The organism is Flavobacterium sp. Leaf359 (assembly GCF_001423985.1).
GTDB lineage: Bacteria > Bacteroidota > Bacteroidia > Flavobacteriales > Flavobacteriaceae > Flavobacterium > Flavobacterium lindanitolerans.
Map to the genome: position 1 here is coordinate 69,099 of NZ_LMPW01000015.1, position 96,982 is coordinate 166,080.

The following is a 96,982-nucleotide window of genomic DNA, read 5'->3' on the forward strand; positions in this document are numbered from 1 at the left end:
GAGGTACTAAGATGCTAAGGTTCAAAGGTGCTAAGTTTATGTGTTTGTGTACAAGAGGAAGTTGTTTTAAAAGAAATCTGTATAATCATTCCAATCTGTAGTTAAAAAAGGTGCTAAGTGACTAAGCTACTGAGTTACTAAGTTTGTTTTATATGTAAAAGAGAATTTATTTAAGTCAGTAGGGCAAATCAATTTACCATAAAACTTGTGCATGGTCATTTAAAACAGCAGAAAGACGTTAATTTTGTTGTAAAAGAATTGTCCCAAATCCAATGATGAAAGAAAAAGCTTATTTTTGAAAGGCTTATATAATTTTAAACCGTTACTGAATTGATGAAAATTACTTCTCTTATTGCTCTATTCTTATTTGCAGTTCAGCTTGCTTTCAGCCAGTCTGAAAACCCAGTGCATGGAAAGGTAACCACCGAGGGTTTTCCAACTGCCGGAATTGAAGTTATCAATCAAACAAGCGGTTCAGTGGTTGTGACAGATGCTTCGGGAAAATTTTCTATCAAGGCAAAAGTTGGCGATGTTCTGATTTTTGCAGGAAAAAATTATACATCCAGAAGGGTTACTCTTAATCAGAAAGATTTTGGAAAAACGGGTGTTGAAACAAACATGAACCAGGAAGCGATACAGTTGGTAGAAGTAGAGATTAAAAAAGAAGTAGATGATGTGAAACCAGAACCTCCGGCTGTAGCTCCACTGCGTTCGGTAGATAATATACTGAATTCTCCAACGAATATGATGGTCTACAACGGTGCCATAATTCACGGTCTTGATTTTGTAGCCATAGGTAAAATGGTTGGAAATCTTTTCAAGGGTAAGAAAAAAGACAAGGTAATATCCAACATAGAAATGAAGGAATATATTTCTGATAATTTCAATAAAGACTTTTTTCTCAATACTTTACAATTAAAAGAAGATGAAATAGAAATTTTCCTTGAATTCTGTTATGCCGATGCTAAGACGTCAACTCTTATCAATAATAATAACGTATTGGAAATAACCGATTTTTTGATTTCAAAAAAAGAAGAATTCAGAAAACTAAAAAACTAAGGCAACCCAATAAGTAAAAATCCAGTTCTTTTTTAAGTCTTGCCCACACCTAATAATATCTTTGCGGCTCTGCGCCTTTGCGAGATATTTTCACGCAAAGGCGCAGAGCCGCAACTATAAATTAAATTTAAAATGAGAATACTATCCGTAAGGCAAGAGCCTGAATATAAAGACATAGCCATAAAATACCTTCAGCAAAGCTGGCCTGAAGTTTCACCTATCATGTATGAAGACTGTATTTCAAACTGCATTGGTGCCGAACAATTTCTGCCACAATGGTATCTGTTGGAAAAAGACAATGAAATAATAGGCTGCGCAGGATTGATAACCAACGATTTTATCAGTCGCGGAGATTTGTATCCCTGGATTTGCGCCTTATACATTGATGAAGAACATAGAGGAAACAATTATGCAGCCCTGCTTTTAGAAAAGGCAAAACAGGATACGAAAACTGGCGGATTCAAATACCTGAATCTGTGTACCGACCATGTTGGTCATTACGAAAAATATGGTTTCCGATACATTGGACAAGGTTACCATCCCTGGGAAGAAGAATCGAGAATCTATCAGATAGAAGTATAAAGGAGGGCAATATTTTACCCTGATAATTTCTGTTGAGGTGTTTTTTGCTTTCTTTCTATTTCCGACTATCTTTGTAGCTTGTGAACACGAATTAACGTATAAAATAAATAAAACTCATGTCAGACGATAAGAAGGTAATTTTTTCGATGCAGAAAGTAAGCAAGACTTACCAAAGCAGCGACAAACAGGTATTAAAAAATATATATCTTAGTTTCTTTTACGGAGCTAAAATCGGTATTCTCGGACTTAACGGTTCGGGAAAATCTTCCTTATTAAGAATCATCGCCGGAGTAGATAAAAACTATCAGGGTGATGTGGTTTTTGCACCGGGTTATACCGTTGGTTATTTAGAGCAGGAGCCGCAACTGGATGAAAACAAAACCGTAATTGAAATTGTAAGAGAAGGTGTGGCTGAAACCATGGCTGTTTTAGACGAGTTCAACAAAATCAACGACCAGTTCGGATTACCGGAAGTTTATGAAGATGCAGACAAAATGCAGAAACTGATGGACCGTCAGGCTGAACTTCAGGACAAGATTGACGCTTTGGGTGCCTGGGAAATCGATACCAAGCTGGAAATAGCTATGGACGCATTACGTACTCCGGAACCGGATACACCAATTAAAGTGCTTTCAGGAGGAGAAAGAAGACGTGTGGCATTATGCCGACTTTTATTGCAACAACCGGACGTACTTTTGCTGGATGAGCCTACCAACCACTTAGATGCTGAATCCGTATTGTGGTTAGAGCAGCACCTTGCACAATATTCCGGAACCGTAATTGCCGTAACCCACGACCGTTATTTCTTAGATAATGTTGCCGGTTGGATTTTGGAATTGGATAGAGGTGAAGGTATTCCGTGGAAAGGGAACTATTCTTCATGGCTTGACCAGAAATCAAACAGAATGGCACAGGAAGAGAAAGTGGCTTCCAAAAGAAGAAAAACATTGGAGCGAGAGTTGGAATGGGTACGTCAGGGAGCCAAAGGCCGCCAGACCAAACAAAAAGCGCGTTTGCAAAACTACGACAAGCTTTTAAACGAAGACCAAAAACAACTGGATGAAAATCTGGAAATCTATATCCCGAACGGACCTCGTTTGGGAACAAACGTAATTGAGGCTAAAGGCGTAGCAAAAGGCTATGGCGACAAGCTTTTATACGAAGATTTGAATTTTACTTTGCCACAAGCCGGAATTGTGGGTATTATTGGGCCAAACGGTGCCGGTAAGACCACTATTTTCAGAATGATTATGGGCGAGGAAACTCCGGATAAAGGAGAGTTTACTATTGGAGAAACGGTTAAGATTGCTTACGTAGACCAAAGCCACTCTAATATTGACCCTAATAAATCTATCTGGGAAAACTTCTGCGATGGACAGGAATTAATCATGATGGGAGGAAAGCAGGTAAACTCAAGAGCCTACCTGAGCCGATTTAACTTTGGAGGAAGCGACCAGAATAAAAAAGTAAGTACGCTTTCCGGTGGAGAAAGAAACAGATTGCATCTGGCAATGACCCTAAAAGAAGAAGGAAACGTATTGCTTCTGGATGAGCCTACCAACGATTTGGATATTAATACGCTTCGTGCTTTGGAAGAAGGTCTTGAGAATTTTGCAGGCTGTGCAGTGGTTATTTCCCACGACCGTTGGTTCCTGGACAGAATCTGTACACACATTCTTGCTTTCGAAGGAAATTCTGAAGTTTATTTCTTTGAAGGAAGCTTCTCTGATTATGAAGAAAATAAGAAAAAACGCCTGGGTGGCGACCTGACACCAAAACGTATCAAGTACAAAAAATTAATACGAAATTAAAAAGTAACAAAATCTCGGTTCATACCGGGATTTTTTCATTATATAAGTATATTTGGATAAAAATTATCTATGCCCCGAAGTAGAATAATTTCATATGTTCTTATCTCATTATTTTTTTACAATCAGTCCTTTTCACAGGAGAAAGACTCATTAAACAAAGTAAGGGTTAAGATTTATGATCTCATATGCAAAGCAGATGGCCTACTCATAGACCTGAAATATATGGAATCGCTGCAGGTTTCAAAACAGGCTCTCAATCTGGCTTACAAAAACAAGCAATATGACTATGTTGCGATGTCCTACAATACTATTGCCGGTTGCCATGAAGAGCTTTTGAATACGAAAATGGCTCTTGCTTATTATAATAAGGCACTCCAATATTCACTGAAGACCAAAAATGACACCATAAAAGATTGGATTCATAACAATATTGGCAACATCTACAATTTTGTAATTAAAGATTACGATAAAGGAATCTACAATTATAAAAAATCATTACAATACGCCAATAAAGGAAAAGATACCACAGAGATTATCTTTACTGAAATGAACCTGGCCTGGGCTTATTTCAATAAAAAAGATTTTGAACAGGGTTATCCCTATGTTAAAGATGTTGAAAAGCATCTGGATAAATATGGCGATATAGAATCGAGAGTGATTGTAAACAATCTCTTAGGAATGTATTACAGCAATAAGGGAGATGCCAGGCGGGCCGGTTTTTATTTCAGGACAGCAATTGATTACGGAATCAGATACAAACAACAAAATGCTCTGGCAGATGCTTATGCCGAATATTCAAAACACCTGTATGAAATAAAAGATTATAAAAATGCGTATCTGAATAAAGTCAACTATGAAAAGCTGAAAGATGATTTGCACAATCATGAAAAAATGAAAAGTGCCCAGATAGCAGGTGTTCAGATTGAATTGGATGAATCAAGAAGAAAAATTGATAAAATTGAACTCGAAAAATATGCGCAGCAGGAAAATCTGAAAAATTCCAAAATCATCGTTATACTATTCCTGGCTATCCTTATCATTTTACTTCTGTTGCTTTATACTTTCTATAAAAACAGTATCTACAGAAAAAAAGTCAACCAGCAGCTTTTGGAAAGTAATGCCGAATTAAAAATTGCAAAAGACAAGGCCGAAGAATCTTCCAAATTAAAAAGCCAGTTTATTTCTACGGTAACCCACGAATTGAGGACTCCTTTGTATGGCGTCATAGGAGTTACCAATTTAATTCTGGACGAACATAAAGAATTGGAAAATAGCCCGCATATCAACTCTTTAAAGTTTTCGGCGCGTTATCTTCTTTCGCTTGTCAATGACCTGCTTCAGATTCATAAAATAGAAGATAAGAAAATTGTTTTGGAGGAATTACCGCTCAATATTATGGATGAAATTGAAAAGGTCAAGGAAGCCTTACAGTTCATTGCCATCAAAAACAAAAATAAAGTACTCATTGATGTAGGTATAGAAATACCGGAATATCTGATAGGCGATAAGCTGCGTTTGTCACAGATTTTGGTAAATCTTACCAGCAATGCCTTAAAATTTACACAAAACGGAACTATACGATTAACCGCAGCATTGGTGAAAAAGGTAGGCAATATACATCACATCAAATTTGAGATTGTGGATAATGGCTGTGGGATTGCGATAGAAAACCAGAACAAAATTTTTGAAAAATTTGTACAGATAGACCGGAAGGAAGGAGATTATCAGGGAACAGGGCTTGGCTTGTCTATCGTAAAACGTCTTTTGGAGCTTTTAGGAAGTACGATTCAACTGCAAAGTAAGGAAGGTGAGGGCACAACAGTAACATTTATTATTCCTTTTGAATATGATGCCAATGCCACAAAATCTTATATTGAAAACATAGATGTTGATACGACCAATAGTTCTTCCTATAAAATTCTGGTGGTAGAAGACAACAAAATCAACCAGATGGTGACCAAAAAAATCATTGAGAAAAACAATTACAAATGCGTTGTTGTTGATGACGGTTATGCCGCTCTTGAAATTCTTGACAAGGAAAATTTTGATGCTATCCTGATGGATATTAATATGCCGGTCATTAACGGATTTGAAACTACACGAATGATTCGCGACAAAGGTATTGACATTCCTGTAATTGCGCTTACTGCATTTGATAAGGATGAAATTACAGACGAAGCCAAATTGTCCGGAATGGACGACATCCTCATAAAACCATTTGAACCTCTGCGTTTATTTCAGATTATTAACAGCCAGATTGCTAAACATGTACATTAGCTTATCTGAAATTGATTTCGGCATAAATCGGAAGGTGGTCAGATGGATAACGGCAATCTTTTGAATCGCTCAATGTGGCAAATTTGACAACTTCCATCGTATTCCTGTTGATAAAAATATAGTCAATTCTTGTAGTCACCGGCTTATTAAATTCAAAAGCATTAAAAGTACCTTCGGGACCAAATACAATGCCTCTGCATACTTTTTGGGCATCGTCCATTTGTTCCTTAATCAATTGCAATGGTTGCGTATCAGCTTCAAGGTTGAAATCGCCGGTAAGGACAACAGGAAGATTGTCTCTGTTAATTTTTCTGATTTTTTCTAAAATAAGTTTAGAACTTTCGGCTCTGGCAATATCACCAACATGGTCAAAATGCGTATTGAATACCCATACTTTCTTTTTGTTTTTCTTGTTTTGGAACAAACCGTAAGTGCATACTCTGTTGTAGGCCGCATCCCAACCTTTTGATGGTTTTTCAGGAGTTTCAGACAGCCAGAAAGTGTTTTCTTCCAAAAGTTTGAACTTATCAGAGTTATAGAAAATAGCACTATGTTCCCCTTTTGATTTTCCATCGTCTCTGCCTTTCCCAATAAAACCATAACCGGTTAGCGTACTGTCAATATAGCTCATCTGTTGCGGTAATGCTTCCTGTACACCCATAAAATCCGGCATATAGAATTTCACCTGGTCTGTCAGGAATTCTTTTCGTTTTGACCATTGGTTATCGCCATCACTTTGGGTATCGAGACGGATGTTGTAGCTCATGATTTTAAGGTCTTGAGAAAATGTTACCTGACTTGCAAGCAGAAGAAAAAGAAAAACAGATTTCATGGTATGAGGAGATTATATCAGAAATACAAATTTAAGACAAAAAACGCTGGTTAATACCAGCGTTTCTTATTCTTTTTTGAGGCATCCGATTTTCTCGAATTATTTCCTTTAGATTTATTTTTATGACGGAAATCAGGTTTTGCATCCGGATTAGGTTCTTCTTCGTCTTTCCACGGATAGGGATGGTCGCCAATTGTTTTGACATTGACTTTGATGAGTCGCTGAATATCTTTCCAGTAGACTTCTTCGTCTTTGGAACAGAATGATATGGCAATACCACCATTTCCGGCACGTCCGGTTCTTCCAATTCTATGCACGTAGGTTTCCGGAACGTTAGGAAGATCAAAATTGATGATGTAAGGCAGCTTGTCAATATCGATTCCTCTTGCCGCAATATCGGTAGCAACAAGCACACCAACTTCCTTACTCTTAAAACTGTCCAATACGCGCTGTCTGGCATTTTGTGATTTATCACCATGAATGGCTTCAGCAGCTACGCCCTGTTTTCTTAGCGCTTTGACAACGTTGTCAGCACCGTGTTTGGTTCTGGCAAAAACAAGTACATCAGAAATTTTTTCATTTCGGATTAAATGGTATAATAATTTTCGCTTGTCAGTTTTATGAACAAAATAAATACGCTGTTCTACAGTTTCAGCTGTTGTTGACGGAGGAGAAACGGAAACATATTCCGGTTGGTTCAGAAAAGTTTCAGCCAATTCGCGGATAGCCATTGGCATAGTAGCCGAAAATAAAAGCGTCTGCCTGTTTTTTGGAGTAAGCTTTACTATCTTTTTCACATCATGGATAAACCCCATGTCAAGCATCTGGTCGGCTTCGTCCAGAACCAGGGTATGAAGGTGGTCAAGATTGATAAAACCTTGTTTGTGAAGGTCGAGCAATCTTCCCGGTGTAACGATTAGGATGTCAACGCCTTTTTTTAGGAGTTCTACTTGTGGCACTTGCGAAACACCACCAAAAATGGTTAGCTGTACCAGATTGGTATATTTTGCATAGGCGTCAAAACTTTGTCCTATTTGTACGGCCAATTCGCGGGTAGGCGTAACAACGAGCGCCCTGATTTGTTTTGTTTTCTTAGCGGAACCTACAATACGGTGCAAATGATGGACAATAGGAATAGCAAAAGCACCGGTTTTTCCGGTACCGGTTTGTGCACAGCCTACCAAATCATTTCCGGCCAGTATAATCGGGATGGATTTTTCCTGGATAGGAGTGGCTTCAATGTAGCCAAGTTCGTGAACGGCTGTTTGTATACTTTTAGAAAGAGATAAATCTTCAAATAACATAAAATCAAATTTAATAGTTGCATTAATTGCAAATATGCGGCAAAGATAGTCTTTAATTATTAAACGGATTCCTTTTGTTTTTTACCTCCCAAAAAGAACAAAGCCCCAATAATTGGAGCTTTGAACCCTATTAACCAAAAATAAAACAAACCAACATGCAACTACTCATGTTTTTTTCTATAGGCGATATAAAATACCTGCGGCAGGACAGTCAATGAAAAAATCATACAGAAAAGCAGGCCGCCTACAATCATAATGGCTAAAGGTTTTTGGATTTCGGAACCCATCCCTGATGAAAGCGCCGCAGGTAATAGACCCATGGAACCCATCAGCGCAATCATCACAATGGGACGAATTCTGCTGTAAACACCTTCGGAAATGGCTTGCTTTAAAGGCATTTTAGCCCGAAGATTATCTTTCATGACGGCAATCAAAATGATTCCGTTAATAGTGTTAACTCCAAAAAGGATAATAAAACCAATACCTGCGGAAATCCCGAAGATGGTTCCTGTCATCCATAACGAAAGGAAACCTCCCGCAAAGGCATACGGAATCGTACTGGTTGCAATCAATGTGTCTTTCATGTTTCCAAAATTGAAATACAGCAGGAACAGTATAAATAATAATACCACCGGAACAATAATTGCTAATTGTTTGGAAGCACGTTCCTTACTTTCGAATTCACCGGCCCATTTCATGGTGTTTTCTTTCGGAAGCTTGACTTCGGCAGCTACTTTTTTCTGGGCTTCTGCGATAGTACTGCCCAAATCACGTCCTTCAATACTGAAACCAATGGCAATGTAACGGCTGTTACCTTCTCTGTAAATAAAGGTTGGCCCGGTTTGATAGCTGACCGTTGCAATTTCACGCAGCGGCACTTTTTTACCGTCCATCGCAGGAATCAGGATATTTTCTATTTTTTCTTTAGAGTCTCTGTATTCTTTTTCAAAACGGATTCTAACATCAAACATACGTTCGTTTTCATAGAATGTAGTTGCCGCCTGACCGCCAATTGTCATCGCAATTACTGCCTGAGCATCAGAAGTTTTTACGCCATAGCGCGCCATTTTTGAATCATGCAACTGGATTCGCAATTCCGGCAGCCCAATATTTTTATACACATTCACATCTTCAATACCTTTTACAGGAGCAATTGATTTGGCTACCTTATTGGCATATTCTTCCAGTTTGAACAAATCATCACCAAATATTTTGATAACCAACGGACTTTTTACTCCGGCTACATATTCTTCAACATTATCCTGAATTGGCTGACTGAACCCGAAATTGATACCCGGATATTCTTCAAGCTTTTCTTTGATTTCAGCAATCAGGTCTTCTTTTGAAATTTTCCTTTTCCATTCGTTCTGGTGGTTCAGTTCCATGTGAAATTCAATGTTGAAAAAGCCGGTTGGATCGGTTCCGTCATTTGGCCTTCCGGTTTGGGAAAGGATGAATTTTACCTCGTCAAATTTCTGGAGCTTCGTTTTCATTTCTTTGGTGAGACGTACGGATTCATCAAGATTGATGCTGTTTGGTAACGTAGCGCGAATATAGATGGCTCCTTCATTCAGTTTAGGAATAAACTCTGAACCATAGAACATAAATCGTCCAAAGCAAATGGCAAGCAGGATTGCAAAACCATATACGGTAGCCCTGCGATGCTTTTCGCTCCACTGGAACATTTTATAAAGATTCTCTCTAAAGAATCGGGAAATCCTGTTTTCCTTTTCAACAATGTTTTTGGTTAGCAGCACCTTGCACATCGCTGGAACATAAGTAAGGCTCAATATCAATGAACCTACTAAAGCATAGCCCAAAGTAAATGCCAACGGCGAGAACATTTTTCCTTCTACTTTCTGGAAAGAGAAAATAGGCAACAAGGCAACGATTAATATGATTAGGGCAAAGAAAATATAGGTTGCCACGCTTCCCACACTTTTTTTGATAAGTCCCATTTTTGACATATTGTTGAAACGCTGCATTCCCACCTTATGCGCTTTCTTTTCGAGCGAGACAAAAACCTGTTCCACAATGACGAGCGTTCCTTCCAGCAGCAATCCAAAATCAAGCGCACCCATAGAAATCAGGTTGGCCGGAAGTCCCTGTATGCGCAACATGATGATGGCAAACAAAAACGAAAGCGGAATTACAGAGGCAACAATAACGGTCGTACGCCAGTTGTACATGAAGATGAAAACAATTAGCGAAACGAGCAATACACCTTCAATCAGGTTTTTTGTAACCGTATGGACGGTGGTGTTGACCAATTCGGTTCTGTCTATAAAAGATTCAATGGTTACACCTTTTGGTAAGATTCTTTCATTCAGTTCGTCGATTCGGGTTCTTAGGTTGGCAATGACTTCACTAGGATTTTCTCCGCGAAGCATGACAACGATTCCCTCTACCAAATCGTCATTATTGTCTAATCCTACTTGTCCTAATCGGGGTTTAGAACCAATTTTTACTTCTGCGACGTGTTTTACCAGAATAGGAGTAGAACCTTTTACTTCAATCAGTATGTTTCCGATATCGTCAATATTGTCCAGTAAGCCTACACCACGCACTACATAAGCCTGGTCACCACGCTGTATGACATCACCACCCACATTGATATTGCTTTTGGAAACCGCTTCATAAACGTCAAGAGGCGAGAGGTCATAGTTGACAAGTTCTGTCGGATTGATTTTTATTTCGTAGATTTTTTCTTCTCCACCAAAACTTACTACGTTAGCAACACCCGGAACCGAAACCAATTCCCGTTCAATTACCCAGTCCTGTATGGCAGTAAGTTCTTTTATAGGCAGGTCGCCCTTTACAACATAACGGAAAATTTCGCCGGTGGCACCATAAGGCGGGTCAATCTCAGCATCGGCTCCTTCGGGAAGGCTAACACTTGCCATTCTGTTGGAGGCATATTGTTGGGCATAAAAATCGTCTACGTCCTCATTAAAAAGAACCGTAACAACAGACAATCCGAAAAGCGAAATGGAACGAACCTCCGCTTTTTTCGGGATGGTATTCATCTGCTTTGAAATGGGCAGGGTGATGAATTTTTCTACTTCTTCGGCACTTCGTCCCGGCCATTGCGTGATGATTCGCGCTCTTGTGTTGGTGACATCCGGAAATGCCTCAATAGGAGTGTGCATATAACTTATGATTCCTCCGGCAAACAACAACACGGTTGCAAAGAATACGATAAGCGAATTTTTGAGCGAGAACGCTACTATACTTTGTACTAGCTTTTGCATTGTAATGTTATTTTAGGCTTTCATAAATCAGTAGCTGATTTTTAGAAATAATTTTTTCATTTTCCTGGATTCCCTTGTCGAAATAAACGACCTCCCTGTTTTTAGTTACAGGGTCTACCTGTCTGATTTCAAGATTGCAATCGTCTTTGTAGACAACCAGAAAATTTTGATTGTCGTCAAAAATCACAGCTTTTACCGGTACCGCAAGTAAGGATTCAGCAGAAGCGTTGGATTTGTTCAGGATAATATCAGCAGACATGCCCGGTTTTAGCTTCAAGTCGGTATTTTTCATCACGATTCGTGCTTTTAAGACATGTTCTTCAGCATCGAATACTTGTGATAAAGCCGAAATTTTTCCGCTAAAGACTTCATCCGGATAAGCCAATGTTTTGATTTTTACCTCCATATTTTCTTTGATATTCTGCATGTCCGTTGCATAAATATTAACCATAACCCAAACCTCATTCAGGTCGGATATGGTAAACAGGGGTTCGCTGCCTGAAGAAATCTGCATTCCTGAGCTCATGTTTTTGGCAACTATAAAACCATTGGACGGAGCCTTGATTTGGAACACAGATTTTTCAGGACTAGCACTATACAATGCCAGGTTACTTTTTATGTTTTCAAGTGAAGCTTTCAGCACTTTGACTTCGCTTTCTGCCTGAATAAGGTCTTTTTGGGATGCAATCCCGTCTTCAAACATTGATTTCACGGAGGCAAGCTGTCGCTGTGCTACAGCCAATTGTGATTCAACCGATTTATTTTCAGATTGTAATCCGTTAAGTTCCGTACTTTTAATTTCGGCCAATACCTGTCCTTTTTTGACATAATCGCCCAAAGAGAAATAAGTGTTGGTTACCACGCCATTAATGAGGCTTGTAAACTGTATCACATTATCAGAATTGTAAGTAACATTTCCGGTCAGCGTAAAAGTTTCTGAAACGGGTTCTCTTTTTATTTCTTCAATGGTGACTTTCTTTTTAAGGTCGTCGTTGAGACAGAATTTTTCGTTTTTTTCAGTAACAGTTTCTTTTTCGTTACAACTGAAAAGCAACGCTAATGGCATTAAATAGATATATTTCATGATATGTGTTTTCTGAATTAGAGAAGATTAAAGCTCTTTGCCTATTACAAACTGCAGTTCCTCAAAATGTTCATTCAGTTCTTTTTTAGAATCCAGAATGATGGTTTTGTTTTCGAGATAAGCATTGACAAAGTCCAGATATTCCAGCATGCTGGTGTTTCTCAAGGTGAAGTTTTTCTGATGGCTTTCCAAAAGCAGGTCTAAGTCTTTTTCATAAGAGGCCTCGATATTTTCGTATAATCTTTTGGATACGACCAAATCTTCATAAGCCTGAATGACTTCATTCTGTGCCTGATTGTTTTTTTCTTCTTTCATATACTGGCTTTTTTGGATTTCTATTTTGGCAGATTTGATGTTTCCCTGGTTTCTGCTGAAAAAGGGAAGGTCTATGGCAAATCCCACACCCACAAAGTCATTCATGATGTTTCCACCTCTGTCATAACTGGCTAATAAAGTGACATCAGGTGTGCGTTGTGACAATTCATATTTATATTTCCGGTTATTGTATTTCTCTTCAAGAACCGATGCCTTTACATCCGGACGGCTTTCCAAAGCAGCAGATGCCAGTTCAGCAAGATTGATATTGGCTACTTTATCCAAATCCGGTACGAATTTGTCTATGCTTATTTTAAGATAGCTTTGCGGAGGAAGGTTCATCAGCGTTTTGAGTTCTTTTTGGAGCTGGTTGTTTTCTTTTTGCAAATCGCTTAATTGTTTTACAAATTCGAGTTCGGAGGCTTTCAGACGGATGAATTCGCTTTTGCTGATATTCCCTTGTTTCGCCTGATTGGAATAGGCAGTAAGAAGTTTTTGGATAGAAGTCAGTTGCTTTTTATACAGGTTCTGTTTTTCCTGAGTATACTGTAACTGCGTCAGGTTGTTTCGGAATTCGACTTTTAGAATACGCAGGAAGTCCTGAAAATATTCCTGTGCAATTTCTACGCCTACTTTTTCCATTTCAATCTGCTTCTTTCTTTTTCGTGCGGTATAGATGAGTTGTTCCAAACCAACAGTTACTTCAGAAGTTTTTCCCCAATTTCCAAAAATGGGAGGAAGCTGTTCTGATTTTGCATTTGACCATAAGTTGATTTCACCCACTTCCAAACGCGGATTCGGCCACAATCTGGCCTGGATTACCTGAGCTTCTGCCTGGTCGATATTCAGCTTTTCAGACAGCAGTCTCAGGTTGTTTTTTAGAAAAATAGTTTCGGCTTCAGCTCTGGAAACCGATATGGTATCTCTTGCTGTAGTATTCTGTGCTTTGCCGGATAGGCAAAAGCTTGTAAAAATGGCGGTAAAAAAAATGCGTTTCAATTTGAGTCTATTTTATGACTGCAAATCTATATCGCAAAGATTATAGCCCTATTTGAGCCGCATTAGAAGTAGATTAATCCAACATTAGAAAACGATTAGAGTTTTGGGAACAGTAGTGTAATACGGGTTCCGGAGTTTTCTTCTGAATGAATTGCAAACTGTATGTTGTTTTGTTTAAAAATAATAGTTGCCAGTGAAAGTCCAATACCGCTTCCTTTGATATTGCCTACATTTTTGCCACGATAAAAGGTCTGCTGTATGTAGTTCAGGTCTTCTTTTAGAATACCTTTCCCATAATCCTCTATTATAATTTGAAGTTGATTGTTCACCTCTGAAAGTGAAATTTTTATAGGATTTCCTTCTGAATATTTTACGGCATTTTCTATCAGATTGTACAATGCCAGCCTGATTTGTACTTCATTACCTTTAACAGATAGCAATTCCTCATTTTTTACGTCTAAATCAATACCGATTTCCTGCTTTTCGTGTGTTTCAAAAATCTGGTCGTTGATGTCCCAAACGGTTTCATCAATACGGAAAGTTTCATTTTCCTGATGGATAGTTTTCAGTCCGGAAAGCATCATGAGATTGTTTAGTATTTCTTCGATATGGTAGACATTTTCCAATGCCTCCGAAGTTACTTTTTGGTATTCTTCCGGCGTTCTGTCCTTTTGGGCAAAAACTTCCAGATTTCCGGAAATTGAAGCTAAAGGCGTTTTAAACTCGTGTGAAACGTAGTTGATAAAATTCTTTTGTATGGCAAAAGTATCCGAAAGACGGCTCAAAAGATTGTTGAATGTGGCTATCAGTTCCTGTACTTCGTCATTTGTATTAGAAGATAAAATAGGGTCATCTAAGGAGCTTAATTCCATCGAATTAACCTGGTTGATAACATTTGTAATTGGGCGATACGCAATATTGGAAAGTAACCGGCTTAGGAGGAAAATCAAAAATAGTCCACCAAATAAAACGACAATCATAATAACCAGCAATCGGTTGGTTTGCGACTTGAATACTTCGCTTTTTGTTTTTACAAATACCACAAAATCTCCCTGGTTGTCATTATAAAAGATTCCGTAATAAAAGTGGTTGTTGGACTTAAAGCTAAGTTTTTTGTTTTTGCGGATAAAGTTAAGATTCGTAGGATTTATGTTCCTGTCGGCTTCCTTTTCACCATAAACAATAACATTATTGAGGTCGTAAACCCGAACGATATCATTTTGGATATTCTCCTCAAATTGTTCTTTAATAGCGGAGTGTTCGTAGTGCGGGAGTTCATCTTTTTCAAGATAATAGATGGCAGAGAGCAGGCAGGTTTTCTGCAATTCTTTAAAGACAACCTTTTCAGAACTGTTGTAGAATGCAAAATAAATCAAAACCGACGCGATAATGAAAACAAATCCAAAAGTAAGGGATGAGATTAACGTTAAGCGGTTTCGGATTTTCATAAACTATTCTTTGAGCATGTAGCCGGTTCCTTTGATGGTATGGATGAATTTATGCTGGTTTTCGTCAATTTTGTTTCTAAGATAAGAAATATATACGTCTACCACATTCGTATTATTGTCATAATGGATGCCCCAAACGGCATTTAGGATTTGTGTTCTGGAAACGACCTTGTTCTTGTTCTCCAATAAAAACAAAAGCAGTTTGTATTCTCTTGGCGACAAATCAATAGGCTGGTCATTTTGAAAAACGGAATGCTCGTCAAGATTGACCGTCAGGTTATGGCAAAAATAAACCTGTTCTTTTTCTTTATAATTGAATTTGGTTCTTCTTGTCAACGCATTTATCCTCGAAATCAATTCTTTGAAATGAAAAGGCTTAACCAGATAATCATCAGCCCCGCTATCTAAGGCAGCTACTTTATTGTCTGCATCATCCAGCGCACTCAATACCAGAATAGGGGTATGGTTTTTTTTGAATCGGATGAGTTTCGTAAGCTGTATTCCATCTATGCCGGGCAGCATAATATCCATCAGGATGATATCCCATTCGTTTTCCGACACCATTTCGCGTGCAATTTCTCCGGTAACGGCAAGGGTAACGGAAAAACCGTTTTCTTCCAGTCCCTTGATTACAAAATCGCTGATTCGTTTGTCGTCTTCAATGAGAAGTATATTCATCTATTTTTCTATTTCGCTCTTGGCTTTCATAAAATCGGTTACAAGATAACCTATTAATTTTCCAACCAGATGGCTATTTTTGGAATCTCCCAAATCAGGAGCTCCTTCGCAAATATGGAGATAGCACGCATTTGGGTCCTGGCTGAAAAAATGGATAAACTGACGTACTTCTTCTACAGAAAAGCCGCTCAATGTCATCGCGCTGCTTGGTATTCCGGGAATGGAATCCAAATCAATTTCGATACCGTAAAAGTCATTTCGGATAAACGAATACGCTCTTTCCATTTCCAATCTGAAATCTTTTTCTTTGCGGATGTTGATTTCGTCATAGGTATTGATTCGAACCCTGTCTTCCAGTTTTTTTATTTCATGCAGCACACTTTTGGAGGTATAGCTTTCGTGTAGCCCAAAAACAAAATATTTTTTCAGAAAGCCTTCTTCATACGCATACGAAAAACCGTTGCCGCTGTGTCTTCCTTCCAATATTCTGAAATCGGAATGGGCGTCAAAATTAACTGCATTGATGGCTTTTCCTTTGGCAAGAGCAGTTCCTTTGATATTTCCATAGGCATTGTTATGTCCGCCACCTATAATAATCGGAATTTTTCCGGCTTTAACGATATTGAAAATAATATGCGAAACTTCCTTGTCAATCTTTTCTACTACTTTGGAAAGCTGTTTGCGTTCTTCAATAATATTAAAATCCAGATTTTCTACTTCTTTCATTTCTTCGGCCACATCCAAATGGCCCAGGACTAAAATCTGGTTGCCTTTGCTAAAGCGGTTGTGCTGGATATTGGCAATGCTTTTTATAGTACTTTCCCAGGCAGAAGCAGCTCCCGGTCGTCCGTAATTGGCCCGTACGCCAATGTCTTCCGGAATTCCGAACAACACAAATTTCGCATCGGAATTTTTTAGGTATTCTGAAGCATCCGCCCCTTTTGGGATGGTCTGCATTTTTTCGCCAAATTTGACCTCACCGCTTCGAAAATTAGTTACTCTTGCTAAATCGTGCACAGTGAAGGGAATAAGCTTTTCCATAAAAAATATTTAGGTTCAAAAATAATATAATTATATAAACTTACGTTAAGTGTCTTATAAATCCCCCAAAAAATTATTTAATTTGTTTAAACCATTACCACTACTATTATGGAAAATCAAAAAAGCAATTCGAGCTTAAAAGCGATTATCGTCGTTTTGGCAATTCTGCTCGCGGGGAGTTTAGTCTACATGTACAAAATGAGCAGCGATGCAAAATCTACAGAAACTCTTTTAGTCAAGGACAAAGAGACTGCAATGAATGACCTCGCCGCTCTGAAAACCAAATTAGATGCTGCTATCGCAGAAAACACATCCATATCGGATGAGCTGATTGCAGAAAGAGAAAAAGTTGTCAAACTGATGGCTGACCTCGAAAAATCAAAAGGAGACGTGGCTTCTCTGAAAAAATACCAAAGCCAATACAATGCTCTTAACGCCAAATTTAATGCATTAGCGAAAGAAAACGGATTACTGAAAAATCAGAATTCGCTTTTAGCTTCCAAAAATGACAGTATTTCTATGGCCTTAGGAGAAGCTAAGAGATTTAACGACACATTGGTCATTCAAAATGAAAATCTGGCCAAAACCGTTGAAAAAGCTTCGAAGCTAACAGTAATGAATTTAAGAACTGAAGCCATCAAAGAAAGAAGTTCAGGAAAACAGGTTGTAACCGAAAGAGCAAGAAGAGCGGATAAGCTTAAAGTTTGTTTTGCTATTGCGCAAAATGAGGTTGCCAAATCAGGAAACAAGCTGTACTACGTTCAAATCATCGACAGCAAAAACAACGTGTTAGGTGAGAAAAAGACAGAAGCTTTTGGTGATATGTCATTGACTTACAGCTTCACAACTACAGTGGCCTATGAAAATAAAGCAGTAGATGTCTGCGAATTTTTGGATGGCAATGGCGTAGATTTTGAAAAAGGCACCTACTTTGTAAATATTTTTGACAAAGGAACGTTGGTTTCAAAAACAAGCTTTACGCTGAAATAAGACAAACAAAGCACCAAAACTTAAACTGCATAGAAAAGGAGCCAATTGGCTCCTTTTTTTAATCATGGTTTCCGTTCTATTCTGCTAATAGCTAAAATTTTATTGAGTTTTGAATAACTTAATGGTATAATCAAGTAATTCATGGTTTCCATATTTTCCGTGTCCCGGAACGATAATTTTTACATCAGGATATTCCTTTTTGATTTTTTCAACCGTCTTTGACCAGGCGGAAATATTGGCGTCTCCTAAATATCCCTTACTTGCCTTTAGTTCTTTTAATAAACATCCTCCAAATAATATATTCTCACTTGGGAAATAACCAACAACATTGTCTTTTGTATGGCCTTCTCCGAAAAATTTTGTAATGGTTTCTTTATCTCCCACTTTTAATATTACGGAATCATTAAAGCTATTTTTAGGAATAGTAAAATTATTTTCTTTGGCTAATTCAACGGTTTTAATATAGGCATAAGAAGGAATATTGTGATTATGAAATGCTTCTAATCCTCCAAGACAGTCGTCATGAAAGTGAGTTGGAATAATGGCATTAATTTTTGAATGAAGAATGTCATTTATCCATTTTATTAATTCTTCCGAAATAGTGTTATTGACTGGCGTATCAAAAACAATAGTTTCATTATTGTCTCTTACTATGAGTCCATTACAGGGAACATTGCCAAAATCATTGGTTTGTTTAAATGAAGTATGGATAAAAGAATTTTTTGATATTTGAGTAATGGTCAGATTATCAGATTTATAAATTTCTTTTGCTTTAAAATTGTCTTTTTTCTGGGAATTACAACTTATGGCAATAAAATAGAATAAAATAGCAGTAAAGATATTTTTAATCATTGTTTATAGTTATTAAAATGTTTTACTTCAAACCAATTTTCCATCAAAATTTATCTTGTATTTTGTTTTTGAAAAGTCAATAAGTGAAATACCATCATTTTCAATTGTAAACACTTCTTCATTATCTAATGAAACAAAAATATCTGCACCGCCAAATTCCCATTTTATATTTCCGCCTTTATCAAGTTTTGAAATTTGAGTTTCTCCATGTACAATGTAGTCATTGTCCTGTTTGAAGATTCTAAAACATGTTGCCCAATCAGCTTTTGTTTTCCATTTTAAATCCAGAGTTGGAAGCGCTATGCAAAATACGGTATCACAACAGCAAATGAGTAATTCATTATCGTCAATTAAAGATGAATTTTGATACACTCCTGTTGCTCCACCTGAACCAATTAGCAGAGAACCGGTGATGACCTGATTATCTCTGTAAATTTTAATTCCATGTTTAGACGTAGGATAATATTCTTGTCCGTCATCGCTGAAAAAAATCTTTTCATAGTTGAAATCCTTATTCGTTGACCCCAATTCGTATGTAGGTTCGTTCAGTACTTCAACTATGAAGTTTTTGTACAGATAATGATTCATTTATCAAACCAATTTACCTTCAATAATCACCTGCTCAATCAAATTGGTACCAAAAGCATACGGCAATTGATAAAAAGAAGTGATTGGTTTGGTAATAATCAGGTTGGCACGTTTTCCTTTGGTAATAGAACCGTGGGTTTCTGAAAGTCCCATGGCATAGGCTCCGTTAATAGTAGCGGCATTAATCGCTTCTTCCGGTGTCATTTTCATTTTAATACAGGCTGTTGCCACTACAAAGTTCATATTGCCGGACGGTGTGGTTCCGGGATTAAAATCAGTTGCCAAAGCTAATGGCAGTCCGGCTTCCATCATTTTTCGGGCTGGCGTATATGGAATACTGATAAAATAGGAGCAGGAAGGCAATGCAACCGGCATCGTATCGGAATTTTTCAGTATTTCAATATCTTCATCGGTTACGATTTCCAAATGGTCAACAGAAAGGGCATTGTGTTTTACACAGGCTTCAATCCCGTTGATGGCTGTAAATTGGTTGACATGGATTTTGGCAGGCAAACCATACTTCTTTCCGGCTTCCATGATTCTTTCTGTTTCTTCAACAGAAAAATAACCCGTTTCAAGAAAAGCATCGATATAATCGGCCAGATTTTCTGCGGCTATTTTTGGAAGCATTTCATTCACGATAACATCAATATAGCCGGAATGATTTTCTTTAAATTCTTTAGGAAAGGCATGGGCACCCAAAAAAGTAGCTTTTATGGCTACCGGATAATTTTCTTTTAATTTTTTGATAACGCGGAGCATTTTCAGTTCGCCCTCGACTGTTAGTCCGTAGCCTGATTTTATCTCTACAGCTCCGGAACCCTGTTTCATGACTTCTTCCAGGCGTTCTTTGGATTGTTCGTAGATTTCTTCTTCTGAAGTTTCATTTAATTTTTTTGCCGAATTTAAAATACCACCACCGCGATTGGCAATTTCTTCATACGACAAACCGTTGATGCGGTCAACAAATTCCTGTACGCGATTTCCGGCATATACAATATGTGTATGGCTGTCGCACCAGGCTGGAAGTACTGTTTTTCCGGTTGCATCAATAATTTGAGCTTCAGGAATCTTAGGAAGGTCTTCCATTTTTCCAAAATCGCTAATCAGATTGTTTTCAATAAGAAGAAAGGCATTTTGGATGGCAGGTAGCGTTGCCATATCCGTTCCGGAAACCTTGTCAATAGGAGTAGGCCTTACCTGAAGTAATTCTTTTATGTTAATCAGAAGTGTTTTCATCTTTTGTAATGTTTGCAAATTGACCCGATAGAGTAGGGTTTGGCAGCTTTTCAGGCTCCCCGATATCAGGCGGAAATATTTTTGTAAATGTAAAATGGAATTTTAAAAACTCCTATCTTTATAACAAATTAAAATGTCTTGAGAAGAATACGTTATAAGGAAGTCCGAAAAGTACAGCCCAATTATTTTGAATATACAGGCATCCATAATACAGATACGGTTGAAATGCAGCTGTTTGTATATGATGATTTGGGATATGAAGAATATAAAAAAGTTTCACTTGACCGCGTACGCAAAGAAATTGAAGACCCGTTGCAGGCCGAGGATGTCAAATGGCTTAATGTGCATGGTCTTCATGATGTAAAACTAATCCAGGACATAGGCGAACTTTTAAATATCCAGAATTTTATCATTGGCGATATACTGAATGTTTCGAGAAGGACAAAAATGGACGAGCTTGACGACGTTCTTTTTTTCAGTATCAAATCTATTTTGCAGGAAGAAGAATCGGCCGTTGTTAGGGTTGAACAGATTAGTTTTTTGCTGAAGGACAACCTGCTGGTTTCTTTTCAGGAAAAAAAGAGCGACTTTTTTACGCACATTCGCGAACGAATCAAGACGCATAGCGGTATTGTCCGTAAGAAGAAAAGTGATTATCTGCTGTATCTTTTGCTGGATGCTGTCATGGAAAACTTTTTTATAACGATAGAAAGTTATGAAAACGGCATTGAAGCGTTGCTTGTGGAAGCCAAAAACAGTTATAAGTCTGTTTTTTTAGAAAACATAGAAAAGGAGCGTGAGAATCTGAATTTCCTGAAACGTTCTATCATCCCGTTGCGTGATGCCCTTTTTAATTTGAAAACCCACCAAAATGATGATGGTTTCGGAAGCATTGAAAAATCCAATTATGCTTTTTTTGAACGCCTTTATCAAAAAAGCCTTGAACTTTTGGAACAGATTGATTATGATTTGAAATCACTGGATAGTGCATCCAACGTATTCTTTTCCTCTCAAAGCCAGCGCATGAACCAGATCATGAAAACACTCACCATATTTTCTGTAATCTTTATGCCACTTACATTTATTGTGGGTGTTTATGGAATGAATTTCGAAAACATGCCGGAACTCAAAATGGAGAATGGCTATTTCGTAGTCCTTGGCGTAATGTTCTTGACAGTACTTGGTATGGTCTATTATTTCAGAAAAAAACACTGGTTCTAACCATCAACTCTCAATCTCATGAAAAAATTTAAAAGCGATATTTCAGGCAAAGAGTTTCCGGAAACTGAAAAAGTTACAGCCAATCTGGTTCGAAAATCAATATTGGATTTTATCAAACTGGACTATCCCGATTTTGAAGATGACAAATGTATGTCAATCGGAGAACTCCATTCTTTTCGCGAGAGATATATTGCCGAAATGCTCCTGAAAGAAACAGGTGAGCTTTCTGAAATGGAGCAGACGGTATTAAAGGCGCTTAATGACAATACGATTTTGTCTGATAAGCTGGATGATGAAATTCAGGAGTTTACGTTAGGTCAAAAAATCGCTGACAAAGTGGCCTCTTTTGGCGGAAGCTGGACGTTCATCCTTTCGTTTATGGCTTTTCTTTTTCTGTGGATTGCTGGCAATGTGTTTGTATTATTAAACAAAGGTTTTGACCCGTATCCGTTTATACTTTTGAATTTGATTCTGTCGTGTATTGCAGCATTGCAGGCACCTATCATTATGATGAGCCAGAATCGACAGGAGGAAAAAGACCGTGAAAGAGCCAAAAAAGATTATATGATCAATCTAAAATCAGAACTGGAAATCAGAATGCTTCATGAAAAAATTGACCATCTTTTATTGCACCAGGAACAATCATTGGTTGAAATCCAAAAAATCCAGATGGATATGATGGAGGATATTTTGAAAAAGATAGAAAGCAAAAAAAAAGAGTAGATCGAGCGTAGAATATCTGTAGATAGTTGTCAACCACGATTAAAAATTAGAGGATTAGTAATACCGCAGAAAAAGAAAAAAATGCAGGCAAAAGATTTCGACTTGTTTAAACAAAAATATAAAGAAAACTGCAAGACGGAAACTTCTAATCCTGCCATTCTCGAGTTGTATGCTTATATATTAAAAAATGAGATTGTAGACAGTGATGTATGGCAAGATGGCGGCGGAAATGACACAGTAGTCAGAATATTAGAACACTATTTTTCAGATGAAGACTGGAAAGAATTGGAAATTGAATTAGAAAACTGGACTACGAATCAACTCGAAATATTTACAGAATGCATTGTAGAAGGAAGTACAGAAAGCGACAATGATGATTTTAACTCCACCATAATGAACAGGTTTCATCTCTTAAAGAAACTATTAATTATCGGAGAACAAAGAGACAGGCTTAGAAACGATATTCTCTTAAAATTAATTGACAATATTGAATTTCTAAACAAGTGTAAATCAATAACATTTGAAGAAGCTACTGAGATTGCAAAATATTTCAACTATTCTGAAAGATTAAAAGACGAAAAATACAAAGATGATATAACAACAATTACATTAAAAGCAATGATAGAAAAATCAGGCAATTAATGTAATTGTTATTGTAAACAGTTCCTTATCGGTTATTCGGGTATTCCTGTATCCAATGGAAGCCGGTATTGACCAAACGGTAATCATCTAATGACTTTTTATTGAATTCTGCCTGGATGTTCTGTTTTCCGAATTTTCCTTTTAAAAGAAATGTTTTTGGTGCTTTTTCTTCATAATGCAATACGGAGATGTCTGTCGTATCGCGATAGGATTTAAATTCTATTGTATTTTTAAGCGTATCAATTTTTATAGCATAATAATTTGTACTGTCGGATTCTGTACGGATACTGCCATAGTTTCCGGAAATATGCAGCCTGTTCCACAGTGTTTTTTTGTCTTCTGTCTTTTTTAGCGAATCGTTTTCAGAGATGTAGAAAGCAGTTGTATGATAGCTGCCTTTTAGAGGAGCTTCCGGTGCCCATGAGCCATTAGTATACATATTTTGAACACCCGTAAAAATAATGTAGGCGCTGAAACCGAGAATCAATAATGCTTTTCCAAGACCTCTAGCCCTTGCTTTCCATTTGTTTTCGAAAACCAGTTTGCAGTGGTCTAATGTTTCGGTCTTATTGAGTATAAAGAAGTTATAAAGTTTTTTCAGATTAGGCATTAAGATAATGATGGAGATGAGTAGCAGGTGGCTTGAAAATAACTTTACAGGAACGTCAAAACAGAAATTCATCAATACTACATTGCTCATTACGGCCACGCTAAGCAAAGCGCCTAATGTTTTGGTATTATGAAAAAGTAATAAAAAACCGGCTCCGGCTTCAATAATACCTGTAAATCCTCCATATATTTTGGAATGTCCCATAAATGTCCAGAGTAATCCCATTGGAGTAGCATCACCAAAATTTTCTTCAAGGCGTCCAAAATCATGAAAAACAAACTGTCCTTCAAGAAGTTTAAATAAGCCATAGACAATAAGGTATAATCCCAGATAATAACGGGCATATACTATAATCCAATAATATTGTCTGTCGTAATTGATTCTTTTTCTGGTAGTAAAAAAGACAATAGTTGAAGCAAGAAAAGCAAGCAACATGTAAGTAAAAAGACTTACATAATCAAAGGTGGTATCGCCACTGCCAGTATTAAGTATCTGTTGCAGGTTTTTGATTTGTAATATGTTTTTCCCTACCCAAAGGATTACGGCATCAATACCATCCGCATACCAACCAGTCAGAATATCGACTCCATAAATCTGGTTGAAGGGAAAAGGAAACATGTAAAAAAACAGATAGAAAATAAGAAGCAGGGTGAAAAATTTTCGGATATCCGACCATTTTTTCTCGGTTAGGGGGTGAGTCTTAGTCATTTGTATTTGTTTGATGATTACGAATATAAATAATTCCGAAATAGAAAAAACCTACAAAAAGTTTTTTTGCATGTTAAATAAAACGTAAAAAAATAATTATAGTATGTGGATGGGTTTGAAAAGAATCTGATAAAATAAAAAAGCCTGAAGTTTACTTCAGGCTTTTTACTAGTTCTATTTTTCAACTTTCAACCCTGGCAGGGTTCAAAACCCTGCCAGGGTTAGAATTATTTCAAACTTCCCACCATGTCTTCCGGTTTAACCCAGGCATCAAAATCCTCAGGCGAAACATAACCAAGACGAACGGCTTCTTCTTTTAGTGTAGTACCGTTTTTGTGTGCTGTTTGTGCAATTTCTGCTGCTTTATAATAACCAATCTTAGTATTTAATGCTGTTACAAGCATTAACGAATTGTCAACCAATTCCTTGATTCGCGTATAGTTTGGCTCAATGCCCTGTGCACAGTGTTCATCAAAAGAAACGCAGGCATCTCCTAGCAAACGTGCCGATTGCAGGAAGTTAGAAGCCATCAAAGGTTTGAATACGTTTAATTCATAGTGTCCTTGTGTACCGCCAATTGTAATAGCAACGTCATTACCCATAACCTGAGCGCAAACCATCGTTAATGCTTCACATTGCGTAGGGTTTACTTTTCCTGGCATGATTGAAGAACCCGGTTCATTTTCCGGAATAAGAATTTCTCCAATTCCTGAACGTGGACCGGAAGCCAACATTCTTACGTCGTTTGCAATTTTGTTTAATGATACAGCCAATTGTTTTAAGGCACCGTGTGTTTCTACAATGGCATCATGAGAGGCCAAAGCTTCAAATTTATTAGGAGCCGTTACAAAAGGATGTCCTGTGAATTTTGCGATATATTCAGCAACTTTTACATCATAACCTTCAGGAGTATTTAATCCCGTTCCTACGGCTGTTCCGCCCAAAGCTACTTCAGACAAGTGTGCCAATGTATTTTTAACTGCTTTTAAGCCGTAGTTTAATTGAGCTACATAGCCTGAAATTTCCTGACCTAAAGTCAATGGTGTAGCATCCATTAAGTGAGTACGGCCAATTTTTACTACATTTTTGTAGGCTTCAGCTTTGGCTTGAAGTGTATCTCTTAATTTTTCAACACCAGGAATTGTTACTTCTACCACCGCTTTGTAGGCAGCGATGTGCATTCCTGTAGGGTAGGTATCGTTAGAAGATTGTGACTTGTTTACATCATCGTTTGCTTTTACAAACTGTTCACCTTCACCAATTTTACCACCAGCCAAAACCTGAGCTCTGTTTGCAATTACTTCATTAACATTCATGTTACTTTGCGTACCCGAACCTGTTTGCCAGATTACCAAAGGAAATTCTCCGTCAAGTTTGCCAGCCAGAATTTCGTCGCAAACCTGAGCGATAGCATCTCTCTTTTCAACAGGCAAAACACCAAGGTCATGATTGGCATATGCAGCAGCCTTTTTCAAATAGGCAAAACCTTCAATGATTTCTTTTGGCATAGAAGCCGACGGTCCAATTTTAAAGTTGTTTCTGGAACGCTCCGTTTGAGCTCCCCAATATTTATCTGCAGGAACCTGCACTTCACCCATCGTGTCTTTTTCAATTCTGTATTCCATTGTATTGTAATTTGTTTGTTGTTATATAGTATTCATTCTGTTGTACTCGGTTAGTTTTTCGACTAAAATCTTTTTGAGATTTTTATGTGTCGTTTGAAGGCTGTTAGCCGATATGCTTACGGCACCACCAAAAGATTTGTGGTTTGCTGTCATTGCCTTGCGCTTAAAACTGCTTTTTTGGGCAGCGATAAATTCTTCAGGATTTTTAATAACGATAATGACAGAAGCCTGACCTGCATATGAAGTTTCAGTAATAGCCGTAATTTCTGTCCATGGAATAAATCCGGCACTAATAGCGCTTGAATTATCCGTGATTCCTTCAGATGAAATGATTAATCCATCTGTTTGCGAGGATAATTTTTTTATGATTAAAATGGCAAGAAAACCAAAGAAAAGAATGGATAGGATACCGGCGATTAATACGGCAAGAGGAAATTTTAAAAAAATGGAGTTTATTTCCTTATGGTCTATTACCATCCAGATTCCCAGAATAACGAATAGGAAAGAACCCAACAATGCGAGTATCATTTTTTTCCGACTCAGTTTTATGATTATCGTTTCAGAAGAAGTATCCATCTTGATATAATTAGTTGGCTGACAGAAATTCACATTACTTATTGTACAGGCCGTAAAAAATGCTTTTTGAGAGAATTTTTTATTAGCTTACTGAAAGCCAGCCCAAAAATAAGGATTATAAGTAGGTTTAAAAAATGATTTAAAAATTATTTTTACTGTTTTTATTGGTCAAAATGAATATTACACCTATCTTTGACAGGTATTCAAAAAATTCCGGAAAACATGTTTGAATTTCAACAGTATTTAGGTTTCTTACTTTTCTTGACTATCTTAACCATCGGCTTCTGGTTGATGATTTTTTTAGTTAGCTTCCTTCCTTATTGGATTGGTGGTGCTTTATTCGAAAGATATAAAGAAAGAAGAGCCAAAAAGAAACAAGAGTCACTTAGTTAATTTGTACTCAAAATAAAAGGGAACCAATTTGGTTCCCTTTTTTTGTGTAAAGCCTCCGGAGTGGAGGCTTTTATATTATCCGCCCATGTAGTCTTCACCACCATTATCGCTATCCATTCTTTTAGGCTGTTTCTCTCTCTCGTTTTTCTTTTTGTTGAAACGGTAAGTAAAAGAAAGAGTGATTTGTCTTTCTCTCCATTGCATTTCAGAATAGGCATTTTGGGTTGCCAGATTCGTTTCTGTAATTCTTTTTCTGGAGTTGAAAAGGTCGTTTACGTTTAAGGCAATGGTTCCTTTATCTTTCAATACATCCTTACTAAACGCCAGGTTGGCACTAATAATTCCTTTCGACCTTCCCTGAGCATTAGTCTGTGGTGCGTTATACGTCGTATTAGCCTGCCAGTCGATTCCTAATGGAAGGTTGATTTTTGAGTTGATTCGCGCAAACCATGAATAAGCTGTGTTGCTGAAATCAATTGTCTGTGAATTATTGGATAAGTCGGTATAAGTATAATTTCCTTTAGTCTGGTTTCGGAACAGGTTGAAGTTACTGTTCAGTCTCCACCATCTGTATGGGTTGTAGGATAATGTAAACTCAAATCCAAAACGGTCTTCAGAACCAACGTTTACCGGAGAAGTTACCAAAGTGGCAGTTCCGTTGATGATTTCCGTATTTCTTACATATTGTACCGCATCCTTTGTTCTGTTAAAATACATAGACGTATTGAAAGTCAGCTTGCCAAATTTGTTCAGGTAGCCAAAATCAAAAGCATCGGTCATTGACGGGTCAAGGTCCGGATTACCTCTAAACAGGTTGATGTTACTCGACAAACTCGAAAACGGGTTGATGGAGCGGGAGCGAGGTCTTGAAATCCTGCGGCTGTAGCTTAACGAAGCACTGCTATTTTCATTGAATTCATACGTTAAGAATGCGCTTGGAAAGAAATTGTTGTATTTTTTGTTTTTATAGATATTCTGAGTCAATTGGTTGATATCAATATTGGAATCTTCCCAACGCAAACCTACCAAATAAGACATTCTGTTGATTTTCGTCCCAAACTGGCTGTAAAATGCATTTACTTTTTCTTTATACTCCAATGTGTTTGTGAACTGTGGATCGTTTTCCCAACCACCTGTACCATAATTGAAATTTTCTACAGAATAGTCGGTTAAAAGGTCATTGAAATTTCCACGATATCCGGCTTCAAACTGGCTGTTTTCTCCTATCGGCAAAACATAATCTGTCTGAAGCAATGAACGGTTTTGTTTTTGGATATTACCGGTTCTCTGCTCGCTTATTGGCGTGCCGTCCAACACATTTCTACTTGGAATATCAGCATCTTCATCATCATCACTTTGTGAGAAGGAAAGGTCAACTGTTAACTGGTGTCCGTCTTTTTTAAATTTTTTGATGAAATTCGAAGAGAAATCAACGTTTTCGTCTTTATCAGATTCCAAGCTGAATCGGTTGGTGATGCTTTGCAGGTTCATCGCCGGGTCATATCGGTACTGGAAAACGTTATCCGGGTTTTCACCAGAACTTCTTCTATATGACAACGTATTTGTCCACGTAATCGATTTGTCCAGGTACCATTCCAAACCTAAAACTCCATTGTAGCTTTTGTTTAATCTTTCGTTGTTTCTTCTTTCCTTTAAATAACCCGTAACATCTCCGTTTTCATCCAGATATTCCGTATCTGTCATAGAGTTTCCAGGTCCTTTTCTGTAGCTATAGCCTTGAGTAGTGAAAAGGTTGAATTGTTCGGTTTTGTAATTAACTGTTCCTGTAAATCCATGATTGGCCGGATTACCGGTTGTAGCGGTAACGGTACCATTAATACCTTGATTTTTTCCTTTTTTCAGAATAATATTAAGAATTCCTGCACCACCTTCGGCATCATATCTGGCAGAAGGATTCGTAATTACTTCTACTTTGTCTACCGCATCAGCCGGAAGCATTTTTAAAGCATCTGCAATATTAATACCTGCTAAACCGGACGGTTTTCCGTCAATAAGGATTCTTACGTTTTCATTACCACGAAGACTTACATTACCATCTACGTCAACAGAAACAGAAGGAACGTTGTCCAAAACATCACTTATGGTTCCGCCCTTGACAATCATGTCCTGACCAACGTTATATACTTTTTTATCCAGCTTGATTTCTACAGTCGAACGTTCGGCACGGATTTCAACGGCATCAAGCATTTCGGCTTCGGCTTCTAAAGCAACGGTTCCAAAATTTTTATCTTCTTCTATAGCCAGCTGTTTCATTTCGATTGGCTTAAAAGATATAAATTCAAATTTTACATCATAAGTACCTGCATTTGCCTCTATTGTGAACACACCATTTTCATCAGTCATTCCACCGGTTATAACATCAGGACGCTTGGAGTTTTGTAGCGTTACTGTAGCATATCCTAAAGGTTGGGAAGTTGATTTTTCGGTAATTTTACCTGTGATTTTTACTTTTTTAGCCTGCGGCCTTTCCTGCGCATAGCTGAGAAGTGAAACGGATAGCAATAGGAGGGATATTGCAAATTTTAGATTTTTCATTAACTAGAATGTTGATTATTTAGCTTAAGACAGCAAAAGTAGGCTTTGGTTTAAGCCTGATTTCATAAAGGTTTGTTAAATAAAGCTATTTAATGTTATTAGAGGATTTCCAGTATTTTTTCTGGTGGTCGTCCAATAGTGGCTGTTTTGCCATTCACAACAATCGGCCTTTCAATAAGAATCGGGTTTTCGGCCATAATTTTGATGATTTCTTCATCGGTTAAAGTCTTGCCCTTAAAGTTCTGTGTCCAGATTTCTTCCTTTTGGCGTACCAGTTCAATAGGCGGTATTCCCAAAAGTTTTATGATGGATTTGAGTTCCTCTGCCGTTGGAACTTCTTTCAGGTATTGTATTACTTCAAACTCTTTTCCTGACTTTTCAAGCAGGCTAAGTCCTTCTCTCGATTTCCCGCATCGCGGGTTGTGGTATATTTTAATCATAGCGCTCCAAATTAAATAAACCGCAAAGAAAAGAAATGCAATTTAAAAATAGGTGATTATTTCGCAACAATTGAATAAATTAGGGGACTAATAATTTTCTAAACTAAAATTTAAGATATGTTTATAGCTCAAGGTTTTAAGAGTAAAGGAAACGCATTTTGGAAATATATTGTGGGTTCGGTTATTGTAATTGCTGCGTCTACGATAGGCCAGTTTCCATTGATGATTGCTATTGCGGTAAAATCTATTGAAGAAAATAAGGACTTTCCAACAGACCAGGCAGCTATGTTAACGTTTCTCGATTCAAATCTGACACTCTTCCTGATGCTGATTTCGTTTGCTTTTGCTTTGCTGGCTTTGTTTTTTGTTGTGAAATTTTTGCATCGTCAGAAATTTATTGAAGTGACTACTTCACGGCCAAAAATGGACTGGAAGCGTTTTTTCTTTGCGTTTGGACTTTGGACAGCGATTACCGTTATTATAACTGTTGCAGCTTATTTTGTTTCGCCCCAGGATTATGAAATTAATTTTCAGCCGGTTCCATTTGCTATTTTAGCGATTATAGGAATAGCTTTGATACCAATTCAGACCAGTACCGAAGAATATGTTTTCAGGGGTTATCTTATGCAGGGTTTTGCGCTTTTGTCAAAAAATAAATGGTTTCCGTTGTTAATGACTTCTGTAATTTTTGGACTGCTTCATATCTTCAATCCTGAAGTTGAAAAAATGGGCTATATTATTATGATATATTATATAGGTACGGGATTATTTCTAGGTGTTTTGGCCTTGATGGATGAAGGTATTGAATTGTCGCTTGGATTCCATGCCGCAAATAATTTGATTGGGGCTTTGCTGGTAACGTCTGACTGGACGGTTTTCCAGACTCATTCCATATTAAAAGACTATTCTGAGCCTGCAGCAGGATTTGATGTTTTACTTCCGGTTTTTATAATTTTTCCAATTCTTTTATTTATCTTTAGTAAGAAGTACCAATGGAAAAATTGGAAAGAGAAATTGACCGGAACCATTCCGGATAACCTAACAACTGATGACACTTACCACAGCAATCAATTTGATAAAAACGATGGAGAAGCCCACATATTATGATGTACACAACCGCTTTAAACTAAATGGATTTCATTTGAATAAAGACGATTTATGCCGTGTTGCCTATAGTTTTATAAAAGAAGGAGAGGCTTATGAAAGGCCGGTCGGAATTTTTATATTGGACTGGTTTGATGAAAAGGACTATATCGAAATGACAACTTCCGGAACTACCGGTGCTCCAAAAAAGATACAAATCAGCAAACAGGCTATGGTAAATTCAGCTTTAGCTACCGGAGATTTTTTTGAACTGGTTCCGGGCGATAAAGTACTGCACTGTCTTCCTGCCAAATATGTTGCCGGAAAGATGATGTTTGTCAGAGCGTTTATCTTAGGCCTGGATATGGATTTTGTAGAACCTACTTCCACGCCTTTGGAAAGAAATGAAGAAACCTATGATTTTGCGGCAATGGTTCCAATTCAGGCACAGCATTCTTTAGAAAAGCTTTCACAGGTAAAAAAGCTTATTATAGGTGGTGCTAAAGTTAATTCTGCTTTGGCTGAGGAGCTGAAAAAAATTCCCTCCTCAATTTATGAGACTTACGGAATGACAGAAACCATTACGCATATAGCCGCAAAGCGGGTGGGAGAAGAAGCATTTGATGTTTTACCGGGAATAACCGTTGCGGAAGATGAAAGACACTGTCTTGTTGTTAATGCGCCGGCAATTTCAGAAGAAGTCGTCGTGACGAATGATGTTGTAAAAGTATTGAATGACCACCAATTTATTTGGCTCGGACGTATAGACAATGTTATCAATAGCGGAGGGATAAAGCTATTTCCCGAGCAGATAGAAGAAAAATTATCGCATAAAATCGACCGTCGGTTTTTTATAGCCTCCCAGGAAAATGAGGAATTAGGTGAAAAACTGGTTTTGGCAGTAGAAGGCGACCCTTATGTTATTGACGATGCTGCATTTGGTGAGCTTGGAAAATATGAAAAACCAAAAGTGGTATTGTTTATTCCTAAATTTTTAGAAACCCCAACCGGAAAAGTGTTGCGGAAAGAAAGTTTAGCCAGTATATAAAAAAGAGCGCCATTGGCGCTCTTTTTAATTGTATGTTATTTTTATAAGGAATCGGTAATCATCAAATTTTACGGGGTCGTTATTTTTAATAGAATGTGATTTCCATTTATTGGTCGCTTCAAGTCTTGTTTCTTTACTGCCTTGTTTTATGATAATTGGCATTTTGAAATCGGGGACATCTGTAATCCATCTGAATTTTACTTCTTTGTTCTTGACAGCTACTTCCAGTTCGGGAATATTTTTATACCTGAGGTATTGCTCAAAAACAGGAGTCAGTTCCCGACCGGTTTCAGTATTAAAAAAGGTAATTACGGTTTGGGTGTCTATAATCTTATGACGGTAGGTTTCGGAATATTTCAGAAGCAATTTCCACCATTTCTGGTCGTCATTAACAATATGCCGAAGCGTGTTCAATAGCAATGCTCCTTTGTAATACATGTCAGTTGAGCCTTTATCGTTAACTCCATAGTACCCAATAATAGGGCTTCTGTTGGAAACGCGTTTTTTTTGCCCGTTTATGTATTCCATCGCTTTTTCATAACCATAAAGGCATTCTACAAATACGGATTCTGAATAGGTCGTAAATCCTTCGTGAATCCACAAGTCTGCTATATCTTTTGAAGTAATGCTATTGCCAAACCATTCGTGGCCACTTTCATGAATGGTAATATAGTCGAAAAGCAAGCCAATACCCGTGCCGGAAATGTCACTTCCCTGATAACCCTTTCTGTATTTATTTCCGTAAGCAACAGCGCTTTGGTGTTCCATACCTAAATAAGAAGTTTCAACAAGTTTGTAACCATCTTCAGCAAATGGATATTTGCCAAATTTAGCTTCGAAACAATCCAGCATCGGTTTTACTTCTTCAAAATGCTTTTTTGCTTTTTCTTCATTTTCAGGCAGCACATAATAATCAAGGTCCAGTCCGTTGTGGTTATCATGGATATGAACATAGTCTGCAATATTGACCGTGATATCATAAGTGTTAATAGGGCTTTTTACTTCCCAATCCCAACGGGTGTAACCGTTTTTCAGATTTTCACTGCCCTTAAATTTTCCATTGGAAACATTCATCAATCCGTCAGGTACGGCAACCTTTATGGTAGCGCCAAAATCAGGTTCGTCACTTTGGGAATCTTTTACAGGATACCATAAGCTGGCTCCCGTTCCTTGTACGGCAACACCAATCCAGGGCTTTCCTTTGCTATCGGGTTTGAATACAAAGCCTCCATCCCAGGGAGGGTATTTTGCAATTTGAGGGTTGCCGGAGTAATAACAACGTATTGTTTTGTCTGTTCCATCAACAGCCAATGGTTTTGGAAAAGTAATAAAAACAGCATCAAATTCTCTTTTATATTCGAGAGACCTGCCATCAAAAATGATACTGTCGATTTTCATATTTTCGAATAAATCGACCTGAATTTTTTGAGTGTTTTTTACTGTTTTAAACGTAATATCGTTATAACCCCTAATCGATTTTTCTTCCGGATTGATAGTAATGTTCAGGTCATAGCGCTGTACATCATAACAAATTCTTTCAAAAGAAAAACCGCCACGCAAAGAATCTTTCCTGGTGAATTCCTGGGCAAGGCTGTTCTGAAGCCCACACAAAAGAATAAAGAAAGGGAAGAATCGTTTCATTAGTGGACTTTATAAGGTTGTGGTTAAGGTTTTTGAGCCTTGATAATCGTAAAAGTACGGATTTTTATTTCGCCCGTATTGCTCAAAACTTCTTCTGTTTCAGATAAGATTTTTTCAATACGGAATCCGGCGTTTTCAAGCAATGATTTTGCCTTTTCAGTATCATAAAGTTCGAATCCGTATTTTGAAAAAGGAATTTTTTCCATTACTTCTTTCGGAATAAAAGCCAGAATAAAGGAGCCTCCCGACTGTAACACTCTAAAAATTTCATTTATATATTCTGCGGGATTTTTCCAGAAATAAATAGTATTGGCAGTGAAAGCACTATTGAAAAAAGAATCGGGATACGATATTTTTTCACCGTCAGTTAGTTCAAAAACGGCTCTTTCGGTAGCAGTAAATTCAGAATTGAGCCTTAAGGCTTCCTCAATCATGAGTTCTGATACGTCTATCCCATAATAATTCAGATTGGCTTCCTTCTCAAATAAATATTTTATATGGATTCCGTTTCCGGGACCAATTTCTAAAATCTTTGAATGAGGCATGATTTCAATTTGCTCTATTGTGTGACGAATCATGTTGTCATTCGCAACATTCATACTGTAAGCTGTCTGTATGCCACTTTCTCCGTTAGGATGGCTCAATTGTCCTGCAAGTTCCTGAAGTTCTTTTTCTGAAAGATTTCCCATAGTGGTTAAACTTGAATTACACCAAGGTTAAATTGCTTTTCGATAGGAGCGTGGTTGGCTGCTTCAATTCCCATGGAAATCCAGGTTCTGGTTTCTAATGGGTCAATGACGGCATCCGTCCATAGGCGTGAAGCGGCATAATAAGGAGACACCTGGGCATCATACTTGGCTTTTATCTTGTCAAAAAGCTCCTGTTCTTTTGCTTCGTCAACGACTTCGCCCTTTGCTTTAAGTGATGAAGCCTCAATCTGCATTAATACTTTGGCAGCCTGGGTTCCGCCCATTACTGCCAGTTCTGCGCTTGGCCATGCAAAAATCAATCTTGGGTCATAGGCCTTTCCACACATCGCATAATTTCCTGCGCCGTAAGAGTTTCCAACCACCACCGTAAATTTAGGTACAACAGAGTTTGAAACCGCGTTTACCATTTTTGCTCCGTCTTTGATAATACCGCCATGTTCCGATTTGCTTCCAACCATAAATCCGGTTACGTCCTGCAAGAAAACCAAAGGTATTTTCTTTTGGTTGCAATTGGCAATAAAACGCGTTGCCTTATCCGCAGAATCCGAATAAATAACGCCTCCAAACTGCATTTCACCTTTTTTGGATTTTACAACTTTTCGTTGGTTGGCAACGATTCCTACTGCCCAACCGTCAATTCTGGCATATCCTGTAATGATAGTCTGGCCATAGCCTTCTTTATACGCTTCAAATTCGGAATTATCGACCAAACGTTTGATGATATCCATCATGTCGTATTGTTCCGTTCTTAATTTAGGCAGTATACCGTAGATTTCTTTTTCACTCAAGGCTGGTTTTTCGGGTTGTATTCTGTTAAATCCGGCTTTTTCGTAATCCCCGATTTTGTCTACGATATTTTTTATTTTGTCTAAAGCGTCCTTATCGTCTTTCGCTTTGTAATCAGTTACTCCTGAAATTTCACAATGAGTGGTTGCACCGCCCAATGTTTCGTTATCAATGCTTTCGCCTATGGCAGCTTTTACAAGATAGCTTCCGGCCAGGAAGATACTTCCGGTTTTGTCAACAATTAGCGCCTCATCACTCATAATAGGAAGGTAGGCTCCACCGGCAACACAGCTTCCCATAACGGCAGCAATTTGTGTAATGCCCATGCTGCTCATAATGGCATTGTTTCTGAAAATTCTTCCGAAATGTTCTTTATCCGGGAAAATTTCATCCTGCATTGGCAGGTATACTCCGGCACTGTCTACCAAATAAATAATAGGCAGTCTGTTTTCCATGGCAATTTCCTGGGCACGAAGGTTCTTTTTTCCTGTAATCGGAAACCAGGCTCCGGCCTTTACTGTAGCATCATTGGCTACTACGACACATTGTTTTCCTTTGATGTAGCCTATTTTGACTACAACGCCTCCGGATGGACAACCGCCATGTTCAGCATACATGCCGTCGCCTACAAATGCGCCTATTTCGATACTTTCTTTTTTAGGGTCGAGAAGGTAATCAATTCTTTCCCTGGCGGTCATTTTACCTTCTGCGTGTAATTTTTCTATTCTTTTTTCGCCTCCGCCCAGTCTTACTTTAGCGAAGCGTTGCTTTAAATCAGATAATAAAAGTTTGTTGTGGTCTTCGTTTTTATTGAAGTTGATATCCATAATGTATAGAGTGTATTTTGCTTATTTTTTTGAGATTGCTAAAATACGAAAACGTTTGCAATAAAAAAGGAATCGGCTTTCAGGAAGTGCTTTCCAATATTACCAAATCGTAAATTTTAATAACTGCTTATTTATGATTTATTAATATTGTCTTAACATTAAAGAGATACATTTGCACCATTAAATAACAAACCTATGTCTTTAAACAGTATTTTCCAGTTTTTAGTTCCTAAAGATAAAAAGTTCTTCCCTCTTTTCGAACAGGCTTCACAAAATTTAATCTTATTGGCTGAAACTTTGCACGAGGCAGTAAATGCGCCAAAGCTAGAAAGAGAGAACTATTTCAGAAAAATCGAAGAGCTAGAGGCTATTATTGAGGAAATTACACACAAAACGCACCTGGAGCTAAGCAGAAACTTTATTACTCCATTTGACCGTGAGGATATTTTCGCCCTTGTAAAATCAATGGATGATGTGGCAGATTATATGCATGGTGCTGCCAGTAGAATGCGTTTGTATCAGGTAGAAAAAATCACGAAATCAATTCGTAAATTGACTGAAATCAACCTGGAAGCCTGCCAGCATATTGGTATTGCGATAAAAGAGTTGAAAGATTTGAAAAATCTTAAAGCGATTGCAGATGCCTGCAAAAAAATCAATAAGTTGGAAAGTAAGGCAGATAACGTTTTTGACAAAGCGGTTGCCGATATTTTTGAAAATGAGACTGATGCTAAAAATATCATCAAGTATAAAGAAGTTTTGTCTGCACTTGAATCTGCATCAGACAAATGTAAGAGCGTAGCAAACGTTTTGGAATCTGTGGTAGTTAAGCACTCCTAAATCATTTTTGACTCAACAATCTTATGGATTTTACAATATTAATTGTCATAATCGTTCTTGCATTAATCTTTGATTATATCAACGGTTTCCACGATGCAGCGAACGCGATTGCAACTATTGTTGCGACAAAGGTGCTTACTCCGTTTCAGGCTGTTGTCTGGGCTGCGTTCTTTAACTTTCTGGCCTATTGGGTTTTTGGATTTGGTGTTGCCGATACGGTGGCCAAAACAGCCAATACGATGGAGATTAACCTGACGGTTATTTTAGCGGGAATCATAGCCGCAATTTGTTGGAATTTATTGACCTGGTGGCTGGGAATTCCTTCCAGTTCTTCACATACTCTGATTGGTGGTTTTGCCGGTGCGGCAATTGCCCATGCCGGTTTTGACGTGGTTACATGGTACAAGGCGGCAAGTGGTGGTGGAATGCCTTCAGGGGTTATAATTATTATTGCCTTTATTGTCCTTGCACCGTTGCTCGGGGCATTGGCTTCCTATCTCATTTCGATTTGGCTTCTTAATTCATCTAAAAAAAGCATTTATCCCAAACTGTTTACAGGAGCTTTGATGATTGCCACGGTTGTATTTGTTGCCTATCAGATGATACCTTATGACAAGATTAAAAAACCTCGTTTTGATTCTCATTTTTGGAGTGTTGTTTTTGAAGCACATAATATCAAATGGTTTTTGGTGGCGTTTATCATACTGTCTGTAAGTACATTTTGTTTGTTCTTTAGCAGAATGAGCCATAGTAAATCAGAATCCTGGCTTAAAAAGATGCAGCTTCTTTCGTCTGCGGCTTTCAGTTTAGGACATGGTGGAAACGATTCTCAAAAAGTAATGGGTATTATTGCGGCGGCTGTAGCTGTTTATATCCACACAAATGGCTTGCCACAGGAAAGTATGCCGGAATGGCTGAATGTGGTACTTCCTGATGAAACAGGAGATTTCCATATGCCATCCTGGATTCCCCTTGCGTGTTATTCTGCTATTGCAGCCGGAACATTGAGTGGTGGTTGGAAGATTGTAAAGACCATGGGATCTAAAATTACAAAAGTGACCTCGTTTGAAGGAGTTGCCGCAGAAACAGCAGGAGCTTTGACTTTGTATTTTACAGAACACTTAAAAATCCCGGTAAGTACAACCCACACAATTACAGGTTCGATTATTGGAGTAGGTCTGACTAAGCGTATTTCTGCCGTTCGTTGGGGAGTTACCGTTAGCCTGATATGGGCCTGGGTACTAACTATTCCGATTTCAGCTATTTTAGCAGCATTGTTTTACTATGTTCTGAATATGTTCCTATAACGAAACAATATACACTAAACCACTGCTTTTGCGGTGGTTTTTTGCTTTTAGTAGATTCTTAACCTGATGTTGGAAACGAAATTATTATTTTTAAAAAATATCTTAAAATGGAGGGAGAAAAAGATTTAAACAAATTATTAAAGTCTATGAAACCTATTCTAAACGAAGGAGAATATGTTTTCTGTACTATAAAAGAGATTGGCAAAATTGATTTAGATAGCATTCTTTTGTTATTTAAAGAAGAAGAGGGTCTTACGGTTATTTTAGAAAAGAACGTTGCTGACAGTCTATCTTTAGATTATAGTTTTATAGCTTCCTGGATTACCTTAACAGTTCATTCGTCGTTAGAAGCAGTTGGGCTTACTGCAGCATTTTCAAAAGCACTAAGTGATGAAAAAATAAGTTGTAATGTGGTTGCGGCCTTTTATCACGATCATATTTTTGTTAATAAAGATGATTCGTCAAGAGCAATGACTATATTAGAAAAATTTTCAAATTAACAATCTTAATCAATATAAATACCTGTACTGATTTTAATAGCATTAAATACTGTTAAAGATTTTTGTCCATATATTCTTCGAGAGATAATTTAAGCTGATCTAAAAGTGCTGTTCAGGAATATACTGTCGTTTTCATCCGATGGTGATGAATATCATTTAAAGAAGCTCTGAATAATACTTGAAAAATATTTATAATAAAGACACTGATATTGTTTGTCATTTTGAAAAAAGTATTGGGTAAATCGTAATGAATGGCACATTAGTAAATAATAACTAAAGCCAACAGTAGTTATCCAAAATATAGGTTTTTGTGGTAAATTCATGTTTTGGTTTCGCAAAAAAAACACTATCTTTAAAATAAAATATTCGATTACGAAGTTCGCAACTTCGGGTAGCATTTTAAACCCAAAACCTATCAGACACCGACTTCGAACTTTATAAAACGTTGTGTAGTAAAACGTTTTTTACGAATCTTTTTAATAAAAACAAAAAAAATGAAAACCAGAAACTTTATTATTCTTTCAATATTGGTAACAAATGTAGCTATGGCCCAGCTTAAAAAAGTTGATTATAAAGACAACGGGCAAATTTTAAGTGGTTTTTCTGCAGTTCCTAAAAAAGCACTAGCAAATAAACCTGGTGTGCTTATTCTTCCGGCATGGAAAGGAGTTGATGAACATTCCAAAGAGATTGCAACCAAGCTGGCAGATATGGGATATTATGCTTTTGTGGCCGATATTTATGGAGCAGATAAAAGACCCAAAGACACAAAAGAGGCAGGCGAAAAATCCGGATATTATAAAACAAACATAAAAGAATACCAGAACAGGATTTCGCTCGCTTTGGTGGAATTGGTAAAACAGGGTGCTAATGCTGACAATGTGGTCGTGATAGGCTATTGTTTTGGAGGTACAGGTGCATTGGAAGCGGCAAGAGTTAATATGAAAGTAAGGGGAGTAGTATCATTCCACGGAGGTTTGGGTAAAGATGCTTCCCGTGAAATAAGTGCCATACAGCCAAAAGTGTTGGTTCTTCACGGAGCAGATGACCCGTATATTTCAGAAAAAGAAATCAAGGATTTCCAAAATGAAATGAGAACGGCCAAAGCCGACTGGCAAATGAATTATTATGCTGATGCAGTTCATGCATTTACTGAAAAAAGTGCCGGAAACGATAATTCGAAAGGAGCAGCTTATAATGAACTGGCAGATAAACGTTCCTGGGAAGCAATGAAGTTATTCTTCAACGAAGTGTTGAAATAAGAATTACAAAACTTTGCGGCTCTACGTCTTTGCGAGCAATAATTTCACGTAAAGGCGCAGAGCCGCAAGGTTTAAAATGTATAAGTTTTTTAATGGTGTGAGATTTCAGTTTCTTCCTGCTTATAGATAATAGGCAGTGAGATAAAAAATGAAGTACCTAATTCCTTTCCGGGACTTTTGGCAAAAATTTGCCCTTTATGCAATTCCACAAACGACTTGCAAATGGATAATCCTAATCCGTTAGAACTTTCTTTTCCGGTTGGTTTGGAACTTAATTTGGCGAATTTTTTGAAAAGTTTATCGGCGTCTTCATCATTCAGTCCTTGTCCCTGGTCCTGGAACTCAATTTCTACAAAATCATCAATTTTTTTAGCAATAATTTTGATTGTGGTATTGCTGTAAGAATACTTGATGGCGTTGCTCAAAAGATTATGGAGCACATCAGAAATTTTGGTTTTGTCGATATTGATTTTTGGGAGCGTATCTTCAATTGTCAATTCAATTATCTGGTTCTTTTTGTTAGCCAGTAATTCAAAATTGTTTACCAAACGGTCCAGCATTTCTTTCAGGTCGGCTTCTTCAATAGAAAGTCTTTGTTCTTTCTCGCCGTCTTCAGAGAGCTTAAGCAGGTCGGTTAGCTTATTTTGTATGGTAGCGACACAATATTTAATCATATCGGTCATCTTTTGCGTTTTTGATGAGTCAAGCCTTAAAATGTCGTTAGCAAGGCTTATGGATGCCAGCGGATTTTTAATTTCATGCAGGGCAATACCCATAAGTTCGTTTTGTGACTTGATAATGGTGTTGTAGCGCAGCCTGCTTTCGAGTTTGTTGATTACAATATCAGCAAGTGTTCGTAGCATATCCATTTGATGTTCTGTGACTTCTTTGGGCGCACTGTCAATAACACAAACGGTTCCTACAGAATATCCTTCAGGAGTTTTTAAAGGAGCGCCGGCATAAAACCGTATTCCATTTTGAGAATTGACAAAACGATTTTCAGATAAATCAGAAATAGCCCGGGTATCACTAAAGACCGTAATTTTTTCATCCAGAATTGCCAGCGAACATAAGCTGTCTTCTCTTCGAACTTCTGTTGCCTGAAAATCGCCTATGTTAGCCTTAAAGTAAACACGGTGTTCGTCAACAAAAGTTACGAAAGCATTTTTGGTATTGAATATTTGCGACGCCAATAGGGCAATTTTGTCAAAGGTGTCTTCCGAATGCGTATCAAGAACCTGATAGTCATAAAGTTTCTGAAGCCGTAAAGCTTCGTTATTCGGAATAAATGAAATGGACTTTTTGTAAATCATGGCATTCTCCAGATTAAGACCTTAAATCGGTTTTAATTTAAGAATCTCAGATAAAGATAGGACTTCTGTTTGGAGAAATTGTTACACTTAAACCATAATTTCTTAAAAAAATATTAAAATAATGAAAAATAAAAAAGCGAATCATATCTCATTACCAGTAAATTAGGGGTCTGAGCTATAATTCGCGATTTTATGTTTGTATGATTATTCCTCTTCTTTTTGTCCCATCATCATTAAAAATGCTTTGAGGAACTCATCAATTTCACCATTCATAACAGATTCCACGTCACTGGTTTCCTGTTCTGTTCTTACATCTTTTACCAATTTATACGGATGCATCACATAATTTCGTATCTGTGAACCCCATTCGATTTTCATCTTTTTGGCTTCAATTTCGTCCCGCAGCGCCTGCTTCTTTTTTAATTCGATTTCATATAATTGCGATTTCAGCAATTGCATGGCTTTGGTCTTGTTATCTAATTGAGAACGGGTTTCAGAGTTTTCGATAATGATTCCAGTCGGGTGGTGGCGGAGTCGTACGGCTGTTTCAACCTTGTTGACATTCTGTCCGCCCGCACCACTTGAACGCATGGTTTCCCATGAAATATCAGCAGGATTAATCTCGATTTCAATAGTGTCATCCGCCAATGGATATACATACACCGAAGCAAAAGAGGTATGGCGTTTTCCATTGCTGTCAAAAGGTGAAATTCGTACGAGGCGGTGAACGCCATTTTCGCCTTTTAAATAGCCAAAAGAATAATCGCCTTCAAATTCAAGTGTTACTGTTTTTATTCCGGCAACCTCGCCGGCCTGAAAGTTCAGTTCTTTGATTTTGTAGCCATTCTTTTCACCCCACATCATATACATTCGCATCAGCATTTGGGCCCAGTCACAGCTTTCTGTACCACCGGCTCCTGCTGTAATCTGCAATACTGCGCTTAAACTGTCGCCTTCATCAGACAGCATGTTTTTGAACTCAATATTTTCGATATGCGTATTGGCCAGATTGTATTGTTCGTCCAATTCTTCGGCGGTCATTTCGCCTTCTCTGTAAAACTCATAAGCCAATTGCAGTTCTTCGGCCAGAGAAACAGCTTTGTCGTAATCTTCAACCCACTTTTTCTTGGAACGCAGCATTTTAACATGTGCTTCGGCTTCTTTGGGGTTGTTCCAAAAATCAGGAGCTAGTGTTTTTTCTTCTTCGTTAGCAATTTCGATTAGTTTCTTATCGACGTCAAAGATACCTCCTCAACGCACCAAGGCGTTCTACAATACCTTTAATTTGTTCGGTAGTTGTCATAAATTTTATACTTTTATACCCACAAAAATAAGGTATACTTTTGATATTATGGAAATAAATTTAGTAAGCGATACGGTAACAAAACCGACAAATGAAATGCTACAGCAGATGTTTAGTTCAAAAGTAGGCGATGATGTATACAAGCAAGACCCGACCGTCAATGAATTAGAAGAGATGGTCGCCAGTATATTTGGGATGGAAGCAGCGCTTTTTTTTCCCTCCGGAACGATGGCTAACCAAACGGCAATTAAATTGCATACCAATCCAGGCGAGCAGATAATCTGTGATAAATGGTCGCATATTTTTCATTACGAAGGTGGTGGAGCATCATTTAACAGTGGCGTTTCCTGTTGTTTGGTTGATGGAAAACGAGGAATGATTACGGCAGAACAAGTCAGAGAATCGATTAATCCTCCGGAATTTTACCACAGTCCTTTAACCAGTCTGGTAAGTATAGAAAATACGACAAACAAAGGTGGGGGAGCTTGCTATGAAATAGAAGAGCTTGCTAAGATTAAAGAAGTCTGCAAAGAAAATAACTTAAAATACCATTTAGACGGTGCCCGTTTGTGGAACGCCTTAGTGGCAAAAAGACAAAATCCGAAGCACTTCGGAGAATTATTCGATACGATTTCCGTCTGCCTCTCAAAAGGATTAGGCGCGCCTGTAGGTTCTGTATTGTTAGGAAGTAAAGAAACAATGGACCGTGCCTTAAGAATCAGAAAGATGTTGGGTGGCGGAATGCGTCAGGCGGGCTATTTGGCAGGTGCCGGAATTTATGCCTTAAAGCATAATGTGAGCCGTTTGCAGGAAGACCATAACAAGGCAAAAGAACTGGCTTATATACTTAAACAATTGCCTTGGGTAGAAAGCGTTGAACCTTTGGAAACCAATATCTTGATATTTGCCGTAAAACCGCAATATAATGAAGATGTTGTGATTGAAAAATTAAAGCAGAAAAATATTTTTATCAGTTCATTAGGCAAAGGTAAACTCCGAATTGTCACCCATCTGGACTATAGAGATGTTATGCATACCTATGTCATAGAAACGTTGCAAAAACTAACTTTTTAGCTGTACGCTCTAGGCTTTAAGCTGTACGCCAATCGCTTACTAATTAAAGCCTAAAGCATATTGCTTACAGCCTACAGCTTATCGCTTACAGCTATTTAAACATATCCATACCCGGAATATTAGGCATGCCGTCTTTTGCTACTGCGCCTAATTCTGCTTCGTTTACAGCCGTTGCTTTTTGGATGGCTTTGTTCATAACTAATACCAGATAGTCTTCAAGTTGTTCTTTGTCTTCCAGTAAACTGTCGTCTATTTCTATTGATTTTACTGTACGGTTAGCCGTAAGCGTAACTTTCAAAAGCCCGTCGTTGCTTTGCTCGTCAATCAAAACAGAATCAAGCCTTTTTTTAGTTTCTTCTATTTTTTGTTGGGTTTCTTTTAGTTTGCCCATCATGCCCATTAAGTCTCCAAACATTGTTGATAATTTTTATGATTTATAATTGCGAAATTATTAAATTGCATAGTCATATTCAAGGGAGAATTAGATGAAAAATAAATTAATTTTATGTTGCCTTTGTATTATTTTTGCAACTTCATATTCGCAAAATACATTCCGTAAAATGTCAATAACAATACCCCCGCCAACAGCAAAAAAAATACCTAAAACGCTGGAAAAGCACGGCGATAAAAGAGTAGACGATTATTTTTGGTTAAATGATAGACAAGACAAAGAAGTTATTGACTATCTGAATAGCGAAAATCAGTACTATGAGGAGATGACTGCTCATACCAAAGGATTGAAAAATTTGCTGTTTGAGGAAATGAAAGGCAGGATTAAAGAAGACGATTCTTCCGTGCCTTATTTTTTTAATGGCTATTGGTATATAACACGTTTTGAAACCGGTAAAGATTATCCTATTTATGCCAGAAAAAAAGGCAGCCTTACGGCAAAAGAAGAAATTCTTTTTGACTGCAATGAGATGGCAAAAGGGCATTCCTATTTTCAGTTAGGAGGAGTGAGCATTAGTCCGGATAATAAATACGCTTCTTTTGGAGTGGATATTATAGGAAGAAGAATTTATACTATCCAGGTAAAAAATCTCCAAACCGGAAAGCTGTTTGAAGATAAAATTGAAAATACAACAGGTAGCTCAACATGGGCTAATGATAATAAAACCTTGTTTTATACACAGCAGGATAAACAGACCTTGCGTTCGGATAAGGTTTTCAAACACAAACTTGGAGGCAGGCAAGAACAGGACGTTTTGGTTTATGATGAAGTAGACGATACGTTTAATGTTTCTGTAAGCAAGGAAAAATCAAAAAAATATATCGTAATCAGTTCTTCAAGTACTTTAACGACAGAATTCAGGACGTTATTAGCAGATGACCCGGATGGTGAATTTAAAGTTTTCCAGCCCAGAGTCAGAGGAATGGAATACAGTATAGCTCATTATGGCGATAGCTTTTACATATTGACCAATAAAGATGATGCAACCAATTTTAAATTGATGAAAACGCCTGAAAAAGCGACTTCTATGGAAAATTGGAAAGATTTGATTCCGCATCGTGAAGACGTGCTGCTGGAAGACATTGAAATTTTTAAAGATTATTTGGTTCTTGGTGAACGTTCTAACGGATTAAACAAGATAAGGATTATGCCCTGGAATGGAAAAGGGGAGTATTATCTGCCGTTTGACAGCGAAACCTATACCGCTAATATTTCTACAAATCCGGACTTTGATACGCAAATTCTGCGTTACAGCTATCAGTCACTTGGAACCCCATCTTCCGTAATCGATTTCAATATGAAAACGAAAGAAAAGGAAATCAAGAAGGAGCAGCAGGTTTTGGGCGGAAAGTTTGACAAGAAAAATTATGTAGAAGAAAGAGTTTGGGCTACTGCTGAAGACGGTACTAAAATTCCTATTTCCATGATTTACAGAAAAGGAATGAAAAAAGATGGTAAAAATCCATTGCTGTTATATGCCTATGGTTCTTATGGCGCTACTATGGATCCTTATTTTTCATCTACCAGACTATCGCTTTTAGACAGAGGATTTATTTATGCCATTGCCCATATTCGCGGAGGTGAAGATATGGGAAGATTATGGTATGAGAATGGTAAATTACTCCATAAAAAAAATACTTTTACTGATTTTATAGATTGTTCCAAATTTGTAATTAAGGAAAAATATACCAGCGCTGAACATCTTTATGCCGAAGGTGGTTCTGCCGGTGGTTTATTGATGGGAGCGGTTGTAAACATGGCACCTGAACTGTATCATGGTGTTATTGCACAGGTTCCTTTTGTAGATGTTGTAACGACTATGCTTGATGATACAATTCCGCTTACTACAGGGGAATATGATGAATGGGGAAATCCAAACGAAAAAGAATATTATGATTATATGAAATCCTATTCGCCCTATGATAATGTCAAAGCACAGAATTATCCAAATATGTATGTGTCAACAGGACTTCATGATTCGCAGGTTCAATATTGGGAACCGGCGAAATGGGTCGCCAAATTAAGAACCTTGAAAACGGATACTAATTTGTTATTCCTTGATACTAACATGGATGCGGGGCATGGAGGTGCTTCAGGAAGGTTTGAAGCATTGAAGGAATTAGCTAAGGAATTCAGTTTTTTGTTAGATTTAGAAGGAATTGAAAACTAATTAGATTTTTTTTGTTAAATTTGCAAGGATTTGAGGTCAATAAAAATTCAATGAGTTGCCTTGATTAACTATTTTTTTATGAAAGAAGAAATAAAAGCTTATAATAACGTATTGGAATTAATAGGTAATACCCCACTTATTAAGCTCAATAAAGTCACTGAAAATATAGAAGGTAATTTCTACGCAAAAGTAGAAGCTTTTAATCCGGGACACTCCACTAAAGATAGAATTGCATTATATATTATTGAGGAAGCCGAAAGACAAGGGATTTTGTCACCAGGCGATACAATAATTGAAACGACATCAGGAAATACGGGATTCAGTATTGCAATGGTGAGCATTATAAAAGGCTACAATTGTATTTTGGCAGTAAGTTCAAAATCATCAAAAGATAAAATAGATATGCTGAGAAGTATGGGAGCCAAGGTGTATGTTTGCCCTGCCCATGTTTCAGCAGACGATGAAAGGTCCTACTATAATGTTGCAAAAAGACTTCATGAAGAAACAAAAGGTTCTGTTTACATCAACCAGTATTTCAATCAACTGAATATTGATGCACACTACCAAACAACCGGACCGGAAATCTGGGAGCAAACCAACGGAAAAATTACACACTTGGTTGCCTGCAGCGGAACAGGAGGAACTATTTCCGGAGCCGCAAAATTCCTTAAAGAAAAAAATCCAAACATTAGAATATTAGGTGTTGATGCTTTTGGTTCTGTATTGAAAAAATACCACGAAACAAAAGAGTTTGATTCTAATGAAATCTACCCATACAGAATCGAAGGTTTAGGGAAAAACTTGATTCCAACAGCAACCGATTTTGATTCTATCGACAAATTCATAAAAGTAACCGACGAAGAAAGCGCACACGCTACAAGAGAAATAGCCAAAAAAGAAGGTTTATTTGTAGGGTATACTTCCGGAGCCGTTCTTCAGGCTATCAAACAATATGCTGAAGAAGGTGAATTTAATAAAGACAGTAACGTAATTGCTATTTTCCCTGATCATGGTTCAAGATATATGAGCAAAGTATTTAGTGATGACTGGATGAACGAACAAGGATTCTTCGATAGCGTAAATGCTGAAGAAGCTCAGAAAATAGAATTCATAAAATAACCGATTTTATAAAGCATAAAAAACTCCGGAATTTCCGGAGTTTTTTTATTTTAATCCGTTGAGAACAGTTTCGGTTAGCCTTTTGTTACCTGTCCTGAACCGCTGATGTTTTTCTTTATACTAGGATTGCCTGTATATTTTACAACCCCTGAACCTTGAATATCGGCAGTAAGGTCTTTTTCGGTTTTTGTTTTGACATATCCGGAACCATGAATAGCCGCTTTAGTGGTTGATGAAGTAAAATCAGAAGCATCTACACTGCCTGACCCGCTAATTTCTGCAGAAAAAACATTGGCTCTTCCGTCTAATTCTATTTTGCCGGAGCCATTAATTTTGGCGTCTGCAGTATTGGCATTAAGGTTCATTTCAACTTTTCCGGAACCGTCTATTTTTATAGAAGCAGCATCAGCGTTTACATTATCCAAATCTATTTTTCCAGAACCGCTTACTGAAGCAACAAACTTATTAGACTTTATAGAAATTTCTGATTTGATACTTCCAGAACCTGAAAGGCTTACTTCGTCTAATTGTTTAATCGGGACCTTTACAACTACTTCGCCTTTAAGGTTTAGTTTTTTGGTACTCTTGATATAAATCTTAAGCGTATTTCCTTCTACTTCGGTAATCAGGTTTTGTAGTGTTTTTTCATCTCCTTCGGCAGTTAGAGTATTTGAATTGCCCGCTACCAGAACTACTTTTGCTGAACCTCTCGATTCTACTTTTGAAAAATTACCAACAGTTCTGCTTTCTGTCTTGGTTTGTGAATTTGCCACGGCAATAAAGAATAAGCCGAATAGCAATAAGAATTGTGTTTTTTTCATGATGATTTAATTAAATGATTGAATCGTAAATTTATGCAATTCCTACAAATAAAAAAACTCCTGAGTATTCAGGAGTTTTGTATTAAAGATAATTCTGTGTTTATTCTTCCATGGTATGGTAAACGTTTTGAACGTCGTCATCTTCTTCAATTTTTTCCAAAAGCTTCTCTACGTCTGCTATCTGGTCTTCCGTAAGTTTTTTGGTTACCTGTGGAATTCTCTCAAATCCGGAAGAAAGGATTTCAATGCCTCTGTTTTCCAATTCTTTCTGGATGGCGCCAAAACTTTCGAATGGAGCATAAATCAGGATGCCGTCTTCATCAGCAAAAATTTCTTCGGCACCAAAATCAATGAATTCCAATTCCATTTCTTCAATGTCGATTCCTTCTGCAGGAATTCTGAAGTTGCAGGTATGGTCAAACATAAACTCTACAGACCCCTGTGTTCCTAAAGTTCCGTTGCATTTGTTGAAATAGCTTCTGATGTTGGCTACAGTTCTGTTATTATTGTCTGTAGCAGTTTCAATCAGGATTGCAATTCCGTGTGGTGCATATCCTTCAAATAAAACTTCTTTATAGTTTGCCGTGTCTTTGTCCGTTGCCTTTTTGATAGCTCTTTCAACATTATCCTTAGGCATGTTCACAGCTTTGGCATTTTGGATAACTGCCCTTAATCTGGAGTTGGACTCCGGATTTGGACCGCCTTCCTTAACCGCCATTACAATATCTTTTCCAATTCTTGTAAATGCTTTAGCCATTGCTGACCAGCGCTTCATTTTTCTATTTTTTCTGAACTCAAACGCTCTTCCCATTTCTAAAATTTTTTTAACGTTGCAAAAATAAGTTTTATCCTTTTTTATTTCAAATCTATTTTAATCTTTCGGAACATGTTTTGAAATAAATTGTTCACCGGCCAGTTCCCATTCCGTATTAACGGCTATTTTGTTCTGGTAAAACTTAGAATTCAGCTTATTGTATTCGCTGATTTCGTTGTTTACGGATTTTACCAGATTGTTGAAATTGTCAATTTCCTGTTTTGTCCTGTTTTTTTCAGGTTTTTTATCCAAAGATTCTTTAGTGTCCTCTACCTGTTGGTTCAGCATCAGGAATGAAACTACTTTAGGCGTAAGCTCAATCGCCTCTTTTTTATAAAATTCAAGTGCTTTTTTTGTCGCTGCAATCAGACTGGCATCCTTATTAAAAGGAACTGTTGTTTTTAGCTTTTCCAAACCTTCATTGGCATAAAGTTCCAATGAAGAAGCGTGTTGTTGTATGGCATTCAGGTCTTTTTGTTCAATTGATTTCATCAGATTTATATCGGTTACATTCACTTTGAAAAAGATAAGGAACATTTCCGTATGGTATTTGAAGACGGCATTTGAAGCCTTCATTTTTTTGCTTAAATCGGAATTATCATCCGTAATCTGAATATTGTATTTATTCCCAAAAAGTTTCTGGTTGGCGTTGAGCTTTTCAACTTCATCATTGATTTTTTCATTTACCAGGTCACGTGCCATAATATAGGCTTCCATAAAATCATATGATTGTTCTGCAACTTCCTGCATGTCGATGATTTTTTCATATTCGTCATTGATGTATTTTTCCGAAATCGACAGATAGGACAGGAGCTGGTCTCGATATTCAGTGTCTCCTTTGTAGCCGTTTTTCAGCCCGGCTATTTTCTTTGAAGCATTTTGTATCGATTTGAGCAAGGCTTTTCGGGAAGCATCAATTCTTCTGGCACTTTTGCTGTGTGCAACAGCTTTAGTGTAATTCCACGTATTTCTGGAAATAGCAGCAGATTCTTTCCCGATAAAGTTCAGATAATCAACAGGAGTTCGGAAATCCTGGGCTTTGGCTAGCGTTATGGCAAATAAGGCAAAAATGGCAAGTACGGTTTTTTTCATGGATTGTCTAGTTTTTTTTAGTGGCGTAATAATCGGAAATAATGTTGATGCCTTCCAAAACATAAGCATTAGTCTTTAAGTCCTTAATACGATATTCGCTAATGCTTTTCTGGAACTCATCAAATTTCAATATTTCTTTTTCGTAGGAAGTATTCGCAATTTCAAAATCAATTGGTGTTTCCACTATCTTTTTTACGGAATCAAAAAACGCATCAATACTGTGTACATCTTTGAATACGCTTTCAAAATTTAACAGGATTGGATCTTTTGGAGAATTGTATATGGAATTGATTTTTGTATTGATAGCGTTTATTTCATTGAAATAGGCATTGTTGCTGACTCTTTTTTTGCTTTGTGTAATCAGATTTTCAAAATCACTTCTTGAATAAGGAACAAACTTAGCCTTTGTAGTAATGACATCATTTTTTAATGCCGTTTTACTGCTTTTTTCCCTTGAAATAATACCGTCATATAGGGTTGGAATCGCTACATCAGGAACAACTCCGGTTAGCTGATGGCTTTTTCCCGTAATTCGGTAGAATTTTTCAATGGTCAGTTTAACAAAATCCTGTTCGTTTCCGTTTTCTATTGGAAGTATTTGCTGCATGGAAGCTTTACCTAATGTTGTTGCTCCTATAATAATAGCTCTGTTATAGTCCTGCATCACAGAAGCAAAAAATTCACTGGCCGAAGCAGAATTTCCATTTACCAATACGACTATTGGGCCATTATATACAACACCCCGATTGAAATCCTTAATGATTTTTTGTTCTTTCTTATTGTTGACCAAAACGGAAATAGGGCCAGCGTCAATAAACATTCCGGACAGTTTTATGGCTTCTTCCATAGAACCGCCCCCATCATCCTGAAGGTCAAGTATCAGTCCTTCAATATTATCTTTTTTTAACTTTAGAATTTCCTTTGCAACGTCATCCGAAATACCCTGAACCGTGTTCCTGTCAAAATCAGTATAAAAACTCGGAATATTGATATATCCAATGCGGGTGTTGTTTTTTGACACTATATAGCTGTAGGCCGCATGGTCGTCTGCCTTCATTATTTTTTTCTGAAGCGTGACATCGTATAATGTTCCGTTTTTCTTTCGCATTGAAAGTGTAATTTCTTTGTGAGTATCTGAAAAAATAATACTCCCAATGGTTTCCAGAGAACTGCAGGAAACGAGAAAATCTTCTCCTTTTTTGGGAGATACTTTAATTACCTGGTCTCCTTTTTCTATGATTTCTGTTCTTGCGGCAGGGCCTCCCGGGACAATTTCCTGAACAATCAGCTCCTCATTTTCATTCAGGGAGACATACATTCCCAGAGAAAAATTATCAGTGGAAAGTTCAGATAGGAAAGAGGATTTGGTGTCGTATGAAAAGTAGGAGGTATGCGGGTCAAAGTAGGAACAGAAAATAGAGTAAAAACTGTTTCGGATGTTCTTTTCGATACCTTCTTTGGAGTCCACCCTGTTGGTGATTTTACAAAGGGCTGTCTCGAATATTTTTTCCCTTGATTTTTTTTCAAGACTTGCAAAGTTCTGTTTTAGGGAATCATAATTTTTACTGGTCTTGGCAATATCTTCCAAAATATCAAAACGCAGCCTTTTTGCAAAAACTTTGCTCACGTCTTCTGCTTTTACATAAAACGGAAAATTCTTTTTGGTAAAACGGACTGTATCGTTTGTATTGTAATCCAGTTTTTCTTTCTGTAATTTTTCAATGGCAGTCTTGCTTCTTTCCAGAGCTTTCTTATAGGTTTTGGAAAAATCTTCGAAAAAAGAACAGTCGTTACCGGCAATATAATCATCAAATTTGAATTTGTACTTTGACAGATAATCATATTCCGTTTTCAGGAAAATATTTTTGTCCGTATCCAATTCATTCATTAATGTTTCAAAAACATAAACCGATAGGCTGTCGTCTACCGGTTTAGGATTGAAATGCTCATGTTGGATGAGCTTGTTTATTTTTATAAGAACATCGCAGGATTTACCGCTATCTTGTGAATGTGATACAAAAGGGATAAACAGTAAAAACAGCATGATTCTATTCATATATTTTATTTTTTATAAAAGGGCAATTTAACGACTTTGGCCGGGATGTCATTTTTTCGGATACGGATAAAAATCTCACTATCTACTCCGGAGAATTCTGTGGTAACGTAGCCCAGACCAATACCTTTATTCAAAGATGGTGCCATAGTCCCGGAAGTTACTACCCCGATGATGTTTCCATCTTTGTCAACGATTTCATAGTCATGGCGTGGAATTCCTCTTTCTGTCAATTCAAAACCAACAAGCTTTCTTAAAACTCCGGCTTCTTTCTGTTTTAGAAGGTTTTCAGAATTGGTAAATTCTTTGTTGAATTTAGTAATCCAACCCAAACCGGCTTCGATAGGTGAAGTTGTGTCATTAATGTCATTCCCGTAAAGGCAGAAGCCCATTTCAAGACGAAGCGTATCTCTTGCCGCTAATCCGATAGGTTTGATACCATATGATTTTCCGGCTTCAAATACCTTATTCCAGATTTGTTCGATGTTTTCGTTTTTTGCGTAGATTTCAAAACCGCCCGAACCGGTGTAGCCAGTTGCAGAAATGATTACATCCGGTACTCCGGCAAAATCTCCCACTTCAAAGTGGTAGTATTTGATTGCAGCAAGGTCAACAGACGTCAGCGACTGCATTGCCTCAACGGCTTTTGGTCCTTGTATGGCTAATAATGAATAGTTGTCAGAGATATTTCTCATTTCAGCACCAACGTCATTTTTTGTAGAAATCCAATTCCAGTCTTTCTCAATGTTAGAGGCATTCACAACCAGCAAATATTGGTCTTCTTTCATTTTATAAACAATCAAATCGTCTACAATACCGCCATTTTCGTTTGGAAGACAAGAATATTGTGCTTTGCCTACGGTTAATGTAGAAGCATCATTTGTGGTTACTTTTTGGATTAAAGCCAAGGCATTTGGACCTGAAATAAGGAATTCTCCCATGTGTGAAACATCAAAAACTCCAACTCCATTACGAACAGTTTCGTGTTCAATATTTACTCCTTCATATTGTACTGGCATATTATATCCTGCAAAAGGAACCATTTTAGCTCCAAGACTTTCGTGAACGTGCGTAAGCGCGGTATTTTTCATTTGTGCTGTGTATAAAAATTAAAGTTGCTAATTTATTGTTTTTTTTGCAGTTTCAAAGGCGAAATCCGTGGATTTTTTAGGAATATTATACCTTGACGAGATAAATAATTATCAAGGTTTTTTATATTTGAAAACAAACAAAAAATATGAAATTCAATATCAGGACAACAGTACTATTTTTTTCTGTATTTTTTTCTGTGCAGTTGTATGCGCAGAAGCAGGTTGCTATTACGATAGATGATATTCCCAATACAAAAAGATTCCAAAAGGATGGATTTCAGTCTTTATTATTGAAAAAACTGGATTCGTTACGATTACCGATTGCTATTTTTATCAATGAAGGAAAAATTTATGAAACAGATTCTGTGTCAATCAATTTCCGCTTGTTGGAGAATTGGGTTAAGCGAAGCTACATTACGCTGGGCAACCATAGTTTTAGCCATTTACGCTATTCTGATGCAGGACTAACGGTTTTTGCCAATGATATTGATAAAGGAGAAGCTATTACTAAAGAACTGGCAAAAAAATATAGTAAGCCACTAAAACATTTCAGATTTCCGTTTAATGATTTGGGAAAAGACACATTGCAGCATAAAGAAATTGAAAATTACCTGACACAAAAAGGATATCGCATTACGCCTTATACGGTTGAGAGTGAAGATTGGGCCTATAGTACGGTTTATGAATATTACCTCGCCAAAAATGATATTGCGAATGCCAAAAGTACAGGGGAGAAGTATGTCAGGAAAACTATTGAATTTTTCGAGTTTTTTGAAGAACAGGCAACACAGCAATACAAGAGACCTATCCGACAGATTTATCTATGCCATGATAATGCACTGAATGCAGAGTATTTACCTAAAATTGTAAAACTGCTAAAAGCAAAAGGCTATACTTTTGTGAGTCTTGACGAAGCCTTACAGGACAGTGTTTACCAACAACAGGATAATTATTATAAAAAATGGGGAGTTTCCTGGCTTTACAGATGGATGAAATCTCAAAAGGAAGCTACAGCTATTATGCGAAAAGAACCAAACAATAATGAAATAGAAAGGCTGTATAAGGAAATCACAAAAGAATAAGTACAATTAAAAATCCCGATTGTAAACTAATCGGGATTTTTTGTGAGGGCTGACCAAAATTATTTTTGGTCGATATATGTTTTATTTCCGTTTTTGTTGATGTAGTATTTACCGCCTTTAGGTCCTGTGTAAACCTTCTTGCCGTTGTAATATTCGCCAGATGCCTTATCCGCGACTTTTGCTTTAGCAGTTTCTACTTTTGCATCTGCTTTTACCTTTGCAACATCCGCTTTTGCTTCCGTTTTTGTTACCGCAGCTTTTTCTTTGGCTTTTGCAGTTTCTACTTTTGCATTGGCTTTAGTTTTAGCAACATCAGCTTTTGCTTCTGTTTTCGATTCTACTGCCTTTTCTTTGGCCTTAGCTACATCTTTCTTGGCAGATTCTTCTGCTTTTTTTGCTTTTGCATCCGCTTTTTCAACAGCTTTCTTACTGTCTGCTTTTGCCTGGGCTACTTCTGCTTTTGCTTTCTTCTTCGCCGTTGTTTCCTGGGCGCTCATGTAGCCTGAAAATAACAAAGCAATACCTAAAACAATTAATTTTTTCATACTTTGTGTTTTTTAATTTGAATTAAAATTAGTAAATTAATTAATACAAATGAATAGATTTGTAGTACAAATTAAACATTTCAAATCATTATGAGATTTCTACAGCTAATAGTGTGCCTAATTGTTCTTTCGTCTTGCAAAAATCCACAAGAGGTGATTTATAGCGATGCTCTTTTGTCAAGCAATCGTGAATATATTGACGAAAATGCTGCGATTCTGGAAGCGGCCAAAGCTAACATCAGCGATACTGCTTTTGTGAATTTAAGGGATTATGGTAAAGATTTCTTTTATGATATGAAATATGCAACAGAAGACAATTTCCTGAAAACAAAAGTATACGATTGCGCGGAATGCTATCTCCGGTTTAAAACCGTTAAAGCTTTAATCAAAGCGAATCAGGCGTTTTTAAAACTTGGATATAAGATTAAAGTATATGATTGCTACAGACCTCTGGATGTACAAAAGAAGATGTGGGCAATAACGCCAAATCCGACTTATGTGGCCGACCCGGCTAAAGGTTCCATTCATAATAGAGGAGGGGCTGTAGACATAACGCTAACAGATTATAGTGGTAATGAATTGGATATGGGAACAGGATTTGACCATTTCGGACCGGAAGCGGCACATGACTATAAAAACATTTCGGCAGAAGCTGCAACCAATCGAAAGATTTTAAAAGAAATAATGCTGAAAAACGGATTCCGTTCTTTTGCTTCGGAATGGTGGCATTACAACCTGATGAGCGCTTCGACTTTACCTGTATCTAATTTTACATGGGACTGCAAGAACTAATCTAGTTCAGGCATTTAAGATGGTCGATAAAGAAATTTTCAGGATAGGATTTCTCTCCGTTTAATTCGGAAGTAAGTTCCTTTTTCATAATATAGTCAACCGTTTCTGAAGCGTATTTTATACGGATTAACGTAATTGGGGATTTTTCCAACTCTTCCATCGTATTTTTCATAAATAAAAAGGCACCCGTAGAAATTCTAATATTGGAACTTTGAGCTTCATCGCGAATCATTGATCCGCAGCTTCCCTCATCAGAAATCAGCATGGTAATTATTTTGCCATTTGCCAATTGCAGGTAAACCCGTGAATTTTTATCGAAACAAAATGCCTTGATGAAATCTTTACTTTTTTGAATATTTTGGAAATTCAACAGTGGAGTACCATTGGCATTAATCAATGAGAAAAAGATATAACTCGAAGTTCCGGCAAAGTTTTTTTCATATACGATTTTTTGTACCGTTTCTTTATAGCTGCCTATGGAATCTGTAAAATTGGAACTGTATTCACATGATTTCTGGGCATAAACGCCCATTTGAAGCATTAAAAAAGTAAGTATAAGCAATCGTTTCATTCTTCTGTTTTTATTTTGGTGCAAAGTAATACTATTTTGTCATTATTCATATTGGTCGTAAAAAAACAATACAGGTTTCCTCCGTCACTTATTTTCCACTTTTTTCGAATGTTCTCAACGGTTTCCGGAAAATTCCGGATAGTAATATTGGCTTTTTTATTTTGTAGCAGTTCCTTCATTTCAGTTTTGCCGTATTTTATTACTTCATCAATCTGAAAGGTTCTTCCGGGAAAATCAACCAATTCATTGGCAGTATAAAGATGCGAATGCGGATGAAGTTTGTCCAGTTTAAATTTGGCGCTCACCGACTCAAAAAAGCCGGATTTCATTATTGAACTATTAGGTTCATAAAGATATTTTTTAGGCAATCCGTAAAAAGCATTTTCACTTTCACCCAGTACAAAATCCAGTTTTTCAGTCTTTTCTTTGGTTTTGTTTAAGGTAATAATTGTTATACTGCCGGTATAATCTTTTGAAATTTCCCAAAGCAATTCTTTGACTTCGTTTTCAATGGCTATAATATGGATGGCCTTTACATTGGTAAGTTCTGATAATCCTGCAGCAATATCCAGAATGGGAGCTGTTTTTATCAGCAGATTGTCTGAATATTCAAAATAGAATTTCTGCAATTCCGGAACATTGGGCAGGCAATCTTTTAAAAGGAAAACCTTTCCTTTTACATCACTTCGTCTTGATGGGTCAACATACATCCAGTCAAATTTCCGATTCAGCTTCTGCAGTATTTCCGAACTGTCGCCTGTAAAGCATTCGATATTTGAGGCATGGAGTATTTTAAAATTATGACTTGCAATCTCAGATAATTCCGCATTCATTTCACAATGAACAACCGATTCCATTTTTTTTGAAAAATAATAACTGTCAACACCAAAGCCCCCGGTCAGGTCAATCAGGCTTTTTCCGGATATTATTGCTGCTTTGCAGAAAGCTGTTTCTTCAGAAGATGTCTGTTCTATTGATAGTTTTGGAGGATAAACAATGTTTTTTGCTGCATACCAGCTAGGAAGTTTCTGTTCTGCCTTGCCTTTTGCCGCTATCTGGTTTAACAGTACGGCAAAGTCGATTTCAGGAAACGGATTTTTCTGGAAAGCCAGTTTTGAAATATCTTTCCTGATGTTGGCTTCTATAAAATTCTGGATTTCGGGTTTTAGAATGTCAGAAATCAAATGTTTCGGGTTAAAATTTTTACGATAGGATTTTGAGGGAAAAATTCTTTGGCAACTACTTTTACAATGGTATAAAGTGGTACTGCCACAATCATTCCCAGTACTCCAAAAATAAATCCGCTCGCCAGAATTACCACAAAAATTTCCAAAGGATGGGAATTGACGCTGTTGGAGAATATTAACGGAGTGGTGATGTTGTTATCAATAATTTGGGCAACGGTGTAGCCAATCAATACATATATGGTTGTCGATAGCATTTCGCCCTGTGATTCAGGGTCCATGTGGCCCAGCATTGTCAATATGGCAACAAGGACAGTGGCAATAAGCGGTCCGATATAAGGTATGATATTCAGAATTGCTGTGATAAAAGCGATAATAAATGCATTTTCCACACCAAAAATCAGCAATACGATTAGGTAGCAAATAAATAAAATGGTTACCTGTCCGATAAGGCCAATAAAATAACGGCTTAACAAGTGGTTTATTTTTCTGAAAGAATTCAGGATTTTGTCTTCGTGTTCGTTTGGAAGTATCTTCTTGGCATTGACGATAAAGAGTTTCTGGTCTTTCAAAAAGAAAAAAGTAATAAAAATGACAGAACCTATAGCGACACCAACATTTCCGAGTATTGAAACCAAAGAATTTATGAAATTAGGAATAAAATTCAGATTCAGTTTCGAGGTCAGGTCTGATTTTTTGACCATACTTTCGATGTCGATATTATGGTCTGAAAAATAACTCTTCAGTCTTTCAGTCAAATCCACCAAATCGGCTTCAAGTCGTGCTGTATCTAATAAAGAAAGATTTTCGCCCTGCGAAACGATTAACGGAACAAACATCATGATAAAGCCCGCCATGAGCAATATAAAGAATACCAGTGTTACTATAACTGCTACGATATGGTTGAACTTTAATCTTTTTTCCAGGAATTTGACAATCGGATTTCCAATCATGCTGACAATCAAAGCAATGAACAGGAAAAGTATAACGGACTGGATTTTATATAAAAGAAACAGCAAGAGCAAAATTCCGGTTATTACTGCCAAAGCACGCAATATTCCGTTAGCAATAGTTTTTGAGGTCACCATATTTTTCTTTTTAGAATCTAAATTTAGTTAAAAAATCGGAGTTCTTCTAAAAATAAAATCCCGTTTCTAATTATTGAAAATATAATAGATAATATTGGCGCCCATTTTTAGTGCTTTTTCACGAACTTCTTTTGGGTCGTTGTGCACTTCCGGGTCTTCCCATCCATCACCCAAATCGGTTTCATAAGTATACAAAAGTGCCAGCCTGTTGTCTATAAAAATTCCAAATGCCTGTGGCCTTTTGTTGTCATGTTCGTGGATTTTCGGGATTCCGGCAGGAAATGAAAAAGGTTTTTGGAATATGGGATGGTTTGCCGGGATTTCCACAAGAGCGTTGTTTGGAAAAATTCTTTTCAGTTCCCTACGGATATATTCATCCATTCCATAGTTGTCATCTACATGGAGAAATCCACCGGAAGTAAGATAGTTTCGTAGATTGTTTATTTCGGAATCACTGAATACCACATTCCCGTGTCCGGTCATGTGTACAAAAGGATAGGAGAGCAGGTCAGGACTTCCCGGTTCAACCGTTGCCGGTTTTGGAGTGATTCGGGTATTTATATTTTGATTGCAAAATTTAATCAGGTTGGGCAAAGAAGTCGGATTTCCATACCAGTCACCACCGCCATTGTATTTTAATAAGGCAATTTCCTGTGATTGGGCTACAAGGGAAAAACACAACAGAAATGCAAAATATATTTTCTTCATAATCTCAACCGGATTTATTTTTCGTTTATAAAAACTACACTATGGCAAGCAACAACAGCAGCAGTTTCAGTTCTCAATCGCGTATTGCCTAAAGTTACGGGAATGTAATTGTTTTCGACCGCCAATTTGATTTCTTTTTCAGAAAAATCACCTTCCGGACCAATAAGTATCGTAACATCCTGATTGGGTAATACGGTTTCTTTTAATGATTTTTTCTGGGTTTCCTCACAGTGGGCGATGAGCTTTAGCCCTTCGTTTTGTTGCTGTTTTATAAAATCCTTAAACGAAACAGGTTCATTCAATTTTGGGAGATAATAATGCAGCGACTGTTTCATAGCCGATAATATAATCTTATCAAAACGGTCTGTCTTGACTACTTTTCTTTCAGAATGTTCACAGATGATAGGTGTAATTTCACCAATTCCTATTTCGGTTGCTTTTTCCAGAAACCATTCAAAACGGTCGTTCATTTTGGTAGGCGCAACAGCCAGATGAAGCTTATATCCGGTTGCTTCACCTTTTTCAGAACCAATAATTTTTACCAAACATTTTGAATCTGAAGCTAATGTAATTTCAGTTTTAAATAAATAACCTAATCCGTTGGTTACATATAGATTATCACCTTCCTTTTTGCGTAATACTTTAACGATGTGTTTACTTTCTTCCTTGTCGAAAAAGAAGGTTTCTGTTGCTGTTGTGATTGTTGGATTATAGAATAATTGCATAATTAAAACGGAATACGCGCTTTGGAAACGACTGAATTATCTTCAAATTTTGAAGCAAGATATTTATGATATCCGACAATTCCAATCATGGCGGCATTATCTGTGGTATATTCAAATTTGGGAATAAAGGTTTTCCAGCCGTATTTTGTTTCTGCTTCTTTCAATGTCTGGCGAATCCCCGAATTGGCAGAAACACCACCACCAATGGCAATCTGATTGATACCGGTTTGTTGGGCTGCCAGTTTTAATTTGTCCATCAAAATTTCAATAATAGTGTGCTGTATGGAAGCACAGATATCATTCAGATTTTTTTCAATGAAATTTGGATTTTGGGCAACATTTTTCTGTATAAAATACAATATGGCTGTTTTTAGGCCGCTAAAGCTGAAATCAAGTCCCGGAACTTTTGGTTTGGTAAATGAAAAAGCTTTCGGGTTTCCCAATTTGGCATATTTGTCAACCAAAGGTCCGCCAGGATACGGAAGTCCCAGAATTTTGGCGCTCTTGTCAAAAGCTTCACCAACAGCGTCATCTGTCGTTTCTCCAATAATTTCCATATCAAAGAAATCGTTAACCTTGACGATTTGCGTATGTCCACCGCTGATTGTCAATGCCAGAAAAGGAAATTCCGGCTTGTCGTAACCTTCTTCTTCTATAAAATGCGCCAGAATATGGGCATGCATATGGTTAACGGCAATCAACGGAACCTTTAAGGCAAGCGATAAGGATTTGGCAAAAGAACTGCCTACCAATAGCGACCCCATAAGACCCGGACCTTGTGTAAAAGCTATTGCATTTAACTGTTTTTTATCGATATTTGCTTTGCGAATCGCCATTTCAATAACGGGAACGATATTTTGCTGGTGGGCTCTCGAAGCAAGTTCGGGAACTACACCGCCATATTCGCCGTGAATGCTCTGATTTGCAACAACATTGGACAGGACTTTGTTGTCTTGAAGAATGGCAGCTGCGGTATCGTCGCAGGAACTTTCGATAGCTAATATAAAAAGAGAGTTATTTCCCATAAAAGGGCACGGATTTTGAATTATATTTGACAAAAATAAAACAATTAAGAGTATCAAAAAATTTAAAAAAATAGTATTTCGTACCTTACTGGGTATAATTCTACTTTTGCTGTTACTCGGCATTGCTCTTTCACTGCCTTTTGTTCAAACCAAAATAGCACATTACGTTACCGAAACCTTAAACGAAGATTATGGAACAGACATTAATGTTGACCAGGTTGCAATCTCCATTTTTGGTGGTGTAAAACTGAAAACGGTACTCATTCGAGACCATCACAAAGATACCCTGATTTATGCCAATTCGATTAAGACCAATATTTTAAGTTTTAAAAAACTGAAATCAGGAGATTTGATTTTTGGAGACATCTATGCAGACAGGCTGTTTTTTAATCTTAAAAACTACAAAGGAGAAGAAGAGTCCAATATCAATGTTTTTGTCGGACTGTTTGATACCGGTAAAAAATCACATAAGCCGTTCCAGCTAAATGCTGATAATATCTATCTGTCTAAGAGCCATTTCAAGATTACAAACGAAAATGCGATTACCAAAACCAGCGTCGATTTTACTAAAATGGATGCCAGTGTACGTAAGTTTAAGATTTACGGAAGTGATATTACCACGGAAATACGGAAGTTGGCCTTTCAAGACCACAGAGGCCTCTATGTTAAAGACCTGACAGGAAAATTCAGCTATTCAAAAGAAAGCATTCTTTTAAAAGAATTGACGCTTCTGACGAAAGAATCCAACCTGAAAGGAAATGTGGTATTGACCTACAAAGAAGGCGGGCTTGCTGATTTTGTCAACAAAGTTCACTTTGATGTAGATGTGGATTCTGCCTCAATTTCCACAAACGACCTGAATCATTTCTACGGTGAATTCGGGAAAAACAAGAAATTTAATTTTTCGACCATCCTGGCCGGGACGATGAATGATTTCTTTACCCGCAATTTAAAGCTGATTGTAGACAACCATTCCCAGATTATTGGAGATATTAATTTCAAAAACCTTTTTAATCCGGATAAGGATGCATTTCTTATTCGTGGAGATTTTAAAAAGCTGTCATCGGATTATGCCAACCTGAAATCGATATTGCCAAGAATATTAGGAGAAAAACTTCCTTCTTCATTAGAATATCTTGGAGATTTTGATATTACGGGTAATGCACAAATTACCCATTCTGATGTAAAAGCAGACATTTACCTGACAACTTCTATTGGAGAGCTTGCGGCAGATTTACAGTTGTATGATATTGATAATATTGACAATGCTTCTTACAAAGGAAATATAAACTTTGAAAAATTCAATATAGGAAGATTTTTGCGACAGAAAGATTTTGGCCATGTAACATTGGATTTGGAAGTAGCCGGAAAAGGATTCACGCGAAAATTTTTGGATACAAAAGTGAGCGGGAAAATTTATAGCCTGAATTTTAAAAAATACGATTATAAAAATATAGAAGTTGACGGAACGTTTAAAAATCCGTTGTTTCAGGGAAAGGTTGTCGTAAATGATGAAAACCTGAAAATGGATTTCAAAGGATTGCTTGATTTGAGCAAATCGGAAAACCGTTATGATTTCCATGCCCTGATTGATTATGCGGATTTAAACAAACTCAATCTTGTAAAAAGAGATTCCATTTCACTTTTTAAGGGCGATGTAACCATGCAGATTACCGGAAACAGTATCGATAATATGTACGGTGACATTTTTATTTCACAGACTTCTTACCAAAACCAAAAAGACATCTATTTCTTCGATGATTTTACAATCCAGTCCCGTTTTGACGAAAACAGGGTTCGTACAATTGCAATTAATTCGCCTGATATTATTAAAGGACAGATTGTAGGGAAATATGAATTCAGACAAGTACCTAAAATTATTGAAAATGCAATAGGTAGCCTGTATACCAATTACAAGCCCAATAAGGTAAAACCCGGACAGTTTTTAGATTTTAATCTTTCTGTTTACAATAAACTGATTGAAGTTTTCCTGCCGGAAGTATCTATTGGGACAAATACTGTGGTTTCAGGAAAAATGACTTCCGACTCGAATCAGTTTAAGATGAATTTCGATTCGCCTGAGATTAAAGCCTACGGAAATTATTTTGATAAGGTTTCTTTGGAAATAGACAACCAGAACCCGCTGTATAACGCCTATATCGAAATGGACAGCATTAAGACCAAGCGTTATAAAATTTCAAATTTCAGTACGATTAATGTTAAGCTTGAAGACACGCTGTTTTTCAGAACCGAATTTAAAGGCGGAAATGAAAGTAAAGACTTTTACAACCTGAACGTTTACCACACGATTGATGAAAAGAATAACAACGTTGTCGGTATTAAGAAGTCTGAAGTCAATATCAAGGACTATATGTGGTTCCTGAATGAAAATGATGCCAACGACAACAAAATTGTTTTTGATAAGAAGTTTAAGAATTTCTCTATCGAAAATATTTTGATGACACATAACAACCAAAAGATTGAGTTGGGAGGCATTATTCGCGATAGTACTTACAAGGATTTGAAGTTAAGCTTCAGGGAAGTAAGCCTTGGCAAATTATTGCCCGAAATGGATAGCCTGCGTATTGAAGGAAAACTAAACGGTGAAATTGATTTTAAACAGAACAAGGCAATCTATCAACCGGCTTCAACGATTACAGTCGATAGTCTGAACGTGAACGAGATTGCTTTGGGTAATCTTTCGGTTCAGATTCAGGGAAATGAAAACCTGAACAGGTTTAGCGTAAACTCCGTATTGGAAAATGATAATGTTGAGAACTTCATAATCACGGGAGATATAGGCATATTGAACAAGCAGACGCTTTTTGATCTGGACTTCAAATTCAACAAATTCAATCTTGGTGCGTTGAGTCCGTTGGGCGGTAATGTCATTTCGAGGATTCGCGGATTTGCTACGGGTAATGCCAATTTTGTCGGGACACTAAAAGACCCGCAAATCAACGGAAGGCTTTTCCTGGATGAAGTTGGACTTAAAGTGCCCTATCTGAATGTCGATTATGAATTTGATGAGCGTTCCATTGTTGATTTAACGGAGAACCAATTCCGCTTTAATGATGCAAGGATGACCGATACGAAATACAAAACAAAAGGATATCTGACAGGAAGCATCAAGCATCAAAATTTCAAAAAGTGGGTACTCGACCTTAACATACAATCTGACCGATTATTGGCATTGGACACCAAAGATTCTGATGATGCCATGTATTTTGGTACGGCTTTTATTGCCGGACGGGCTTCTATAAAAGGACCTACCAATGGACTGTTGATTACGGTAGATGCGGAATCCAAACAAGGAACCAGTATTAAGATTCCTATAAATTCGGCAGCAGGAGTAGGGAACAATACTTTTATCACATTCCTGAGCCCAAAAGAAAAATACAATCTGGAAAAAGGTATAGTTGAAAAGGTTATAAACAATTCAGGACTGGAATTGCAGTTTGATTTAAAAATCACACCCGAAGCAGAAATAGAAATTATTATTGATAGAAATACCGGACATGCCCTGAAAGGGAATGGTGACGGTACGATGCGACTTGAAATCAGTACTCTGGGTAAATTTAATATGTGGGGTGACTTCCAGGTTAGGGAAGGAGAATACAATTTCAAATACGGAGGAATTATCGACAAGAAATTCCAGGTAAAAAAAGGAAGCTCTATTTCATGGGATGGCGACCCGTTACGGGCCCGTCTGAACATTGATGCCATTTACAAAACCCAGGCCAATCCGGCTGTTTTGCAGGATAATGCCTCCTTTAATCGAAAAGTTCCGGTTGAAGTAGTAATCGGATTGACCGGAAACCTGATGAATCCTGACCCTGACTTTACGATTAATTTCCCTACGGTAAGTTCCGTATTGAAATCGGAATTGCAGGTAAAATTGGATGATAAGGATACCCGTGTCAACCAGGCGCTTTCGCTTTTGGGTACAGGAAACTTCCTGAGTTCGGAAAACGCAGGAACGGCAGTATACGGAAGCTTGTTTGAAAGAGCCAGCGGTTTGTTTAACGATTTGTTCCAGGATGAAGACGGTAAATTTACCGTTGCTTTGGATTATCAGATGGCAGACCGTACGCCAACAGCAGAAACCAGCAGCCAGTTCGGGATTGCCATAACCACACAAATTAACGAAAGGATTTCTATTGACGGAAAAGTGGGTGTGCCTGTGGGTGGTGTAAACCAATCCGTAATTGTGGGTAATGTAGAAGTGAAATACAGAGTGAATGACGACGGAACTCTAAATTTAAGGGTATTTAACCGTGAAAATGACATTAACTATATAGGAGAAGGAATTGGCTATACACAAGGGCTTGGGGTTTCCTATGAAGTCGATTTTGATACTCTGAAAGAATTATGGTATAAGATTTTCAATATCAAAACCAAAGAAGAAAAAGAAAATACTTCAACAGACCATATGCCGGATTCGGACCTTTCGCCTGATTTTATCCAATGGACACAGGACCGAAGAAAGAAAGCCGATACGCAAAAGACTGAAAAACAAAAAACGGAACAGCCAAAAGTTCCGGATATGGATTAATACTAAATACTGTTTCTAAAACTTTGCGGCTCTGCGGCTTTGCGTGAAAATAATTGCTCGCAAAGACGCAGAGCCGCAAATAAGGTTGTAGGAATTACTTGTATAAAGTCCCCCTGTAATCGATAATCTTTTATCAACTTGGCGATTTTTACCCTATAATTTACAAAAATTACCAACTTTACAGCAACGAAAATAAAAACTTATCAACGAAATCGATTGAAATTCTAATTGTTTCCTAAATTATTAAAAACCCTATTCTTAAAGTAATATTTGTTTGCTAATTTTACAGTATTAACAGCAAATAAATGTCAAAAACAATAAAAAAAATCGGCGTATTGACATCTGGAGGTGATTCTCCGGGAATGAATGCCGCTATCCGTTCGGTTGTTAGAACCTGCGCTTATCATAACATTGAATGTATCGGAATCTACAGAGGATACCAGGGTATGATAGAAGGCGATTTTAAAGAAATGGGACCTCGAAGCGTAAACAACATCATTAATAAAGGAGGAACAATTTTAAAGTCTGCCCGTTCTAAAGAATTCATGACGGAAGAAGGCAGAAAGAAAGCCCACAGCAATTTGTCGGCAGCCGGAGTAGAGGCTTTAGTTGTCATTGGTGGCGACGGAAGCTTTACAGGAGGACTTGTTTTTAATAAAGAATATGGTTTTCCAATAATCGGAATTCCGGGAACTATCGACAATGATATTTTCGGAACAACCCATACATTAGGATATGACACGGCTTTAAATACTGTAGTAGAAGCTATCGATAAAATCAGAGATACAGCGAGTTCCCACAACCGCCTTTTCTTTGTAGAGGTGATGGGGCGTGATGCAGGACATATTGCCTTGAATGCAGGTATTGGTGCCGGAGCTGAAGAAATATTAATTCCGGAGGAAGACCTTGGACTGGACCGCCTATTGGAATCGTTGCGTAAAAGCAAACTATCAGGAAAATCTTCCAGTATTGTAGTTATTGCAGAAGGTGACAAAATAGGCAAAAATGTTTTCGAACTTAAAGACTATGTTGAAGAAAACATGCCTGAATATGATGTTCGCGTATCTGTTTTAGGACACATGCAGCGAGGTGGTGCACCTTCCTGTTTTGACCGCGTTCTGGCAAGCCGTTTAGGTGTAAAAGCCGTTGAATCGATTCTTGACGGAAAAAGCAACTATATGGTTGGACTTTTGAATGACAAGATTGAATTGACTCCTTTAGAGCAGGCTATCAAAGGCCATTCACAAATCGACAGGGAATTGTTGAGAGTGTCAGACATTATGACGACTTAATTATTTGGTCGCAAATTCCCATCAAAAACAGTAAAATAAACAAATATATAAATTGGCTGAAAGCGTGCCGCTTGAAGCCCTAAGCAAGTAGAAAAAATGTCAAAAGTAAAATTAGGAATAAACGGTTTCGGAAGAATTGGTAGAATCGTTTTCAGAGAAACCATAAATAGAGATAACGTAGAAGTAGTAGCCATTAACGACTTGTTAGATGTTGAACACCTGGCTTACCTTTTAAAATATGATTCTGTACACGGACGTTTTGCAGGAAAAGTTGAAGTAAAAGACGGAAAGCTTTTTGTAAATGACAGACTGATTCGTGTAACAGCAGAAAAAGACCCGTCTGTGTTGAAATGGGATGAAGTAGGAGTAGACGTGGTAGCAGAATGTACCGGAATTTTTACAACTCTTGAAAAAGCCAATGAGCATATCAAAGGTGGAGCTAAAAAAGTTGTAATCTCTGCGCCATCTGCAGATGCTCCAATGTTTGTTATGGGAGTAAACCACACAAAAGCCACAGCGGCAGATACGATTGTTTCCAATGCTTCCTGTACAACAAACTGTTTGGCTCCATTGGCAAAAGTAATCAACGACAATTTTGGAATTGTTGAAGGGTTGATGACAACAGTTCACGCTACAACAGCAACACAATTAACGGTTGATGGTCCTTCACGCAAGGATTTCCGTGGTGGAAGAGCAGCTCTTTTAAATATTATCCCGGCTTCTACAGGTGCTGCAAAAGCTGTAGGTAAAGTAATTCCGGAATTGAACGGAAAATTGACAGGTATGTCCATGCGTGTTCCAAATGCTGACGTTTCTGTAGTAGATTTAACCGTAAAACTTCAAAAAGAAACTACTTATGAGGATATCATGAAAGTATTGAAAAATGCTTCTGAAACAGACTATAAAGGCATTATCGGTTATACGGAAGACGACGTGGTTTCACAGGATTTTATCTCTGATTCCCGTACCTCTATCGTAGATGCTAAAGCCGGAATCGGATTAAATTCGACATTCTTTAAGCTTGTTTCCTGGTATGATAACGAATACGGATACTCAAGCAAATTGATTGATTTATCTGTACATATCGCGCAATTGTAATTAATAATTGAAAGGTCCCGTCATTTTTGCTATTGGCGGGACTTTTTTATTTTCAAAAACAGGCGTTACTATTCCCAAACCATTTTTTCCTTACTTTAGTTTTTTAAAATATTCAGTCCGGATTTTGGCATAAGAATTTATAAAATTAGGTAAGATAATAAGAAGCCGTTTTCAGGCTTCTGCAAATATTAAACAAACTAACAAACCATAAATGAAATTATTAGTAGACAGTGGGTCAACAAAAGCAGACTGGATTGCTTTGGATGATAATGGCAATAAGTTGTTCACCACGCAATCTTTAGGATTAAATCCTGAAGTTTTGGATAAAAAAGAAGTTATTGAACGTCTGGAAGACCGTTTCGATATCTATCATAACAGAAAGGACGTAACCCATCTTTTTTTCTATGGAGCCGGATGTGGCACAGACCGTATGAAAAATTCGCTTGCAGAAACGTTCAGGGAATTTTTTCCTCATGCGGAAGTATCAGTTAAGGAAGATACCTATGCGGCAGCTTATGCTACCAATCCAACTAATGAAAAAGCAATCATATCTATTTTGGGAACGGGTTCCAATTGCAGTTATTTTGACGGGGAAGAGCTTCACCAAAAAATACAGTCGCTGGGTTATATTGCTATGGATGATTGCAGTGGTAATCGTTTTGGAAGGGATTTGATACGTGCCTATTATTTTGGCAAAATGCCGAAACACCTGGCTTCTCTTTTCGAAAAAGAATATGACTTGGACCCGGATGTAATCAAAAACCATTTATACAAACAGGCCAATCCAAATGCTTATTTGGCAACGTTTGCTAAATTTCTTATTCAGCATAAGGATGATGAGTTCATACAGAAGCTGGTATTCGAGGCAATGCAGGTTTTTGTAGACAATTACATCACCCAATTTGAAGATTGCCGTGAGGTACCGGTTCATTTTGTAGGTTCAATCGCTTTTTACCTGAAAGACGAACTAAAACAGGTACTTGATAAAAACGGCCTTAGGCTGGGCAACGTTTTAAGAAGACCAATTGACGGACTGATAGAATACCACAAGATTAACTAAATCGTAATAACAAAAAAGCCGACTTATTTGAAGTCGGCTTTTTTGTATTATAAAAAATAAAAGCAATCTATTACTACCTAAAATCTGTGGTAAAAATTATTTCATAGCAATCATTGAAATTTCAACATTCACGCCTTTTGGCAGTCCTGCAACCTGAACGGTTTCTCTTGCAGGAGCTGTTTTTTCATCAAAATAACTTCCGTAAACACCATTGATTTTTGCAAAATTATTCATGTCCATAATGAAAATGGACGTTTTTATTACGTTTTCAAAAGTCATTCCTGCTTCCTCCAGAACAGCTTTCATGTTTTCCATTACTTGTCTGGTTTCAGTTTCAATATCCTCTAAAACCAATTCGCCTGTTTGCGGATTGATAGCAATTTGTCCTGAGGTAAAAAGTGTATTGCCAAATGCTACAGCCTGATTGTATGGCCCTATTGGAGCAGGGGCTTTTTCGGTAAAAATTATTTTTTTCATAAATTATTTTAATTAACGTAGTCTTCTGTCTGGTTGTCTTCTCTTATCCCACTTGATGTCGCTCAACACGGACGATTTGATTCCGATGAAGAATCCCCATGAAGTATAATCTCCAATTGGAATCCAGTTAAAATCCATCCTCCAGCTTAATAAATCTCTTTCAAAACGAAGTTGGGTAAACGTAACGCCTTTCTGTACAAAATCATAACCGGTTGATATTCCCACTTTCCATCGGGGTGTCAGGTCGACATTTCCGGAAATCATCACAGAATTGTTTGTTATTTCATTCTGTCGGCTGGAATTACTATACGTCAGGGAATAGGCCAGAGTCATGTTCCACGGAAGTAAAGCATGATAGAATCGTGTCTTTTTTTCTGCTTTTTCAGTATCCTCATCATTAAATTGGCTCTGTCTGTTGTCGCCCAAATCTCTTGCGGTTCCAAACAAGTCATCCTCACGTCCTCCGTTTCTTAATCCCTGATTTTTCAAAGGGTCGGACCTGTCATTTTCATTTGTTCCATCCGTACTCGAAAAAGAATAATTGATGGTAATATTAGCACTGGACAGTCGAAATAAACTTCCTCCGTTGTCAATATTGAACCTGTCGATTCTTCGGTTGGCATTATCCAATGCATAAGGGTCAAGGGTAGCTGCAAAGTTAATGTTCATTTTTTCCTTGAACAATGCCGTACCTCCACTCACACGCAATGGGGCCAATTTAAGGGAATCGGCTGTCATATCATAGGAAGTCGAGAAGTTCAGGTTGTTCAGCAACATAATCTTTTTAGGTTCAGTTTTGGTACTGTCCTTATCGGTCACCTTTGCTTCAAAGGTGTTGCTTAAACTGAATCCGATATTGTTCGAAATATTTCTGCCCGGAGCACCGTAAATTCCTCCTTCAAACCGGCTGTATTCTTTTAGCATAGTTCCGGTTCCGTCCGGGTCATAGGTGTCATAATATTTGGCAAAACTTGGTGTATAGCTATAAGAAACCGAAGGTCTCATGACGTGACGGATGGCTTGAATCTTTTTGTTTTCACCGAAATTAAACGTACCATAAATTGTCGTACCAATACTGGAAGAAAAATTATAGGTTCTGAATGCATCAAAACCGCGAACGTCAAAGTTTTCTACCTTTTGTGATACCGGATTGAATCGTTTTTCAATGGTTTTCATATACCAGACCTCATTATAGGTTCCTCCGGCAGATACACTGAAATGCTTAAATACCTTGAAGTTGGTGTTAACCGGAATTGTATGTTGGAAACCAACGCGTGCATCCCTGAACATTTGAGGTTTGAAAAACAACGAATCCTTAGTCGTAATCTGATTTTGGGCATTCAGGTTGTATTGAATGTTCAGGTTTTTAATAAGGCCTCTTTTGTTTTCATTTTCAGAAGCAAAAGGAAATATCCTGTCCACACTTCCCTGAAATGTAGGGAGGGTCATATTGATAGTTTCCGTCTGTGTATTTTGGGAATGTGTAGCCGTAACGGACATATTCACCTGCGGAACCGAATTAAAAGTTCTGGAGTAAGACACAGAGGAACTTAACGTATTGTTTAATGCAGAACCTACGTTAGCCTGGTTCATTGATCGTTGGTAATATTTACTACTTCCAAGGTTTACAGAAGCAGAAAATCGGGAATTCGGATTAGCTTTGGCGTCTTGTGAATGTGTCCACTGAATATTGTACTGTGTAGCCTTGGTATAGTCTGGAAAACCTCTCTCACTTTGGATTTGGTTTTCAAAACGAACGTTTACGTTACCCCGGAATTTGTATCGCTTTGCATAACTCGATTCAAAACGCATGGCATAACTTCCGTTAGTATAGTAATCACCAAGGATGGCCAGGTCATAATTATCAGAAAGGGCAAGATAGAGACCTCCGTTTTGCAATGCAAAACCCTGCCTGTTTGTATTGTTGGGAGAGGGAAGTATCAAACCTGATGTTCCTTTGTTAGACATAGGGAAAAAGGCAAAAGGAATTCCCAAAGGAGTTGGAACATCGGCAATAACCATGTTCGTAAGTCCAACCACAACCTTTTTGCCGGGTACCAATTTTAGTTTTCGGGCTAAAAAGTAGTATTCCGGATCGTCAATATTTTTAGAAGTAGTTATCCTGGCATTCTTGATGAAATAAACAGAATCGTTTTCTTTTTTTGTAACCTCGCCTTTAATATTCAATTCACCCTGAGCCGATCTGGAGTTCCATACCAGCGCTTTTTTTGTAATGGTGTTGAAACGGATGGAATCGGGTTCAATAACATTCGTACCCTGTTTAAAAACAGGTCGTTGTGTATAGTTTCCTGCAGAATCTTTAATTCTTCCGGCATAGACTTCGTTCTTTTCATAATCCATAACGATTATTCCTGCCTTAAGCTCAAAATCCTGATAATACAGCTCCGCTTTGTTATAAAGAGTAAGCTGTTTTTTCTTTTGATCCATTTTTTCATAGTCAACAGCCTTGCGTTTTACTCTGCTTTCCAGGAAAGTTTTCTTGGGCTTGATAGTATCTTGCGCAGTAGTATCAGTAGATTTAGTAATATCTGACAAGCTGACTGAGACGGAATCTTTTTTTGTATTTGGCTGTTTTTCAGCAGCTATTGAGGTAGATTTGTTTTTTCCTTCCTGAGAATAAGTTTCTGCAGTTCCTAATGTTAGGAAAATTGCTGATAAAACGATATGAAATAAGTTTGTGCGCAAAGGTTTAAATACTATTTTTGTAAAAATATGGCTTAATTTTTGACGTGCCAAACTTACATATATTTTTCATCAAAAATAAAGAAATATCAAAATTATAGCCATAGCATTTTTATTAAAATTAACTTTAGCAACATATGTACATCTGTAATAAATTCAAACGTTCACTCGCTGTATTAACCTGTATTGTATCTTTTGCTGCTTTTGGTCAATCAGGTGATAAATTTAAAGTAGTTCTTGATGCCGGACATGGTGCAAAAGATTTTGGAGCTGTAAAGAATGGTTTTGTTGAAAAGAATATAGCACTTGCTGTTGCTTTAAAGGTAGGAAGATTACTTGACAAACAGCCTAGTGTTGATGTTGTATATACAAGAAGTACAGATGTATTTATAGAACTTGTTGAACGTGCCAATATTGCTAACAGGGCAAATGCTGATTTATTTGTTTCGATTCACTGTAATTCCAATCCAAATTCTGAAGCTTTCGGAACAGAGACTTACGTTATGGGTCTTACAAAGGTAAAATCAAACCTTGAAGTGGCTAAAAATGAAAACGAGGTAATCACCCTGGAAGCAGATTATAAGGTAAAATATGCCGGCTATGATCCTAAATCACCGGAATCTCTTATAGGAATTACATTAATACAGGAAGAGCATCTCGACCAGAGCATTGCTGTGGCAAGTAAAATTCAGGATAATTTTACACAACAGCTAAGCCGTAAGAGCAGAGGAGTAAAACAGGCCCCATTTATGGTATTGCATAAAACTTCAATGCCTAGTATTTTGATTGAAATGGGGTTTTTATCGAATAAAACAGAAGGACAATATCTTAACTCTGAAGAAGGACAAAATGAAATTGCAAAAGCCATAGCAGATGCAATTATGGGCTATAAGAAAGAATATTACGGAGGAACTTCTATAGAAAACAAGATTGATAAAGAAGCGCTAAAAGTAGAAAGACCAAAAGAAATGGCATCTACGGCAAAGAAAGACAGTGCCAAAACTCCGGTTACCAAAGCTCCGGAACCTAAAAAAACCGAAGCAAAGACTCCGGTTGCTGAAACTAAAACAGATTCAAAAGGCGTATTGTTTAAAGTACAGATTTCTGCAAGTGGTACAAAACTGGATTTGGTTCCAAGCAATTTTAAAGGGTTGGAAAATATTTCGATGATTTCTGAAGGAAACCTTTATAAATATATGTATGGTGAAACCAGTGATTATGAAAAAGCAAAAGAACTGGTACAGGAAGCCAAATCAAGAGGGTTTACCTCGTCCTACCTCATAGCCTTTAAAAACGGCAAAAAAGTAAGCATCCAGGAAGCATTAAAATAACTTGTTGGAGAAACGTTTGAAATTATTTAATTAAATTTGTTTAAAAACACCAGAGCTTTGAAAATATCAAGAGAAGTCAAGACCGCTATTTTAGTAATTTCCTCAATATTATTATTTATTTGGGGATATAGTTTTTTAAAAGGGAGAGACCTTTTTAACGATTACAAGACATTCTATGCCGTGTATGACGAAGTAGAAGGATTGGCACCATCTGCACCCATAACTATTAATGGTTTGGCCGTGGGTAAAGTCAATAGTATTACCTTAAATGAAAATGGAAAATTATTGGTAGAACTTCAGGTGAAAACCGATTTTCCTATTTCCAAATCAAGCGTTGCTAAAATCTACGAGCCAAGTTTTATTGGAGGAAAGAGTATTGCTATTATTCCAAACTTTAAAGATCCTGTAGAAGCAGAGAACGGACAGATGCTTTTAACGGATATAAAACCGGGCATGCTTTCCTCAATAGGCGATAAGCTTTCGCCTTTGCAAGAAAAAGTGGAAAAAACAGTAGTTTCTGCTGATAGCCTCTTAGTGAATATCAATAATATCTTTGACAAAAAGACACAACAAAACCTACAGGCATCTATTGCTGAATTAGCAGCAACTATGAAAGAGTTCAGTCAGGCAGCCAAAGGAGTCAATTCATTAATAGCAGACAATAAGTCAAAAATTGATAATACTTTCACAAACCTCGATCATACATCGACAAATTTCTCTAAGCTTTCCGATTCAATTGCCCAGGCTAATTTAGGACAGGCTGTAAAAAAACTTGAGAAATCACTGGCCAATGTTGATAACATCATTAATGATGTACAGTCAGGAAAAGGTTCTTTAGGAAAACTGCTTAAAGATGAAGGAATGTATAACAATCTGGAAGGTGCATCATTGGAGCTAAAACAATTGCTTGCCGACCTGAAAAACAACCCGAAGCGTTACGTACATTTCTCTGTTTTCGGAAAAAAAGCAACACCTTATGTTGAGCCTAAAACAGAAACAAAAAAGGTAAAAGATACTATTAAAAACTAAGAAAGCAGAATGGGCTATATCGATAATATATTATTTGCGGTTTTACTGGCTGTTGGTTTTGGATTTTTCATATCAAACGTAAAAAAACTTATCCGTAACATCAAGCTGGGGCAAGCTGTTGATCGTTCAGATAATAAAGGTGAACGATGGGCCAATATGGCCAGGGTGGCTTTAGGGCAGTCCAAAATGGTCAAACGTCCAATAGCTGCAATACTTCATATAATCGTTTATGTCGGGTTCATTATCATCAATATAGAACTTTTGGAAATTATTATTGATGGACTTTTCGGAACACATAGAGTTTTTGCTTTTATGGGTACCGCTTATGATGTATTGATAGGGGCTTTTGAAATACTGGCTATTTTAGTTTTGGTTGCCGTAATTACTTTTTTGGTAAGAAGGAACATTATCAAACTGAAACGATTTATCCATAACGATTTGAAAGGCTGGCCAAAAAGCGATGCCAATTATATCCTTTATTTTGAAATCGTATTGATGGCTCTTTTCTTATTGATGAATGCCGCTGATTTTACATTACAACAAAGAGGAGCACCTCATTTTATTCAGGCAGGGTCGTTTCCTATAAGCCAGTTTGTAGCACCTGTATTCAATAGCATAAGCACAGAAACGCTTCTTATCTTGGAAAGAGTTTTCTGGTGGATGCACATTGCGGGTATCTTAATCTTCATGAACTACCTTTATTTTTCAAAGCATCTTCATATTCTTTTGGCTTTCCCAAATACTTATTTTGCAGATTTGAATCCGCTGGGGAAATTTGACAATCTGGAATCGGTAACTAAGGAAGTTAAATTGATGATGGACCCAAACGCAGACCCGTTTGCTGCTCCGGCAGCCGATGCTGACGTAGCTCCTGCAAAATTTGGAGCAAGCGATGTTCAGGATTTAAACTGGGTGCAACTCCTAAATGCCTATACCTGTACGGAATGTGGTCGTTGTACTTCTTCCTGTCCGGCAAATATTACGGGTAAAAAGCTGTCACCTAGAAAAATCATGATGGACACGCGTGACAGATTGGAAGAAGTTGGAAAGAATATCGATGCCAATAAAGGAGTTTTTGTCGCAGACAATAAAACATTACTGAACGATTATATTACTCCGGAAGAACTTTGGGCATGTACGAGCTGTAATGCTTGTGTTGAAGAATGTCCGGTTAATATCAGCCCGTTATCCATCATTATGGATATGCGACGTTATCTGGTAATGGAACAAAGTGCGGCTCCAATGTCATTAAATGCTATGATGACCAATGTCGAAAACAATGGAGCTCCGTGGCAGTACAGTCAGCAGGACAGGCTGAACTGGAAAAATGAAAATTGATAGGTAAAAGATTTGAATAATCTTCCATGAATTAACTAGGATTGCAATGAAGACAGAAGATATTGATAAAAACCTGGTATCGGCTACCGAAAACGGAGAGCAGATTAGCCCGATATTGCCGGAAGGAATTAAAAACTACCTTATTGACATTGACGGGACAATTTGTGATGATATTCCAAACGAACAACCCGAAAGAATGTTAACGGCAGCCGTCTATCCTGACGCACTCGCTACATTGAACAGATGGTATGACGAAGGACATATCATTTTCTTTTTTACCTCAAGAACCGAAGCCCATCGTGAGATTACGGAACAATGGTTAAAAATTCACGGATTTAAATATCATGGAATGGTTATGGGTAAACCGCGTGGCGGAAACTACCATTGGATTGACAATCATTTGGTAAAGGCAACCCGCTACCGTGGAAAATTTACAGACCTTGTTGAGAAGGAAGTAACCATACAGGTTTTTGATGACGGAAAACACGAATAATAGGGTAGAATTAGCCCACAACGAAACAATATAAAATATGTCAGAAGTTTTATCAGTGCCTACAATGGCCGAAATGTTAGCTCAGGGAAAACAACCGGAAGTACTCTTCTGGGTAGGTTGTGCCGGAAGCTTTGACGATAGAGCAAAAAAAATAACCAAAGCTTTTGTCAGGATTCTGAACAGGGCAGGTGTTTCGTTTGCAGTACTTGGTACGGAAGAAAGCTGTACAGGTGACCCTGCAAAAAGAGCCGGAAATGAATTTTTGTTCCAGATGCAGGCCATGATGAACATTGAAGTACTGAATGCTTATGAGGCAAAAAAGATAGTAACGGCTTGTCCGCATTGTTTTAATACGTTAAAGAATGAATATCCGGAATTGGGCGGCACTTATGAAGTTGTACACCATACCCAGTTCTTAAAATCTCTTTTGGATGAAGGCAGACTTACTATTGAAGGTGGTCAGTTCAAAGGAAAAAGAATTACTTTTCATGACCCTTGCTATCTTGGTAGGGCTAATAAAATTTATGAAGCACCAAGAGAACTAATCCAAAAGCTGGATGTTGAGCTTGTCGAAATGAAACGCTCAAGAGCAAACGGATTATGTTGTGGTGCCGGTGGCGCGCAAATGTTCAAAGATGCAGAGCCTGGAAATAAAGAAGTAAATATCGAGCGTACAGAAGATGCTCTGGAAACAGCTCCTCAGATTATTGCTGCAGGTTGTCCGTTTTGCAATACAATGCTTACCGACGGTGTAAAAAACAAAGAGAAAGAAGCCGAAATAAAAGTGATGGATGTTGCAGAATTGATAGCAAATGCCAGAGACCTGTAAGAAGCTATAAACTGAAGAAATTAATTCCCTCATGAAAAAATCATTATTTGTATTTGTACTGTCATTATTCTGTTTGAACGCTAAAAGCCAGGATATTCTTGATGTGATAACAAAAGAAGTTTGTTCCTGTGCTAGCGAAAAAAAGGATATGCTGAAAGATGCAGCTTCGGAAAAGGTACAAATGCAATTAGGACTGTGTATTATTTCAAGTTTTTCCAGCCATGAAAAAGAAGTAACTGCCAAATACGGCAATGTTATGGAAGCAGAAGGAGCTATGGAAAAATTAGGGGGTGATGTGGGGATTAAAATGGCAAGTGTTTGTCCGGATGTATTGATGATGTTTGCCGATATGGAATCTGAATCCGGAGAAGAAATAGAAGAAATACCGGCTCTTACCCTTGAAGGAAAGATTATAGAAATAAAACCGGAGCAATTCCTTACCGTGATTGTCAAGGATAATTCTGGCAGGAACCACACATTTTTGGTATTGACATTCTTTGAAGACTCTAATCTCTTCATAGAGAATAAACTCAAGAAAAATGACAAAGTTTCCATACAATACTGGGAACAAGAATTTTATGATGCAAAAGCCAGGGATTTCAGATACTACAAAGTAATCCAGGGCATTAAAAAAATATAACAACCATGTACATTCCTTTTGAAAATATGCCAGATGAATCGAGAATCTGGATATACCAATCCAATAGAAAATTCACAGATGATGAAATGGCTGAAATTGAATCAGACCTTAAAGCATTTGTTGAAAATTGGGCGGCCCACGGAACGGGCCTTGAAGCATCTTATTTGCTGCAATACAACAGATTTATCATTTTAGCCGTAAATCAGGAAGTGCAATCTGCAACAGGTTGTTCTATAGATAGTTCCGTACAGTTTATACAGGAACTGGAGAAAAAATACAATGTCGATTTATTGGACAAGATGAATGTTACATTCAAACTTGGTGAACACATTGCTCACAAACCATTAATCGAATTTAAAAAAATGGCCAAGGAAAAGGCCGTTTCTGCAAACACAATTGTTTTCAATAATCTCGTTAACACTATTGGAGAATGGCACGAATATTGGGAAGTACCAGCACGTGAAAGCTGGCATAGCCGTTTTTTCTAAACCAAATTTTACTTGAATGAGATATTTTGTTATAGCACTACTGTTCATCAGTCAGATTGCCTTTTCGCAGCTTCGTGAGCCTAAATTAGTTTTAGATAGAACCAAAGAAACAATCTGGGTCGACAGCATCTATAATAAAATGACATTGCAGGAAAGAATAGGGCAGCTTTTTATGGTTGCCGCCTATTCCAATAAAGACAGTGTGCATTTTAATGCAATTGACAAACTTATCAGGGAACAACATATTGGAGGAGTAATTTTCTTTCAGGGTGGACCTGTACGTCAGGCAAGACTAACCAATCGTTTCCAATCAAAATCAAAAGTACCTCTTTTTATTGGAATTGATGCAGAATGGGGATTGGCAATGCGCTTGGATTCGGTCATCCGCTATCCGTGGAATATGACGCTTGGAGCTATTCAGGATATGAAACTGATTGAAAAAGTGGGTGAAAAATACGGACAGCAGAGCAGAAGAATGGGCGTTCAGTTCAATTTTGCGCCGGTTCTGGATATTAATACCAATCCTAAAAATCCAATTATTGGTAACCGTTCCTTCGGTGAAGACAAGATGAATGTAACCGAAAGAGCATTGGCTTTGATGAAAGGAATTCAAAACCAGGGTGTTTTTGCAACAGGAAAACACTTTCCGGGACATGGTGATACGGAAACCGATTCGCACCATACGCTACCAATGCTGAATTTTACCAAACAGCGAATTAACGATATTGAATTTTATCCATATAAAAAATTGTTCCGTGAAGGCCTTGCCAGCGTTATGGTGGCACACCTGAACGTTCCAAGTCTTGAACCGAAAGAAAATTACCCAACATCACTTTCTTATAATGTAGTAACCAATGTCCTGCAGAATGAGCTTCATTTCAAAGGACTTATTTTTACTGATGCCTTGAATATGAAAGGAGCAACAAATTTTAAGCAACCGGGAGATATTGACCTGGAAGCTTTTAAGGCTGGAAATGATATTTTGCTTTTTGCCGAGAACGTTCCTTTAGCTTTAGAGAAAATTTGTGTAGCCATTCAGGATACTGTCATTTCTGAAAAAAGACTGGAGCAATCAGTAAAAAAAATATTAAGATATAAATATCTTGCCGGATTGAACAACTACAAACCGGTTGAGATTCCGTATATCTATGATGACCTGAATAATGCTGATGCACAAGCCCTGCAATATCAATTGTATGAAAATGCGGTAACGGTTTTAAAGAACGAAAATGAAATTCTGCCAATTAAAGATGTAGCTAATGAAAAGATTGCCTATGTAAAACTGGGTGACGATACGAATACTTCTTTCCTTAATACATTAAGGCAGTACACTGAAGTAACTGAAGTTTCCAATGACAGTTTGCATCTGCTGATTGATGACCTGAAAAAATATACAACGGTCATAATTGGATATCATAAAGCGGATGGGGCCTGGAAAAAACATGATTTTACGGTAGACGAATTGGTCAAAATCCAGGAAATAGCAAAGAATAATAAGGTTATCCTTGATATTTTTACAAAACCTTATTCTCTTATCCCTATCAATTCATTCAGCGATATTGAAGGATTGGTAGTTTCTTATCAGAATAGTGATGTCGCACAGAATGTTTCGGGTCAGCTTATTTTTGGAGCAATCGATGCAAAAGGAAAGTTGCCGGTTTCCATTGGAACGACCTTTAAGGTTAACGACGGTTTGAAAACAAAAAAACTCAATCGTCTTGGATTTACGGCTGCAGAAAATGTCGGTATGAGTTCAAAAGCACTGGCGAGAATTGACCTTATTGCTAATAATGCCATCGAAAGGCAAATGACACCGGGAATTCAGGTATTGGTAGCAAGAAAAGGAAAAGTCGTTTTCCAGAAATCCTATGGCTACCACGATTATAAAAATGAAGTAAAAGTCAAAAATTCGGATATATACGATGTGGCCTCCCTAACAAAAATTGTGTCTACATTACCGGATGTGATGCAACTTTACGACCAGAAAAAAATTACTCTTGATACCAGGTTAGGAACGATGCTTCCTGCTTTTGAAAATACGGATAAAAAGAATATCACATTTAAGGAATTGCTATCGCATTATGCAAGACTCCAGCCGTGGATTCCGTTCTATCAGGCTACGCTAAATGCAGATAAAAAACCTAGCGATAAGTATTATAAAAATACATTGACGCCTGAATTTTCATTACAGGTAGCAGAAAATCTGTTCCTAAGAAATGATTATAAGGATACTATCATTAAGAAAATTGCCGAGAGTAAGTTATTGCCAAAAAAAGAATACAAATACAGCGACTTTACTTTTATAATTCTGAAAGAGTATCTTGAAAAAGAAACCGGAAAGAAACTGGATGTACTATCTGAAGAGAATTTTTATAAGAAGTTAGGCGCGAATAGTACGACCTATAATCCGTTGAGAAAATTCGACATGAGTGTTATACCACCTACAGAAGAAGATAAATATTTCAGATATCAGACCATTCAGGGTTATGTGCATGATATGGCGGCAGCCATGCAGGATGGAGTGGGCGGCCATGCAGGTGTTTTTTCCAATTCAATAGATTTGGCTAAAATTATGCAGATGTATCTCCAAAAAGGAAATTATGGCGGCATACAGTTTTTTAGTCCAGCTACTTTTGATACTTTTAATACTTGCTATTTTTGTAAAGAAGGAAACAGAAGAGCTTTAGGCTTTGATAAGCCTCAATTGCCAGGTACATCAGGTCCAACATGTGGCTGTACTTCTAAATCAAGCTTTGGACATACAGGATTTACCGGAACGATGGCCTGGGCTGACCCGGAAGAAGAGCTTATTTATATTTTCCTTTCCAACAGAACCTATCCGGATTCCAATGCACCGAATACCTTGTCAAAAGAAAATGTACGCGAGAATATTCAGAAAGTAATTTATGATGCAATAGAAAATTAGGAGCCTAAACAATTAAAACAACATCATGCAGTCAACGGCTAAAAACCCACAAGAATATTTAGATAGTCTTCCTGAAGAAAGGAAAGAAGCTATGAACAAATTAAGAAATAGTATTCTTGAACAGCTTCCCAAAGGTTTTCAAGAGAATATAAACTATGGCATGCTATGTTATTGTGTACCATTTTCATTATATCCTGATGGCTACCATTGCAACCCTGAAATTCCATTGCCTTTTTTAAGCCTTGCTTCGCAGAAAAACTTTATAGCATTATATCATATGGGAATTTATGCCGACCCAAAATTGCTAGATTGGTTTGTGAATGAATATCCAAAACATTCTAAACTTAAACTTGATATGGGAAAAAGCTGCATCCGTTTTAAAAAAATGGACCAGATTCCTTATGAGCTGCTAGGGGAACTGTTTGGAAAAATATCACCTGAAAAATGGATTGAGATGTACGAAGGAGCATTTAGAAAATAAAGACTACATAAATAAAAAGCCAATCTTGTTTAGAGATTGGCTTTTTTGATTAAAACTAAAACAAACCTTGCCTTAAAAGATATGTCCGGTATCTTTTTCAGCCAGATATACATTACATTAATGAGATGCTGAGGATTCAAATAGGTTGCGTATCATTTTACCAAAAAGATATATTTAACCTAATTTTTATAATAAATTAAAGAGGGATTTCTATAAAAACAGACCACTTGCACTAAAGATTGCATAAGCGTTAATTTTAATGGAAATTCAGTTTTGCCTTACTTTTTTGAGTATTTTCGTTACTCATTTTAGGAGTAATTATGAAAATTGCAATTGTTTGCTATCCAACCTTTGGTGGTAGCGGCGTAGTCGCCACAGAACTAGGTCTTGAACTGGCCAGAAGAGGACACGAAATACATTTTATCACCTATAGTCAACCGGTGAGATTGGCGCTTCTTAATCCTAATGTTCATTACCACGAAGTCAACGTTCCGGAGTATCCGTTATTTCATTTCCAACCTTATGAATTGGCTCTTTCCAGTAAGTTGGTTGATATGGTAAAACTGCATAAAATAGAACTACTTCATGTTCATTATGCCATTCCTCATGCTTATGCAGGATATATGGCTAAACAGATGTTGAAACATGAAGGAATCAAAATACCAATGGTGACAACACTTCACGGAACAGACATTACCTTGGTAGGAAGCCATCCTTTTTATAAACCTGCCGTGACTTTCAGTATTAACAAGTCTGATATAGTTACTTCGGTTTCGCAGAGTCTGAAAGACGAGACATACAAACTTTTTGATATTAAAAAAGACATCGAAGTCATTCCGAATTTTATAGAAATCAATAAACCGCGACTTGATGAAAATGCACCTTGTCAAAGAGCTTTGATGGCTTCAAAAGAGGAAAGAATCATAACACATATCAGTAATTTCAGAGCGATTAAGAGAATTCCTGATGTCGTAAAAGTTTTTGATAAAATTCAAAAGAAAATACCGGCCAAACTGATGATGGTAGGTGAAGGTCCGGAAAAGGAAAAAGCAGAAATTCTTTGTGAAGAGTTAGGAATCAGCGATAAGGTAATCTTCTTCGGAAACAGTAACGATATTGATAAAATATTATGTTATACGGATTTGTTCCTGCTTCCGTCCGAAACAGAAAGTTTTGGTTTGGCAGCATTGGAGGCAATGGCTTGTGGCGTTCCGGTTATTTCAAGTAATTCCGGTGGACTTCCGGAAGTTAACTTTAACGGAATATCCGGATATCTCAGCGATGTAGGCGATGTAGATGATATGGCAAAAAATGCACTGGCAATTTTGGAAGATGATGAAGAATTGAGTAAATTTAAACAAAATGCCCTGAATGTGGCAAAACAGTTTGATATCTTAAACATCATGCCTTTATATGAAGCCATTTATGAAAAGGCATTAAAAAACAAGTAATTATGAAAAAACTAATCCTGATGCCTTTAGTTTGTCTGCTGTTTTGTTGCGGCAGTACTAAAAAAGCCACTGAACAAAAACCTGAAAATGTGAACAAGAAGCAACAAACAGCCCTATATCAGATTTTAAGTGAATCTGCCTATCAGGGAAAAGAGGCAAAATCGTATGAAGTTATTAAAGATAAGGCTTCGTTAGAAAAACTATATGAGGCTATTAATGATACTCAGGTGCCAAAAGTTGATTTTACAAAAGAAAGAATCGTCGCTTTATTTATGGGACAAAGAAATACGGGCGGTTATGCAATTAAAGTCAAAAATGTGACAGAAAAAGGAGAGAAGATATATGTAGATGTGCAGGAAACCAGTCCCGGTTCCGGTGATATTGTCACCATGGCTTTGACAAATCCTTTTACAATTGTCAAAATCAATTCCACTAAAGAAATCATATTTCAATAAAAAAAAACATCCCGAATATTCGGGATGTTTCTTTTATAACTATATCTGTTTTTAGAATGTATAACGGATACCCAATGCGATGTCTGGTCCGAAACTATCATCTCTGAAATCGTCGTGGTTGAAATAAAACTCAGGTCTGAAATCTAAAGACAGCATCAAAGGAATATCAAATTTATACTCAATACCTATGTCACCGGCAGCAAAAAAGAATGTACCGCTGTCATCAGCTCCTCTGTAGTCATAGCTCCATGTACCAAGACCTCCACCAACACCAGCGTACCAGTTGAAGCCTCCTTCAATGTTCCATACCCATTGGTAAAGACCTGTCAACTTGATAGCATCAACGTGGTTGCTATCTCTCCAGCCTAAGTCTACTTCCAAACGATTGTTGCTTGATAAACCTCTTTGATAAGAAATCTCACCACCAAAACCGTCATTGTCACCAAGACGTAATCCCAATGCATTTTTTGAAATTTCCTGGGCTTGCATACTGAATGCCATTCCCGCTAGCATAAAAGCTGATAAAAATAATTTTTTCATAAAATTTTAATTTAGAGTTTTATACAAGGTAGCAATAATATTGCCAAAAAACGTTAATTTGTGAATAATATAACACAAAAAAGTTTACAAATTTTATAAATTGTTGATAATCAAAGGAAAAATAAGGCCGTTTTTAATGGTTTATTTCATGACAAAAAAGCTTGACATCAGTTTTTCGCTCAATTTTGTCTCCATTTCGAGATAGTCTTCTTCAATAATTTCCTCATTTTCGGAATGGCGGTATAGTTTCCAACGTTTTTTGTTGTACTCGAGGGCAGTCAGATTTTCTACCCAATCACCGGAATTAAGATATACTGTTTTTCCTTTTTTAGTTGTCTGGTTTAGTATTTTGGGTTCATGAATATGACCGCACACAACATAGTTGTATTTGTTTTCAATAGCCAGGTCTATAGCAGCGGATTCAAAATCCGATATGAATTTAACAGCAGATTTAACTCCTGATTTTATCTTTTTTGAAAAAGAATAGGGCTCTTTGCCTATTTTAGTCAGACACCAGTTAATAAAGCGATTGAGCAGAATCAGATAGTCATAACCAATACCGCCAAGTTTGGCAATCCACTTGGCATGGTGTACAGAAGAATCAAATACGTCACCATGAAAAAACCATGCTTTTTCACCATCCAAATCTAAAACAAGCTTATCAATGATAGAAAAATTACCCACTTTTGAATCACTGAATTTACGAAGCATTTCGTCATGGTTTCCGGTAATATAATATACCTGAGTGCCTTTTGAAGTGAAGTCTAAAATTTTCCGGATTACTTTAAGGTGGGATTTTGGAAAGTACGATTTTCGGAACTGCCAGATGTCGATAATGTCTCCGTTTAAGATTAAGGTTTTGGGCTTAATAGAGCAAAGATAATTGTGGAGTTCTTTTGCGTGGCAACCAAAAGTACCCAGATGCACATCTGAGATTACTACTAAATCAACAACTCTTTTTTTCAATTTATTGTGCTTTAAAAGTTTAACAAATAAATAAAAGATACCCGACATGTTACTTATTATAATGTTAACATATAGTGATGATATAATTAAGTTCAAGTCTGTCGCATAATCGCTACATTTGCGATAAAATGAAATAAAAATGGCAGGAAATAGTTTTGGAAATCTGTTCAGGCTTACCACTTTTGGTGAGTCGCATGGAGAGGCCTTAGGAGGAATAATTGATGGTTGTCCGTCGGGAATTACATTAGACATTGAAGCAATTCGCTATGAAATGTCCAGAAGAAAGCCGGGTCAATCCGCTATCGTAACACAACGCAAAGAAGATGACGAAGTGCAATTTCTATCGGGAATCTTTGAAGGTAAAACAACGGGCACGCCTATTGGCTTTATTATACCCAATACCAATCAGAAGTCGGATGACTATTCCCATATTAAGGAAAGTTACAGGCCAAGCCATGCTGATTACGTCTATGAAAAAAAATACGGTATCAGAGACTACAGAGGTGGTGGCAGGAGCTCAGCCCGGGAAACGGCAAGCAGAGTAGTGGCAGGAGCTATTGCGAAACAGGTGATTCCATCCATAAAAATCAATGCATTTGTTTCTTCAGTTGGAGATATATTTATTGACAAACCGTATCAGGCATTGGATTTTTCTAAAACGGAAAGCAACCCTGTTCGTTGTCCGGATGAAGCCACTGCCAAAAAAATGGAAGATTATATCAAGGAAATACGAAAACAAGGCGATACTGTTGGAGGAACGATAACCTGTGTTATCCAAAATGTTCCGATTGGTTTAGGTGAACCGGTTTTTGATAAGCTTCATGCTGAACTGGGCAAGGCCATGCTTTCAATAAATGCTGTAAAAGGTTTTGAATATGGAAGCGGTTTTTGCGGTGCAAGAATGAAAGGAAGTGAGCACAATGACCTTTATAATCCGGATGGTACTACGAAATCAAACCTTTCCGGCGGTATCCAGGGCGGAATCAGTAACGGAATGGATATTTATTTCAGAGTGGCATTTAAGCCTGTTGCAACCATAATGCAGAAACAGGAGACTTTGGACATCCATGGTAATATTGTAGAAATGCAGGGAAGAGGAAGACATGATCCGTGTGTTGTTCCAAGAGCGATCCCTATAGTTGAAGCTATGGCTTCACTGGTTTTGGCAGATTATTTTTTATTACATAAAATTTAGTCTTTGTTTGTTTTAACAATTTTTCGAATAGAATTTTAACAATAAAAATTGTATACATATATGTTTAATCATTAATTTCGTCTGAAAATCATTTAAATTAAAAAACATGAAAAAACAATTACTTTTTGCAGGACTTTTATTTGGTTCTGTTTTTAGTGTTAATGCGCAAGTATTACAATCTGAAAATTTTAACAGTCTGACAGTAGGGAATGTTAGTGCAGATATTACAGGTGCTACTCCTGGTCAAGGGGGGTGGTCTGTCTTAGCAAATAATGGTCAAGATCCTACAACAGCGACAAATGCGGGACCATCAAATTTTCAAATAGTTGCTAGTGGTCAAAGCTCAAATGGACTTAAAATCGTTACAACTAATGGAAATAAGGGAGGTAGATTTATGTGGAAAGACGGCTTGGATGCTTCATGGGCTGCCAGAACAACAGGAAACAATATTATACAGTTAGAATTTGACTTTTTTACAGGTCCGGCTTCAACTAGTACAGCCCAAAATGGAGTAAATATATTTGGTGCTGAAGGTACTAATTCGAGAATTTTAGGAGGATTTGTATATGTGCCAAATACTAAAACCTTAACAGGTGTAGCTTATCTGAAAAATGGGGCCACTTATGGAACTTATTTAATTACTTTAGGTGCAGGTAATACACCTATAGTTTTAACAGATAATACATGGTATAGAATAGGAGTTGCCTATAATACAACAAACGGAGCAGTTATATGGAAAGGGCCTGGATTTGAAGTTGGAGTTAATGCTGTGAATTATGCTGGTCCTTTTGAACCATTGGAAGTAGATTTTGTTTCTGCTGTTCCAACTACTAATGCTGCTTCTGCTGAACACACATTTGATAACTTTGTAGTAACTGCAACGCCAACTGTAGCTTTGTTGAGCAAAGAAGATTTCAGCTTTGCATCTAAATTATCTGTTTATCCTAATCCGTCCAATGGTCTAGTAACTATTTCTAATGATTTGAATTCCGCTTTGAAATCAGTTAGTCTTACAGATTTGAACGGACGTACAGTTAAAACAGTTGAATTAAATGGAGATTCTTCTGCTCAAATTAATATCTCTGATTTGTCTGCTGGTGTTTATATGATGAACATTAGTTCTGACCAGGGTTCAGTAATTAAAAAGATTGTAAAGAACTAAATTTTAGTTAACAATTTCTTAAAGCCATTAAGTTTTAACTTAATGGCTTTTTTTGTTTGCCGGTAAAAACCTACATTTGCTAGTGAACTAAAACTTTTATAATGAAAAAACAATTACTCTTAGCAGGGCTTTTATTAGGCTCTGTTTTTACAATCAATGCACAAACTACAATTTCTTTTGAAGCTTCTGAAGGTTATACTTTAGGTAATATCCATAATAAAAACGGATGGGTCGTAACTGGAGATCCAGATGGTAATTATATTGAAAACCAAGTTGTTACAAATGCTCTTGCTTCTAACGGTACACAATCTCTAAAAATAGACGAAGATGAATTATATGGGCCACAGCAAAATACAATAATGGGTGCGTTTTATGCATTTACACCATTAGCATCTTCACATTATTCAATATCTGCAGATTATTATATAAGTGCACTTGATGCATCAAATTTTGGAATGCAGTTAATTGGGGCTACATCCTATATTTCAAGATTTGAATTTAACTATGAAGGAGATGCTGCAACTGTTGAAACAGTAGGTACAGGTTTGGCATGGAGCCCGATTGCAGGATTTTCCTGGGTAGCGAACAGATGGTATAACCTAAAGATTGAAGTAAATGGTACAGAAGTTAAATATTATGTAGATAATGTATTAATACGTACTGGAGCAACTACAATTACTGAGCAAGTTCAGCAGCTTAGATTTGTTCACGATAATTATGGAGGATTCGCTTATGTTGATAATATCGTTATGACGGATTTGGCCTTAGGAGTTGGAGAGCAAGTTGCTTCTAATTTCTCTGTTTATCCTAACCCATCTAATGGTTTGGTAAACATTTCTAACGATTTGAATTCTGTTTTGACTTCAGTTAGCCTTACAGATTTGAACGGACGTACAGTTAAAACTGCTAAATTAAACGGAGATTCTTCTGCTCAGATTAATATCGCTGACTTGGCTGCAGGAGTTTATATGATGACAATCAACTCTGACCAAGGTTCAGTAACTAAAAAGATTATCAAAAACTAATTAGTTTTAAGATAAAAATAAAAAGCCAAACTTTAAGTTTGGCTTTTTTTATTATAAGAATTTTGCTTTTAATTCAGGTGTAGGAATCATACAGGCTTCTTTTTTTCCATACCATTTGTATCGGTTACGGGCAATATAATCATATACCGTATTGGTTAAAAAGTTAGGGAGTATAGAAAACCAACTAATAGCTGTGTATATACCTCCCAATTCTTTGGCAATTTTCAATGCGGCTTCAGCCTTATAATAATAAGCTTTGCCAGGTTCGTATAGAAGTATTGAATCTATTTTTGAAGTATCAATACCAATATGATTTATTATTTCTAAACCTATTTCTGATTGCAATGCTACAAACCGAAAAATATCTTTTTTATCATGTTTGATGATAAATTGTATAGAAGAATCACAGAGATTACAGACTCCGTCAAACAAAATGATTTTTTTATCCTGGGGTAAGTTCATTATGCCTAAATTTTATTTTTTTGCTTCTACTAATTCTAAAGTTTCTAAATCCACTTTTGAAGTAAAGATACCATAATTTACCGTAACCTTGTTCTTTTCAATTTTGTCAATAGTTCCGACGGCTTTTCCATCTACCAACCTGACACGGTCACCAAGTTTTAAAACAGGTTTTGGTTTATTTGCTTCCTGTTTGATGGCTTTGATTTTCTTCTCTTTTTTCTCTTCGCGGATTTCCTCTACCTTGACGGTAACTTCTTTGATTATCTCTTTCTGAACAATTTCCTTTGCCTTTTTTTCTTTGGCCGTTAATTTTTTTCGCTTGGAATTTTCTATTTCAACCATTTTAAGAAATTCGCCAATAAGTTCTTTTTTATTCTTGTTGTTGAAATATTTTTCAGAAATATCATCCAATTTTTGTCCCATGTAGATTAGGCGTTGATTCGCATCATACAATTCCTGATAACGTTCCAGTTTATCCTGGATTTTAGAATTGATAGATTCCATTTTTTTACTCTCTTCCCGGGCTTTGCTTTCTTCTTCTTTTAAATTCTGTGAGGTTTTTTCAAGTTTCGAACGTTCTTTTTGGAGTGTTGCAATAGTTTTGTCAAAACGAACCTTTCCGCCTTCGATTTTTTTCTTGGCACGATTAATCAATCCAAAAGGAATACCATTTTTCTGTGCTACTTCAAAAGTAAACGAACTTCCGGCTTGACCTAAGATTAGTTTGTACATAGGTTCTAATGACTTTTCATCAAATAGCATATTCGCATTAGAGGCATAAGGCAATTCATTAGCCAGCATCTTCAGATTGGAATAGTGTGTAGTAATGATTCCAAAAGCTTCTCTATGATAAAACTCTTCCAAAAAAGTTTCTGCTAAAGCACCTCCCAATTCAGGGTCTGAACCTGTACCAAATTCATCAATAAGGAAAAGCGTTTTAGCATTGCATTTTTTGAGAAAATAGTTCATGTTTTTTAAACGGTAGCTGTAGGTACTTAAGTGATTTTCAATAGATTGATTGTCACCAATATCTGTCAATATCCGGTCAAATAAAAATGTCTCACTACGCTCGTGTACAGGAATAAGCATTCCGCTTTGCAACATCAATTGCAATAAACCTACTGTTTTAAGTGAAATGGTTTTTCCTCCCGCATTAGGGCCAGAAATTACAATGATTCTGCTTTCGTTTGTCAGTTCAATTGTTTGAGGGAAGGTCACCTCATTTTTTTTCTTGTTGTTGAGATAAAGAATAGGATGGTAGGCCTCTCTGAAATACAATCTCTTTTCATCTGTGATAGTGGGTAAGATACCATTAATTCTGTTGGCATATTTTGCTTTTCCGGCAATCACATCAATATCGCTCAGGAATTCCTGATAGGTCTTAAGCAGGTCTAAAAACGGACGTATGTCGTTTGTGAGCTGTTTTAGAATTCGTGTAATTTCTTCTTTTTCCTCATATTCAAGATTGCTTAATTCTCTTGAAAAACGCAAAGTAGCTTCCGGTTCGATATAGGTAATGCTTCCTGTTTTTGAATTTCCTAAAATGGAGCCTTTTACTTTTCGTCTGTACATAGCCAGTACTGCTAGTACGCGTCTGTTTTCTACAATACTTTCCTTGATGTCGTCTAAATAGCCCAGTCCATTATATTGGCTTAGTGCCATTCCAAAACTCTGGTTGATTTTACCACGGACCATATTCATATTTCTTCGGATTTCGACAAGAGCAGGTGAGGCATTGTCCTTTATTTCACCATATTTGTCTACAATTTCATCGATTTTTTGTGTGATGAATTTGGTATATTCTACAGCCGAAGATTTTTCACTTAATTTAGGGTAATAGTCGTTGAACTTTTTAAGAAAAAGCAACAATACATTTACAGTATCGGAAATAGCTGCAATTTTTCGAAAACTTCCCACTTCAAGGAAACTGTCTTCTATGGCCAGAAATTTTATTTCATTGCTGATAGTTTCAAATCCGTGATTGGGAATCGCATTATTGTTTGTGAAAGAAGAAACATATTCAGACGTTTGCAGCAAAGCATCCATCAACTCCTTTTTATGTTTGAAAGGCGAAATCTGAAGTGCTTTTTCCTTTCCGATTTCTGTGTTGCAGATTTCTGAAATGGCTTGCAGTACGGTGTTGAATTCTAAATCTTGTAATGTCTTATCTGTTATATTGGTCATTTTATTCTATAGCGGTTTTTATACACAAAAATACAAAAAAACTATGCTATGGGCTTGAGAAGTTTTTTTGCTTTTCTGCTTAAATGAATTATTTTTTAGTTTGTTTTTAATTTAACTTTCCGAAATTTGTATCGGGTTCTAAGGTTCTAAGGTTCTAAGGTTCTAAGGTGAAAAGGTGATGAAGCGAAAAGTAGAAATCCAGAAATTCTTTTTTATAACCTAATCATTTTTTTATCGTAAACTACCAACTAAACACTATCCACTATCAATTATCCACTAACATTTAAAAACCATGCAAGTAAAAATACATCCTTCCTGGAAAGCCGTTTTGTCAGAAGAATTCGAAAAGCCTTATTTTCACCATCTGATTGATTTTGTAAAATCAGAATATGCTCATCATACCTGTTATCCAAAAGGAAGTCAGATTTTTTCTGCTTTTGACCATTGTCATTTTGATGATGTAAAAGTCGTCATCATAGGACAAGACCCTTATCACGGGCCAAATCAGGCAAACGGATTGTGTTTTTCTGTTAACGACGGAATTCCTTTTCCTCCTTCCTTACTTAATATTTTTCGTGAAATTGAAACCGATTTGGGTAAGCCACTGCCACAAACAGGAAATCTGGAACGTTGGGCAGACCAAGGTGTATTGCTTTTAAATGCTACGTTAACCGTTCGAAAAGGAGAAGCAGGAAGCCATCAAAAAAAAGGCTGGGAGACTTTTACCGATGCCGTTATCCAGAAAGTTTCAAGTGAAAGGGAACAGGTTGTTTTTTTGCTTTGGGGCGGTTTTGCACAAAACAAAAGAGCACTGATTGATACTTCCAAACACCTGATTCTTACTTCCGGCCATCCTTCACCTTTAAGTGCCAACAGGGGGCTTTGGTTTGGAAACAAGCATTTTAGCAAGACTAATGAGTACCTTAAATCTCTCGGAAAAAAAGAAATAGAGTGGTAAGCATTCTTATTGTACCGTAAAATTATAATATCCTGCTGTCAGATTGTTTGCGGTTGTCTGTATCGTAAGGAAAGTGTCTTCCGAATTATTATTGTTTGATGACAATTCGAGTCGCGATACTTCTGAAAGTCCAAAAACAAGTCTGTATTCACCGGTTTCTGATAATGGAATTCCGGCTCTGAATTTATAATTTTGAGAAACAGGCTCATAAATACTTTCTGCAATCACATAAAAATCAGCAACTGCATCACCCTGGTCCTTAATTATACTACGGATATCAATGGCTGTCCAGGTGTTGGTTCCGGTCTTTTTTTCCAGTCCATAAGCAAAACTAAACGAGGCACCTCCTGTTGTTTTAAAAATATCTAATGGGGTAGTCTGGTTTGGTTCAGGCTGGTATCTTGAAAAATTTGTATTCAGCCACAAAACATCGCCCACTGTATAATTGTTTTGATGTTCAATTGTTATCAGATTTGGAATAGAAGTATATTTTGAATTGTAAAACTCATCATCGTCGCCACAGCCTGTAACTGCTGCCAATCCGATTATTGCTAAAAGTAATATCTTTATTGTTTTCATAGTAATTTTATTAAAATCTGTAGCCAAAATTTAATCCTACACGAGGAACAACTTCCGGACTTTTGTCCGTATTGAAAAGGTTTTTTCCTGCTCCCAGAAATAATTCAAGACCAAATTTTTCCTGTATATACAGTTTATAACCCAGGGCACCACCAATGGCTACGTCGGTGTAATTGTCTTTGAAGGTGTCGTAATAACCGTTACCGGATTCATCTACAAAACGTTGTAATTCTCTGTATTTCCCACCATTTGCAGAAACAAATATTTCAGCAAAATAGAAACTTTTCTGACTATGGGATAAGGAATAACGTACAAAAGGATTGACTTCATACTTAGGAAGTGTACGGTCATAACCTTTATCAAAGTCTTCCTTAGCATCTTTACTGTCCTGAAAGCTACCGCTAATGCCAACTGAAAAGTTCTCGTTTAGAAAACGCTCATAGCTAATATGAACTTTTGAAAATGCTATAACAGATAGTATGTCAAACTTTATTTCATTTTGTTTCCTTGCAAAGATAGTAGAGCTTTCCTGTGCATTTGAAAACTGGAAAGCGAGCAGTGCTGCGAAAAGCCATTTTTTCATAGTTGTCTTTTTGTAAACTGTTGTAAATATAGAAAAAGATTGTTTTATTTTTAGATAAACAGAAGGTAGATAAAAGATGATAGATAATAGACAATAGACGATTTGGGCTATCCGATATCCTAAATCCAAAATCAAAAATTAATTCAAGGTCAATGCTCCCAGAATTTCTTCAGACATGAACGGACCTCCCGGATAAGTGGCAGTATAATCCAGATTAAGCCAGATTTGACCGCGTTCGTCAATGTGATAATGAATTTCTTTTCCTTTACTTTCTTCTTTGAATAATACTTCTTTGATAAGGTAGTTGATTGCTTCCAAATCGGCTTTTTTGTTTCCAATAAGAACCTCCGGATAAATATGGCCACCGGTATGGATAAGTCTTGGTGTTCCGCCAACAGCGCGTACGCAGGCAGCCATGAGGATGGCGTGGTCATCACAATCGCCGGAAAAATGAATCAGTGATTCAGTAGCTCTGGCAATGTATTCCTTTCCTTTTGGGTCACTCACATAGTTCCAGCGACGCTGTATTTCCTTAAATACGGCAAAACTTTGGATTTGTCGTCGGTATTCACTGTATCCTTTAACGTTTCTGAAATATTTGGTTGTTGCAAGCAACGCAAAATTCCTGACTTTTGGATTATCATATTCGATGGCATTCAAAATTTTTGACTTGTTTGGGAAAGGCAAAAGCTTTGAAATAATAATATCCTGTGGATTGGGATTTTCTGACATGCTGTAAACCATTGAACGATAATCTTCAAAGACACTATTAAAGCCATAATTGCCGAACAGACTTCCGTAAACTAATGCAATCAGATACAGCGCTATACAGAGAATAATGATGGTTTTCATTAATCTGAGAACCAATTGTATAATAACGACTACAAGTATAAAAAGGAGTATCCTGTCAATATGGAAATACCAGTTTGGGTCGATAATATTCTGATGGATAATGATAAACACAGGAATAGCTATCAATATATTCAATAGGAAAATAATGATACTATCCCAAGGTTTTTTGACCTGAAGTTTCTCTTTTATTTTTTTGAAGTCTATGTTACCTTGTTTCTCCATAGTAACCCAAAGGCCAGCTTAATCCTGATTAGATTTGTGCTATATCTGCAAAAGTACCTTTTTTATCAATAATAGATAGTTCCAACAGTTGATTTTGAACATTGTTTAACGTTTTGTCATCCAAGGTTTTTTGTGACCATTCTGTCAGAGAGAGCCATTCCTGTATATCCTCAATTTTTTGATTGTAGCGTGATGATAAGGTTTTGTCAATACTTGGAATGTCCTTGAATTCTTCTGTTGTCTGATTAATGATTTCCAAAACGGTTTTGATGATTTCCGGCTGTGTTTCCAGTATTTCATTTCGCACGGCAATCACAAAACAGGGCCATGGAGTAGGGCAGTCGGCAATTCTTCTAAATATTCCTTTGTCAACCAAAGGCTTTGTCATAAATCGTTCCCACATAAAATAATCGGCTGTTCCGGCAGTTAATGCTTCTACGGCACCATCAATAGTATTTACGATTTCAAACTGTAAATTTTCTGTTTTCCATCCTTGATTGTGTGCATTGACATAGGCCATAAGTTGAGAACCTGAACCAATTCTGCTAATGGCAGCCTTTGTTCCTTTCAGGTCGGAAAGCTTCCTGTAGTTTGAAGCAGCACCAACATGGATCCCCCAAATCAGAGGCGATTGGACATAGACTTGCACAATTTTGCTTGGATTACCCGAGACAATATCTTTAATGATGCCTTCGGTCAGGATTACGGCAATATCGGTTTCGCCATTGCGAAGCATCTGGCATAACTTGCCTGTTCCTTCGGGAACATCAGTCCATTTGAGGTCAATATTTTGTGCTTCAAATTCTCCATTTTCTATGCAAAGATGCCATGGCAGGTTAAAATGTTCCGGTACCCCGGCTATTTTTATCGTTTTCATGTTGAATAACGGTTATTTTGTATTTGTTTTATATGGTGCTCTAAATGGGCAACATAATCACTCATTAAAAAACGCAGGTTGATGATGGATTTGTCATTCAGTTCAATTTCATAATGCAATGCTTCACTGTCAACCGATTTGAAAATCCTGAGTATTTGCTTGTTCAGTGAAAGCCAGAGCTGGATTAACTCATTACTGTCGGCTGACTGATATTGGCAAATACTGACCAGGTCTTCCTGATTGTATGTTCTGTATTGATAAGGTTTTGGGGCATAATGTATTTCCGTAAACCGAACCAGATTGTGAACCGCTGAATCAATCAAATGGCCTAATATTTCCTTTTTAGACCATTTGTTTTCAGGTTTGAATTCTAAAACGTGCTTGTCGGTATTCTTAAAGTAATCAAGATTTTCGACCAGCAGTTCTTCGAATTTAAGAATTACTTCCTGCAACATTAGGAGTTGTTTGCCAATTTGTCTAACGTATATGCAATTAATTCGTCTACAGCCTTGTATGGGTCTTCACTAAAAGTACCACTTGCACGGTTGGCAATGATGGCATTTAACGATAAAGCATTATGTCCGAGTAGTGCCGACAGGCCATAAATAGCAGCCGTTTCCATTTCAAGGTTGGTAATCCTGTTGTCGTTGAAATTGAAATTGTCCATTTTGTTGTTCAATTCAGGGTCCTGTATTTCAAGACGAAGAACTCTGCCTTGAGGACCATAGAATCCACCGGCTGTTGCAGTAATTCCTTTGAAAATTCTGTCACTTTCAATTAGTTTTTCCAGTTTTTCACTGCATCGTACCACATATGGTTTTCCTTTTCGAATATCCCAGTTGGTATGAAGCAGGAAGGCTTCACCTAAAGCTTCCTCGGTAATCCGGTCAATTTTGTAGGAACGGAGCATATTGTCCAATCCTAATCCATATTTAGACATAACGAAGCTGTCTACCGGAATATCTTTCTGCAATGAGCCCGATGTTCCTATTCGTATGATGTTTAGTGAAGTCAATTCTTCTTTTGGCTGACGGGTTTCCAGGTTGATGTTGACAAGCGCATCCAGTTCGTTAACTACGATGTCAATATTGTCAGGACCGATTCCGGTTGACATTACTGTTATTCTTTTTCCTTTAAAAATACCTGTCTGGGTTTTAAATTCTCTTTTTTGGGTTGAAAATTCTATGGAATCAAAAAACTGTGTAATTTTTTCAACGCGATTCTGGTCGCCAACGAAAATAATGTCATTGGCAATATGTTCTGGTTTTAAATTCAGGTGATAGACGCTACCGTCAGGGTTTAATATTAATTCTGAAGATTGTATCATTTTTTTGAGTTTCTAAGTTTTATAGTGGCTAAGCCGCTGAGTGAAAAAGCCAGTTGTTAAATTGTTTTATTTGTAGGAGTGGGGTTATCCGCCAACACGTTTTACCTTAAAGCCTTTTTCTTTAAGTATGGTCATTATCTTGTCACGGTAATCTCCCTGAATGATAATTGAGTCGTCTTTGAATGTACCGCCTACGCTTAATTTTGTTTTTAATTCTTTCCCCAGAATTTTGAAATCGTCATCCGAACCGGTATAACCTTCGATGATGGTAGTGGGTTTTCCTTTTCGTTTTTCGAATTTGCAAATCATGGGCTCGGCCTGGACCCAAAGTTCTTTTGGTTCGCTTTCAGTTTCTTCGATTTCTTCAGACGGTTGATGATCTGGGAATAGTTTTTTTAATTGGTCATGTAAATCCATAACTGTGTTTATTGAACGCGGATAAAGGCGGATGACGCTGGTATTCGCGGATTTATTTTTATGATTTTCGTAAACTCGGCGCATGAATCGGGCTTTGCCAAAATTCAGTATCAATCCG

The 96,982-nt window shown here is 37.2% G+C and carries 85 protein-coding genes; 38 read left to right on the plus strand and 47 right to left on the minus strand.

All coding sequences use genetic code 11. The features are described from left to right. The first annotated feature begins 333 nt into the window (after positions 1-333). The 4 genes from ASG38_RS15600 to ASG38_RS15615 all read left to right on the plus strand — a co-directional run bounded on the left by ASG38_RS15600 (position 334) and on the right by ASG38_RS15615 (position 5,729). Positions 334-1,059, plus strand: coding sequence for a hypothetical protein (locus ASG38_RS15600; RefSeq protein WP_056073204.1), 726 nt, complete (start codon positions 334-336; stop codon positions 1,057-1,059). A 132-nt stretch (positions 1,060-1,191) separates the two neighbouring features. Continuing rightward, positions 1,192-1,641, plus strand: coding sequence for a GNAT family N-acetyltransferase (locus tag ASG38_RS15605; RefSeq protein WP_056073208.1), 450 nt, complete (start codon positions 1,192-1,194; stop codon positions 1,639-1,641). 116 nt (positions 1,642-1,757) lie between these two features. Next, positions 1,758-3,452, plus strand: a complete 1,695-nt coding sequence (gene ettA / locus ASG38_RS15610) for an energy-dependent translational throttle protein EttA (protein ID WP_056073210.1) — start codon at positions 1,758-1,760, stop codon at positions 3,450-3,452. Positions 3,453-3,521: 69 nt separating this feature from the next. Then, the gene (locus ASG38_RS15615) at positions 3,522-5,729 is read left to right on the plus strand and encodes an ATP-binding protein (protein ID WP_056073213.1); all 2,208 of its coding nucleotides are present in this window, start codon (positions 3,522-3,524) and stop codon (positions 5,727-5,729) included. Position 5,730: 1 nt separating this feature from the next. On the opposite strand, the gene ASG38_RS15620 is transcribed toward ASG38_RS15615, so the two are convergent. From ASG38_RS15620 to ASG38_RS15655, 8 genes are all read right to left on the minus strand, one after another. Then, on the minus strand, positions 5,731-6,561 hold the full coding sequence (locus tag ASG38_RS15620) for an endonuclease/exonuclease/phosphatase family protein (protein ID WP_056073215.1): 831 nt from the start codon (positions 6,559-6,561) through the stop codon (positions 5,731-5,733). Between the two features lie 50 nt (positions 6,562-6,611). Next, the gene (locus ASG38_RS15625) at positions 6,612-7,865 is read right to left on the minus strand and encodes a DEAD/DEAH box helicase (protein ID WP_056073218.1); all 1,254 of its coding nucleotides are present in this window, start codon (positions 7,863-7,865) and stop codon (positions 6,612-6,614) included. Positions 7,866-8,026: 161 nt separating this feature from the next. Further along, a complete protein-coding gene (locus ASG38_RS15630) occupies positions 8,027-11,116 on the minus strand; it encodes an efflux RND transporter permease subunit (RefSeq protein WP_056073221.1) in 3,090 nt (1,029 codons plus the stop codon). Between the two features lie 7 nt (positions 11,117-11,123). Then, positions 11,124-12,200, minus strand: a complete 1,077-nt coding sequence (locus ASG38_RS15635) for an efflux RND transporter periplasmic adaptor subunit (protein ID WP_056073224.1) — start codon at positions 12,198-12,200, stop codon at positions 11,124-11,126. A 27-nt stretch (positions 12,201-12,227) separates the two neighbouring features. Next, the gene (locus ASG38_RS15640) at positions 12,228-13,514 is read right to left on the minus strand and encodes a TolC family protein (RefSeq protein ID WP_056073226.1); all 1,287 of its coding nucleotides are present in this window, start codon (positions 13,512-13,514) and stop codon (positions 12,228-12,230) included. Between the two features lie 95 nt (positions 13,515-13,609). Then, entirely contained in the window at positions 13,610-14,962 is a 1,353-nt protein-coding gene (locus ASG38_RS15645) for a HAMP domain-containing sensor histidine kinase (protein WP_056073229.1), read from the minus strand. A 3-nt stretch (positions 14,963-14,965) separates the two neighbouring features. After that, the gene (locus ASG38_RS15650; RefSeq protein WP_056073232.1) at positions 14,966-15,640 is read right to left on the minus strand and encodes a response regulator transcription factor; all 675 of its coding nucleotides are present in this window, start codon (positions 15,638-15,640) and stop codon (positions 14,966-14,968) included. Further along, a complete protein-coding gene (locus tag ASG38_RS15655) occupies positions 15,641-16,681 on the minus strand; it encodes a formimidoylglutamase (protein ID WP_056073234.1) in 1,041 nt (346 codons plus the stop codon). It abuts the gene before it with no gap. Positions 16,682-16,789: 108 nt separating this feature from the next. On the opposite strand from ASG38_RS15655, the gene ASG38_RS15660 reads away from it, so the two are divergent. Next, on the plus strand, positions 16,790-17,671 hold the full coding sequence (locus ASG38_RS15660; protein WP_056073237.1) for a hypothetical protein: 882 nt from the start codon (positions 16,790-16,792) through the stop codon (positions 17,669-17,671). A gap of 99 nt (positions 17,672-17,770) precedes the next feature. On the opposite strand, the gene blaCHM is transcribed toward ASG38_RS15660, so the two are convergent. The 3 genes from blaCHM to hutI are packed head-to-tail and all read right to left on the minus strand — an operon-like array spanning position 17,771 to position 20,350. After that, entirely contained in the window at positions 17,771-18,523 is a 753-nt protein-coding gene (blaCHM, locus tag ASG38_RS15665; protein WP_056073240.1) for a CHM family subclass B1 metallo-beta-lactamase, read from the minus strand. 27 nt (positions 18,524-18,550) lie between these two features. After that, positions 18,551-19,111, minus strand: coding sequence for a hypothetical protein (locus tag ASG38_RS15670; RefSeq protein ID WP_056073243.1), 561 nt, complete (start codon positions 19,109-19,111; stop codon positions 18,551-18,553). A 3-nt stretch (positions 19,112-19,114) separates the two neighbouring features. Continuing rightward, a complete protein-coding gene (hutI, locus tag ASG38_RS15675; RefSeq protein WP_056073246.1) occupies positions 19,115-20,350 on the minus strand; it encodes an imidazolonepropionase in 1,236 nt (411 codons plus the stop codon). A 138-nt stretch (positions 20,351-20,488) separates the two neighbouring features. Here hutI and corA point away from each other — a divergent pair, with 138 nt between their 5' ends. From corA to ASG38_RS15690, 3 genes are all read left to right on the plus strand, one after another. Beyond that, positions 20,489-21,571 (plus strand): magnesium/cobalt transporter CorA, encoded by a 1,083-nt coding sequence (gene corA, locus ASG38_RS15680; RefSeq protein ID WP_056073249.1) that lies wholly within the window; start codon positions 20,489-20,491, stop codon positions 21,569-21,571. A gap of 18 nt (positions 21,572-21,589) precedes the next feature. After that, on the plus strand, positions 21,590-22,294 hold the full coding sequence (locus ASG38_RS15685; protein WP_056073252.1) for a DUF1003 domain-containing protein: 705 nt from the start codon (positions 21,590-21,592) through the stop codon (positions 22,292-22,294). An 81-nt stretch (positions 22,295-22,375) separates the two neighbouring features. Next, on the plus strand, positions 22,376-22,936 hold the full coding sequence (locus ASG38_RS15690; protein WP_056073255.1) for a hypothetical protein: 561 nt from the start codon (positions 22,376-22,378) through the stop codon (positions 22,934-22,936). A 25-nt stretch (positions 22,937-22,961) separates the two neighbouring features. On the opposite strand, the gene ASG38_RS15695 is transcribed toward ASG38_RS15690, so the two are convergent. The 5 genes from ASG38_RS15695 to arsC all read right to left on the minus strand — a co-directional run bounded on the left by ASG38_RS15695 (position 22,962) and on the right by arsC (position 29,844). Then, complete coding sequence (locus ASG38_RS15695; protein WP_157486192.1) at positions 22,962-24,254, minus strand: hypothetical protein; 1,293 nt, start codon at positions 24,252-24,254, stop codon at positions 22,962-22,964. Positions 24,255-24,481: 227 nt separating this feature from the next. Next, positions 24,482-25,879, minus strand: a complete 1,398-nt coding sequence (gene fumC / locus ASG38_RS15700) for a class II fumarate hydratase (RefSeq protein WP_056073260.1) — start codon at positions 25,877-25,879, stop codon at positions 24,482-24,484. A 21-nt stretch (positions 25,880-25,900) separates the two neighbouring features. Next, positions 25,901-26,455: an STM3941 family protein gene (locus ASG38_RS15705; protein WP_056073263.1), complete on the minus strand. Its 555-nt coding sequence runs from the start codon at positions 26,453-26,455 to the stop codon at positions 25,901-25,903. Between the two features lie 468 nt (positions 26,456-26,923). After that, positions 26,924-29,404, minus strand: a complete 2,481-nt coding sequence (locus ASG38_RS15715) for an outer membrane beta-barrel family protein (protein WP_056073266.1) — start codon at positions 29,402-29,404, stop codon at positions 26,924-26,926. Positions 29,405-29,502: 98 nt separating this feature from the next. Continuing rightward, positions 29,503-29,844, minus strand: coding sequence for an arsenate reductase (glutaredoxin) (arsC, locus tag ASG38_RS15720; protein ID WP_056073269.1), 342 nt, complete (start codon positions 29,842-29,844; stop codon positions 29,503-29,505). Positions 29,845-29,961: 117 nt separating this feature from the next. Here arsC and ASG38_RS15725 point away from each other — a divergent pair, with 117 nt between their 5' ends. Then, on the plus strand, positions 29,962-30,951 hold the full coding sequence (locus tag ASG38_RS15725; protein ID WP_056073272.1) for a CPBP family intramembrane glutamic endopeptidase: 990 nt from the start codon (positions 29,962-29,964) through the stop codon (positions 30,949-30,951). Then, positions 30,929-31,975, plus strand: coding sequence for an AMP-binding protein (locus tag ASG38_RS15730; protein WP_056073275.1), 1,047 nt, complete (start codon positions 30,929-30,931; stop codon positions 31,973-31,975). Before ASG38_RS15725 ends, ASG38_RS15730 begins: the two co-directional genes overlap by 23 nt. 24 nt (positions 31,976-31,999) lie before the next feature. On the opposite strand, the gene ASG38_RS15735 is transcribed toward ASG38_RS15730, so the two are convergent. The 3 genes from ASG38_RS15735 to ASG38_RS15745 are packed head-to-tail and all read right to left on the minus strand — an operon-like array spanning position 32,000 to position 35,939. Beyond that, complete coding sequence (locus tag ASG38_RS15735) at positions 32,000-33,616, minus strand: M1 family metallopeptidase (RefSeq protein WP_056073277.1); 1,617 nt, start codon at positions 33,614-33,616, stop codon at positions 32,000-32,002. A 23-nt stretch (positions 33,617-33,639) separates the two neighbouring features. Then, the gene (locus ASG38_RS15740) at positions 33,640-34,305 is read right to left on the minus strand and encodes a class I SAM-dependent methyltransferase (RefSeq protein ID WP_056073280.1); all 666 of its coding nucleotides are present in this window, start codon (positions 34,303-34,305) and stop codon (positions 33,640-33,642) included. A gap of 5 nt (positions 34,306-34,310) precedes the next feature. Next, complete coding sequence (locus ASG38_RS15745; RefSeq protein WP_056073283.1) at positions 34,311-35,939, minus strand: acyl-CoA carboxylase subunit beta; 1,629 nt, start codon at positions 35,937-35,939, stop codon at positions 34,311-34,313. A gap of 195 nt (positions 35,940-36,134) precedes the next feature. Here ASG38_RS15745 and ASG38_RS15750 point away from each other — a divergent pair, with 195 nt between their 5' ends. The 4 genes from ASG38_RS15750 (at position 36,135) to ASG38_RS15765 (ending at position 39,848) form a co-directional block, all read left to right on the plus strand. Continuing rightward, positions 36,135-36,779 carry a DUF47 domain-containing protein gene (locus ASG38_RS15750; RefSeq protein ID WP_056073285.1) on the plus strand — a complete coding sequence of 215 codons (645 nt, stop codon included), beginning with the start codon at positions 36,135-36,137 and terminating at the stop codon, positions 36,777-36,779. Positions 36,780-36,802: 23 nt separating this feature from the next. Continuing rightward, positions 36,803-38,086, plus strand: coding sequence for an inorganic phosphate transporter (locus ASG38_RS15755; RefSeq protein WP_056073288.1), 1,284 nt, complete (start codon positions 36,803-36,805; stop codon positions 38,084-38,086). 107 nt (positions 38,087-38,193) lie between these two features. Next, positions 38,194-38,586: an ACT domain-containing protein gene (locus ASG38_RS15760; protein ID WP_056073291.1), complete on the plus strand. Its 393-nt coding sequence runs from the start codon at positions 38,194-38,196 to the stop codon at positions 38,584-38,586. Positions 38,587-39,080: 494 nt separating this feature from the next. Continuing rightward, on the plus strand, positions 39,081-39,848 hold the full coding sequence (locus ASG38_RS15765; protein WP_056073294.1) for a dienelactone hydrolase family protein: 768 nt from the start codon (positions 39,081-39,083) through the stop codon (positions 39,846-39,848). An 89-nt stretch (positions 39,849-39,937) separates the two neighbouring features. Here ASG38_RS15765 and ASG38_RS15770 read toward each other — a convergent pair whose 3' ends face one another. Together ASG38_RS15770 and prfB are read right to left on the minus strand one after the other, a co-directional pair. After that, a complete protein-coding gene (locus ASG38_RS15770) occupies positions 39,938-41,161 on the minus strand; it encodes a GAF domain-containing sensor histidine kinase (RefSeq protein WP_056073297.1) in 1,224 nt (407 codons plus the stop codon). A gap of 204 nt (positions 41,162-41,365) precedes the next feature. Further along, positions 41,366-42,464 (minus strand): peptide chain release factor 2 gene (gene prfB, locus ASG38_RS15775; RefSeq protein WP_121366419.1). Its coding sequence is split into 2 segments (ribosomal slippage): positions 41,366-42,400 and positions 42,402-42,464, totalling 1,098 coding nucleotides; the frame shifts between segments, so codons are not numbered across the junction. A gap of 48 nt (positions 42,465-42,512) precedes the next feature. On the opposite strand from prfB, the gene ASG38_RS15780 reads away from it, so the two are divergent. Further along, positions 42,513-43,538 (plus strand): low specificity L-threonine aldolase, encoded by a 1,026-nt coding sequence (locus ASG38_RS15780; protein ID WP_056073304.1) that lies wholly within the window; start codon positions 42,513-42,515, stop codon positions 43,536-43,538. A gap of 91 nt (positions 43,539-43,629) precedes the next feature. On the opposite strand, the gene ASG38_RS15785 is transcribed toward ASG38_RS15780, so the two are convergent. Next, the gene (locus tag ASG38_RS15785; RefSeq protein WP_056073307.1) at positions 43,630-43,953 is read right to left on the minus strand and encodes a YbaB/EbfC family nucleoid-associated protein; all 324 of its coding nucleotides are present in this window, start codon (positions 43,951-43,953) and stop codon (positions 43,630-43,632) included. Between the two features lie 145 nt (positions 43,954-44,098). Here ASG38_RS15785 and ASG38_RS15790 point away from each other — a divergent pair, with 145 nt between their 5' ends. Next, positions 44,099-46,159, plus strand: a complete 2,061-nt coding sequence (locus ASG38_RS15790) for a S9 family peptidase (RefSeq protein WP_369814326.1) — start codon at positions 44,099-44,101, stop codon at positions 46,157-46,159. 78 nt (positions 46,160-46,237) lie between these two features. After that, complete coding sequence (locus ASG38_RS15795; RefSeq protein ID WP_056073314.1) at positions 46,238-47,278, plus strand: PLP-dependent cysteine synthase family protein; 1,041 nt, start codon at positions 46,238-46,240, stop codon at positions 47,276-47,278. A 74-nt stretch (positions 47,279-47,352) separates the two neighbouring features. On the opposite strand, the gene ASG38_RS15800 is transcribed toward ASG38_RS15795, so the two are convergent. The 5 genes from ASG38_RS15800 to gcvT all read right to left on the minus strand — a co-directional run bounded on the left by ASG38_RS15800 (position 47,353) and on the right by gcvT (position 53,149). After that, positions 47,353-48,099: a head GIN domain-containing protein gene (locus ASG38_RS15800; RefSeq protein ID WP_056073317.1), complete on the minus strand. Its 747-nt coding sequence runs from the start codon at positions 48,097-48,099 to the stop codon at positions 47,353-47,355. 100 nt (positions 48,100-48,199) lie between these two features. After that, a complete protein-coding gene (locus ASG38_RS15805) occupies positions 48,200-48,910 on the minus strand; it encodes a YebC/PmpR family DNA-binding transcriptional regulator (protein ID WP_056073320.1) in 711 nt (236 codons plus the stop codon). Between the two features lie 60 nt (positions 48,911-48,970). Continuing rightward, positions 48,971-50,005 (minus strand): hypothetical protein, encoded by a 1,035-nt coding sequence (locus tag ASG38_RS15810; protein WP_056073322.1) that lies wholly within the window; start codon positions 50,003-50,005, stop codon positions 48,971-48,973. A 7-nt stretch (positions 50,006-50,012) separates the two neighbouring features. After that, positions 50,013-52,061: a S41 family peptidase gene (locus ASG38_RS15815; protein WP_082482245.1), complete on the minus strand. Its 2,049-nt coding sequence runs from the start codon at positions 52,059-52,061 to the stop codon at positions 50,013-50,015. A gap of 5 nt (positions 52,062-52,066) precedes the next feature. Continuing rightward, a complete protein-coding gene (gene gcvT, locus ASG38_RS15820; protein ID WP_056073329.1) occupies positions 52,067-53,149 on the minus strand; it encodes a glycine cleavage system aminomethyltransferase GcvT in 1,083 nt (360 codons plus the stop codon). A gap of 146 nt (positions 53,150-53,295) precedes the next feature. Here gcvT and ASG38_RS15825 point away from each other — a divergent pair, with 146 nt between their 5' ends. Next, a complete protein-coding gene (locus tag ASG38_RS15825) occupies positions 53,296-54,231 on the plus strand; it encodes a polysaccharide deacetylase family protein (RefSeq protein WP_056073333.1) in 936 nt (311 codons plus the stop codon). 59 nt (positions 54,232-54,290) lie between these two features. Here the strand turns inward: ASG38_RS15825 and ASG38_RS15830 are convergent, their stop codons facing one another. Continuing rightward, positions 54,291-54,776, minus strand: coding sequence for a hypothetical protein (locus tag ASG38_RS15830; protein ID WP_056073336.1), 486 nt, complete (start codon positions 54,774-54,776; stop codon positions 54,291-54,293). Positions 54,777-54,866: 90 nt separating this feature from the next. On the opposite strand from ASG38_RS15830, the gene ddpX reads away from it, so the two are divergent. Further along, positions 54,867-55,568 carry a D-alanyl-D-alanine dipeptidase gene (gene ddpX / locus ASG38_RS15835; RefSeq protein ID WP_056073339.1) on the plus strand — a complete coding sequence of 234 codons (702 nt, stop codon included), beginning with the start codon at positions 54,867-54,869 and terminating at the stop codon, positions 55,566-55,568. Between the two features lies 1 nt (position 55,569). Here ddpX and ASG38_RS15840 read toward each other — a convergent pair whose 3' ends face one another. The 6 genes from ASG38_RS15840 to tsaD all read right to left on the minus strand — a co-directional run bounded on the left by ASG38_RS15840 (position 55,570) and on the right by tsaD (position 60,869). Then, positions 55,570-56,139, minus strand: a complete 570-nt coding sequence (locus tag ASG38_RS15840) for a hypothetical protein (RefSeq protein ID WP_056073342.1) — start codon at positions 56,137-56,139, stop codon at positions 55,570-55,572. After that, positions 56,136-57,323, minus strand: coding sequence for a class I SAM-dependent methyltransferase (locus tag ASG38_RS15845; protein ID WP_056073345.1), 1,188 nt, complete (start codon positions 57,321-57,323; stop codon positions 56,136-56,138). Before ASG38_RS15845 ends, ASG38_RS15840 begins: the two co-directional genes overlap by 4 nt. Then, complete coding sequence (locus ASG38_RS15850; RefSeq protein ID WP_056073347.1) at positions 57,320-58,411, minus strand: AI-2E family transporter; 1,092 nt, start codon at positions 58,409-58,411, stop codon at positions 57,320-57,322. The genes ASG38_RS15845 and ASG38_RS15850 overlap by 4 nt, the downstream gene beginning before the upstream one ends. 66 nt (positions 58,412-58,477) lie before the next feature. After that, positions 58,478-59,119 (minus strand): DUF4159 domain-containing protein, encoded by a 642-nt coding sequence (locus tag ASG38_RS15855; RefSeq protein ID WP_056073350.1) that lies wholly within the window; start codon positions 59,117-59,119, stop codon positions 58,478-58,480. A 14-nt stretch (positions 59,120-59,133) separates the two neighbouring features. Then, the gene (locus ASG38_RS15860) at positions 59,134-59,844 is read right to left on the minus strand and encodes a 16S rRNA (uracil(1498)-N(3))-methyltransferase (protein ID WP_056073353.1); all 711 of its coding nucleotides are present in this window, start codon (positions 59,842-59,844) and stop codon (positions 59,134-59,136) included. 2 nt (positions 59,845-59,846) lie between these two features. Next, positions 59,847-60,869 (minus strand): tRNA (adenosine(37)-N6)-threonylcarbamoyltransferase complex transferase subunit TsaD, encoded by a 1,023-nt coding sequence (tsaD, locus tag ASG38_RS15865; RefSeq protein ID WP_056073356.1) that lies wholly within the window; start codon positions 60,867-60,869, stop codon positions 59,847-59,849. A gap of 106 nt (positions 60,870-60,975) precedes the next feature. Here tsaD and ASG38_RS15870 point away from each other — a divergent pair, with 106 nt between their 5' ends. The 4 genes from ASG38_RS15870 to ASG38_RS15885 all read left to right on the plus strand — a co-directional run bounded on the left by ASG38_RS15870 (position 60,976) and on the right by ASG38_RS15885 (position 68,874). Further along, a complete protein-coding gene (locus ASG38_RS15870) occupies positions 60,976-65,424 on the plus strand; it encodes a translocation/assembly module TamB domain-containing protein (protein WP_082482246.1) in 4,449 nt (1,482 codons plus the stop codon). 305 nt (positions 65,425-65,729) lie between these two features. Next, the gene (gene pfkA / locus ASG38_RS15875; RefSeq protein WP_056073362.1) at positions 65,730-66,716 is read left to right on the plus strand and encodes a 6-phosphofructokinase; all 987 of its coding nucleotides are present in this window, start codon (positions 65,730-65,732) and stop codon (positions 66,714-66,716) included. Positions 66,717-66,812: 96 nt separating this feature from the next. Next, positions 66,813-67,814 (plus strand): type I glyceraldehyde-3-phosphate dehydrogenase, encoded by a 1,002-nt coding sequence (gap, locus tag ASG38_RS15880; protein WP_056073365.1) that lies wholly within the window; start codon positions 66,813-66,815, stop codon positions 67,812-67,814. Positions 67,815-68,025: 211 nt separating this feature from the next. Further along, the gene (locus tag ASG38_RS15885) at positions 68,026-68,874 is read left to right on the plus strand and encodes a BadF/BadG/BcrA/BcrD ATPase family protein (protein ID WP_056073368.1); all 849 of its coding nucleotides are present in this window, start codon (positions 68,026-68,028) and stop codon (positions 68,872-68,874) included. A 96-nt stretch (positions 68,875-68,970) separates the two neighbouring features. On the opposite strand, the gene ASG38_RS15890 is transcribed toward ASG38_RS15885, so the two are convergent. Both ASG38_RS15890 and ASG38_RS15895 read right to left on the minus strand, forming a co-directional pair. Next, positions 68,971-69,351, minus strand: coding sequence for a RidA family protein (locus ASG38_RS15890; RefSeq protein ID WP_056073371.1), 381 nt, complete (start codon positions 69,349-69,351; stop codon positions 68,971-68,973). 12 nt (positions 69,352-69,363) lie between these two features. After that, positions 69,364-72,057 carry a putative LPS assembly protein LptD gene (locus tag ASG38_RS15895; RefSeq protein ID WP_082482256.1) on the minus strand — a complete coding sequence of 898 codons (2,694 nt, stop codon included), beginning with the start codon at positions 72,055-72,057 and terminating at the stop codon, positions 69,364-69,366. 134 nt (positions 72,058-72,191) lie between these two features. Between ASG38_RS15895 and ASG38_RS15900 the strand changes: the two genes are divergently transcribed. From ASG38_RS15900 to ASG38_RS15950, 11 genes are all read left to right on the plus strand, one after another. Beyond that, positions 72,192-73,385: an N-acetylmuramoyl-L-alanine amidase gene (locus ASG38_RS15900; RefSeq protein ID WP_056073376.1), complete on the plus strand. Its 1,194-nt coding sequence runs from the start codon at positions 72,192-72,194 to the stop codon at positions 73,383-73,385. A gap of 57 nt (positions 73,386-73,442) precedes the next feature. Continuing rightward, on the plus strand, positions 73,443-74,414 hold the full coding sequence (locus ASG38_RS15905) for an MlaD family protein (RefSeq protein WP_056073769.1): 972 nt from the start codon (positions 73,443-73,445) through the stop codon (positions 74,412-74,414). A 9-nt stretch (positions 74,415-74,423) separates the two neighbouring features. Beyond that, a complete protein-coding gene (locus ASG38_RS15910; protein WP_056073378.1) occupies positions 74,424-75,752 on the plus strand; it encodes a (Fe-S)-binding protein in 1,329 nt (442 codons plus the stop codon). Between the two features lie 46 nt (positions 75,753-75,798). Continuing rightward, the gene (locus ASG38_RS15915) at positions 75,799-76,245 is read left to right on the plus strand and encodes a hypothetical protein (RefSeq protein WP_056073381.1); all 447 of its coding nucleotides are present in this window, start codon (positions 75,799-75,801) and stop codon (positions 76,243-76,245) included. A gap of 37 nt (positions 76,246-76,282) precedes the next feature. Further along, entirely contained in the window at positions 76,283-77,074 is a 792-nt protein-coding gene (locus tag ASG38_RS15920; RefSeq protein ID WP_056073383.1) for a (Fe-S)-binding protein, read from the plus strand. Between the two features lie 31 nt (positions 77,075-77,105). Next, a complete protein-coding gene (locus tag ASG38_RS15925; RefSeq protein WP_157486193.1) occupies positions 77,106-77,714 on the plus strand; it encodes a hypothetical protein in 609 nt (202 codons plus the stop codon). A 5-nt stretch (positions 77,715-77,719) separates the two neighbouring features. Next, positions 77,720-78,202, plus strand: coding sequence for a hypothetical protein (locus ASG38_RS15930; RefSeq protein ID WP_056073387.1), 483 nt, complete (start codon positions 77,720-77,722; stop codon positions 78,200-78,202). A 16-nt stretch (positions 78,203-78,218) separates the two neighbouring features. After that, positions 78,219-81,128 carry a glycoside hydrolase family 3 N-terminal domain-containing protein gene (locus ASG38_RS15935; RefSeq protein ID WP_056073390.1) on the plus strand — a complete coding sequence of 970 codons (2,910 nt, stop codon included), beginning with the start codon at positions 78,219-78,221 and terminating at the stop codon, positions 81,126-81,128. Positions 81,129-81,153: 25 nt separating this feature from the next. Next, positions 81,154-81,609 (plus strand): DUF1801 domain-containing protein, encoded by a 456-nt coding sequence (locus tag ASG38_RS15940; RefSeq protein WP_056073393.1) that lies wholly within the window; start codon positions 81,154-81,156, stop codon positions 81,607-81,609. A 320-nt stretch (positions 81,610-81,929) separates the two neighbouring features. After that, positions 81,930-83,060 carry an N-acetyl-alpha-D-glucosaminyl L-malate synthase BshA gene (bshA, locus tag ASG38_RS15945; protein WP_056073396.1) on the plus strand — a complete coding sequence of 377 codons (1,131 nt, stop codon included), beginning with the start codon at positions 81,930-81,932 and terminating at the stop codon, positions 83,058-83,060. Positions 83,061-83,062: 2 nt separating this feature from the next. Then, a complete protein-coding gene (locus ASG38_RS15950) occupies positions 83,063-83,515 on the plus strand; it encodes a protease complex subunit PrcB family protein (protein WP_056073399.1) in 453 nt (150 codons plus the stop codon). Positions 83,516-83,566: 51 nt separating this feature from the next. On the opposite strand, the gene ASG38_RS15955 is transcribed toward ASG38_RS15950, so the two are convergent. Continuing rightward, on the minus strand, positions 83,567-84,055 hold the full coding sequence (locus ASG38_RS15955; RefSeq protein ID WP_056073402.1) for a hypothetical protein: 489 nt from the start codon (positions 84,053-84,055) through the stop codon (positions 83,567-83,569). A 141-nt stretch (positions 84,056-84,196) separates the two neighbouring features. Then, positions 84,197-85,021: a UDP-2,3-diacylglucosamine diphosphatase gene (locus ASG38_RS15960; RefSeq protein WP_056073771.1), complete on the minus strand. Its 825-nt coding sequence runs from the start codon at positions 85,019-85,021 to the stop codon at positions 84,197-84,199. Positions 85,022-85,160: 139 nt separating this feature from the next. Between ASG38_RS15960 and aroC the strand changes: the two genes are divergently transcribed. The 3 genes from aroC to ASG38_RS15975 all read left to right on the plus strand — a co-directional run bounded on the left by aroC (position 85,161) and on the right by ASG38_RS15975 (position 88,403). Then, positions 85,161-86,216, plus strand: coding sequence for a chorismate synthase (gene aroC / locus ASG38_RS15965; protein WP_056073405.1), 1,056 nt, complete (start codon positions 85,161-85,163; stop codon positions 86,214-86,216). Positions 86,217-86,322: 106 nt separating this feature from the next. Further along, positions 86,323-87,378: a T9SS type A sorting domain-containing protein gene (locus tag ASG38_RS15970; RefSeq protein ID WP_056073408.1), complete on the plus strand. Its 1,056-nt coding sequence runs from the start codon at positions 86,323-86,325 to the stop codon at positions 87,376-87,378. A gap of 101 nt (positions 87,379-87,479) precedes the next feature. Further along, entirely contained in the window at positions 87,480-88,403 is a 924-nt protein-coding gene (locus ASG38_RS15975) for a T9SS type A sorting domain-containing protein (protein ID WP_056073411.1), read from the plus strand. A gap of 51 nt (positions 88,404-88,454) precedes the next feature. On the opposite strand, the gene ASG38_RS15980 is transcribed toward ASG38_RS15975, so the two are convergent. Together ASG38_RS15980 and ASG38_RS15985 are read right to left on the minus strand one after the other, a co-directional pair. Next, a complete protein-coding gene (locus tag ASG38_RS15980; protein ID WP_056073414.1) occupies positions 88,455-88,865 on the minus strand; it encodes a thiol-disulfide oxidoreductase DCC family protein in 411 nt (136 codons plus the stop codon). A 12-nt stretch (positions 88,866-88,877) separates the two neighbouring features. After that, positions 88,878-91,049 (minus strand): DNA mismatch repair protein MutS, encoded by a 2,172-nt coding sequence (locus ASG38_RS15985; RefSeq protein WP_056073417.1) that lies wholly within the window; start codon positions 91,047-91,049, stop codon positions 88,878-88,880. A 292-nt stretch (positions 91,050-91,341) separates the two neighbouring features. Between ASG38_RS15985 and ASG38_RS15990 the strand changes: the two genes are divergently transcribed. Beyond that, the gene (locus ASG38_RS15990) at positions 91,342-92,007 is read left to right on the plus strand and encodes a uracil-DNA glycosylase (RefSeq protein ID WP_056073421.1); all 666 of its coding nucleotides are present in this window, start codon (positions 91,342-91,344) and stop codon (positions 92,005-92,007) included. Between the two features lie 6 nt (positions 92,008-92,013). On the opposite strand, the gene ASG38_RS15995 is transcribed toward ASG38_RS15990, so the two are convergent. The 7 genes from ASG38_RS15995 to ASG38_RS16025 all read right to left on the minus strand — a co-directional run bounded on the left by ASG38_RS15995 (position 92,014) and on the right by ASG38_RS16025 (position 96,864). After that, positions 92,014-92,586 (minus strand): hypothetical protein, encoded by a 573-nt coding sequence (locus ASG38_RS15995; RefSeq protein ID WP_056073424.1) that lies wholly within the window; start codon positions 92,584-92,586, stop codon positions 92,014-92,016. 10 nt (positions 92,587-92,596) lie between these two features. Continuing rightward, positions 92,597-93,169, minus strand: a complete 573-nt coding sequence (locus tag ASG38_RS16000; RefSeq protein ID WP_056073427.1) for a DUF3575 domain-containing protein — start codon at positions 93,167-93,169, stop codon at positions 92,597-92,599. 138 nt (positions 93,170-93,307) lie between these two features. After that, positions 93,308-94,243, minus strand: coding sequence for a transglutaminase-like domain-containing protein (locus ASG38_RS16005; protein WP_056073429.1), 936 nt, complete (start codon positions 94,241-94,243; stop codon positions 93,308-93,310). A 28-nt stretch (positions 94,244-94,271) separates the two neighbouring features. Further along, positions 94,272-95,120 (minus strand): substrate-binding domain-containing protein, encoded by an 849-nt coding sequence (locus ASG38_RS16010; RefSeq protein WP_056073431.1) that lies wholly within the window; start codon positions 95,118-95,120, stop codon positions 94,272-94,274. Further along, the gene (locus ASG38_RS16015; protein WP_235498611.1) at positions 95,117-95,575 is read right to left on the minus strand and encodes a DinB family protein; all 459 of its coding nucleotides are present in this window, start codon (positions 95,573-95,575) and stop codon (positions 95,117-95,119) included. Before ASG38_RS16015 ends, ASG38_RS16010 begins: the two co-directional genes overlap by 4 nt. Next, positions 95,575-96,447, minus strand: coding sequence for a nucleoside phosphorylase (locus ASG38_RS16020; protein ID WP_056073433.1), 873 nt, complete (start codon positions 96,445-96,447; stop codon positions 95,575-95,577). Before ASG38_RS16020 ends, ASG38_RS16015 begins: the two co-directional genes overlap by 1 nt. An 84-nt stretch (positions 96,448-96,531) precedes the next feature. Then, positions 96,532-96,864 (minus strand): translation initiation factor, encoded by a 333-nt coding sequence (locus ASG38_RS16025; RefSeq protein WP_056073775.1) that lies wholly within the window; start codon positions 96,862-96,864, stop codon positions 96,532-96,534. Positions 96,865-96,982 lie beyond the last annotated feature (118 nt).

Coding starts and splice junctions, on each gene's coding strand:
- ASG38_RS15655 (WP_056073234.1), bottom strand. CDS start 16,681: ATGGAAAAGCTTATTCCCTTCACTGTGCACGATTTAGCAAGAGTAACT.
- arsC (WP_056073269.1), bottom strand. CDS start 29,844: ATGATTAAAATATACCACAACCCGCGATGCGGGAAATCGAGAGAAGGA.
- ettA (WP_056073210.1), top strand. CDS start 1,758: ATGTCAGACGATAAGAAGGTAATTTTTTCGATGCAGAAAGTAAGCAAG.
- ASG38_RS15635 (WP_056073224.1), bottom strand. CDS start 12,200: ATGAAATATATCTATTTAATGCCATTAGCGTTGCTTTTCAGTTGTAAC.
- blaCHM (WP_056073240.1), bottom strand. CDS start 18,523: ATGATTAAAAATATCTTTACTGCTATTTTATTCTATTTTATTGCCATA.
- ASG38_RS15685 (WP_056073252.1), top strand. CDS start 21,590: ATGAAAAAATTTAAAAGCGATATTTCAGGCAAAGAGTTTCCGGAAACT.
- tsaD (WP_056073356.1), bottom strand. CDS start 60,869: ATGGGAAATAACTCTCTTTTTATATTAGCTATCGAAAGTTCCTGCGAC.
- ASG38_RS15850 (WP_056073347.1), bottom strand. CDS start 58,411: ATGGTGACCTCAAAAACTATTGCTAACGGAATATTGCGTGCTTTGGCA.
- ASG38_RS15940 (WP_056073393.1), top strand. CDS start 81,154: ATGCAGTCAACGGCTAAAAACCCACAAGAATATTTAGATAGTCTTCCT.
- gap (WP_056073365.1), top strand. CDS start 66,813: ATGTCAAAAGTAAAATTAGGAATAAACGGTTTCGGAAGAATTGGTAGA.
- ASG38_RS15715 (WP_056073266.1), bottom strand. CDS start 29,404: ATGAAAAATCTAAAATTTGCAATATCCCTCCTATTGCTATCCGTTTCA.
- ASG38_RS15695 (WP_157486192.1), bottom strand. CDS start 24,254: ATGACTAAGACTCACCCCCTAACCGAGAAAAAATGGTCGGATATCCGA.
- ASG38_RS15600 (WP_056073204.1), top strand. CDS start 334: ATGAAAATTACTTCTCTTATTGCTCTATTCTTATTTGCAGTTCAGCTT.
- ASG38_RS15730 (WP_056073275.1), top strand. CDS start 30,929: ATGGAGAAGCCCACATATTATGATGTACACAACCGCTTTAAACTAAAT.
- ddpX (WP_056073339.1), top strand. CDS start 54,867: ATGAGATTTCTACAGCTAATAGTGTGCCTAATTGTTCTTTCGTCTTGC.
- ASG38_RS15955 (WP_056073402.1), bottom strand. CDS start 84,055: ATGAAAAAATTATTTTTATCAGCTTTTATGCTAGCGGGAATGGCATTC.
- ASG38_RS15625 (WP_056073218.1), bottom strand. CDS start 7,865: ATGTTATTTGAAGATTTATCTCTTTCTAAAAGTATACAAACAGCCGTT.
- ASG38_RS15605 (WP_056073208.1), top strand. CDS start 1,192: ATGAGAATACTATCCGTAAGGCAAGAGCCTGAATATAAAGACATAGCC.
- ASG38_RS15860 (WP_056073353.1), bottom strand. CDS start 59,844: ATGCAATTATTCTATAATCCAACAATCACAACAGCAACAGAAACCTTC.
- ASG38_RS15670 (WP_056073243.1), bottom strand. CDS start 19,111: ATGAATCATTATCTGTACAAAAACTTCATAGTTGAAGTACTGAACGAA.
- ASG38_RS16025 (WP_056073775.1), bottom strand. CDS start 96,864: ATGGATTTACATGACCAATTAAAAAAACTATTCCCAGATCATCAACCG.
- ASG38_RS15780 (WP_056073304.1), top strand. CDS start 42,513: ATGGAAATAAATTTAGTAAGCGATACGGTAACAAAACCGACAAATGAA.
- ASG38_RS15620 (WP_056073215.1), bottom strand. CDS start 6,561: ATGAAATCTGTTTTTCTTTTTCTTCTGCTTGCAAGTCAGGTAACATTT.
- ASG38_RS15990 (WP_056073421.1), top strand. CDS start 91,342: ATGCAAGTAAAAATACATCCTTCCTGGAAAGCCGTTTTGTCAGAAGAA.
- ASG38_RS15750 (WP_056073285.1), top strand. CDS start 36,135: ATGTCTTTAAACAGTATTTTCCAGTTTTTAGTTCCTAAAGATAAAAAG.
- ASG38_RS16005 (WP_056073429.1), bottom strand. CDS start 94,243: ATGGAGAAACAAGGTAACATAGACTTCAAAAAAATAAAAGAGAAACTT.
- fumC (WP_056073260.1), bottom strand. CDS start 25,879: ATGGAATACAGAATTGAAAAAGACACGATGGGTGAAGTGCAGGTTCCT.
- ASG38_RS15735 (WP_056073277.1), bottom strand. CDS start 33,616: ATGAAACGATTCTTCCCTTTCTTTATTCTTTTGTGTGGGCTTCAGAAC.
- ASG38_RS15760 (WP_056073291.1), top strand. CDS start 38,194: ATGGAGGGAGAAAAAGATTTAAACAAATTATTAAAGTCTATGAAACCT.
- ASG38_RS15950 (WP_056073399.1), top strand. CDS start 83,063: ATGAAAAAACTAATCCTGATGCCTTTAGTTTGTCTGCTGTTTTGTTGC.
- ASG38_RS15785 (WP_056073307.1), bottom strand. CDS start 43,953: ATGTTTGGAGACTTAATGGGCATGATGGGCAAACTAAAAGAAACCCAA.
- ASG38_RS15925 (WP_157486193.1), top strand. CDS start 77,106: ATGAAAAAATCATTATTTGTATTTGTACTGTCATTATTCTGTTTGAAC.
- ASG38_RS15935 (WP_056073390.1), top strand. CDS start 78,219: ATGAGATATTTTGTTATAGCACTACTGTTCATCAGTCAGATTGCCTTT.
- ASG38_RS15890 (WP_056073371.1), bottom strand. CDS start 69,351: ATGAAAAAAATAATTTTTACCGAAAAAGCCCCTGCTCCAATAGGGCCA.
- ASG38_RS15975 (WP_056073411.1), top strand. CDS start 87,480: ATGAAAAAACAATTACTCTTAGCAGGGCTTTTATTAGGCTCTGTTTTT.
- ASG38_RS15815 (WP_082482245.1), bottom strand. CDS start 52,061: ATGAATAGAATCATGCTGTTTTTACTGTTTATCCCTTTTGTATCACAT.
- ASG38_RS15725 (WP_056073272.1), top strand. CDS start 29,962: ATGTTTATAGCTCAAGGTTTTAAGAGTAAAGGAAACGCATTTTGGAAA.
- ASG38_RS15825 (WP_056073333.1), top strand. CDS start 53,296: ATGAAATTCAATATCAGGACAACAGTACTATTTTTTTCTGTATTTTTT.
- ASG38_RS15650 (WP_056073232.1), bottom strand. CDS start 15,640: ATGAATATACTTCTCATTGAAGACGACAAACGAATCAGCGATTTTGTA.
- ASG38_RS15985 (WP_056073417.1), bottom strand. CDS start 91,049: ATGACCAATATAACAGATAAGACATTACAAGATTTAGAATTCAACACC.
- ASG38_RS15615 (WP_056073213.1), top strand. CDS start 3,522: ATGCCCCGAAGTAGAATAATTTCATATGTTCTTATCTCATTATTTTTT.
- ASG38_RS15660 (WP_056073237.1), top strand. CDS start 16,790: ATGGAAAATCAAAAAAGCAATTCGAGCTTAAAAGCGATTATCGTCGTT.
- aroC (WP_056073405.1), top strand. CDS start 85,161: ATGGCAGGAAATAGTTTTGGAAATCTGTTCAGGCTTACCACTTTTGGT.
- ASG38_RS15900 (WP_056073376.1), top strand. CDS start 72,192: ATGTACATCTGTAATAAATTCAAACGTTCACTCGCTGTATTAACCTGT.
- ASG38_RS16010 (WP_056073431.1), bottom strand. CDS start 95,120: ATGAAAACGATAAAAATAGCCGGGGTACCGGAACATTTTAACCTGCCA.
- ASG38_RS15690 (WP_056073255.1), top strand. CDS start 22,376: ATGCAGGCAAAAGATTTCGACTTGTTTAAACAAAAATATAAAGAAAAC.
- ASG38_RS15795 (WP_056073314.1), top strand. CDS start 46,238: ATGAAAGAAGAAATAAAAGCTTATAATAACGTATTGGAATTAATAGGT.
- ASG38_RS15885 (WP_056073368.1), top strand. CDS start 68,026: ATGAAATTATTAGTAGACAGTGGGTCAACAAAAGCAGACTGGATTGCT.
- ASG38_RS15755 (WP_056073288.1), top strand. CDS start 36,803: ATGGATTTTACAATATTAATTGTCATAATCGTTCTTGCATTAATCTTT.
- ASG38_RS16000 (WP_056073427.1), bottom strand. CDS start 93,169: ATGAAAAAATGGCTTTTCGCAGCACTGCTCGCTTTCCAGTTTTCAAAT.
- pfkA (WP_056073362.1), top strand. CDS start 65,730: ATGTCAAAAACAATAAAAAAAATCGGCGTATTGACATCTGGAGGTGAT.
- ASG38_RS15765 (WP_056073294.1), top strand. CDS start 39,081: ATGAAAACCAGAAACTTTATTATTCTTTCAATATTGGTAACAAATGTA.
- ASG38_RS15840 (WP_056073342.1), bottom strand. CDS start 56,139: ATGAAACGATTGCTTATACTTACTTTTTTAATGCTTCAAATGGGCGTT.
- gcvT (WP_056073329.1), bottom strand. CDS start 53,149: ATGAAAAATACCGCGCTTACGCACGTTCACGAAAGTCTTGGAGCTAAA.
- ASG38_RS15930 (WP_056073387.1), top strand. CDS start 77,720: ATGTACATTCCTTTTGAAAATATGCCAGATGAATCGAGAATCTGGATA.
- ASG38_RS15970 (WP_056073408.1), top strand. CDS start 86,323: ATGAAAAAACAATTACTTTTTGCAGGACTTTTATTTGGTTCTGTTTTT.
- ASG38_RS15980 (WP_056073414.1), bottom strand. CDS start 88,865: ATGAACTTACCCCAGGATAAAAAAATCATTTTGTTTGACGGAGTCTGT.
- ASG38_RS15770 (WP_056073297.1), bottom strand. CDS start 41,161: ATGATTTACAAAAAGTCCATTTCATTTATTCCGAATAACGAAGCTTTA.
- ASG38_RS16020 (WP_056073433.1), bottom strand. CDS start 96,447: ATGATACAATCTTCAGAATTAATATTAAACCCTGACGGTAGCGTCTAT.
- bshA (WP_056073396.1), top strand. CDS start 81,930: ATGAAAATTGCAATTGTTTGCTATCCAACCTTTGGTGGTAGCGGCGTA.
- ASG38_RS15830 (WP_056073336.1), bottom strand. CDS start 54,776: ATGAAAAAATTAATTGTTTTAGGTATTGCTTTGTTATTTTCAGGCTAC.
- ASG38_RS15630 (WP_056073221.1), bottom strand. CDS start 11,116: ATGCAAAAGCTAGTACAAAGTATAGTAGCGTTCTCGCTCAAAAATTCG.
- ASG38_RS15805 (WP_056073320.1), bottom strand. CDS start 48,910: ATGGGAAGAGCGTTTGAGTTCAGAAAAAATAGAAAAATGAAGCGCTGG.
- ASG38_RS15920 (WP_056073383.1), top strand. CDS start 76,283: ATGTCAGAAGTTTTATCAGTGCCTACAATGGCCGAAATGTTAGCTCAG.
- ASG38_RS15790 (WP_369814326.1), top strand. CDS start 44,099: ATGTCAATAACAATACCCCCGCCAACAGCAAAAAAAATACCTAAAACG.
- ASG38_RS15645 (WP_056073229.1), bottom strand. CDS start 14,962: ATGAAAATCCGAAACCGCTTAACGTTAATCTCATCCCTTACTTTTGGA.
- ASG38_RS15910 (WP_056073378.1), top strand. CDS start 74,424: ATGGGCTATATCGATAATATATTATTTGCGGTTTTACTGGCTGTTGGT.
- hutI (WP_056073246.1), bottom strand. CDS start 20,350: ATGAAAACACTTCTGATTAACATAAAAGAATTACTTCAGGTAAGGCCT.
- ASG38_RS15705 (WP_056073263.1), bottom strand. CDS start 26,455: ATGGATACTTCTTCTGAAACGATAATCATAAAACTGAGTCGGAAAAAA.
- ASG38_RS15745 (WP_056073283.1), bottom strand. CDS start 35,939: ATGGATATCAACTTCAATAAAAACGAAGACCACAACAAACTTTTATTA.
- ASG38_RS15915 (WP_056073381.1), top strand. CDS start 75,799: ATGAAGACAGAAGATATTGATAAAAACCTGGTATCGGCTACCGAAAAC.
- ASG38_RS16015 (WP_235498611.1), bottom strand. CDS start 95,575: ATGTTGCAGGAAGTAATTCTTAAATTCGAAGAACTGCTGGTCGAAAAT.
- ASG38_RS15800 (WP_056073317.1), bottom strand. CDS start 48,099: ATGAAAAAAACACAATTCTTATTGCTATTCGGCTTATTCTTTATTGCC.
- ASG38_RS15855 (WP_056073350.1), bottom strand. CDS start 59,119: ATGAAGAAAATATATTTTGCATTTCTGTTGTGTTTTTCCCTTGTAGCC.
- ASG38_RS15995 (WP_056073424.1), bottom strand. CDS start 92,586: ATGAAAACAATAAAGATATTACTTTTAGCAATAATCGGATTGGCAGCA.
- ASG38_RS15740 (WP_056073280.1), bottom strand. CDS start 34,305: ATGGGAAATCTTTCAGAAAAAGAACTTCAGGAACTTGCAGGACAATTG.
- ASG38_RS15810 (WP_056073322.1), bottom strand. CDS start 50,005: ATGAAAAAAACCGTACTTGCCATTTTTGCCTTATTTGCCATAACGCTA.